Annotated in this window: 104 protein-coding genes and 2 riboswitches (2 of these 106 cut by a window edge); of the genes, 48 read left to right on the top strand and 56 right to left on the bottom strand. The window is 69.2% G+C overall.

Annotated features, from left to right (window positions below; translation table 11 throughout):
• Both typA and EY822_RS10955 read right to left on the bottom strand, forming a co-directional pair.
• Positions 1–685, bottom strand: partial view of a translational GTPase TypA gene (typA, locus tag EY822_RS10960; RefSeq protein WP_150308292.1) — the 5' end (the start) only. The gene continues 1,223 nt to the left of window position 1, outside the view; 685 of the gene's 1,908 nt are visible here — the first part of the coding sequence; its start codon is at positions 683–685; the stop codon falls past the left edge of the window.
• Positions 686–903: 218 nt separating this feature from the next.
• Positions 904–2,604 (bottom strand): ABC transporter ATP-binding protein, encoded by a 1,701-nt coding sequence (locus EY822_RS10955; protein WP_150308291.1) that lies wholly within the window; start codon positions 2,602–2,604, stop codon positions 904–906.
• Positions 2,605–2,660: 56 nt separating this feature from the next.
• On the opposite strand from EY822_RS10955, the gene EY822_RS10950 reads away from it, so the two are divergent.
• Positions 2,661–3,257: a PH domain-containing protein gene (locus EY822_RS10950; RefSeq protein ID WP_150308290.1), complete on the top strand. Its 597-nt coding sequence runs from the start codon at positions 2,661–2,663 to the stop codon at positions 3,255–3,257.
• 5 nt (positions 3,258–3,262) lie between these two features.
• Here the strand turns inward: EY822_RS10950 and EY822_RS10945 are convergent, their stop codons facing one another.
• The 3 genes from EY822_RS10945 to EY822_RS10935 all read right to left on the bottom strand — a co-directional run bounded on the left by EY822_RS10945 (position 3,263) and on the right by EY822_RS10935 (position 7,907).
• Positions 3,263–4,378, bottom strand: coding sequence for an ABC transporter permease (locus EY822_RS10945; RefSeq protein WP_150308289.1), 1,116 nt, complete (start codon positions 4,376–4,378; stop codon positions 3,263–3,265).
• A 2-nt stretch (positions 4,379–4,380) separates the two neighbouring features.
• Entirely contained in the window at positions 4,381–5,907 is a 1,527-nt protein-coding gene (locus EY822_RS10940) for an ABC transporter permease (protein ID WP_150308288.1), read from the bottom strand.
• A 176-nt stretch (positions 5,908–6,083) separates the two neighbouring features.
• A complete protein-coding gene (locus EY822_RS10935) occupies positions 6,084–7,907 on the bottom strand; it encodes an ABC transporter family substrate-binding protein (protein ID WP_227497218.1) in 1,824 nt (607 codons plus the stop codon).
• A gap of 346 nt (positions 7,908–8,253) precedes the next feature.
• Between EY822_RS10935 and EY822_RS10930 the strand changes: the two genes are divergently transcribed.
• The 3 genes from EY822_RS10930 (at position 8,254) to EY822_RS10920 (ending at position 11,257) form a co-directional block, all read left to right on the top strand.
• The gene (locus EY822_RS10930) at positions 8,254–9,054 is read left to right on the top strand and encodes a CPBP family intramembrane glutamic endopeptidase (protein WP_150308286.1); all 801 of its coding nucleotides are present in this window, start codon (positions 8,254–8,256) and stop codon (positions 9,052–9,054) included.
• A gap of 248 nt (positions 9,055–9,302) precedes the next feature.
• Positions 9,303–9,668, top strand: a complete 366-nt coding sequence (locus EY822_RS10925; protein WP_150308285.1) for a DUF485 domain-containing protein — start codon at positions 9,303–9,305, stop codon at positions 9,666–9,668.
• Positions 9,665–11,257 carry a solute symporter family protein gene (locus tag EY822_RS10920; RefSeq protein WP_150308284.1) on the top strand — a complete coding sequence of 531 codons (1,593 nt, stop codon included), beginning with the start codon at positions 9,665–9,667 and terminating at the stop codon, positions 11,255–11,257. The genes EY822_RS10925 and EY822_RS10920 overlap by 4 nt, the downstream gene beginning before the upstream one ends.
• Before the next feature lie 131 nt (positions 11,258–11,388).
• Here the strand turns inward: EY822_RS10920 and gcvP are convergent, their stop codons facing one another.
• From gcvP to EY822_RS10885, 7 genes are all read right to left on the bottom strand, one after another.
• Complete coding sequence (gcvP, locus tag EY822_RS10915) at positions 11,389–14,514, bottom strand: aminomethyl-transferring glycine dehydrogenase (protein ID WP_150308283.1); 3,126 nt, start codon at positions 14,512–14,514, stop codon at positions 11,389–11,391.
• A complete protein-coding gene (gene gcvH, locus EY822_RS10910; RefSeq protein WP_150308282.1) occupies positions 14,511–14,879 on the bottom strand; it encodes a glycine cleavage system protein GcvH in 369 nt (122 codons plus the stop codon). Before gcvH ends, gcvP begins: the two co-directional genes overlap by 4 nt.
• 28 nt (positions 14,880–14,907) lie before the next feature.
• Positions 14,908–16,077, bottom strand: coding sequence for a glycine cleavage system aminomethyltransferase GcvT (gene gcvT, locus EY822_RS10905; protein ID WP_150308281.1), 1,170 nt, complete (start codon positions 16,075–16,077; stop codon positions 14,908–14,910).
• A gap of 36 nt (positions 16,078–16,113) precedes the next feature.
• Positions 16,114–16,217, bottom strand: a riboswitch (glycine riboswitch).
• Positions 16,218–16,311, bottom strand: a riboswitch (glycine riboswitch).
• An 87-nt stretch (positions 16,312–16,398) separates the two neighbouring features.
• The gene (locus EY822_RS10900) at positions 16,399–17,160 is read right to left on the bottom strand and encodes a copper resistance CopC family protein (protein WP_227497216.1); all 762 of its coding nucleotides are present in this window, start codon (positions 17,158–17,160) and stop codon (positions 16,399–16,401) included.
• 70 nt (positions 17,161–17,230) lie between these two features.
• Positions 17,231–17,854 carry a hypothetical protein gene (locus tag EY822_RS10895; protein ID WP_150308279.1) on the bottom strand — a complete coding sequence of 208 codons (624 nt, stop codon included), beginning with the start codon at positions 17,852–17,854 and terminating at the stop codon, positions 17,231–17,233.
• Positions 17,855–17,981: 127 nt separating this feature from the next.
• On the bottom strand, positions 17,982–18,695 hold the full coding sequence (locus tag EY822_RS10890) for a GAF and ANTAR domain-containing protein (RefSeq protein ID WP_150308278.1): 714 nt from the start codon (positions 18,693–18,695) through the stop codon (positions 17,982–17,984).
• Entirely contained in the window at positions 18,688–19,401 is a 714-nt protein-coding gene (locus tag EY822_RS10885; protein WP_227497215.1) for a GAF and ANTAR domain-containing protein, read from the bottom strand. The genes EY822_RS10890 and EY822_RS10885 overlap by 8 nt, the downstream gene beginning before the upstream one ends.
• Positions 19,402–19,640: 239 nt before the next feature.
• Here EY822_RS10885 and EY822_RS10880 point away from each other — a divergent pair, with 239 nt between their 5' ends.
• Positions 19,641–19,928, top strand: coding sequence for a hypothetical protein (locus EY822_RS10880; RefSeq protein ID WP_150308277.1), 288 nt, complete (start codon positions 19,641–19,643; stop codon positions 19,926–19,928).
• A gap of 127 nt (positions 19,929–20,055) precedes the next feature.
• Here the strand turns inward: EY822_RS10880 and EY822_RS10875 are convergent, their stop codons facing one another.
• Complete coding sequence (locus EY822_RS10875) at positions 20,056–21,528, bottom strand: sensor histidine kinase (RefSeq protein ID WP_227497214.1); 1,473 nt, start codon at positions 21,526–21,528, stop codon at positions 20,056–20,058.
• A 53-nt stretch (positions 21,529–21,581) separates the two neighbouring features.
• Positions 21,582–22,313, bottom strand: a complete 732-nt coding sequence (locus EY822_RS10870) for a response regulator transcription factor (protein WP_406610245.1) — start codon at positions 22,311–22,313, stop codon at positions 21,582–21,584.
• Positions 22,314–23,306: 993 nt separating this feature from the next.
• Between EY822_RS10870 and EY822_RS10865 the strand changes: the two genes are divergently transcribed.
• Positions 23,307–24,119 carry an FAD binding domain-containing protein gene (locus EY822_RS10865; RefSeq protein WP_150308274.1) on the top strand — a complete coding sequence of 271 codons (813 nt, stop codon included), beginning with the start codon at positions 23,307–23,309 and terminating at the stop codon, positions 24,117–24,119.
• The gene (locus EY822_RS10860; protein WP_227497213.1) at positions 24,103–26,862 is read left to right on the top strand and encodes a molybdopterin-dependent oxidoreductase; all 2,760 of its coding nucleotides are present in this window, start codon (positions 24,103–24,105) and stop codon (positions 26,860–26,862) included. The genes EY822_RS10865 and EY822_RS10860 overlap by 17 nt, the downstream gene beginning before the upstream one ends.
• Here EY822_RS10860 and EY822_RS10855 read toward each other — a convergent pair.
• Positions 26,852–27,988, bottom strand: a complete 1,137-nt coding sequence (locus EY822_RS10855; protein WP_150308273.1) for an XdhC family protein — start codon at positions 27,986–27,988, stop codon at positions 26,852–26,854. The two genes, EY822_RS10860 and EY822_RS10855, sit on opposite strands and share 11 nt — an antisense overlap.
• A gap of 149 nt (positions 27,989–28,137) precedes the next feature.
• On the opposite strand from EY822_RS10855, the gene allB reads away from it, so the two are divergent.
• Genes allB through EY822_RS10840 form a run of 3 tightly spaced genes read left to right on the top strand, consistent with a single transcriptional unit; the run spans position 28,138 to position 30,925 of the window.
• A complete protein-coding gene (allB, locus tag EY822_RS10850) occupies positions 28,138–29,514 on the top strand; it encodes an allantoinase AllB (RefSeq protein WP_150308272.1) in 1,377 nt (458 codons plus the stop codon).
• The gene (pucL, locus tag EY822_RS10845) at positions 29,511–30,407 is read left to right on the top strand and encodes a factor-independent urate hydroxylase (protein WP_150308271.1); all 897 of its coding nucleotides are present in this window, start codon (positions 29,511–29,513) and stop codon (positions 30,405–30,407) included. The genes allB and pucL overlap by 4 nt, the downstream gene beginning before the upstream one ends.
• Positions 30,404–30,925, top strand: a complete 522-nt coding sequence (locus tag EY822_RS10840; protein ID WP_150308270.1) for a nucleoside deaminase — start codon at positions 30,404–30,406, stop codon at positions 30,923–30,925. The genes pucL and EY822_RS10840 overlap by 4 nt, the downstream gene beginning before the upstream one ends.
• Before the next feature lie 77 nt (positions 30,926–31,002).
• Here EY822_RS10840 and EY822_RS10835 read toward each other — a convergent pair whose 3' ends face one another.
• The 7 genes from EY822_RS10835 to uraD form a co-directional block, all read right to left on the bottom strand.
• On the bottom strand, positions 31,003–32,049 hold the full coding sequence (locus EY822_RS10835; protein ID WP_406610244.1) for an adenosine deaminase: 1,047 nt from the start codon (positions 32,047–32,049) through the stop codon (positions 31,003–31,005).
• Positions 32,046–32,936 (bottom strand): ABC transporter permease, encoded by an 891-nt coding sequence (locus EY822_RS10830; protein ID WP_150308269.1) that lies wholly within the window; start codon positions 32,934–32,936, stop codon positions 32,046–32,048. The genes EY822_RS10835 and EY822_RS10830 overlap by 4 nt, the downstream gene beginning before the upstream one ends.
• Positions 32,906–33,721 carry an ABC transporter permease gene (locus tag EY822_RS10825; protein WP_150308268.1) on the bottom strand — a complete coding sequence of 272 codons (816 nt, stop codon included), beginning with the start codon at positions 33,719–33,721 and terminating at the stop codon, positions 32,906–32,908. Before EY822_RS10825 ends, EY822_RS10830 begins: the two co-directional genes overlap by 31 nt.
• 149 nt (positions 33,722–33,870) lie before the next feature.
• Entirely contained in the window at positions 33,871–34,722 is an 852-nt protein-coding gene (locus EY822_RS10820) for an ABC transporter ATP-binding protein (protein ID WP_406610243.1), read from the bottom strand.
• Between the two features lie 9 nt (positions 34,723–34,731).
• Positions 34,732–35,796, bottom strand: a complete 1,065-nt coding sequence (locus EY822_RS10815; RefSeq protein ID WP_150308267.1) for an ABC transporter substrate-binding protein — start codon at positions 35,794–35,796, stop codon at positions 34,732–34,734.
• 356 nt (positions 35,797–36,152) lie between these two features.
• Positions 36,153–36,488, bottom strand: coding sequence for a hydroxyisourate hydrolase (gene uraH, locus EY822_RS10810; protein ID WP_150308266.1), 336 nt, complete (start codon positions 36,486–36,488; stop codon positions 36,153–36,155).
• The gene (gene uraD / locus EY822_RS10805; protein WP_150308265.1) at positions 36,485–36,961 is read right to left on the bottom strand and encodes a 2-oxo-4-hydroxy-4-carboxy-5-ureidoimidazoline decarboxylase; all 477 of its coding nucleotides are present in this window, start codon (positions 36,959–36,961) and stop codon (positions 36,485–36,487) included. The genes uraH and uraD overlap by 4 nt, the downstream gene beginning before the upstream one ends.
• 17 nt (positions 36,962–36,978) lie before the next feature.
• Between uraD and EY822_RS10800 the strand changes: the two genes are divergently transcribed.
• On the top strand, positions 36,979–37,554 hold the full coding sequence (locus EY822_RS10800; protein WP_150308264.1) for a nucleotidyltransferase family protein: 576 nt from the start codon (positions 36,979–36,981) through the stop codon (positions 37,552–37,554).
• A gap of 452 nt (positions 37,555–38,006) precedes the next feature.
• On the opposite strand, the gene EY822_RS10795 is transcribed toward EY822_RS10800, so the two are convergent.
• The 6 genes from EY822_RS10795 to EY822_RS10770 all read right to left on the bottom strand — a co-directional run bounded on the left by EY822_RS10795 (position 38,007) and on the right by EY822_RS10770 (position 44,770).
• On the bottom strand, positions 38,007–38,465 hold the full coding sequence (locus tag EY822_RS10795; RefSeq protein ID WP_150308263.1) for an iron-sulfur cluster assembly scaffold protein: 459 nt from the start codon (positions 38,463–38,465) through the stop codon (positions 38,007–38,009).
• The gene (locus EY822_RS10790) at positions 38,462–39,277 is read right to left on the bottom strand and encodes a MurR/RpiR family transcriptional regulator (protein ID WP_227497212.1); all 816 of its coding nucleotides are present in this window, start codon (positions 39,275–39,277) and stop codon (positions 38,462–38,464) included. The genes EY822_RS10795 and EY822_RS10790 overlap by 4 nt, the downstream gene beginning before the upstream one ends.
• Positions 39,274–40,629: an allantoate amidohydrolase gene (locus EY822_RS10785; protein ID WP_150308262.1), complete on the bottom strand. Its 1,356-nt coding sequence runs from the start codon at positions 40,627–40,629 to the stop codon at positions 39,274–39,276. The genes EY822_RS10790 and EY822_RS10785 overlap by 4 nt, the downstream gene beginning before the upstream one ends.
• Positions 40,626–41,816 carry a pyridoxal-phosphate-dependent aminotransferase family protein gene (locus tag EY822_RS10780; protein ID WP_319803478.1) on the bottom strand — a complete coding sequence of 397 codons (1,191 nt, stop codon included), beginning with the start codon at positions 41,814–41,816 and terminating at the stop codon, positions 40,626–40,628. Before EY822_RS10780 ends, EY822_RS10785 begins: the two co-directional genes overlap by 4 nt.
• A 130-nt stretch (positions 41,817–41,946) precedes the next feature.
• Entirely contained in the window at positions 41,947–43,635 is a 1,689-nt protein-coding gene (locus EY822_RS10775; protein WP_227497211.1) for an AtzH-like domain-containing protein, read from the bottom strand.
• Positions 43,625–44,770, bottom strand: a complete 1,146-nt coding sequence (locus EY822_RS10770; protein WP_406610326.1) for an acetamidase/formamidase family protein — start codon at positions 44,768–44,770, stop codon at positions 43,625–43,627. Before EY822_RS10770 ends, EY822_RS10775 begins: the two co-directional genes overlap by 11 nt.
• A 109-nt stretch (positions 44,771–44,879) precedes the next feature.
• Between EY822_RS10770 and EY822_RS10765 the strand changes: the two genes are divergently transcribed.
• The 4 genes from EY822_RS10765 (at position 44,880) to EY822_RS10750 (ending at position 49,608) form a co-directional block, all read left to right on the top strand.
• Positions 44,880–45,530, top strand: coding sequence for a YoaK family protein (locus EY822_RS10765; RefSeq protein WP_264674006.1), 651 nt, complete (start codon positions 44,880–44,882; stop codon positions 45,528–45,530).
• A gap of 144 nt (positions 45,531–45,674) precedes the next feature.
• The gene (locus EY822_RS10760; RefSeq protein WP_150308259.1) at positions 45,675–46,865 is read left to right on the top strand and encodes an ABC transporter substrate-binding protein; all 1,191 of its coding nucleotides are present in this window, start codon (positions 45,675–45,677) and stop codon (positions 46,863–46,865) included.
• Positions 46,866–47,020: 155 nt separating this feature from the next.
• Positions 47,021–47,605, top strand: coding sequence for a biliverdin-producing heme oxygenase (locus EY822_RS10755; RefSeq protein WP_227497210.1), 585 nt, complete (start codon positions 47,021–47,023; stop codon positions 47,603–47,605).
• The gene (locus EY822_RS10750; protein ID WP_227497209.1) at positions 47,602–49,608 is read left to right on the top strand and encodes a bifunctional diguanylate cyclase/phosphodiesterase; all 2,007 of its coding nucleotides are present in this window, start codon (positions 47,602–47,604) and stop codon (positions 49,606–49,608) included. The genes EY822_RS10755 and EY822_RS10750 overlap by 4 nt, the downstream gene beginning before the upstream one ends.
• Positions 49,609–49,640: 32 nt before the next feature.
• Here the strand turns inward: EY822_RS10750 and EY822_RS10745 are convergent, their stop codons facing one another.
• The 3 genes from EY822_RS10745 to EY822_RS10735 form a co-directional block, all read right to left on the bottom strand.
• Complete coding sequence (locus EY822_RS10745; protein WP_150308256.1) at positions 49,641–50,597, bottom strand: glycosyltransferase; 957 nt, start codon at positions 50,595–50,597, stop codon at positions 49,641–49,643.
• 118 nt (positions 50,598–50,715) lie between these two features.
• A complete protein-coding gene (locus tag EY822_RS10740) occupies positions 50,716–51,723 on the bottom strand; it encodes a glycosyltransferase family 2 protein (RefSeq protein ID WP_150308255.1) in 1,008 nt (335 codons plus the stop codon).
• Entirely contained in the window at positions 51,724–52,257 is a 534-nt protein-coding gene (locus EY822_RS10735) for an acyltransferase (RefSeq protein WP_150308254.1), read from the bottom strand.
• 384 nt (positions 52,258–52,641) lie between these two features.
• Here EY822_RS10735 and EY822_RS10730 point away from each other — a divergent pair, with 384 nt between their 5' ends.
• From EY822_RS10730 to EY822_RS10705, 6 genes are all read left to right on the top strand, one after another.
• The gene (locus EY822_RS10730; protein WP_150308253.1) at positions 52,642–53,454 is read left to right on the top strand and encodes a hypothetical protein; all 813 of its coding nucleotides are present in this window, start codon (positions 52,642–52,644) and stop codon (positions 53,452–53,454) included.
• Positions 53,454–55,001: an O-antigen ligase family protein gene (locus EY822_RS10725; protein WP_150308252.1), complete on the top strand. Its 1,548-nt coding sequence runs from the start codon at positions 53,454–53,456 to the stop codon at positions 54,999–55,001. The genes EY822_RS10730 and EY822_RS10725 overlap by 1 nt, the downstream gene beginning before the upstream one ends.
• A gap of 56 nt (positions 55,002–55,057) precedes the next feature.
• Positions 55,058–56,488, top strand: coding sequence for a choice-of-anchor Q domain-containing protein (locus EY822_RS10720; protein ID WP_150308251.1), 1,431 nt, complete (start codon positions 55,058–55,060; stop codon positions 56,486–56,488).
• A 22-nt stretch (positions 56,489–56,510) separates the two neighbouring features.
• Positions 56,511–57,680 (top strand): glycosyltransferase, encoded by a 1,170-nt coding sequence (locus EY822_RS10715; protein WP_150308250.1) that lies wholly within the window; start codon positions 56,511–56,513, stop codon positions 57,678–57,680.
• Positions 57,681–57,714: 34 nt separating this feature from the next.
• Positions 57,715–58,635, top strand: coding sequence for a glycosyltransferase (locus EY822_RS10710; RefSeq protein WP_150308249.1), 921 nt, complete (start codon positions 57,715–57,717; stop codon positions 58,633–58,635).
• A gap of 70 nt (positions 58,636–58,705) precedes the next feature.
• Complete coding sequence (locus EY822_RS10705; RefSeq protein WP_150308248.1) at positions 58,706–60,199, top strand: lipopolysaccharide biosynthesis protein; 1,494 nt, start codon at positions 58,706–58,708, stop codon at positions 60,197–60,199.
• Positions 60,200–60,347: 148 nt separating this feature from the next.
• Here EY822_RS10705 and EY822_RS10700 read toward each other — a convergent pair whose 3' ends face one another.
• The 3 genes from EY822_RS10700 to EY822_RS10690 all read right to left on the bottom strand — a co-directional run bounded on the left by EY822_RS10700 (position 60,348) and on the right by EY822_RS10690 (position 65,677).
• Positions 60,348–61,553 (bottom strand): glycosyltransferase family 4 protein, encoded by a 1,206-nt coding sequence (locus tag EY822_RS10700; RefSeq protein WP_227497208.1) that lies wholly within the window; start codon positions 61,551–61,553, stop codon positions 60,348–60,350.
• A 136-nt stretch (positions 61,554–61,689) separates the two neighbouring features.
• Positions 61,690–64,077: a cell wall-binding repeat-containing protein gene (locus EY822_RS10695; RefSeq protein ID WP_150308246.1), complete on the bottom strand. Its 2,388-nt coding sequence runs from the start codon at positions 64,075–64,077 to the stop codon at positions 61,690–61,692.
• Positions 64,078–64,540: 463 nt separating this feature from the next.
• The gene (locus EY822_RS10690; protein ID WP_150308245.1) at positions 64,541–65,677 is read right to left on the bottom strand and encodes a glycosyltransferase family 4 protein; all 1,137 of its coding nucleotides are present in this window, start codon (positions 65,675–65,677) and stop codon (positions 64,541–64,543) included.
• Positions 65,678–66,063: 386 nt separating this feature from the next.
• Between EY822_RS10690 and EY822_RS10685 the strand changes: the two genes are divergently transcribed.
• The 3 genes from EY822_RS10685 to EY822_RS10675 all read left to right on the top strand — a co-directional run bounded on the left by EY822_RS10685 (position 66,064) and on the right by EY822_RS10675 (position 70,253).
• Positions 66,064–66,993 (top strand): phosphoribosyltransferase, encoded by a 930-nt coding sequence (locus EY822_RS10685; RefSeq protein ID WP_150308244.1) that lies wholly within the window; start codon positions 66,064–66,066, stop codon positions 66,991–66,993.
• A gap of 121 nt (positions 66,994–67,114) precedes the next feature.
• Positions 67,115–69,364 carry an acyltransferase family protein gene (locus EY822_RS10680; protein ID WP_150308243.1) on the top strand — a complete coding sequence of 750 codons (2,250 nt, stop codon included), beginning with the start codon at positions 67,115–67,117 and terminating at the stop codon, positions 69,362–69,364.
• A gap of 184 nt (positions 69,365–69,548) precedes the next feature.
• Positions 69,549–70,253 (top strand): alpha/beta hydrolase family protein, encoded by a 705-nt coding sequence (locus EY822_RS10675; protein ID WP_150308242.1) that lies wholly within the window; start codon positions 69,549–69,551, stop codon positions 70,251–70,253.
• Positions 70,254–70,313: 60 nt separating this feature from the next.
• Here the strand turns inward: EY822_RS10675 and EY822_RS10670 are convergent, their stop codons facing one another.
• On the bottom strand, positions 70,314–70,892 hold the full coding sequence (locus EY822_RS10670) for an HhH-GPD-type base excision DNA repair protein (RefSeq protein WP_150308241.1): 579 nt from the start codon (positions 70,890–70,892) through the stop codon (positions 70,314–70,316).
• Positions 70,893–71,043: 151 nt separating this feature from the next.
• Here EY822_RS10670 and EY822_RS10665 point away from each other — a divergent pair, with 151 nt between their 5' ends.
• Positions 71,044–71,628, top strand: coding sequence for a GNAT family N-acetyltransferase (locus EY822_RS10665; protein WP_150308240.1), 585 nt, complete (start codon positions 71,044–71,046; stop codon positions 71,626–71,628).
• 665 nt (positions 71,629–72,293) lie between these two features.
• Here the strand turns inward: EY822_RS10665 and EY822_RS10660 are convergent.
• The 4 genes from EY822_RS10660 to EY822_RS10645 form a co-directional block, all read right to left on the bottom strand.
• On the bottom strand, positions 72,294–74,078 hold the full coding sequence (locus EY822_RS10660; RefSeq protein ID WP_227497207.1) for a DUF5605 domain-containing protein: 1,785 nt from the start codon (positions 74,076–74,078) through the stop codon (positions 72,294–72,296).
• Between the two features lie 3 nt (positions 74,079–74,081).
• Positions 74,082–74,987, bottom strand: a complete 906-nt coding sequence (locus EY822_RS10655) for a carbohydrate ABC transporter permease (protein WP_150308239.1) — start codon at positions 74,985–74,987, stop codon at positions 74,082–74,084.
• On the bottom strand, positions 74,984–75,943 hold the full coding sequence (locus tag EY822_RS10650; RefSeq protein ID WP_150308238.1) for a carbohydrate ABC transporter permease: 960 nt from the start codon (positions 75,941–75,943) through the stop codon (positions 74,984–74,986). The genes EY822_RS10655 and EY822_RS10650 overlap by 4 nt, the downstream gene beginning before the upstream one ends.
• Positions 75,944–76,029: 86 nt before the next feature.
• Entirely contained in the window at positions 76,030–77,289 is a 1,260-nt protein-coding gene (locus tag EY822_RS10645) for an ABC transporter substrate-binding protein (protein ID WP_150308237.1), read from the bottom strand.
• Positions 77,290–77,512: 223 nt separating this feature from the next.
• Between EY822_RS10645 and EY822_RS10640 the strand changes: the two genes are divergently transcribed.
• The 3 genes from EY822_RS10640 (at position 77,513) to EY822_RS10630 (ending at position 80,661) form a co-directional block, all read left to right on the top strand.
• Positions 77,513–78,565, top strand: a complete 1,053-nt coding sequence (locus EY822_RS10640; RefSeq protein WP_227497206.1) for a LacI family DNA-binding transcriptional regulator — start codon at positions 77,513–77,515, stop codon at positions 78,563–78,565.
• Positions 78,566–78,946: 381 nt separating this feature from the next.
• A complete protein-coding gene (locus EY822_RS10635; protein WP_150308235.1) occupies positions 78,947–79,387 on the top strand; it encodes an ester cyclase in 441 nt (146 codons plus the stop codon).
• Between the two features lie 230 nt (positions 79,388–79,617).
• Positions 79,618–80,661 carry a TerC family protein gene (locus EY822_RS10630; protein ID WP_150308234.1) on the top strand — a complete coding sequence of 348 codons (1,044 nt, stop codon included), beginning with the start codon at positions 79,618–79,620 and terminating at the stop codon, positions 80,659–80,661.
• Between the two features lie 136 nt (positions 80,662–80,797).
• Here the strand turns inward: EY822_RS10630 and EY822_RS10625 are convergent, their stop codons facing one another.
• Entirely contained in the window at positions 80,798–81,541 is a 744-nt protein-coding gene (locus EY822_RS10625) for a formylglycine-generating enzyme family protein (RefSeq protein WP_150308233.1), read from the bottom strand.
• A 207-nt stretch (positions 81,542–81,748) separates the two neighbouring features.
• On the opposite strand from EY822_RS10625, the gene EY822_RS10620 reads away from it, so the two are divergent.
• Positions 81,749–82,045 carry a biopolymer transporter Tol gene (locus tag EY822_RS10620; RefSeq protein ID WP_150308232.1) on the top strand — a complete coding sequence of 99 codons (297 nt, stop codon included), beginning with the start codon at positions 81,749–81,751 and terminating at the stop codon, positions 82,043–82,045.
• A gap of 60 nt (positions 82,046–82,105) precedes the next feature.
• On the opposite strand, the gene EY822_RS10615 is transcribed toward EY822_RS10620, so the two are convergent.
• Entirely contained in the window at positions 82,106–82,852 is a 747-nt protein-coding gene (locus EY822_RS10615) for a YqjF family protein (RefSeq protein ID WP_150308892.1), read from the bottom strand.
• Between the two features lie 170 nt (positions 82,853–83,022).
• Between EY822_RS10615 and EY822_RS10610 the strand changes: the two genes are divergently transcribed.
• Positions 83,023–83,457, top strand: a complete 435-nt coding sequence (locus EY822_RS10610; protein WP_150308231.1) for an iron chaperone — start codon at positions 83,023–83,025, stop codon at positions 83,455–83,457.
• A 13-nt stretch (positions 83,458–83,470) separates the two neighbouring features.
• On the opposite strand, the gene EY822_RS10605 is transcribed toward EY822_RS10610, so the two are convergent.
• Both EY822_RS10605 and ychF read right to left on the bottom strand, forming a co-directional pair.
• Positions 83,471–84,145 carry an SDR family NAD(P)-dependent oxidoreductase gene (locus EY822_RS10605; RefSeq protein WP_150308230.1) on the bottom strand — a complete coding sequence of 225 codons (675 nt, stop codon included), beginning with the start codon at positions 84,143–84,145 and terminating at the stop codon, positions 83,471–83,473.
• A gap of 50 nt (positions 84,146–84,195) precedes the next feature.
• On the bottom strand, positions 84,196–85,269 hold the full coding sequence (gene ychF, locus EY822_RS10600; RefSeq protein WP_150308229.1) for a redox-regulated ATPase YchF: 1,074 nt from the start codon (positions 85,267–85,269) through the stop codon (positions 84,196–84,198).
• A 77-nt stretch (positions 85,270–85,346) separates the two neighbouring features.
• Between ychF and EY822_RS10595 the strand changes: the two genes are divergently transcribed.
• Positions 85,347–86,003 carry an exonuclease domain-containing protein gene (locus tag EY822_RS10595; protein ID WP_150308228.1) on the top strand — a complete coding sequence of 219 codons (657 nt, stop codon included), beginning with the start codon at positions 85,347–85,349 and terminating at the stop codon, positions 86,001–86,003.
• 74 nt (positions 86,004–86,077) lie between these two features.
• Here EY822_RS10595 and EY822_RS10590 read toward each other — a convergent pair whose 3' ends face one another.
• Positions 86,078–86,518 carry a VOC family protein gene (locus tag EY822_RS10590; protein WP_150308227.1) on the bottom strand — a complete coding sequence of 147 codons (441 nt, stop codon included), beginning with the start codon at positions 86,516–86,518 and terminating at the stop codon, positions 86,078–86,080.
• Between the two features lie 180 nt (positions 86,519–86,698).
• Between EY822_RS10590 and rmuC the strand changes: the two genes are divergently transcribed.
• Complete coding sequence (rmuC, locus tag EY822_RS10585) at positions 86,699–88,036, top strand: DNA recombination protein RmuC (RefSeq protein WP_150308226.1); 1,338 nt, start codon at positions 86,699–86,701, stop codon at positions 88,034–88,036.
• 178 nt (positions 88,037–88,214) lie between these two features.
• Here rmuC and EY822_RS10580 read toward each other — a convergent pair whose 3' ends face one another.
• Positions 88,215–89,852 (bottom strand): asparaginase domain-containing protein, encoded by a 1,638-nt coding sequence (locus EY822_RS10580; protein WP_227497205.1) that lies wholly within the window; start codon positions 89,850–89,852, stop codon positions 88,215–88,217.
• A gap of 551 nt (positions 89,853–90,403) precedes the next feature.
• Between EY822_RS10580 and EY822_RS15460 the strand changes: the two genes are divergently transcribed.
• Both EY822_RS15460 and EY822_RS10570 read left to right on the top strand, forming a co-directional pair.
• Entirely contained in the window at positions 90,404–91,015 is a 612-nt protein-coding gene (locus tag EY822_RS15460; protein ID WP_227497204.1) for a DUF2087 domain-containing protein, read from the top strand.
• Positions 91,016–91,061: 46 nt separating this feature from the next.
• Complete coding sequence (locus EY822_RS10570) at positions 91,062–91,247, top strand: hypothetical protein (protein WP_150308224.1); 186 nt, start codon at positions 91,062–91,064, stop codon at positions 91,245–91,247.
• Positions 91,248–91,425: 178 nt separating this feature from the next.
• Here the strand turns inward: EY822_RS10570 and EY822_RS10565 are convergent, their stop codons facing one another.
• The 3 genes from EY822_RS10565 to EY822_RS10555 all read right to left on the bottom strand — a co-directional run bounded on the left by EY822_RS10565 (position 91,426) and on the right by EY822_RS10555 (position 94,860).
• The gene (locus tag EY822_RS10565; protein WP_150308223.1) at positions 91,426–92,295 is read right to left on the bottom strand and encodes a GDSL-type esterase/lipase family protein; all 870 of its coding nucleotides are present in this window, start codon (positions 92,293–92,295) and stop codon (positions 91,426–91,428) included.
• Between the two features lie 59 nt (positions 92,296–92,354).
• Positions 92,355–93,287 (bottom strand): class II fructose-bisphosphatase, encoded by a 933-nt coding sequence (gene glpX / locus EY822_RS10560; RefSeq protein ID WP_150308891.1) that lies wholly within the window; start codon positions 93,285–93,287, stop codon positions 92,355–92,357.
• Between the two features lie 184 nt (positions 93,288–93,471).
• The gene (locus EY822_RS10555; protein WP_406610238.1) at positions 93,472–94,860 is read right to left on the bottom strand and encodes an MFS transporter; all 1,389 of its coding nucleotides are present in this window, start codon (positions 94,858–94,860) and stop codon (positions 93,472–93,474) included.
• A gap of 200 nt (positions 94,861–95,060) precedes the next feature.
• Here EY822_RS10555 and fbaA point away from each other — a divergent pair, with 200 nt between their 5' ends.
• On the top strand, positions 95,061–96,086 hold the full coding sequence (fbaA, locus tag EY822_RS10550) for a class II fructose-bisphosphate aldolase (protein ID WP_150308221.1): 1,026 nt from the start codon (positions 95,061–95,063) through the stop codon (positions 96,084–96,086).
• An 86-nt stretch (positions 96,087–96,172) separates the two neighbouring features.
• On the opposite strand, the gene EY822_RS10545 is transcribed toward fbaA, so the two are convergent.
• Entirely contained in the window at positions 96,173–96,793 is a 621-nt protein-coding gene (locus EY822_RS10545) for a DUF6264 family protein (RefSeq protein ID WP_150308220.1), read from the bottom strand.
• Entirely contained in the window at positions 96,790–97,830 is a 1,041-nt protein-coding gene (locus EY822_RS10540) for a 4-hydroxy-3-methylbut-2-enyl diphosphate reductase (RefSeq protein ID WP_150308889.1), read from the bottom strand. Before EY822_RS10540 ends, EY822_RS10545 begins: the two co-directional genes overlap by 4 nt.
• A 106-nt stretch (positions 97,831–97,936) precedes the next feature.
• Between EY822_RS10540 and xseA the strand changes: the two genes are divergently transcribed.
• From xseA to EY822_RS10515, 5 genes are read left to right on the top strand one after another with little or no spacing between them, the layout of a single operon-like run.
• Positions 97,937–99,157, top strand: coding sequence for an exodeoxyribonuclease VII large subunit (gene xseA / locus EY822_RS10535; protein WP_227497203.1), 1,221 nt, complete (start codon positions 97,937–97,939; stop codon positions 99,155–99,157).
• A 25-nt stretch (positions 99,158–99,182) separates the two neighbouring features.
• The gene (locus tag EY822_RS10530; protein WP_150308219.1) at positions 99,183–99,407 is read left to right on the top strand and encodes an exodeoxyribonuclease VII small subunit; all 225 of its coding nucleotides are present in this window, start codon (positions 99,183–99,185) and stop codon (positions 99,405–99,407) included.
• On the top strand, positions 99,407–100,066 hold the full coding sequence (locus EY822_RS10525; protein ID WP_150308218.1) for a DUF4245 domain-containing protein: 660 nt from the start codon (positions 99,407–99,409) through the stop codon (positions 100,064–100,066). Before EY822_RS10530 ends, EY822_RS10525 begins: the two co-directional genes overlap by 1 nt.
• Positions 100,059–100,697, top strand: coding sequence for a carbonic anhydrase (locus EY822_RS10520; RefSeq protein ID WP_150308217.1), 639 nt, complete (start codon positions 100,059–100,061; stop codon positions 100,695–100,697). The genes EY822_RS10525 and EY822_RS10520 overlap by 8 nt, the downstream gene beginning before the upstream one ends.
• A 41-nt stretch (positions 100,698–100,738) precedes the next feature.
• Positions 100,739–102,151 carry a class II fumarate hydratase gene (locus EY822_RS10515; RefSeq protein WP_150308216.1) on the top strand — a complete coding sequence of 471 codons (1,413 nt, stop codon included), beginning with the start codon at positions 100,739–100,741 and terminating at the stop codon, positions 102,149–102,151.
• Positions 102,152–102,246: 95 nt separating this feature from the next.
• On the opposite strand, the gene EY822_RS10510 is transcribed toward EY822_RS10515, so the two are convergent.
• Both EY822_RS10510 and EY822_RS10505 read right to left on the bottom strand, forming a co-directional pair.
• Positions 102,247–103,599: a PhoH family protein gene (locus tag EY822_RS10510; protein WP_227497327.1), complete on the bottom strand. Its 1,353-nt coding sequence runs from the start codon at positions 103,597–103,599 to the stop codon at positions 102,247–102,249.
• Positions 103,600–103,945: 346 nt separating this feature from the next.
• Entirely contained in the window at positions 103,946–104,716 is a 771-nt protein-coding gene (locus tag EY822_RS10505; protein WP_150308888.1) for an isoprenyl transferase, read from the bottom strand.
• 86 nt (positions 104,717–104,802) lie between these two features.
• Between EY822_RS10505 and trhA the strand changes: the two genes are divergently transcribed.
• The 4 genes from trhA to EY822_RS10485 all read left to right on the top strand — a co-directional run bounded on the left by trhA (position 104,803) and on the right by EY822_RS10485 (position 108,901).
• Complete coding sequence (trhA, locus tag EY822_RS10500) at positions 104,803–105,549, top strand: PAQR family membrane homeostasis protein TrhA (RefSeq protein WP_150308214.1); 747 nt, start codon at positions 104,803–104,805, stop codon at positions 105,547–105,549.
• A 140-nt stretch (positions 105,550–105,689) separates the two neighbouring features.
• Positions 105,690–106,910: a LolA family protein gene (locus EY822_RS10495; protein WP_150308213.1), complete on the top strand. Its 1,221-nt coding sequence runs from the start codon at positions 105,690–105,692 to the stop codon at positions 106,908–106,910.
• A gap of 49 nt (positions 106,911–106,959) precedes the next feature.
• Positions 106,960–108,051 carry an ABC transporter ATP-binding protein gene (locus tag EY822_RS10490; protein WP_150308212.1) on the top strand — a complete coding sequence of 364 codons (1,092 nt, stop codon included), beginning with the start codon at positions 106,960–106,962 and terminating at the stop codon, positions 108,049–108,051.
• Positions 108,041–108,901, top strand: a complete 861-nt coding sequence (locus tag EY822_RS10485) for an ABC transporter permease (protein ID WP_150308211.1) — start codon at positions 108,041–108,043, stop codon at positions 108,899–108,901. Before EY822_RS10490 ends, EY822_RS10485 begins: the two co-directional genes overlap by 11 nt.
• Positions 108,902–108,949: 48 nt before the next feature.
• Here the strand turns inward: EY822_RS10485 and EY822_RS10480 are convergent, their stop codons facing one another.
• Together EY822_RS10480 and mca are read right to left on the bottom strand one after the other, a co-directional pair.
• Positions 108,950–109,285: a hypothetical protein gene (locus tag EY822_RS10480; RefSeq protein ID WP_150308210.1), complete on the bottom strand. Its 336-nt coding sequence runs from the start codon at positions 109,283–109,285 to the stop codon at positions 108,950–108,952.
• Positions 109,282–110,169: a mycothiol conjugate amidase Mca gene (mca, locus tag EY822_RS10475; RefSeq protein WP_227497202.1), complete on the bottom strand. Its 888-nt coding sequence runs from the start codon at positions 110,167–110,169 to the stop codon at positions 109,282–109,284. Before mca ends, EY822_RS10480 begins: the two co-directional genes overlap by 4 nt.
• Positions 110,170–110,292: 123 nt before the next feature.
• Between mca and EY822_RS10470 the strand changes: the two genes are divergently transcribed.
• Both EY822_RS10470 and greA read left to right on the top strand, forming a co-directional pair.
• Positions 110,293–110,691, top strand: a complete 399-nt coding sequence (locus EY822_RS10470) for a DUF4307 domain-containing protein (protein ID WP_227497201.1) — start codon at positions 110,293–110,295, stop codon at positions 110,689–110,691.
• 60 nt (positions 110,692–110,751) lie between these two features.
• A complete protein-coding gene (greA, locus tag EY822_RS10465) occupies positions 110,752–111,243 on the top strand; it encodes a transcription elongation factor GreA (protein ID WP_150308208.1) in 492 nt (163 codons plus the stop codon).
• Here the strand turns inward: greA and ilvA are convergent.
• Together ilvA and EY822_RS10455 are read right to left on the bottom strand one after the other, a co-directional pair.
• Positions 111,240–112,466, bottom strand: a complete 1,227-nt coding sequence (gene ilvA, locus EY822_RS10460) for a threonine ammonia-lyase (protein WP_150308886.1) — start codon at positions 112,464–112,466, stop codon at positions 111,240–111,242. The two genes, greA and ilvA, sit on opposite strands and share 4 nt — an antisense overlap.
• Before the next feature lie 49 nt (positions 112,467–112,515).
• Positions 112,516–113,790, bottom strand: coding sequence for an AI-2E family transporter (locus EY822_RS10455; RefSeq protein ID WP_150308207.1), 1,275 nt, complete (start codon positions 113,788–113,790; stop codon positions 112,516–112,518).
• Between the two features lie 133 nt (positions 113,791–113,923).
• Here EY822_RS10455 and EY822_RS10450 point away from each other — a divergent pair, with 133 nt between their 5' ends.
• Positions 113,924–115,213 (top strand): winged helix-turn-helix domain-containing protein, encoded by a 1,290-nt coding sequence (locus EY822_RS10450; protein WP_150308206.1) that lies wholly within the window; start codon positions 113,924–113,926, stop codon positions 115,211–115,213.
• Positions 115,210–115,343, top strand: the 5' portion of a protein-coding gene (locus tag EY822_RS10445) for a cation diffusion facilitator family transporter (RefSeq protein ID WP_150308205.1). 793 nt of this gene lie beyond the right edge of the window; only the first 134 of its 927 coding nucleotides appear in the window; it begins with the start codon at positions 115,210–115,212; its stop codon lies beyond the right edge, outside the window. The genes EY822_RS10450 and EY822_RS10445 overlap by 4 nt, the downstream gene beginning before the upstream one ends.

Genomic DNA, 115,343 nt, shown 5'->3' with positions numbered 1-115,343 from the left:
GCTCATCGTCGTACTGGGGCGCGGGAACGTGCTGCAGGATGGCGTGGAACAGCGGCTCGAGGTCGTCGTTATCGGGCAACGTGCCGTTCTCGGGCTTGTTGTCGCTCGCGGCGCCGTTGCGACCGGAGGCGTAGACCACCGGCACGTCGAGGATCGCGTCGAGGTCGAGGTCCGGCACGTCGTCGGAGAGGTCGCTCGCGAGACCGAGGAGCAGGTCCTGGCTCTCCGCCACGACCTCGTCGATGCGCGCGTCGGGGCGGTCGGTCTTGTTGACCAGCAGGATGACGGGAAGCTTCGCCTCGAGCGCCTTGCGCAGCACGAAACGGGTCTGCGGCAGCGGGCCCTCGCTCGCGTCGACGAGCAGGACGACACCGTCGACCATGGACAGGCCGCGCTCGACCTCGCCACCGAAGTCGGCGTGACCGGGGGTGTCGATCACGTTGATCGTGACCGGGCCGTGCTCGGCGTGCTTACCGTTGTAAAGGATCGCCGTGTTCTTGGCGAGGATGGTGATGCCCTTTTCGCGCTCGAGGTCGTTCGAGTCCATCATGCGGTCCTCGCCCTCGAAGTGGGCGTCGAACGAGTTCGTCTGCTTGAGCATCGCGTCGACCAGGGTGGTCTTGCCGTGGTCGACGTGAGCGACGATGGCGACATTTCTTAAGTTCTCGCGCGTGGCAAGCGCCATAGTGAATCCTTGGGAGTGTGAGGGCCAGTCGCGGCGCTGAGCCGGCTGGGCGAAGAAGGTCAGGCATCCGCGTATGCGGGTTCCAACCGATGTAGTCTACCCCGTCCTCTCTGAACGGGTGCCGAAGGCGCGGTGAACCGCGCCCCGACGGTCGCATACCGCGCCCCGATGGGCGTATTCCGCCGGAGCCCGGGACGTTTCCGCCAGGGGACGGCGCTCTACTCGTCGATGCCGCGTTCCATGAGCGCGTTCCGCAGCTCCCGGCGCTCGCGCTGCGCCGCCGGGTCGGGCAGCGGAACCGCGGCGATGAGGCGCTGCGTGTAGGGGTCCTGCGGGTTGCGGAGGATGCTCTCGGTGGGTCCCTGCTCCACGATCTTCCCGTGGTTCATCACCACGATGCGGTCGGCGAGGAGGTCGACCACGGCGAGGTCGTGGCTCACGAAGAGGCAGGCGAACTGCAGCCTCTCCTGGATCTCCTGCAGGAGGTCGAGAACGCGGGCCTGCACCGACACGTCGAGCGCCGAGGTGGGCTCGTCGGCCACCAGCAGCTTGGGTCGCAGCGCGAGCGCCCGGGCGATCCCGACGCGCTGCCGCTGACCGCCGGAAAGCTCGTTCGGGTAGCGGTTGCGGAACGATCGGGGCAGCTCGACCTGGTCGAGGAGCTCCTCGACGCGAGTGCTCTGCTGCTTCTTGTCGAATTCCCCGCTCAGCAGGAGCGGCTCCGCGATGCTCTGGCCGATGGGCCAGCGCGGATTCAGGGACGATCCGGGGTCCTGGAACACGATGCCGATGTTCCGACGGACGGCCCGCAGCTCCTTCGACGATGCGGACGACATGTTCTGGCCCACCACGCTCATCGTTCCGGCGGCGACGGGAAGCAGCCCGACGACCGCACGGGCGACCGTGGTCTTGCCAGAACCCGACTCCCCCACCACGCCGACGATCTCGCCGGGGTGGATGTCGAAGCTCGCGTTGTCGACGGCCTTGAACGCCGGCACGCGACCGCGCTTCGGATATTCGATGTCCACGTTCACGAGGGAGAGCGCCGGCTCGGTGGTGCGCTTCTGCTCGTGCACCACCTGCGCCTCACCGGTTCCGAGGTGCGGCACGGATGCGAGGAGTTGCTGGGTGTACGGATCCTTCGGCGAGTTGAAGATCTCGTCGACGGTGCCGCGCTCCACCACCCGACCGCTCTTCATCACGATCACGTTGCTCGCGAGGTCGGCGACCACGCCCATGTCGTGGGTGATGATCACGATGGCACTGTTCAACCGCTCGTGCAGGTTGCGCAGGAGCTGCAGGATCTCCGCCTGGATCGTCACGTCGAGCGCCGTGGTCGGCTCATCGGCGATGAGCATGTCCGGGTCGCAGGAGAGCGACTGGGCGATCATGGCGCGTTGACGCTGTCCGCCCGACAACTGGTGCGGGTAGGAGTTGAACGCCTTCTCGGGGTCGGGCATCTCCACGAGCGCGAGGAGCTCGAGGGCGCGCTCCTTGGCCTTCGACGGCGTGATCGGGAAGTGCACCCGCAGCGCCTCGACGATCTGGAATCCGACGGTGTACACCGGGTTCAGCGCGGTCATCGGCTCCTGGAAGATCACCGCGATGTCGTTGCCCCGGGCCCGGCGCAGCGTGGCCTGGTCGGCACCGATCATCTCGGTGCCGCGGAGCTTCGCGCTGCCGGTGACGCGGCCGTTCTTGGGGAGCAGGCCGAGCAACGACATCGAGCTCACGCTCTTGCCGGACCCGGACTCTCCCACGATGGCCAGCACCTCACCGGGGTTGACCGTGTAGTTGATATCGACCGCGGCGGGCACCCACTCGTTGCCCACCCAGAACTCCACCCCGAGATCCGTGACCTCGAGGATGGGTTCGACGGTCGCCAGCGGGGTGGCCGTTCGCGTGGTGTCGGCGTTCATGCTGCGCACTCCTCGATGATTCGGGTTACTCGCGGAAGCCGTGGGACCATGGGCGCATGGACACGAGCATCACGATCCGCCCCTCGTTCGGTCGGATCCTGACGATCCTCGTGGCCCTGATCTCCGCTGCCGCACTGGGCAGTCTGTTCTTCGCCGGCGGCGCGGATGCCCTGCGCGTCGCCGCCTTTCCGCTGCTGCTCGCCTACGCCGCGTGGCTCACCCTGTGGCAGCCGCACGTGCGCATCGCCCACGACGGGGTGACTCTGCGGAACGTGTTCACCAGCGTGCGGGTTCCGTGGGCGGCGATCCAGCGCATCGACACTCAGTGGGCGCTCACCCTGTTCACCGCCGACGGCAAGCACGTCGCGTGGGCCGCGCCGGCTCCCGGCCGCCATGCTGCGAGTCGCTTCGGACCGAACGACGTGCGGAACCTGCCGGCGAGCGCCTACGAGGGCTCGACCGTTCGACCCGGTGATCTGCCGAGGTCCGACTCCGGCGACGCGGCGACGATCATCCGCACCCGCTGGGAGGCGCTCCAGCACAGCGGCGGATCCGCCACCGACAGCACGCACGTCGAGACCCGCGTGCACGCGGCGGATGTCGCGGTGCTCGCCGCGCTGGTCGGTTTCGCGGTGCTCAGCGTCGCGCTCTAGCGGCGTCATACCGCCGGACCGCCCTTCCGCGACGGGTCGCCGGGAGCGCGCTTGACCGGACCGGCGTTCTGCTGGCGGGCCGTGCGGCCGGTGACCATGGCGAACATCTGGCGGTACGGACCGTTCGCCCCCGGCATCCGGCGCTGGCGCGGGTCGAAGGCGTCGCGCAGGCCGTCACCGATGAAGTTGATGCAGAGCGCGATGGCGATGATGAACAGGCCGGGCCACCAGAACAGCCACGGCCGCGTGGAGAAGGCGTCGCGGTACTCGTTGATGAGCTGACCGAGCGACACGTCGGGGGCCACGATGCCGAAGCCGAGGAAGGAGAGCGCGGCCTCGAGCAGGATGGCGGCGCTCATCAGCAGCGTGGTGCTCACGATGACCACGCCGATCGCGTTGGGCAGGATGTGGCGGAACACGATGCGCGAGCTCGATGCACCGGCGACACGGGCGGCATCCACGAACTCGCGCTCACGGAGGCTGAGGAACTCCCCGCGCACGAGACGGGCGAGGGTGGGCCAGCCCACGAGTCCGAGCACGATCCCCAGCACGACGGCGCCGAGGTTGCCGACGGTACGGCCGAGCACCGCGGCGAGCACGATCACGGGGATGACGATGATCAGGTCGGTGAAGCGCATGAGGATCGAGTCGACCCAGCCGCGGAAGAAGCCGGAGACCGCGCCCACCACGATGCCGATGACGGCGGCGATGGCGCCGTACAGCGCCATGACCACGATGGACTGCTGCGTCCCGCGCATCACGCGAGCGAACAGGTCACGCCCGATGTTGTCCTGACCGAAGGGGTGCTCGCCGAAGTTGAAGGGCAGCACCCAGGTCGGATTCCCGCCGTTCACGAGCGGGGTGGCGGACTCGTACCCCCACTGCCACCAGCCGGGCACGCGGAATCCGAAGATCTGCAGGCCGATCGAGGTGTAGACGAGCAGGGCGAGCGAGATGAGCACCACGAGCGCGGCCATCGCGCCGCGGTGGCGGAAGAAACGCCGGCGGACGACGGTGCCCTGGCTGAGCCCCTCGACCTCCTTCTGCTCGATCGTGAGCTCGTCGTTCGACTCGTGCTGAGTCAGGGGCTCCTTGCCGTCGCCCATCATCATGTTGCTCATGGCTAGCTCACCCGGATTCGCGGATCGAGGACGGAGTAGAGGATGTCGGCGAGGAGGTTGAACAGCACGGTGAGGGCGCTCGTGATCAGGATGAACGCCATCAGCGGATTCAGGTCCACGTGCTCGAGCGCATCCTGGAAGATCGATCCCATCCCCCGCCAGGCGAAGATCGTCTCCGTGATGACGGCACCACCGATCAGCCCGCCCACGTCGAACGCGATGATCGTGGCGATCGGGATCATGGCGTTGCGGAACGCGTGCCGCATGACAACGGTGCGCTCGGTGAGGCCCTTGGCTCGCGCGGTGCGCACGTAGTCCTGGTTCATGACCTCGAGCAGGCTGGCCCGCGAGTACCGCGAGTAGCTCGCCACCGAGAGCAGCAGCAGGGTGATGGTGGGCAGCAGGAGGTGGGTGTAGCTGTCGAGTGCACCCTGCCAGATCGATCCGCCGAGCCCGGGCGTCGACGCCCCGATGGTGGCGATCGGACGGCCGCGGGTGTTGACGACGTAGTCGGGCCACACCTGCATGACACGGTCGAGCACGATGAGTCCGCCGACCAGGGCGCCCGTGATGGCCGCGCCGCGCGCCGCCACCATCTTGTCGTTCTGTCCGAGGAGGTAACCGACCACGGCGCCGATCACGAGGAAGGCGACGATGAGCATCACCGGCACGATGACCGTGGCGCTGGTGGTCATCACGAACTGGAGCGGGTACCAGAGAGCGGCTCCGAGGGCGGCCATGGCGAGGGCCGCGTACAGCGCCCGGCGGTTGCGGAGGCCGGTGGACAGCGAGGTCACGATGACCGCGATGGCGGCGCCGAGGCCACCGATCAGGAAGGCGCCGAGGCCCGGGCGTTCGAACCAGTTGGTGATCAGCAGGTAGCCGAGGATCGCGGCGGTGATGAGGGTCGCCGAGCCGAAGACGATGAGGCGGGGCTTCGGGTCGCCGCCGATGATCGTCATCCACACGAAGCCGGAGACGAGCGAGATGATCACGATGCCGATCGGCGGGATGGCCGGATTGGTGAGGAAGTCGTTGAAGCCGATGGCCATGTACTCCTTCAGGAGCACGGCCACGAAGAACACGGGGAGGGAGAAGAAGAGGAAGGAGAAGAACGTGACGGTGTAGTCGTAGCCGCTGTACTGGCGGAGAGCCGTGGTCATACCCACGATCACGCCGATGAGGATCGCGATCACGCTCGCGATGGTGACGAGCTGGATCGTCTGCCACATCGCGTCGCTGATGAGGTTGATGACCGACTGACCGGACACGGTGGTGCCGAGGTCGAACTGGCCCACGAAGGCGCCGAGCACTCCCCCGAGCCAGAGGAAGTAGCGGGCGGGTGCGGGCACATCCAGCTGCAGCAGCTCGACGCGCGCCGCGATGAGCGCCTCGCGGTTCGGTGCGGTGGAGGCGCGGAGATCCTCGAGGGGGTCACCCGCGTTGGCCGCCAGGACGTAGATGATGAAGCTCGCACCCAGGAGGATGAAGACGGAGGCGAGGAGTCTTCTCAGGACGAAAGAGAGCACAGGGCTGAATCGACCCTTTCTGTGTGTGTCCGGCGGCTGACAGCGACCGCACAGAGCTTACGCTCCGCCCGGGCCGTTACGAATTCGAGAGAGGTGGCAGCGAAAGGGTGCCGGAACCGCGTGGCTCCGGCACCCTTTCTTACCCGTCACGGTGCGACGGGGTGGATCAGACCTGCTTACTCGCTCTCGCCACCGTCAGCCGGGGCCCACTCCCAGTAGTTCCAGAAGTAGGTCGGGGACAGGGTCGCGGGCTTGACGTTCGTCACCGTGTCGCTCCAAGCGGTGAGGCCCGGGAACTGGAAGATCGGAACGGTCCAGTACTGGTCGGCGATCAGCGTCTCGGCCTCGATGAGCGTCTCGAGCTGCTCGTCGGGGTCGGTCTGCGTCTGCAGCTCATCGAACAGGGCGTCGATCTCCGGGTTCGACCAGCCGTAGTAGTTGTTCAGGCCACCCGTCTGGTAGTTCGGACCGGACTCGCCCACGGCGAGGCTGGTGGACTGCCATCCGAAGAGCGCCGCGTCGTACGCGTCGGCCTTGGTCGACAGGTCGACACCCCACGTGGCGCTGGACGCGTCGATGAGGTTGATGCCGGCCTGAGCGGCGGACTGGCGCATGAGCTCGAACTCCTGCTGGCGACGCGTGTTGCCCTGCGCGAACAGCACGCGGACGTCGACGGTCGGAACTCCGGCCTCGGCGAGGAGCGCGGTGGCACCCTCGATGTCGACCTCGTACTCGGGGAAGCCGTTCTCCTCGACCGACGCCTCGTAGTTCTCGCTGCCGGGAACGAAGACGACGGAGTTGCGCAGTTCGGCGTTCTCCTGCAGCGGGAGGATCAGCTTGTCGAGGATCTCCTGACGGGGAACGGTCTTGAAGAACGCCTCACGGATGAGGGCTGCCTTCGCCTCGTCGCCACCGTAGGTTGCGGGGTCGAACGGACCACCGTTGGTGACCTGGACGTCGACGTGCTCGTAGGTGCCCTCGGACTGGCCCTGGAACTCGATGCCGTCGAGCGCCTGCACCTGCTGGAGCAGGTCGGCGGTCGGCTGACCGGCGACGATGTCGACCTCGCCGTTCTGGAGCGCCTGGATCTGCGCCTGCGGGTCCTCGATCACACGGACGGTGATCTTCTCGTACTTCGGCTTCTCACCCCAGGTGAAGTCGGGGTTGGCCGTGAGCTCCACGTACTGCTCGGCCACCATGTCGGTGATGGTGTACGCGCCGTTGGAGAGCACCTTCTGCGGCTCCTCCGGCATGTCGGAGAAGCGGTAGTCGTTGTTCCACGACTCGGAGACGGGGGCGAGGACCGCGGCGTCGTTGTTCTGGATCGCCTCGATCAGAGCCTCCTTCGCCTCCTCGCCCGAGTAGTCCTCGTCCGGGAAGGCGAGCTGCATGGTGCCGTGTGCGGAAACGCCCACACCGGAACCGGTCGCGACCTCCCAGTCGACGTACGGCTCGTCGTAGACGTACGTGAGGCTGCGGCCGTCGTCGCTGATCTCCGGGACCTCGCTGACGAGGTCGAGGCCCTGGCCCTCGGTCGCACCGCTGTTGAAGAAGACACCGCCGGCCTGGTCGGTCACGGCTCCCGTCTCTTCGTCGGTGGTGACCTCGTCCTCGGTGACCGTCTGCACGTGGGTGGTGTTCGCCGCCCAGTTCAGCAGCATGTCGGCCGCGTCGACGGGCGTGCCGTCGCTCCAGGTGACGTCTTCATTGACCGTGTACTTGATGGTCAGCGGGTCCTCGGACTCCACCTCGTAGGTGCCGAAGTCCTCGTCGCGAACAAGTTCCGGAACGTCGTTGTAGTAATTGAAGTTCTTGTTCGCGAGGTAGATGATGTTGGTGTTCGCCGTGGCGTTACCGGTCGCGGTCAGGTTGTTGTACTCGCGGAACGTGTCGTTCCAGGCAACGCGGATCTCGGTACCGCCGATGACCTCTGACTCCTGCTGTGGCGCTGCGCAACCACTCAGGATGAGGGCACCAGTGGTAATCGTGGCGCTAGCCACCGCAAGGCGTCTGAGCTTCAATTGTCCTCCTGTGCAAAGTGAAGTGCGGACACGTGCGTAGGCACGCTTCCACGCTTGGGTTTACTCAGAACCCTAGGTTGGCGCTTCGCTTTCGACAAAAACGTGGACGGAAACGTTACCTATCGGTAACGCGCAGCTGGATTTCTTGCGTGAGACGCACAAACAGTGCGCCAACTAGGGTGGGAACGCACTCATCCGGCATGTACAACGCTGGACCGGTCGGCGACTGCGGTCGCGCGCGGGTGCGATACTTTCGCTGCAGCGGAACCGGCCGATCCTCGCGGCTCGGTCCGGGAGCAGCAGAACGGCTGCATAGGATGCTGGCATGTCGCGCCCGATTCCGCCCCGCCCCGCCGCGATCGGATTCGAACGTCGACGCGTCTGGGTCGAGATCGCGATCGTGCTCGGCCTCACCCTCGGGGCGTCGGCGGTGTACTCGGTGGTGTCCATCGCCAGCAGCCTCACCCGCGAGACGCCCCTCGCCTCGCAGACCACCACGCTCAATCCGACGCTCAGCGATCGCCCGGTGTTCGACCTGATCTACCAGCTGCTCGGCATCTTCTTCGACATCGTGCCAGTGGCGCTCGCCCTCTATCTCCTGTGGCTCCCCGGGCGGTCGGCGTTCACCCGCATCGGTCTGGACGCTCGGCGGGTGCGCTTCGACCTCGCCACCGGCGTTGGGCTGGCCGCCCTCATCGGGATACCGGGCCTCGGCCTGTATGCCGCGGCTCGCGCGCTCGGGGTGTCGTTGAACGTGGTGCCCGCCGCCCTCGACTCCCACTGGTGGACGGTGCCGGTACTCGTGCTGTCCGCACTGCGCGCCGCCCTCGTGGAGGAGATCATCGTGGTCGGCTACCTCTTCACCCGCCTCCGTGAGCTGGGCTGGGGCACCTGGCCGATCATCGTCGCGAGCGCGCTGCTCCGCGGCAGTTACCACCTGTACCAGGGGTTCGGCGGCTTCGTGGGCAACGTCGTGATGGGCGTCGTCTTCGGGTGGTTCTACGCACGGTACGGGCGCACGATGCCTCTCGTCGTCGCGCACTGGATCCTCGACATCGTGAGCTTCGTGGGCTACTCACTGGCCGCCGGGCTCTGGCCCGACCTGTTCGGCCCGCCCGCGGACTAGCCGGTCGGTCGGCGACTTCAGTCGCGGCACGTGTTTCCCCTGGCGGCACGCGTCGCTCCGCGTGCCGCGAGCGGAAAAGGCGTGCCGCGACGGGAGACTCTCGCGACTCGCCGGACCCGTGCGCCCGAAATGCCGGTATCCCGACCGCTCGGAAATACAGTGAGGTGTCCGCACGTCGAGGTGCGGACCGCGTGGAGGATCCGCGGACGCCGCGGGCGTTCCTCGCGGCCTCTCAGCCAAGGAGCAGCATGAGCAATGACGCTTATCCGGCGAAGTCCTCGCCGCCCGTCATCGATTACGCGGAGGTCGAGGACTCACCCCGGTTCCGCGAACTGAAGCGCGAGCACCGGAGCTTCGTCTTCCCCGTGGCCATCGCGTTTCTCGTCTGGTACTTCGCCTACGTGCTGCTCGCCGCCTACGCGCACGACTTTATGTCCACTCCCGTGTTCGGCAACGTCAACGTGGGCATCCTCCTCGGTCTGGGGCAGTTCGTCTCCACCTTCGCCATCACCACGTGGTACGTGCACCGGGCGAACGCTCGGTTCGATCCGATCGCCGCGGAGATCCGTGCCGACCTCGAGGGTCGCGAGCACGCCGGGGAGGCGCGATCATGACTCCCGAGACGTCTACCGGTGACCCGATCCTCAACATCTCGATCTTCGGCGCGTTCGTCGCGGTCACGCTCATCATCGTGTTCCGGGCGAGCCGCAACAACAAGACGGCGGCCGACTACTACGCCGCCGGCCGATCGTTCACCGGCCCGCAGAACGGCACCGCCATCGCCGGTGACTACCTCTCGGCCGCGTCGTTCCTCGGCATCGTGGGCGCCATCGCCGTGAACGGCTACGACGGGTTCCTCTATTCGATCGGGTTCCTGGTCGCGTGGCTCGTGGCCCTGCTGCTCGTCGCGGAGCTGATGCGCAACACCGGCAAGTTCACGATGGCCGACGTGCTGTCGTTCCGGCTGAAGCAGCGGCCGGTTCGCCTCGCCGCCGCGACCACCACGCTGGCCGTGTGCTTCTTCTACCTCCTCGCCCAGATGGCCGGCGCAGGTGGGCTCGTCTCGCTGCTCCTCGGCATCGACGATCGCGTCGGGCAGTCCGTGGTGATCGCCGTGGTCGGCGTGCTGATGATCATCTACGTGCTGGTCGGCGGGATGAAGGGCACCACCTGGGTGCAGATCATCAAGGCGTTCCTGCTCATCGTCGGTGCCGCCGTGATGACGGTGTGGGTGCTGGCGCTGCACGGCTTCAACCTGTCGACGCTTCTCGGTGCGGCGGATGCGGCGTCCGCCGCGAGCGTGCTCGAGCCGGGCAACCAGTACGGACTCACCGCCCTCACGCGCCTCGACTTCCTCTCCCTCGCCCTCGCGCTCGTGCTCGGGACGGCGGGCCTGCCGCACGTGCTGATGCGCTTCTACACCGTGCCGACGGCGCGGGAGGCGCGGCGATCGGTCGTCTGGGCGATCTGGCTCATCGGCGTTTTCTACCTGTTCACGCTCGTGCTCGGTTACGGAGCCGGCGCGCTCATCGGGTCGGACCGCATCCTGGCCGCCCCCGGCGGCGTGAACTCCGCGGCGCCGCTGCTCGCGCTCGAGCTCGGCGGGCCGATCCTGCTGGGCATCATCGCCGCGGTGGCGTTCGCCACCATCCTCGCCGTGGTCGCCGGCCTCACCATCACGGCGGCCGCATCCTTCGCCCACGACGTGTACGCGAGCGTGATCAAGAAGGGAGCGGTGCCGCCGAACGGGGAGGTGCGCGTGGCCCGCATCACCGTGGTGGTGATCGGCGTCGTGTCGATCATCGCGGGCATCGGTGCCAACGGACAGAACATCGCCTTCCTGGTGGCGCTGGCGTTCGCGGTCGCCGCGAGCGCGAACCTGCCGACGATCCTCTACTCCCTGTTCTGGAAGCGGTTCACCACGCGGGGCGCCGTGCTCTCGATGTACGGCGGGCTCGGCACCGCGCTGGTGCTCATTCTCTTCTCGCCGGTGGTGTCGGGCGGAGAGACATCGATGTTCCCGAACGCGGATTTCTCGATCTTCCCGCTGAACAACCCCGGCATCGTCTCGATTCCGGTGGGGTTCCTGCTCGGCTGGGTCGGAACGGTGACGAGCCGCACGCTCGAGGCGCCCGCCATCGCTGCCGAGATGGAGGTGCGCTCCCTCACCGGCCACGGCGCCGAAAAGGCCGTCGAGCACTAGGCGCGCCCCGCCCCGCCCCGCGTCGTTCCCGTCGCGGCACGTGTTCTTCCCTCGCGGCACGCGATGCAACGCGTGCCGCGAGGAGAACGTACGTGCCGCGACAGGGAGAAGCGACGGGAGGGAGCGACGGGTTAGGCGAAGGCCTCCGGGGGCGGGCAGGCGCAGAAGAGGTTGCGGTCGCCGTAGGCCTGGTCGATGCGACGCACCGGCGGCCAGTACTTGCCGCGCACCAGGCTCGTGACGGGATACACCGCCTGCTCACGGGTGTACGGGTGGTCCCACTCCCCCGCGATGACCGACTCGGCCGTGTGCGGCGCCCCGCGGAGCGGGTTGTCCGTCCCGCCGCCCGCCGCGGCATCCGCCTCGGCCCGAATGGCGATCATCGCCTCGATGAACCGCTCGACCTCGCCGATGTCCTCGCTCTCGGTCGGCTCCACCATCAGCGTGCCCGGCACCGGGAAGCTCATGGTGGGCGCGTGGAATCCGTAGTCGATGAGGCGCTTCGCCACGTCGTCCACTGTCACGCCGGTCGACGCGGTGAGCGGACGCAGATCGAGGATGCACTCGTGCGCCACCAGACCGTTGTCGCCCGCGTAGAGCACCGGATAGGAGTCGCGCAGGCGGGCGGCGATGTAGTTGGCCGACAGCACGGCGGCCGCGGTGGCCGCCGTCAGGCCCTCCTCGCCCATCATGCGCACGTAGGCCCAACTGATCGGCAGGATGCTCGGGCTTCCGTAGGGCGCGGCCGACACCGGGCCACCGCCGTGAGCGATCGTGCTCACGACCGGCCCGGCATCCGCACTCGCCGAGCCCGATGAGGCCGACGACGCGGACGACGGGATCAGCGCGTGGTCGGCGCTCTGGGCGAACGGGTGACCGGGAAGGTGCGGCGCGAGGTGCGCCTTGGCCGCGACCGGACCCACACCCGGGCCACCGCCGCCGTGCGGGATGCAGAAGGTCTTGTGCAGGTTGAGGTGCGACACGTCGCCACCGAAGTCGCCGAAGCGTGCGAAGCCGAGGAGCGCGTTGAGGTTCGCCCCGTCGACGTAGACCTGGCCCCCGGCCTCGTGCACCGCGTCGCAGATCGCTCGGACCTCGTGCTCGTACACGCCGTGCGTCGACGGGTAGGTGATCATCAGGGCGGCGAGCGTGTCGGCGTGCTCGGCGACCTTCGCCCGCAGGTCGGCGAGGTCCACGTTGCCGAGCTCGTCGCAGGCCACGACCACCACCCGCATCCCGGCGAGCACGGCGCTCGCCGCGTTCGTGCCGTGCGCACTCGACGGGATGAGGCATACCGTGCGGGCACTGCCCCCGTTGGCGTCGTGGTAACCGCGAATCGCGAGGAGCCCCGCCAGCTCACCCTGGCTGCCGGCATTGGGCTGCAGGGACACGGTGTCGTAGCCGGTCACGTCGGCGAGCCAGGTCTCCAGCTGGGCGATGAGCGTGAGGTACCCGGCCACGTCCGCGGCGGGCGCGAACGGGTGGATGCGGGCGAACTCCGGCCAGGTGATGGATTCCATCTCCGTGGCCGCGTTGAGCTTCATCGTGCACGAGCCCAGGGGGATCATTCCGCGATCGAGCGCGTAGTCCTTGTCGGCGAGGTGCTTGAGATAGCGCATCATCGACGTTTCGGACCGATGCGTGTTGAACACCGCGTGAGTGAGGTAGTCGCTCGTGCGCACGACGTCGGCCGGTACGCCGAAACGCGATCCGGCGTCCGCGTCGGCATCGTCCGCCGCGGGGGATTGCGTTCCCGCGGGGGCCGCCGGGATGCCGAAGGCGTGCGCGAGGTCGTCGAGCACCGCGACGCGGGGGCCGGGCGCGGTGACCTCGTCGAAAGCGACCGACACGGTGTCCGCGTCCACGAGCCGCAGGTTGACGCCCCGCTCGCCCGCCCGCGCGACGACCGGGGCGGCCCCGCCCGGCACGCGCACCTCGACGGTGTCGAAGAACGAGGGCGAGACGACCTGCAGCCCGGCGGCGTCGGCCATCGCGGCGAACCGCAGCGCCGCGGCGTGCACGTGCTGCGCGATCCGCCGGAGCCCGCCCGGGCCGTGGTACACCGCGTACATCCCGGCCATCACGGCCAGCAGAACCTGCGCGGTGCAGATGTTCGAGGTCGCCTTCTCGCGACGGATGTGCTGCTCGCGGGTCTGCAGCGAGAGGCGGTAGGCCGGGTGGCCCGTCGCATCCTGACTCACGCCGACGAGACGCCCGGGCAGCTGCCGCTCGAGGCCGGCGCGCACGGCCAGGTAGCCGGCGTGCGGTCCGCCGAAGCCCATGGGCACACCGAAGCGCTGCGTGGTGCCCACGGCGATGTCGGCCCCGTGCTCACCGGGCGACGTGAGCAGCGTGAGTGAAAGGAGGTCGGCGGCGGCGATGGCGAGCGCGCCCGCGCTCTTCGCCGCGGCGAACACGGCAGCGGGGTTCCGCACCCGACCGGATGCGCCGGGGTACTGCACGAACACCCCGAAGGCGCCGTCGGCGAGGACGTCGGCGAGTGTCCCTTCGACGGGCTCAGGGACCGTGGAGAGCGTCCCTTCGACGGGCTCAGGGACCATGGACGGCTCAGGGACCGTGGTGCGCTCAGGGACCGTGGTGGGCTCTGGGACCGTGGTGGGCTCGGGGACCTCGAACTCGACGAGCTCGATACCGACCGCGGCGGCGCGGTTCTCGAGCAGGGCCTTCGTCTGCGGCAGCGCATCCGCATCCACGAGGAATCGGTTCGACGGGGACTTCGACGCGCGACGCGCGAGCAGCATCGCCTCGACCACGGCGGTGCCCTCGTCGAGCATGGAGGCGTTGGCGGTGGCGAGACCGGTGAGGTCGCACACCATCGTCTGGAAGTTGAGCAGCGCCTCGAGCCGGCCCTGGGAGATCTCCGGCTGATACGGCGTGTACGCCGTGTACCAACTGGGGTTCTCGAGCACGTTGCGCTGGATCACCGCGGGGGTGATGGTGTCGTAGTAGCCGAGGCCGATCATCGACGTGCGCACGCAGTTGCGGTCGGCGAGCGCCCGCAACTCGAGGATCGCCTCCCGCTCGGTGGCCGCTGGCGGCAGCACCGACGAGCCGGGCTCGCGGAAGCCGTCCACCGCAATCGAGGCGGGCACGGCGGCGGCGACCAGCGCTTCGACGGTGTCGTAGCCGACAGCGGCGAGCATGGTGGCCTCGGCATCGCGGTCGATGCCGATGTGACGGCTCGCGAAGGCGCCGAGGTCACGGGCGGGGGCGGATGCGGCCGACTCCCGCGTCATCGGGACACCAGCGCCGCGTACTGGTCCGCGTCGAGCAGGTCGGGCAGCGCGGTGAAGCGCACACGGATCAACCATCCGTCGCCCAACGGGTCGCGGTTCACGATGGCCGGCTCGTCGATCGCCGCGGTGTTCACCTCGATGACCGTGCCGTCGACCGGCGCGAACAGCTCACCCACCGACTTGGTCGACTCGATCTCGCCCACGACCGTTCCTCCGGCCACGTCGGCCCCGGCCTCCGGCAGCTCGATGAAGACCACGTCGCCCAGCCTGTCGGCGGCGTAGGCGGTGATGCCGATCGTGGCGATGTCGCCGTCGACGGTGATCCACTCGTGGTCGGGGGTGTACTTGCGCTCGTTCGTCGTCATGGGACGTCCTTCGGTCGAGGGGAGGCGCTCAGGATGCGCGGGTGTAGAAGGGCAGGGGAACCACGGTGGCGGGAATCCGGGTGCCGCGGACGTCGATGTAGACGGTGGTGCCCGGCCGGGCGACCGCGGGGTCGACGTAGGCCATCGCGATCGGGTGACCGAGCGTGGGCGACAGGGCGCCGCTCGTGACGATGCCCGCGGGGTCCACAGCGCCTTCGAGCGCCTCCATCACCGCTTCGGTGTCGCCGGACGCGTACACCGGATAGCCGGCCCGTCCGGCGCGGCGGCCCTCGGAGGCGAGGCCCACCAGCACCCGCGCGACGGCGTCCGGGCCGTTCTCGCTCGCGTGCCGTCCGACGAAGTCGGTGTCCTTCGCGAGGTTGACCACGCGGCCGAGGCCGGCCTGCGCGGGAAAGATGTCGCGGCCGAGCTCGGAACCGTACAGCGGCATCCCCGCCTCCAGGCGCAACGTGTCGCGGCTGGCAAGACCCGCGGGCACGAGTCCGGACCCGGCACCGGCCTGCACGATCGCGGTCCAGAGGCTCTCGGCCACGTCGACCGGCACGTACAGCTCGAACCCGTCCTCCCCCGTGTACCCGGTGCGGGCGATGAGCACGGGCCGGTCGGCGAAGCGGGCGGAGGTGACCCGGTAGTAGCGGAGCTCCGCCAGGGGCGTTCCGGCGTCCAGTGCGGTGACGCGGTCGAGGATGCCGCGGGACCCCGGTCCCTGCACGGCGATGAGCGCGGTGGCATCGCTCTCGTCCACGACCCGAGCATCGAAGGCGACAGCCCGGTCGGTGAGCTCCTGCACGGCGGCGCCGCGGTTCGAGGCGTTCGCGACCACGAGGAAGTCGTCGTCCGCGAGACGGTAGACCACCACATCGTCCACGATCCCGCCGTCCGGGGTGAGCAGCAGGCTGTACTTCGCCTGCCCGATCGCGAGGGCGGACAGGCGTCCGGCGAGCGCGTAGTCGAGGGCGGCGGCGGCACCGGTGCCCCGCACGGCGATCTCCGCCATGTGGGAGAGGTCGAAGATCCCCGCTGCCGTGCGCACGGCGTGGTGCTCAGCGAGGTCGCTGGTGTACCGCACGGGCATCTGCCACCCGGCGAAGTCGGTGAAGCTCGCACCGGCCGCCACGTGGACGGCGTGCAGCGGCGAAAGACGTTCGGAGGCGGAGGCGGACACGAGTTCTCCCATCGAGTGCGGCAACGCGCGGGCGCGCGTATCGCGAAGAACTCCCCCTCTGTCATGTGCCTGAGAGTTTCACCAGTCCCCCGACGGAGCGGAAGGCGGCTTTCACCATGGGCGAGGGACGAAGCCCTGCTTTTCAGAGTGACCCGTTCGATGCGGTACGTATTACCTGAGAGATTGGCGGGGAGGCTTGCTCCTTCGGTGCCCGGCTGCGTTCCCGGGCTCTCCCGCATCGCGTGCGTGGTCGCTGTATTCGGTTGTCGCGCCAGTCTAGCGAGTTGTCGCGCCCGTCCGGCTACTCGCCGGGCGTCGCCGCGGGAGCGGACGTTACGGGAGGTCGCGCGAGCGCCGGCGTGCCATCAGGATCACCAGTGCAGCGGCGCCGATGATGGCGAGCGTACCGATCACGATTCCCCCGAGGGGGATGTCGGTGTCGTCGGAGGCAGGGTCCGTCTGATCGCCGCCACTGGCGGCGTTCTCATTCGCACCGCTGCCGGTCTCCGCGTCCTCCCCTGCGGCGGGCGCGGATGCCGACGGCTCGGGTGACTCGGCCGGCGCCTCGGTCATGGTGGTCATCTCGGGTTCCGGCTCGCTCCCCGCCCACGCGGCCCCGCAGACCGGCGGATCGGCGAGGGCGGGCACGTCGAGCGTCTCCCCCGTCGCATAGGCGAAGGAGTACTCACCGCTGATGGGGTGACCATCGCTCGATACGACCTGCCAGCGCACCGCGTACTCGCCATCCGACGGCAGAGCCACGCTCGTCTCCGCCACAGGGCCGGCGACATCCACACAGCCGCTGGCGAGATGGTTCCCGTCGGCGGAGAGCACCTGGATGGCGAAGCCGTTCGCCTCCTCACCGAGCACGAGCAGGTCCTCGGTGAAGGTCAGGGCGATCGTGTCCAGGGGTTCCGTGACGGTCGTTCCGGCCGCGGGGTCGGCGGACGACAGCGTGTCGTGCGCCGAAGCGGACGTCGCCGGAGCGGTCAGCGCCGCCAGGAGTCCGATCGTCGCGGCCAGCGCGGCGCGGGATCGAATGCGGGCGACGCCGCGGCGGTCGGTGGGGGCGCTGAACAAGGTTCCGGTACTCATCCCCTCCATGATGCACGGTGAGCACCGCGCCCGACGAACCGACCGGGCGGACGCACAGGCACGGGCCCGTCTAGCCCGGTTCGGACGACTCCGACGGGTCCCCCGGATGGGACTTCTCCGGGGGTTCGTAGTAGTTGAGCAGCGTGCCTCTTTCCTCCACGTCGGTGAGCAATCGGTTCCAGCCCTCGTCCGAACCGGCTGCTCCAGCCGCGTTCGTCGCCTCGTCGGGTGCGACGGATGCCTCCGGCCCGGGATCACGCTCGGCTGCGGTGCCTCGACCGGATCCCGACGTGATCCCCTTCCCGAAGAAGGAGTCGACCTCGTCGAGTCGCGGCTCGGTCGGCAGGAGCAGCGCACGAAGCCGCTCGGCGAGCGCGGCGTTCGAGCGCACCTCGTCCGTCAGGACGCGCTCGAAGCGCCGCCACAGAGCGGCGTCCTCCGGCGCGTGCATCGCCTCGTTCACCGTCGTCAGCTCCGCCTCGCGACCCCGAAGGTGCGCGCGGAGCACGGAGAGCACACCCTCGGCACGAGAGGAGTTGGCGGGAGACGACAGCGGGGGAAACGACGGTGCGGAGTCCGGTGTTCCCGGCGCTGTCGGCGCCGGGATAACCGAACCGGCGCGCGCGAGGAGATACGGATGCAGTGCGGACGCAGCGCACATGGCGACCGCTCGACTGCTCGCTTCCGGGTTCATGAGCGCCACCTTCGGCGGGGTCGGATGGATGCTCTCAGCGTGAACCCCCCGATGCCGACTGTCCAGCCCCCTCCCGGGTGGGCTCGGGTCGCGACGTCCGATGCGGAATCGCCGGAAGCGGAACCGGTTAGATGCGGAGCGTGCGGTCGACGAGTCGTTCCGCGACCTCCGACAGCATGCGTCCGTTGTTCCGTGCGTACGTGCGCAGCAGCACGAAGGCCTCCTCCATGGAGATTCCGTGGGTGTGCGAAAGCACCCCCTTGGCCTGCTCGATCACGACGCGGGACTTGAGCGCACTCGTCAACTGGTCGCGGACCGTGCGGTTCTCCGTTACCGCCCGCTCATGCAGTATCCCGATCGTGGCGACGTTGGCGAGGGCCTGGGCCGCTCGCACGTCCTCGTGGCGCAACTCGCCTCGAGCACTGCGAAGGAGGTTGAGGGCACCGATCGTCGTCTCCCGGAGGCGGAGGGGTATGGCGAAGACCGACGCGAAACCTTGCTCACGGGCGCTTTCCCGGAACGGCGCCCACGACGCCGGACCGTCGTCGATGTCGGGCAGCGACACGACGGTGCCGGTGGTGAAGCACTCCACGCACGGACCGGCTTGGGCGCTCAGCTGCATCATCTCGACCAGCCTGCTGGCCTCGCTGGTGGAGGCGACCACTTCGAGGTCCCCGCGGGTATCCGAGAGCAGGATGCCCGCCGCGGTGATGTCGAACAGTGCGCTGCAACTCTCGACGAGGGTCTGGAGCAGGTCTACGACGTCGTAGCCGGCCACGAGGGTGTCGGCGAGGACGGTGAACGTTTCGATCAAGCGTTCCTCGCGAGTGGTGTCAATCATGGGAATCCTCGATCTCATCGTTCCGCGTCGCGAAGTTCAATCGCCTGTCCAGGATCAGTTCCGCCACTTCGCGCATCGATCGATGCGTCGCGAAGGCGTGACTCTGGATGATGAGGCGGGCATCGTCCGCCGAGATATCCAACTGGGCCAGCACCATTCCGGTCGCCTGGTCCACGGATCGCCGGGAGAACGGGTTCCTGTCCTCCGCCGGCATCTCATCCTGGGTGAGGCGGAGCGCGCGGGCGAGCAGGAGGCGGCTCGTGACGGTGGCGAGTGCCGCCGTCTGCTCGGCATGCTCGTCGCTCAACCTGCTCGGCCGCACGGTGTACATGTCGACGGCCCCGAGGCGCAGAGGACCGAGCATGAGCGGGAAGGCGAATATCGCGCCTATGTCGTCGTTCACGATGGCCTCGGAGAACGCGGGCCAGGCACGCTGAGGACGTTCCCGCACACACGGTTCCAGCACCGGTCCGCCCGTCGCGAGGGCGTCCCAGCACGGCCCCTCACCGAGATCGAACTGGAGTTCGTCGAGTCGCGCTGCCTGGCGGTCGCTCGCGGATACCGTCTCGGATCCGAGCATCTCGCCGATCGTGGACACCGACGCGCCATCCACCGGCAGCACGTCGAGGAAGTGGGAGCACAGGCTCTCCTCTTCACCGGCGGCGCCGGTAAGGGCACTCATCGCCGCGGCGAACCGGTCAGGCACGATGGCGCCTCGCACTACCGTGTCGGCACGTCGCGTAGCCGCTCATTCCTCAACGATACAACCGGCGACTCCCGTCGGTGCTCGGGGTGACCCGGGCGTGGAGAGAAAGGGAGCATAATGACCCCATTGGCGTTTCCTTCTACGTCACCCGCTGTTCCCCGGACCCGGAACGACGGTTCAACTTGATGAACCTGTTCCGTCGAGCTCGACCGCTCGATCGGACCGTCCCGAGGTGTGACATGAGACTGCACAAGGTGCGTGTCGACGGCCAGGAATTCTTCCTCAGCGAGGTGCAGGAGATCGACGACCTGAAGGAACTGATCGTCGCCGCCGTTCGGCAGGGTGGCGACTTCGTCACCTTCCACACCGTCGGTCGCGGTCCCATCTCCGTTCTCTGCACGCCGGGCATCCCGGTGCGCATCGAGGTGGTCGAACGGTCCGAGGCCGAGGTGGACGGGTGGAGTGCCGCTCCTCCCTCGTTCGACATCGACGAAGTGCTGTATCGGTTCTCCGACTGGTCGGACTGACACCAGCACTCGTCGGACTGACACCAGCACTCGTCGGACTGACACCAGCACTCGTCGGACTGACACCAGCACTCGTCGGACTGACACCAGCACTCGTCGAATCGGCGGCGCGGCAGCGGATCAGCGCTCACCCGGCGGGAACGGCGCGTCCCTCGGGCGTCGCCGGGAGTGCCCGGTGCAGGGGCAGCCGCACCTCGAACCGGGTGCTGCCCGGGTGGCTGCGCACCGCCACTTCCCCGCCATGCGCCTCGACGATGGCGCGCACGATGGCGAGCCCCAGCCCCGTACTTCCCGTGTTGCGGGACCGGGAACTGTCGCCCCGAACGAAACGCTCGAACAGCGTGCCGTGCAGGTCGGCGGGGATCCCTGGTCCGTTGTCCTCGACCGACAGCACCGCTTGCGAGTCGGTCATGGCGAGTGCCGCCGTCACGCGGGTGCCGGGCGGCGTGTGGGTGCGCGCGTTGGCGAGCAGATTCGCGATCACCTGGTGAAGCCGTGTCGCGTCCCCCGGCACGGACACCGGCTCGAGCGGCACCTCCAATCGCCATTCGTGCTCCGGTGCCGCGGCCCGGGCATCCCCCGTCACGTCGACGAGCAGGCGTCCGAGATCGACCGGTTCGGCGGTTCCTCCGCGGCTCTCATCGAGGCGGGCGAGCAGAAGCAGGTCTTCCACGAGCCGCGTCATGCGCACCGATTCTGATTCGATGCGGCTAAGTGAGTGCGTCACGTCGTCGGGCAGCACGAACGGTGCCCGACGGGTGAGTTCGGCATAGCCGCGGATGGCGGCCAGCGGCGTGCGCAGCTCGTGACTGGCATCCGCCACGAACTGACGCACCCTGGTCTCGCTGCGTTCCCGCGACGCCAGGGCCGACCCGACGTGGTCGAGCAGCCGGTTGAGCGCGGCCCCGACCTTGCCCACCTCCGTGCTCGAGTCGCTGTCAGCGGCCGGCACGCGGTCGGTCAGCGCCACGTCCCCGCGGTCGAGCGGCTCTTCCGACACCCTGGTCGCGATCCCGACCACGCGCTCCAGCGGTCGGAGGGCCATCCGCACCACGAAGGCTCCTGCGATGGCGGCGGCGACCAGCCCGAGCCCGGTGACCAGCGCGATGATCCCTGCGAGGTTGCCGGTGATGGAGGTGACCTCCCTCAGCGGCAGTCCCACGATCGTGACGATTCCGGCGCCGCTGTCGCGCGCGAGCAGGCGATACTCGCCGAGGGTGCCGCCGAGCTGAACCGTCTCCGGCACGCCGGCGTCCACACCGAGAACGGTCGACCGCTGCTCCTCGGTGAGGATGAGGGGGGCACCATCGACGGAGAGATAGCCCGCCTGCACCACCGCGCCGTCGCTCTCGAACACGCCGAGCGCACCCGCGCCGAGCCCGGGCAGCAGGCGGTCCAGAGGTACGACCGAACCTTCCGGACCGTTCCCTCCGCTACCGATGCCACCGCCGGGCGGTCGACCGAAGGCGTCACCCGAGCGCTGCACCGCGGCGGTGAGCTGGGTGTCGACCTGACTGACCAGGAAGCTGTTCAGCGCCAGCACGCTGACCGACCCCACCACCAGACCCACTATCGCGAGCAGGGCGACCACCCCGAACACGAGGCGCGTCCGCAGGGACCATCGTCCGCGTCGAGGACGAGCGGCGACGGCTGTCATGCGGTGGCCGGCTTGATCACATAGCCCACACCGCGGACCGTGTGGATCATCGGAGCTCCGAGCGAGTCGACCTTCTTGCGCAGATAGGAGATGTAGATCTCCACCACGCTCGACCGGCCGCCGAAGTCGTAACTCCACACCCGGTCGAGGATCTGCATCTTGCTCACCACGCGGCGCGGATTGCGCATGAGGAAGCGGAGCAGCTCGAATTCGGTGGCCGTGAGCTCGATGGGGGTGTCGCCGCGGCGGACCTCGTAGCTCTCCTCGTTGAGGAGGAGGTCTCCCACGCGCAGTTCGGGATCGGCGGATTCGTTGACCGCGACCGCGGTGCGGCGGATCAGGCCGCGGAGCCGCGCAATGACCTCCTCGAGACTGAACGGCTTGGTGACGTAGTCGTCACCGCCCGCGGTCAGTCCGGCGATGCGGTCGTGCACGGCATCCTTCGCGGTGAGGAAGAGAACCGGCATGTCCCGGCCGTCGGCGCGGAGGCGGCGCAGTACCTCCATGCCGTCCACGTTCGGCATCATGATGTCGAGCACGATCACGTCCGGGACGAATTCGCGGGCGACGCGGAGTGCCTGCTGTCCGTCATCGGCGGTGCGCACATCCCACCCCTCGTATCGCAGGGCCATCGACAGGAGCTGGCTCAAGGTCGCTTCGTCATCGACCACCAGAACGCGAATCGGCGAACCGTCTACCCGGGTGAACTTCGGCTGCTCAGCAATCACGGTCATCATCCTCCGCCCTCACCTTGGCGCTGGCTATGAAGAACCTTGGCGGATTCTGTGCCGTTCCGAGCGGCTCCCGGCGGTGGTGATGACGAGGAAAGAAAATGAGCCGGTCACGGTATACCCCCGATACCCACCGGCACTTCGCTCACGTGTGCGTGCGGACGAAGCCTGCCGGAACCGCAGCACGACTCCGACGATGTCGCCGATTCGAGCCTCTATCTTACGGCGATGCTCCACTGTACGTTCGGCGAAACGTTCGACACAGTCGGCATTATGGGGGACGCTGCGTTCGAGAGAGGGGTAATTTCCCCACCGACGCGGTTTACCAGGGCCTTCCGGGCTAGTCAAGGGCTGACCGGGGATTTCTCTGCGCACAGCGGGAGGCGTAGAGTTCACGAAGTACGCGGCTTCGTTCGAAGCGCCCGAGCCCCAGATTCGCCTCCCCCGGTATGGAATCTGCGCCCCGGGTAGCGTGCACGAGCCATTCGGCTCCAACGGTAAGGCCCGGTGTATCGCTCCCCCCGCGATTACCCGGGCCTTTGCTGTTTCAACCGCGATAACCGCCCCGACCCACTAAAACACCGCGATTACCCGGGCCTTTGCTGTCTCAACCGCGATACCCCGCACCATTCCCCTACGACACCGCGATTACCCGGGCCTTTGCTCCATCAGCCGCGATAACCGCCTCGACCCACTACGACACCGCGACTACCCGGGCCTTTGCTGTCTCAACCGCGATACCCCGCACCATTCCCCCACGACACCGCGACTACCCGGGCCTTTGCTGTCTCAACCGCGATACCCCGCACCATTCCCCTACGACACCGCGGTTACCCGGGCCTCTGCTGTATCAAACCGCGATACCCCGCACCATCCCACCACGACACCGCGACTACCCGGGCCTTTGCTGTTATGACCGGGATAACACCGCGCGCCTGCACGGCGCACGCGTTACGCGCCCGAAATATCGATGGGATTGACTACGTCGGTATGGACCTGATCGACGTTCAGAGCGTGCGCATCGCGCGGACGAGGAACGACGTCGTGCTGGGTCCGGGCGAGCGCCCGATGGGCGGCGGCACCTGGTTGTTCTCCGAACCGCAGCCTGGACTCACCGGACTCGTCGACCTCGCCGGCCTCGACTGGCCCGCGATCACCGACACCGGCGACACCCTCTCGGTCGCCGCGACCTGCACCATCGCCACGCTCTCCCGCATACGCCCGCGAGCGGAATGGCATGCGCACCCGTTGTTAGCGGAGTGCAGCGACGCCCTCCTCGCGTCATCCAAGGTGTGGACGACCGCCACCGTAGGCGGCAACGTGTGCGCATCCCTTCCCGCCGGCGCGATGATCTCGCTGGCCGCATCACTCGACGCGACCGCACTGGTCTGGGCGGTCGACGGCGACGACTACCGCGTTCCGGTGCGGGACTTCGTCACGGGCGCGACCACCAACGTGCTCCGACCCGGTGATGTGCTGCGCAGCATAGACATCCCGTCGAGCGCCCTCCGCGCGCGCACCGCGTTCCGCAAGATCTCGCTCTCCCCCCTCGGCCGGTCCGGTGCCGTGGTGATCGGGCGACGGGATGCCGACGGCGCGTTCGTTCTCACGATCACGGCGGCGACCGACCGCCCCGTGCAACTGCGATTCGACACCACCCCGTCCGCGGTGACCCTTCGCCACGCGCTGGCGGCGATCGACAACTGGTACGACGACCCGCACGGTGCGCCCGACTGGCGTCGCTCCGTGAGCGCGGTGCTCGCCGAAGAGGTGCGAGGAGAACTCGATGTCCCACGAACCTGATCTGACCTTCGAGGTGAACGGTCGCGCCGTCTCCGCGTCGGCAGCACCCGGTCAGTGCCTGCGCACCGTACTGCGGGACACCGACCACTTCGAGGTGAAGAAGGGCTGCGACGCCGGGGACTGCGGGGCCTGCACCGTACTCGTCGACGGCGACGCCGTGCACTCGTGCATTTACCCGGCGTTCCGCGCAGCCGGGAAGTCGATCACCACGGCGGCGGGGCTCGGCACGCCCGATGCTCTATCCCCCGTGCAGCAGTCGTTCGTCGACGCCGCCGGATTCCAGTGCGGGTTCTGCACCGCCGGCTACGTAGTCACAGCGTCCACGCTCGAGGGCGTGCCTGCGGAGGATCTCCCCCGCCGACTGAAGGGCAACCTCTGCCGGTGCACGGGGTACCGCTCCATCCGCGATGCGCTGCAGGGCGTGTGCAACGTCGAGAGCGCGCCTGATGGGGACTCCCACGGCCGGTCCATCGCCGCTCCCGCGGGGGCACGGATCGTGTCGGGGCGCGAGGAGTACACGCTCGACCTGCCCACGCGCAGCGTGCTTCACCTGAAGATCCTCGGCAGCCCTCACGCGTCGGCGCGCGTGCTGTCGATAGACACGACGGCGGCCGAAGCGCTGCCCGGGGTTCGGCTCGTGCTCACCGCGGAGGACTCCCCGGCGACGCTGTTCTCCACAGGCAGGCACGAGCATCGGGAGGACGATCCCGATGACACCCTCGTGATCGACACGGTGATGCGCTTCCGCGGGCAGCGGGTCGCGGCCGTGGTCGCCGACACAGTGGCAATCGCCGAGCAGGCGACCCGGCTGCTCCGGGTGGAGTACGAGCTCCTCGACGCCGTGTTCGATCCGGAGGTCGCCCGTCGTCCGGGAGCGGCGCTCGTGCATCCGGACAAGACGCCCGCACAGCGGGTGGATGCCGCCGAGCGGAACGTGCTGCTGAGTTTCACCCGGGCGCACGGGGACGTGCAGGAGGCCCTGGCCGGCGCGGCGGCGACGGTGAGCGGAGCGTGGCGCACCGCCCGCGTGTCGCACGTGGCGCTCGAGACGCATGCGTGCCGGGGCTGGCTCGACCCAGGTGGCCGGGTCGTGCTGCGCACCAGCTCACAGGTGCCGCACCTCGTGCGCGACGAACTCTGCCACGTGTTCGGGGTCGAACAGGATGCGGTGCGCGTGTTCACGAAGCGCATCGGGGGCGGCTTCGGCGGCAAGCAGGAGCTGCTGACGGAGGACCTGGTGATGCTCGCCGTCCAACGCCTGGGGATGCCCGTGCAGTACGAGTTCACCCGGGAGGACGAGTTCACCCTCGCCCCGGTGAGGCACCCGATGACGGTGCGGGTGACCGCGGCCGCATCCGCCGACGGCGAGCTCACCGCGCTCGACGTGGACGTGCTCTCCGACGCGGGCGCGTACGGCAACCACAGCCGGGGGGTGCTGTTCCACAGTGTCGGCGAGTCGCTCAAGGTGTATCGCTGCCCGTCCGTCCGGGTGACCGCGGAGGCGGTGTACACCAACAATCCCCCGTCGGGCGCGTTCCGCGGATACGGGTTGGGCCAGGTCATGTTCGCCGTCGAGGGCGCGCTCGACGAGCTGGCGCGAAAGGTCGGCGTCGACCCCTTCGAGTTCCGGCGCCGGAATGTCGCGCGGCCGGGTGCCCCGGCCGAGACCGACGACGACGACCTGCAGTTCGGCAGCTTCGGCCTCGACGAGTGCCTCGACCTGGTGCGGGACGCGCTCGGCAGCGGCCGCGGGGAGCCCGTGCCGGTCGGCGAACCGTGGACCGCGGGCTCCGGTATGGCCATCGCCATGATCGCCACCATGCCTCCGTACGGTCACTTCGCCGACACCTCGGTCTCCGTGGACCGCCGGGGCCGGTACACCATCGCCGTCGGCACCGCCGAGTTCGGCAACGGGACCACCACGGTGCACCAGCAGTTCGCCGCCACCGCGCTCGGCACCTCGATCGACCGCGTGTCGGTGCGTCAGTCCGATACCGACACCGTCCGATACGACACGGGAGCCTTCGGCTCCGCCGGGTCGGTGGTGGCCGGCAAGGCGGTGCTGCTCGCCGCGGAACGGTTGCGCGAGCGACTGCAGGGCGCCGCCCGCGGCCTGGTGGGCGCGGGCACGACGCAGGACGACGCTGCCGGGGCATCGGCACGGACGGTGTCGCTCGTCGCCGCTGGCGTGCGCGTCGGCGACACGGTTCTCGGCTTCGACCGGCTGCTCGACGCGATCGACCCGGGATCGGAGTCGCTCTCGGCGGAGGGACGACACGACGGCACGCCCCGCTCGATGGCGTACAACGTGCACGGCTTCCGGGTCGCGGTGAACGCGGCGACCGGCGAGGTGCGCATCCTGCAATCGGTGCAGGCGGTGGACGCCGGCGTGATCATCAATCCGGAGCAGTTGCGCGGACAGGTGGAAGGGGGAACCGCGCAGGCGCTCGGTTCCGCGCTCTACGAGGAGGTGCGCACCGACGGCGCCGGCACGGTGACCACGCGCACGCTGCGCAACTACCACATCCCCGCGATGGCGGATGTGCCGCACACCGAGGTGCTCTTCGCGCACACGGTCGACACCATCGGGCCCATGGGCGCCAAGTCGATGAGCGAGGCGCCGTACAACCCGATCGCACCCGCGCTGGCCAACGCGATCCGTGATGCGACCGGTGTACGACCGCACGAACTGCCCATGTCCCGGGACCGGTTATGGCGAATGCTCGATGGAGCTACCCGCTGAGCGGGCCGGCCGGAGGGTCGGTCGCATGAATGGGTCCCACGGCGTTCGTGAGCTGCGCACCGGAAGCGCCGGTGCGCGACGCGATGATCTCCGCGAGGATCGACACGGCGGTTTCCTCCGGGCTCGACGCCCCGATGTCGAGCCCGATCGGTGCGTGCAACCGGTCGAGCACGGCGGGGGCGAGACCACGATCGGCGAGGGCGGCGCGGCGCCGGTCGGTCGTGCGGCGCGACCCCATCGCGCCCACGAACGCCACGGGCAACCCGAGCGCGCACTCGAGCAGGGGCACATCGAACCGCTCGTCGTGGGACAGCACGCACACGACCGTGCGCGCGTCGACCGTCGTCGACGCGAGGTACTCATCGGGCCACCCCACCACCACCTCGGCCGCCTGCGGGAACCGTTCCGTGGTCGCGAACGCCTCGCGCGGGTCGCACACGGTGACACGGTAGCCGATGTGCGTGGCGGCGACGGCGAGTGCGCCGGCGAAGTCGGTGGCACCGAACACGAGCATCCGGGGCGGGGGCAGCGCCGTCTCCACGAAGAGCACGACCTCGGCACCGTCGCACTCGATGGTGACCGGGCCGGTGCGTCCGCTCGCCGCTGCTCCGCGCACGACGGACCGCAGGCGCGCCGCCCCGATGGTTCCGATACCCGCACGAGCGAACTCGGCGTCCATCGCGGCCGCGTCTCCGGCATCATCCGAACTGTCGATCGTACGGCCCACGAGTGCTGCCGGGCCTGCCACGATGGTGCCGAGCGAGGCCGCACGGCCGATCTCGGCGTCCTCCAGTGCGCGGCGACTGGCCGCATCCGTCGAGATGTCGCGCACGAGCACGTCGAGCACGCCGCCGCACATCAGTCCCACCGACATCGCCGCATCGTCGGAGATACCGAAGCGCTCGATGCGGGCAGCACCACCGTCGAGCACGGCCGAGCACGCCTCGCTGGCGGCACCCTCCACGCAGCCGCCCGAGATGCTGCCGATCACGGCACCGTTCGCGTCCACGGCGAGGGATGCGCCCGGCGCGCGCGGCGCGCTGCCCTGAACGCCGACCACCGTGGCGATGGCGATCGGCGTGCCGGCGCGCAGCCGGGCGAGCACCTCATCGGCGATGTCGAACATGGTCGGCTCCTCGCTGACGGAACGGATGAAGAGGGGTGGGCGGGCACTGGGCGGTGGGACTGGGCGGTGGGGACGTTCGCTCGGACGACGCCGACACCCCGCCGACACCGCGCGGTGCCCCACCGGAACCCTAACGAAAAGGAACCAGCATGACCGACGACCTCGACCTCGTTCTCCGCGCGGACCGCGTGCTCATCGACGACGGCTTCCGCCCGGCCGCCGTCGGGGTACGGGATGGCACCGTCGTGTTCCTCGGCAGCCGGGATGCCGCGATCCGGGGGAAGGTCGAGCACGACCTGGCCGACGACGAGGTGCTCTTGCCCGGCAACGTGGACAGTCACGTGCACGTGAACGAGCCCGGGCGCACCGAGTGGGAGGGCTTCACCACCGCGACGCGGGCCGCCGCTGCCGGAGGCGTCACGACGATCATCGATATGCCGCTGAACAGCATCCCGGCGACGGTGACGCCCCTGGCTCTGGCGGAGAAGCGCTCGGTTGCCGGGGCCAAGGCCATCGTCGACGTGGGGTTCTGGGCCGGTGCGGTGCCGCAGAACCTGGGATCGTTGCGCGCCCTGCACGACGACGGCGTGTTCGGTTTCAAGTGCTTCCTGGCCCCGTCCGGCGTCGACGAGTTCGACCACCTCAGCACGCCCCAGTTGCACGCCGCGCAGGCCGAGATCGCCGCCTTCGACGGTCTGCTCCTCGTGCACGCGGAGGACCCCGGTGTGCTCGACGCCTCCGCGAACAGTGGTGGCCCCCGCTTTCCCGACTTCATGGCATCCCGTCCGCCCGAGGCCGAGACTACCGCGATCGCCGCCGTGATCGACGGCGTGCGCCGCACCGGTGCTCGGAGCCACATCCTGCATCTCGCGGCGGCCGCCGCCCTTCCCGCCCTCGCGACGGCGCGAGCCGAAGGCCTGCCGATCACCGTGGAGACCTGCCCGCACTACCTCACCCTCGATGACGGCGACGTAGCCGACGGCGCGACGCAGTTCAAGTGCTGCCCGCCGATCCGCGACGAGGCCAACCGCGACGCGCTCTGGCAGGGACTCCTCGACGGCATCATCGACTGCGTGGTGTCGGATCACTCGCCCGCCACGGCAGACCTCAAGTTCGTGCCGGGCGGCGACTTCGGGCGCGCGTGGGGCGGCATTGCCGGCCTCCAGCTCGGCCTGCCCGCCGTGTGGACCGAGGCGAGGCGGCGCGGCATCCCGATCGAATCGGTGAGCCGATGGATGTCCCGCAATCCGGCGGATCTGGTGAGGCTGCCCACCAAGGGCAGGATCGCGGCGGGCGCCCGCGCGGACCTCGTCGCCTTCGCCCCCGACGAGACGTTCCGGGTGGACGCCGTACGGCTGCAGCACCGCAACCCGGTCAGCGCCTACGACGGCCGGGAGCTGAGCGGGATCGTCCGACGGGCCTGGCTCGGCGGACGCCCCCTCGACACGACGTCGCCGATGGGTAACGCCACGCAGCTGCGTCCCGAAACGCGCACGAAACCTGCGTCTGCGAGCATCCGACGGTGAGCATTTCCCTGGGGCCGTCGCAGTACGGCAAAGCCGAAGTCCGTGTCGTGCGCATCCACCGGGAGCAACCCCGGCACGAGCTGCGCGACCTCAACGTGTCGACGTCGCTGCGGGGACACTTCGCGGCCGCTCACCTCGACGGCGATCAGTCGAGCGTGCTGCCAACCGACACGCAGAAGAATACGGCGTACGCCTACGCGAAGACCCACGGCATCGACACGATCGAGGGGTACGGACTCGCCCTCGCCCGGCACTTCGTGGACGACGTTGACCCGGTCACCGGCGCGCTCATCGAGCTCGAGGAGTACGCGTGGCAACGCGCGACGGTCCATGGCGCGGAACACGACCACACGTGGGTCCGCTCGGGCGCCGAGGTGCGCACCGCTGCCATCGTGGTGGAGGAGGGCGGCGCGGCGCAGGTGACGGGTGGACTCAAGGACCTCGTGCTGCTGAAGTCCACCGGCTCCGAGTTCTCCGGGTTCCTGAAGGACGAGTACACGACGCTTCCGGAGACCACCGACCGGGTCATGGCCACATCGCTCGTGGCGCAATGGCGTTTTACCGGCACCGACCTGCCCTGGGAGGCGTTCTACCCCGTGATCCGCGGCATCCTCGTGCGGGAGTTCGCGACCGTGCACTCCCTCGCCCTGCAGCAGACGCTGTGGCACATGGGTCGGGCCGTGCTCGAGGCGGTTCCCGAGATCGCCGAGATCACGCTGTCCGCACCGAACAAGCACCACTTCGCCGCGGATCTCGCCCCGTTCGGGCTCACCAATGAGAACGAGGTGTTCTTCGCCGCGGACCGGCCCTACGGCCTCATCCAGGCCACGGTGCTGCGCGATGACGCGCCTCCCGCGCTTTCGCCGTGGGCCTTCCGGGCAGGCCCGGCATGACGGGCGCACCGGGCCCGGACGCGACGCCGGCAACGGGCGCCGCCCTGCCGATCGATGACGAGGGTTGGCTCGCGATGGCGGTGGACCTCGCCGTCGCGAACGTGGCCGCGGGCGGCGGACCGTTCGGCGCGGTCATCGCGCGCCAGGGCGAGCTGGTCGCCACCGGCCAGAACCGCGTCACCCGGGACAACGACCCGACCGCGCACGGCGAGGTCGTCGCCATCCGAGCCGCGTGCAACGCCCTGGGTTCGTTCTCGCTCGCCGGATGCGTGCTCTACACCTCCTGCGAGCCGTGTCCGCTGTGCGTCTCCGCGTCGTTGTGGGCCCGGCTCGATCGCGTCGTCTACTCCGCCGACCGGCACGACGCCGCACGCGGCGGCTTCGACGACCGGGAGTTCTACGAGCTGTTCGCCCGGGACCGGGCGACCTGGCCCCTGCAGGTGCAGTCGCTCCGCACGGCGACGGCCGCGACACCGTTCGACGCCTGGCTCGCCGCGGGCAACCGCATCGACTACTGACCGGATCGGCTCCGGGTCGCGCGGAGCCGGTTCCGGATGTGCGGACGAGGTCGACGGTCGCCGCCGTCGGCGAGCTGCTACCGCGCGCTCCAGGCGGCGACCTCGGCGAGCAGCGCGGCTCTGCGGTCCGGTGAGGCGAACGACGCGTCGATCGAGTTGCGGGCCAGTCCCGCCAGAACCGTGTCGTCGAGGGCGAACTCGTCGGCCACCACGGCGTAGTTGTCGGCGATGTACCCGCCGAAGTAGGCAGGGTCGTCGGAGTTCAGCGTGACGACGAGTCCTGCCTCGAGCAGTCGGGGCAGCGCCTGGAACGACGATTCGGCGTTCAAACGCCGATTGGAGAGCGGGCACACGGTCAGCGGCACGCGGTCGGCGACGAGGCGCTGCACCAGAGCGGCGTCCTCGATGCTGCGCACCCCGTGGTCGACGCGCTCCACGCCCAGGAGGTCGAGGGCTTCCGCCACGTAGGCGGGCGGCCCCTCCTCGCCGGCGTGCGCAACGCGGTGCAGGCCCAATTCAGCGGCGCGGCCGAAGACCGCTTCGAAGAGGCTCGGCGGGAAGCCGTCCTCCGCGGAGTCGAGGCCCACGCCGAGGAGGTCGTGCGCCCGGGGTGCCACCGACTCGAGCGTGCGCTCCGCCTCAGCCACCGGTCGGTCGCGGAGGAAGCACAGGATCAGTCCGCCGGAGATGTCCCACCGCGCGGCGGCATCCGCCATCGCCCGGCCGAGTCCGTCGAGCACGGTGTCGATGGATATCCCGCGAGGAGTGTGCGCCTGCGGATCGAAGAAGATCTCCGCGTGCCGCACGCCCTGGTCGTGCGCCCGGGCGAGGTACGCCAGGGCGAGGTCGTAGAAGTCCTGCTCGGTGACGAGCACCGCCATGCACGCGTAATAGAGGTCGAGAAACGACTGCAGCCCGTCGAAGGCGTAGCGGGCGCGGAGCTCCGCCACATCGGCGTAGGGCAGCGGGATGCCGTTCCGTTCCGCGAGCGCGAACACCAGCTCGGGCTCGAGTGTTCCCTCGATGTGCAGGTGCAGCTCCGCCTTCGGCAGCGAGCGCAGGTCGCGTGACGCGACTCCGTCGTGCGTCCCGCCCCGCGGTGCGGGCGAAGCGTCAGTACTCACGCGCCGCCGCCCGCGGTCGCCGACGCGTTCTGCGCCATCCCCATGCGGGCCAGCACCACGTTCTCGATCAGTTGCACCAGTCCATACAACACGATGGAGGTGGCGGTGATGGCCACGACGGAGGACCAGACCTCGAAGTTCTTCACCTGCGCGACCGCCGTGACGATCGAGTGCCCGAGCCCGCGCCCGGTGGCGAGCCATTCGGCCAGCAGTGCTCCGGTGATGGCACCGGGGATGGACACCCGAACGGCGGCGAAGAACGACGGGAGTGAGCTGGGCAGCGCAACCTTTCTCAGCACCGTGAGCGCGTTGCCGCCGTAGACGGTGACCACGTCGGCGATCTGAGCAGACGGATTGCGCAGGCCGAACGTGATCGTGACGAGCGCCGGGAACAGCACCACGATGGCGCCCATCACCGCGGTCGTGGTGACCTCCCGCCCGAAGATCAGGATGATGATCGGCGCGAGCGCCACGAGCGGAATGGAGCGCAGCAGCAGGGCGAGGGGCATCAGCGCGTGCTCCACGCCCCGGAAGAGCGAGAACATCACGGCCACGACGGTCGCGGCCACGATCCCTACGGTGAAACCGATACTGGCATCGACGAGGGTCTCCCCCAGCCTGCTGCCGATCAGACTGAGGTTCTCCCGCGCATCCTCGCCGAGGAGGAGCCAGTCGACGACGTCGAGCGGGGTCTTCGCGAGGAACGGGGAGATATCGAAGGCCGCGATGAGTCCCACCCACAGCGTCAGGATGATCGCCACGGTGAGCACGGCGGAGCCCATGCTGCGGAGGACGACGGATCCGACGGAAGCGACCGAACCGCTGGACCTCGGTCGCTCAGCGGAACGCACGGCGGTCACGAGAAAGCCGCCTGTCCGCGTGACCATGGCGCGAGCGCCCGGGCGACCAGACCGAAGAGCACGTACCCCACGCCTGCGACCAGCCCGGCGAGCAGGGCGAGAGCCCAGGTTCGCTCGATGTTCGTGGCCTGCGCCGCGATGATGAGGGCGGGTCCGACTCCCCGCTGCACGCCGCCGAACCACTCGCCGAGGACCGCCCCGAGGAACGCGGACGGCACGGCGATTTGCAGGGCGGCGAGGATGCTGGGGAGGGCCGACACCAGGCGCACCTTGCGCAGCTGGGTGAATCGGGATCCGCCGTATACCGCGACCACGTCGAGAGCGGACCGGTCCGCGGCCTTCAACCCGGCGAGCGTGCCCACCACCGTGGTGAAGAAGACCGAGAGGGCGGCGAGCACGATCGCGGTGCCGGACGGGTCGGTGCCGCGAGGCGCGCCCAGCACCACCTGGATGAGGGGGCCGATCGCGACGATCGGAACGCAGTAGGTGAGCACGGCGACCTGCATCGCGATCTTCTCGGTGCGGGGTAGCACCAGCACCACCGCCGAGAGCAGCAGGGCGAGCCCGTTTCCCCAGAGGAATCCGATCGCCGCTTCGGTGAGGGTGGCCGCGACGTGGTTGGCGTAGAACGGGATGCCGTCTTCGACGATCTTCTGCACCACGGCGAGGGGCGTGGGGATCGCCCCCCGGTCCCCCACTCCGGCGTTGCGGAAGACGGTGAGGGCGCTGATCCACCAGAGGGCGATCACGGCGACGAGGCCGATCACGCCCGGAAGCCAGGACGGCCTGGTGCCGGATCCCGTTCGCGCCACGGGCGTTCTGCCTGAGCCCGTTGCCTCTGTGCTTGCCGTTGCCGTTGCCGTTGCCGGTGCTGCTGGCGCTACCGCTGCCGCTGGCGCTGCCGCTACCCCTGGCGCTGGCGCTGCGCTGGCTTCCGGTGCGCCCGTGTTCGGTGTCGTGCTCACGCGTGCTGCCCCACGGGCGCGTTCCGGACCACGGGCGCGTTCCGGACCTCGTGCGCGTCACCGAAGAGCAGTTCCGACGCGCGGTCGTGCAGGGCATGGAACTCGGGCGTGCGCATCATCTCGGGCACGCGCGGGCGCGGAAGGTCGACCTCGATCACCTCTCGGATGCGACCGGGGCGCGGGGACATCACGGCCACCCGGTCGGAGAGGAAGATCGCCTCGGAGATCCCGTGCGTGACCATGAGGGTGGTGGCGGGTTTCTCGGTCCAGATGCGCAGGAGCTCGAGGTTGAGGCGCTGACGGGTCATGTCGTCGAGCGCGCCGAACGGCTCGTCGAGGAGCAGCACCGACGGTCGCAGCACCAAAGACCGCGCGATGGACACGCGTTGCCGCATCCCGCCCGACAGGTGCGCCGGTTTCGCCCGCTCGAAGCCGCTCAGGCCGACGAGCGAGATGAGATCCCGCACGTACGCCGCATCCACCGGCACCCCGGCGACCTCGAACGGCAGCCGGATGTTGCTCTCGACGCTGCGCCACGGCAGCAGGGCGGAGTCTTGGAACGCGATGCCGAGGGCGTGCGACGAGCGCAGTTCCTCGGGGCTCCTGCCGTCGACACGGGTGGTGCCGGTCGTCGGGGTCTCGAGGCCGGCGAGGATGCGCAGGATCGTCGACTTGCCGCATCCGGACGGGCCCAGCAGGGAGAGGAAGCTGCCCTGCTCGCTGTGCAGGGTGGTGTCGTCGAGGGCGACGACGCTCGTGCGGCCCATGCGGAACGTCTTGCTCAGATTGGCGATGTGCAGGCCGGTGCCCGGGACCTCGTCCCGGGCACCGGTCAGCGGAATGGTCACCGGTTCTGCCTAACCCGCGTAGTCGAGCAGGTCGGGGTTCTCCTCGTACACCTCGTCGAGCAGTGACATGTCGAAGAGCTGGTCGGTGGTCACCTCGATGCCGGCGGCGGCGAGGGTTTCGACCGACTGCTCCTGCAACGTCTCGCTGATCGTGAAGAGACCGTTCTCCGCCGTGTCCGCGCTCACGATGAGGTCCTGCGCCTGCACCTCGGCCTGCAGCACCTCCTTCTCCATGGTGAGACCGAGATCGGCGCCGAATTCCTCGACCGCGAGGCGGGCGGCCTCCTGCGGGTCGTTGATGGCGTCGGTCCAGCCGCGGATCTCGGCCACCAGGAACGCCTTCAGCAGTTCCCGGTTCTCGTCGAGGGTCTCGGTGTTCACGATCAGGCTCTCGGCGACGAACGGCATGCCGTTGTCGGCGAACGGAAGGTTGACCGGCTTGAGGTCCTGGAGCTGCGCGTCGAGGGCCTCGTTCGTGACGTAGGCGAACCATCCGTCGACCTCTCCGGTGAACAGCGGCGTCGGGTCGTACTCGACCGGCACGGTGTTCACATCGTCGAGGGTCAGATCGTTGAGCGCGAGGAACGCCTCCCACAGGTTCTGGTTGCTGGCCTGCACGCCGATCGTCTTGCCGCGGAGGTCGTCGACCGAGGCGATGTTGCCGTAGTCCTCGAGCGACAGGATGGTGAACGGGTTCTTCTGGTACGTGGTGCCGATGATGGTGAGCGGTGCGCCTTCCTCCGCGATCACCGACCCGGCGGAGATGGCGTTGCCGAGCCCGACCATCACGTTGCCGGAGAGCACGGCGGCCTCGGTGGACACGGGCCCCGGGATGAGCTCGACGGAGTCGAACCCGGCGTCGGCGAAGTAGCCGTTCTCCTCGGCGAAGAACTCGCCCGCGAACTCCGCGTTCTTGACCCAGGAGAGTTGAACGCTGATGTCGCCGAACGACTCTTCTCCGCCCTCGGCGGCGGGTGCGGCATCCTCCCCGGCGCATCCGGTGAGGAGGATGCCGAGGGTTGCCACTCCGGCGAGGGTCGCGGTCGCGCGGCGGGACGTTCGAATCGATGACATGTCGGCCTGTTTCTGTCGGGTTCGCTGTGGAGGGCGACGCGGGGCGAGTCGGAGATGAGCCCGGTGCGTGCGCGTTTCGTCAGAGTAGGAGCACATTGTTACGGCGTCGGGTGCGCCGTATTTCGAGCGCGTTTCGCTCCCGGTGCGCGGTCCTCCCCCGGTCCCCTCCACCCCCGCCCGCGGTCCCTGAGCGTGTCGAAGGGAGGCGCCCCGCGGTCCCCACAACCCCTGCCGCCGCACTTTTCGTCAATCGCCTACGAATCAGCGGGCGCGTTCGACCGCAACAGCGGCGCGACCGGATCGCGGCCCGTCCTGCTGCACAGGCTCGCGCGCGCGCACCATCAGGCGCGCGGCGGTCAGCTGCCGCGGTAGGTCGAGTATCCGAAGGGGCTCAGGAGCACGGGCACGTGGTAGTGCTGCTCGGCATCCGAGACGCGGAACACCAGCACGACCTCGGGGAAGAAGCTGGCAGCCCCGGTGCGGGAGAAGTACGCATCGGTGTCGAAGCGCATCCGGTGGTTGCCGGGTGCGAGCCGGTCGGGTCCGAGGGATGCGACGCGCCCATCGGTGTTTGTCGTGCCGCTGCCGAGAACGGTCCAGGCGTCACCTTCCTCCGCCTCGAGGGTCACGTCGATTCCCGCTGCCGGAAGTCCCCGGGCGGTGTCGAGCACGTGCGTGGTGACCTGGCTCATGCTGCCGGGTGCAGCTTCTCGAGGCGGAGCAGTGCGATGTCGCGGAGCTGCTCGCCCACGATGGCGAGCTCGGTGGCGTCGTCGAGGGTGAGGCGTCGGGTCAGCTCGGCCAGGATCTCGGCCCGTGAGCGACCGGCGGCGCGGATGAGGAACACGCGACCGAAGCGCTCCTCGTACCGCGCGTTGCCCTCGGCGATCGCGCGGGCGAGCTGCTCGTCGTCGGCGTCGGCCGAGCTCTGTTCGCTGCGGCTGAACGACTGGGCGGCCCCCACCCCGGAGGGCTTCTCGCCGATCCGCGGGTGGTGAGCGAGCGCCTCGTCGATCTCCGCCGGGCTGAGCGGGGTGGCGGCGTCGGCGGCGACCCGCAGCAGATCGGCTGTCGCGGCGAAGGGAGCATGCGCTGCCACGTCGTCCACCCAGCGTTCGACCGCGAGGCAGGCGTAGAGGTCGTCGCGGAGCTGGCTGTCGGTCATGACGTATAACAGTACAGATGACCGCTCCTTCCCCCGCCGATGTGTGCGGCGTCGTGCTCGCGGCGGGCGCGGGCAGTCGGATGGGGATGCCCAAGGCGCTGATGCGCGACGCGGCTGGCCGGCCGTGGCTGCACCGCGCGGTGGAGATGCTTCGCGCGGCGGGCTGTGCGCCGATCCTCGTCGTGCTCGGTGCGCGGGGTGCTGAGGCGCAGACGCTGCTGCCCAGCGACGGTTCCGTCGTCATCGTGCACGCGGATCGGTGGACAGGCGGCATGTCGCAATCACTCCGGGCGGGTCTGGGCGCCGCGTCGGGCGATGCCGCGCTCGTCACCCTCGTCGACCTCCCCGACCTCCCCGCCTCCGTCGGCCGTTCCGTGCTCGACGCGGGCGTATCGCCGACGGTACTTCGCCGCGCTGTGTTCGAGGGTCGCCCCGGGCATCCGGTGCTCATCGGGCGGGCACACTGGGCACCGATTGCACACGCGGTGCGCGGGGATGCCGGCGCCCGGGCCTATCTCGAGCAGCACGGCGTCGAGAACGTCGAATGCGGCATGCTCTCCGACGGCAGGGACATCGACGCGCCACTCGGGTGAAGCGGTGGGCGCGGGTGGGTGTGTGCCGAGCGGGGTGTGCGGGAGCATGCGCCGGATCCCCTCGCTGGTGGCGGTCGGATGTAGCTGGCGCCACCCTTTCGTTCAATCGCCGCCGTATCTACTACCGCGATCGACGGACACGGCGGCGCGGGTGAGCAGTAGGGGCGCGTGTGAGCGAAAGCGCGGCGCCGGTCGATCACGTGGGCTGCGGCGGTCGCGTCCCTTCGACGGGCTCAGGGACCGTGGGGATCGGCTCAGGGACCGTGGGGTCGTGTGCCTTCGACAGGCTCAGGGACCGCGCGGGTCGTCTCCCCTTCGACGGGCTCAGGGACCGTGGGGTCGGGTCCCTTCGACGGGCTCAGGGACCGTGGGGATCGGCTCCCCTTCGACGGGCTCAGGGACCGTGGTGCCGGTGCGTCCCTTCGACGGGCTTAGGGACCGTGGGGAGCGGCTCAGGGACCCGGGGGCGGGGACGGGTCAGGGACCGGGGGTGGGAGGGCGGCGAGCGCCGCACGCCAGGCGAGCGTGGCGCAGGTGGCACGCAGCGGATAACGCCCCACGCCCACGAACGCCTCCGCGGGCCCCAGGTCGACGGAGGCGGAGCCATCGCGCTCCACGCTCGCGAAGTAGCGCTCGGCCAACGCACGCAGATCGTCCACCGGTCGCCCGGGAGCGATCTCGGCGAGCGCGGCCGCCGCCGCCATCGACACGGCGCAGCCGCGACCATGCCAGGAGAGAGCCGTCAGCATCCCGTCTCCCACGCTCACCCGCACGGTGAGGTCATCACCGCACCGCGGGTTCGTCTCCCGCGCCTCACCGCTGAACGGCGCATGGAGGCCGAAACCGCGCCTCGAACGAGTGAGACCGTCGATGAGCATGCCCCGCTCGGCATCACTCAGGTCCGCGGTCACGGCGCCTCCAGCTCGTCCAGGTCCCGGAACGCCCGGCCGACCTCCTCGAGGCGCGTGCGCCCCTCGACCGCATGTTCATCGAGAACGGCCGCCGCCAGGATGCTGATCACACTGGCCGCGGCGGCGTAGCTGTCGAAGGCCGAGACGCTGTCGACCGGGCACTCGAGCACATGGTCGGCCCGCGCTGCGTAGCGGTGTCCGGTCGAATCCGTGAGGAGCACGAGGGTCGCGGGTGATGACGCGACCCGATCCAGCACCGCCGCGAACCCGCGCGGGCGTCGCCGGAAACCGACGAGCACCACGACGTCGTCGCTCGACAATCCCGCGAGTTCCTCGCCCACGGACTGCCCGGGCACCGGGCCGAGCCGCACCCCCGGGCGGCACTGGGCGAGCTGCTGGCGCAGGTGCAACGCCATCGCGTGGCTCGTACGGAAGCCGAGCACCAGCACCGCCGCACCGCCGGCGATCGCGCGCGCCGCCGGTGCGACATCGACGGAGTCCAGCGCGCGACGCAGGTTGGCGACTTCCTGGTCGAGGTGCGACTCGTACCCCTGCGGCACGCCCCGCCGCAGGGGGGTGCCGCTCGCTCGAATGTTCCGCACGTGCGCGCGCAGCGCCTCCGCGCTCTCGAATCCGAGCCGCCGATACAGGCGACTCACCGTGGCCTTCGACACCCCGCTGCGGGTGGCCACCTCCGTCGCGGTGTAGAAGGCCAGATCGCCCTCGTTGTCGCGGAGGAAGTCCGCAGCACGCCGCTCCTGCGGGGACAGCTCGGTGTAGCCCGCGGCGATGCGGTCGGTCAGTGAGCTCACGGCAGCACGCGCTGCCCGGACTCGGCGGCCCCGACAGTTCCGGCGGCCGCTGCGGCCCCTGCAGCCTCGGCAGGTTCGACGGCCGCTGCGGCCGGCCCGGCCCCACCACCCGCGCCGCCCTCGGCGAGCACGAGCACCGCCGCGTGCAGCGCGTCCACCGCGGCCGCGACATCCGCCTCGGTCACGGCCTCGTCGGGGTGGTGACTCACCCCACCGGCGCACCGCACGAAGAACATCGCCACGTCGGTTCGCGCGGCGATCGCCATGGCGTCGTGCCCCGCCACACTGAACAGTTCGAGCGGGTCTCTCTCGCCCGTGGCCCGGATGCCGGCGCGCACCACATCCCGCAGCCGGGGCGCGCAGTGCACCGCGGGGGCGACGTGCGTGTGCTCCGCGCGGACGGCGAGCCCCCGGTCCGCGGCCAGAGCAGTGATGCGTTCGAGGATCTCGGCGAGGGTCGCATCCCGCGCCTCGGCCGTTTCGTCGCGCAGGTCGAGACTGAACTCCACGAGCCCGGGGATCACGTTCACCGCGCCGGGCTCCACGCGGAGCGCGCCCACGGTGGCGTAGCTGCCGCGCGCCCGCGCGATGTCTTCGATGGCCAGGATCGCCTCGCTCGCTCCGACGAGCGCGTCGTGCCGGGATCCGAACGGCGTCGCACAGTGCCGCGCCTCTCCCTCGATCGTGACCGAGAGGCGCCTTGCGGCGGCGATCCCGGTGACCACGCCGAGCGCCTGCTGGGCGGACTCGAGCTTCGGCCCCTGTTCGATGTGCACCTCGAGGTACCCGACCAGGTCCTCGGCGCGTCGAGCGGCGCTGCCGATGTCGTCGACGTCGAGTCCGAACGACCGCGCCGCCTCCCGCAGGGTCACCCCGTGAGGGTCGGTCAGGTCTGCCCACTCGGGCTGCCAGGTGCCGGCGACGGCCCGGGAGCCGAGCAGCGTGGTGCCGAAACGCGTGCCCTCCTCGTCCCCGAACGCGATGACCTCGACCGCGAACGGCAGCTCGCCCTCGCGCAGTCGGGTGACCACCGCGATCGCGGCGAGCACGCCGAGGATGCCGTCGTACCGCCCCGCGTCGGGCACGGTGTCGAGGTGCGACCCCAGCAGCAGGGCGGGCAACCCGGGACGGAGACCCTCGAGCCGGCCGCACGCGTTGCCCGCGGCATCCTGCCAGGTGCGCATGCCGGCCTGGCGCATCCACTTGGCCGCGAGCGCGTTGACCGCCCGGTGCTCGGCGGTGAGGTACGTGCGCTCGATCCCGTCGGTCCGGGCGCTGTGGGTGGCGAGTTCGTCGGCCCGATCGAGCACCAGGCGGGCGTCGGTCACCCGGGCGAGGAACGCGGCACTCACGCCGCCTGCTCCGAGGCGTAGTGGTCGAGCGCGGCGTCCACACCGCCGCCCGCCGGAATGGCGACACCGCCGCGGCGGAGCACCTGCTCGAGCGCCGCGAGCGTGAGCAGCACGGTGTCGCGCCGCGCGTTGTAGCCCATGGTGCCGACGCGCCACACCTTGCCGTGCAGCGGACCGAACGACGTGCCGATCTCGATGCCGTAGTCGGCGAGAAGAACGGCACGCGCCGCATCGCCGTCGATGCCGTCGGGGATCAGAACGCCCGCGACGTTGTTCATGCGCACCGCCTGGTCGCCGAACAGGGTGAGGCCGAGTCCACGGAGGCCCCGCACCATCGCCGACCCGTGCAGCCGGTGACGCTCGACCGCCGCGGGCAGCCCCTCCTCCACCAGCAGCCGCGCGCACTCGCGTGCCCCGTACAGCATGCTGGTCGCTTCGGTGTGGTGGTTCAGCCGCTTGGGCCCCCAGTAGTCGAGGATCATGGCGAGGTCGAAGTAGTTCGAGCGAATCGGATGCGCCGACACCCGGTCACCCGGCGCCCGGATGCCGGCCTCGATGCTCTTGCGCTCGTTCACGATCGACACCGCCCGCGGTGACAGGGTGATAGGTGCACTGCCCGACGGCCCGCCGAGGCACTTCTGCAGCCCGGCGGTGACCACGTCGATACCCCACGCGTCGGTCTCGAACTCGTTACCGCCGAGGGATGCCGTGGCATCGGTGTAGAGCAGCACGCCGTGGCGTGCGCAGATGGCGCCGAGCTCGTCGAGCGGCTGGGCCACCGTGGTCGAGGTTTCCCCGTGCACGATGGCGAGCAGCTTGGGCCGGATCCCCTCGATCGCGCGTTCGAGCACCGCCGCGGGGAATACGGTGCCCCACTCGACCTCCCGCACATGCACCTCTGCGCCGCAGCGCTCGGCGATCTCCCGGAGCAGGTGTCCGAACCGGCCGAAGATCGGCACGAGCACCCGATCCCCCGGCTCGATGAGCGACACGAGCGCCGCCTCGATGCCCGCTCGGGACGTGCCGTCGACCAGCAGCGTGGCCTCGTTGGCGGTGCGGAATACGCCGCGATAGAGCTCCATCGTCTCGGTCATGTACGCGGTCATCGCGGGGTCGTACTGTCCCACCAGCTGGGCGGACATGGCCCGCAGCACCCGCGGATCCGCATTGATCGGTCCGGGGCCCATCAGCAGACGCTGGGGAGGATTAATGGGCTGGGTGTGCATGCGCTCTCCGGGGTCGTGAATCGATCGTTTCAGGCACTCAGCCTATGCAACGTATGTTTCACCCCGGTTACGGACAGGCGACGAGCGCGGACTACGCGGAATGGGGTGCGGCGATACGCGCCGCCAGCCGGGTACCGAGGTCGATGAGCGCGAGGTCGCCGTAGCGCGGGCCGACCAATCCCAAGCCCACCGGGGCGACCCTCGTGGTCGCCGCCGGTACGGTCATCCCCGGGATCGAGAGACCGGGCCTGCCCGTGAGCCCGGCGATGCAGGTGAGTCGGAGGGTGGCGCCGCGCGTGCGGTCGATCGTCGCGGCGTCGGCCGTGGTGGACGGTGCCGCCGACGACGCGGCGGGCATCAGGAGCACACGGTCGCCGAGCACCGCGTCGAGGTGTCGCTGCGCCCGCAGCCGGTCGGCGCGCGCGGCACTCACCTCGTCGCTCGTCAGCGACCGGGCGGCGTCGAATCGTCCCGCGACGTCGGGGCCGAGCACGCCGGGATGCGCCGAGATCCATGCGCCGTGGCTTCGCCACGCCTCCGCCGCCTGCACCACCCGGAACGTCTCGAACAGTGCGTCGATGTTCCCGAGGTCCACCGATTCCGGCGCGGCCATCAGACCCTCGGCCACCAAGCGCGAGATCGTCCCGACGAACACGTCGCGTACCGCAGCATCCACGCGAGTGAGCAGGTCGGGCGCGAGAACGAACGTCGCGGGTACCGAGCGTTGATGCTGCGCGTCCATCGAGGCCCGCGCCGCTGCGGCCAGTGTCGCCGGGTCCCGGGTGAGCCAGCCCACGGTGTCGAAGCTCGGCGCGAGCGGCACCATCCCGTCGGTACTCACGGCGCCGTGCGTGGTGCGGATGCCCCAGAGGCCCGTGTACGACGCGGGCACCCGGATCGATCCGCCGGTGTCCGTCGCGAGTCCGATGGATGCCTGGCCGGCGGCGACCGCGGCGGCGGGTCCGCTCGAGGACCCGCCCGGAATCGCACCGGGCACCGCGGCGTTCGGCGGGGTGCCGTAGTGCGGGTTCCGTCCGGCGATGCTGTAGGCGAACTCGTCGGTGCGGGCGATGCCGAGCACGTCGGCGCCGGCGTCCAGCAGCGCCGCGACCGCGTCGGCGTGCCGGGGCTGCGCGTGCGCCTCGGCGAGATACTGCGGGACGCCCGCGCCGATCGGGTGCCCGGCCACCGCGAAGAGATCCTTCACCGCGACGCCGTGTCCCGCGAGACCGGCGGAAGCCCCGGTGCCGGCTGGCGCGGCGGAGGCCGGCACAGCGGAGGCCGGCACAGCGGAGGCCGGACCGGCGGCACCGTCCTGCGCGGGCGCACTCGACCCGGAAACCAGCGGCGTCCCGACGATCCGCCAGGTCGCCGATGCGATGGCCGGAGCGGGCAGGCTCACGTGCGCCGCCTGCACCACCCACCCCGAAGGCCCGCGATGCCAGAGCTGGGTCTGCTGCCCGCGCCCTCCGGTCATCGGGGCGGTGACCGCCACGATGAGGGCGAAGTCGTCTCCGGCGGGGCGCACCTCCACGGCGTGCAGCGTGCGCGCCGGAGAGCCACCGCGTGCACGACGGAACTCGCCGATGGTGTCGTGGCCCACGAGCACGCCCGTGGCATCCCCGCGCAGGGTGGAGGCGCCCGGCGCGAACAGGGCGTCGAGGGCCGTCAGGTCGTTGGCCATGAGCGCCCGTTCGTAGCGCCAGAACGCGTCGAGCAGGCCGTCCGGGATCTCCTCCCCCTCGGGCAGCCCGACGCGCACCCCCGCGTTATCGGCCATCGAAGTCCGCCACTCGCACGCGTGCATGCACGCCCTTCACCAGGTCGACCACCTGCGAGATGTTGAAGTCCGTCGCCGCGCTGAGGTAGGCGTAGGCGTGCTCGGCATCCATGCCGTACCGCGCACGGAGCAGTGCGATGGCGGCCCGCACGCAGTTCTGCACCGCCAGGTCGAGGTCGGCATCCATCCCGGTGGGCACCAGGAAGTCGCGGGTCTCGGCCATGGGGCCGGCGAGCTCGCCGAAGGACTCGATCGCAGCCGCCCGGTCGATGACCTCGAAGCGCAGAGTGGCACGGAGCGACGCCTCCATCGCGGTGAGGGCCACCTCGCCGTCTCCCTGGGCGAAGTGCGGGTCGCCCACGTAGGCGAGCGCGCCCGCCACCTGCACCGGCAGGTAGAGCACGCTGCCCTCGGTGAGCAGGTTGATGTCGATGTTGCCGCCGTGGGCACCCGGCGGCACCGAGTGCGGCCGTTCGTTCCCGGCGACCGCCACGCCCATGATGCCGAGAAACGGGGCGAGCGGGAAGCGCACGCTGTGCGGTCCGCCGGCCACGCGCGGCATGGTGCCCACCACCGTTCCTGCGCTCCCCTCCCCGCTGCCCTCGCGGGCAGCGCGGTCTTCGCCGGTCGATTCCACCCCGGCGAAGACGCTCACGTTTGCGGCGGCGCGCGGATACTCCCCCGCGAGCGCGCCACGACCGTGCCGGTTCGAGACGATGCCGTAGGGCACGCGGCGCAGCAGTTCGAGCACGGTGATGCGCAGCAGGTCACCCGGACGGGCGCCGCGCACGGCGATTGGTCCGGTCACGATGTGGGGCCCGTCGACCGACGGGTCGCGGGGGAAGTCGGATGCCGCGAGGGTCACGGCGTCGGCGAGAACCGCGTCGGGGGCCACCCCGAAGCGGCCGAAGAACGCTCGCGGGTCACGCCCCTGGTCCTCGAGCACGCCCTCGTGACTGAGCGTGTCGATGGTCACCTCGTCGCCCGGGTCGACCGTGAGAACAGCCGGATCGGCGGCGCAGGGCAACCGTCCCCAGAGCACGTTTCCGGGCTCGGCAGGGAGGTAGTTCGACGCCCGGATGGGCCCGCTTCCCGGCTGCAGCACCCCTGCCGTCGCACCGTCTCCCATGTTCATCCGCCCATCGCCCGTCCAGTAACGTTCAGACACTATCGACTGCAGATTGCGGGGAAATTACATGAGGAATCGCCTACGACAGCACCCGGCCGGGCTGCAATTGGGGCTCATGCTCGCTCTGACGTTCTCGACGGGGGTCATCGATGCGGTGGGCTATCTCGGGCTCGACCGCGTCTTCACGGGCAACATGACCGGCAACGTGGTCATCCTCGGGATGGCCCTCGTGGGTGCCGATGATCTGCCCATCCTCGGCCCGGTCGTCGCCCTCGTGCTGTTCATGCTCGGCGCCACGATCTCGGGAACGGCCCTGCGGAGCCTCAAGGCGGGCTGGTCGAATCGCACCACGGTGCTGCTCGCGATCGTCGCCGGTCTGCTCGCGGCGGCGGGTGGGTCGATGTACCTCATGCCGGACGAGCGACCCGAGCCGGCGGCCCTCGCGGTGACCGGGGCGCTGGGTCTCGCCATGGGCATGCAGGCGGGCGCGGCACGGCACATCGCGGTGAAGGATGTGACCACCGTGGTCGTCACCTCCACCCTCGTCGGCCTCGCGTTCGATTCCCGCCTCATGCGCGGAACCGGAGACCTCTGGAAGCGCCGCTTCGGCGCGGTGGCGCTCATCGGTGCGGGAGCGGCGGTCGGTGCCGCGTTGCTCAACGTGCACATCGGGCTCGGCATGATCGCGGCCGCCGTGGTCACGGTCGTCGTCACGGCGGTCGGGCACTTCGGCCGCCCCCACCCCGTCGACGCAACGGCCGACTGAGGCCGGCGCCCGCCGCCTCACCGCACGCTCGGATTTCAGCGCCGCTTCGGATTCGTCCAATGCCTGTCGTCTGGCTCAGAATGGGCGGGGTGGTCCGGTGCTGTGGATAACGCACCGGCTCCCGACCGGCGAAGGGGGATCGCGATGACGGTAGTACGGAGGGGGCTCGGGGCCCTGTGCGCGGCAGTGCTGGCGGTGTCGCTCGTCGGCTGCACGAGCGCGGGAGAATCGGACCACGATGCCGAAGACGACCACGAGCACGAGCACGAGCACGAACAGCAGGCGGTGCCGGGGTCGGTCGAGGACCTGATCCGATTCGGTATCGCGTTGCCGCAGACGGGCGCCGATGCGGTCTACGGCTCCTACTTCACGCAGGGCTTCGAACTGGCGCTCAAGCACATCAACGAATCGGGCGGGGTCGACGGCCGCTACATCGAGCTGCAATACGAGGACACGCAGGCCGATCCCGCGCTCGCTGTCACCGTCGCGCAGACGCTCGCGGACGACCCGACCATCCTCGCGTCCCTCGGAGGCTACGGTGCCGCCGCCGAAGCGGGCAGCCCCGTGTATCAGGAGGAGGGACTGGTGCAGATCATCGTCGGTGCGTCCTCGTCCGCCGTCACCTCGCCGGGCGACTACATCTTCGCCACCGCCGTGTCGCCCGAGCTCGAAGCACCGCGACTCGCCGACCTGGCCCGCACCAAAGGGACCCGGTCCGCGGTCTTCGTCCCCGACACCGCCGCAGGCGCGGATGCGCACCGATTCCTCGCCGACCGGTCGGCGGAGATCGGCCTCGACGAGGTGCACGAATCGGCCTACCCACCCGGCGCCACCGACTTCCGCCCCCTCCTGACCTCGGCCGCCGCCGAGAACCCCGACGTGATCGTGCTGCTCTCCTCCGCGGTGGACGGCGGGCTCCTCATGGCGCAGGCGCGGGAACTCGGCATCGACGTTCCGATCGTCGGCGCCAGCTCCACCCACGCCGACTCGTTCCTCGAGCAGGCGGGAACCGCGGCGGAAGGGTTCGAGGCGCTGACCTACCTGTCGCGCGGAAGCGCGGGACAACCGGCGCTGGACTTCCTCGACGCGTTCGAAGGCAGATACGGGTTCACCCCGAGCGAATATGCGGCTCGCGCCTACGACGCCCTCTACATCGCCGCTCACGTCGCGGGTGAGGAGAACACCCGCGACGGCATCCGGAACGCACTGGCGGAGGATGCGGACCTTCCCTCCGTGCTCTACGGTCCGACGGAGTTCTCGGATGATCGGCGGGTGACCCACCCCGAACCCTCCGTCGTCGTGGTTCGCGACGCGGAGTTCATGGCCGGTGAGTGAGGCGCGGGGCATCGGCCGCGCCATGGGACCGATGTCTATAAGATCGGGAAACGGCGAGCGAACGCTCGGTGAATCGTTGCGGGGAGCACGCGTGGAATACACAGCGGGAGAACGCGCGCGGACGGCCCGAGTCCGAGGTACGGCCGCGGTGTCCCGTGGTTAGGGTCGACGACCTGCCGGCGCGTCTTCGCCGCGACACCGCAGACCTGCACGCCTCGGTGGAGTCCGGCACCGGGCTCCCGGATTCCATTCGCACCCGTTCGGATTACCGCGCCCTGCTGCAGCGGATGCACGCCTTCCATTCCGCGGTGGAGACGCGACTCGCCGACCCGAGGTGGGCCGGGCAGTGGGCGGGCGTCGGCATCGATCTGACCCTCCACCTGCGCGCACATCTCCTGCTCGACGACCTCGCGGCGCTGGACACACCGACCGTGGCGGTCGCGCAGCTCGACGACATCGAATCGTTCCCCACCGCCCTCGGGTACCTCTACGTCGTGGAGGGCTCCTCCCTCGGTGGCCGACTGATCGGCCCCGCCATCCGGTCGACGATCGGGGCCGTACCGACCTCGTTCTTCGAGAGCGCCGGACGGAGCCACCCGTCGCCGTGGCGATCCGTGCAGAAAGCCCTCCGCGCCATCGATGATGACGTGTGCGCGAACGAGGTGGTCGCGGGCGCCCGCGCGGCGTTCCGGGCCTACGAACGGCACGTGGCCGTTCCGCAGACGGCGGCCGTCCGGTGAGTGCCACCCCCACCCTGCCCGACGGCGAGCTCGAGCGACTCGCAGTATGCGTGCGCGAGCACATCCGCCGCCCCGGCTCGATCCAGCCGCACGGAGCGCTCGTCACCGCCGATCCGTCGAGCTGGACCATCGTCCAGGCCAGCGCCAACTGCGAAGCCGTGCTCGGGACCGCCGCCGAGCGGCTCCACGGCTCCCCCCTCGACGCGGTGACCGGATCGGCGGCCGTCGAGTCCTTCGCTGCCGTCCTGTCGGGCGCGCACGGCGTCGCGAATCCGGTGTCCGTGACGACGGGTGGGCGCTCCTTCGACGCGATAGCGCACGAGGTCGACGGCGTCGCCGTGATCGAGTTCGAACCGGCCTTGCCGCCCGAGGACTTCAGTTCCGCGTCGGCGATCTACGCCGCCATGCACCGTCTGGCGACCGTGACGGATCGCGATCAGCTCTGGTCGGACGCCGCCCGCGAGCTGGCCGCACTGACCGGATTCGACCGCGTGATGATCTACCACTTCCACCCGGACGGTCACGGACAGGTCGTCGCGGAGGAGATCGCCGACGAGTCGATGGAGCCGTACTACGGCCTGCACTATCCCGCCTCCGACATCCCGCACCAGGCCCGCGAGCTCTATCTCGCCAAGCTGTCCCGCACCATCTACTCCACCGACGGCGTCGCCATCCCGCTGCTTCCGGCCGAGAGCCCGGTCACGGGCGAGCCGCTCGACCTGAGCTACGCCGAGCTGCGGAGCATCTCGCCCCACCACCTCCAGTTCATGCGCAACATCGGCCAGGCCTCCACGCTGTCCTTCTCGCTCATCTTCAACGGCGAGCTGATCGGGATGATCACCTGCGCCCATCGCACCACCCGAAGACTGCCGTACACGCTCCGGCACGGGCTCGAGGTCTTCGGGAATCAGGTCGCGCTTCAGCTCAGTGCGATGGCGGAGATCCGCCGCCTGACGCGAACGACGCAGCTCGCGAAGCTTCGGAGCGAGCTGGCCGGGCAGTTCGCCGCCCACGGCGACATGGAGGAATCGCTTCTGCACGCACCGGTGACCGTGCTCGACCTCGTCCCGGCGGCCGGCGCCGCCCTGTGCCTCGACGGCCACGTCTGCACCATCGGTGACGCACCCGACGCGGCGTCGATCAACATGCTCGTCGACGCCCTGCGCGCCACCACCGGCGGGGCGCTGTCGACGTTCGCGAGCGATTCGCTCGCGGTCGAGCATCCCGAACTCGCGCGAATCGTCCCCACGGTCGCAGGCCTCCTCATCGTCCCGTTCGGCGGCGAGGGGGGCTATCTGGCCTGGTTCCGGCCCGAGATCACGGAAACAACCGAGTGGCTGGGCGACCAGTCGGCGGCCAATCGCGACTCCGTGCTCTCCCCGCGCAACTCGTTCTCGGCCTGGAGCGAAAGCGTGAAGGACAAGGCGGAATCGTGGGGGGACCTCGAGCGGGAGGCGATCGAACTCGGCCGGGACCTCGACAGCGCGCTCATGCGTCGAGCGGAGTCGGCTCTCGCCCACCTCGGGCTGCACGACGCCCTCACCGGCCTGCCCAACCGTCGGATGCTGCTCGATCGACTGCAGCACGTGCTCACCGGACCGGATCCGCGCGGCAATTCCGCCCTGCTGTTCATCGACCTCGACGGTTTCAAGGCCATCAACGACTCCCTGGGCCACGACCGCGGCGACGCCGTGTTGCAGCGCGTCGCCGAACGGATCCTCTCGGCCACCCGCGCCGTGGACACCGTCGCCCGGCTGGGCGGAGACGAGTTCGTCATCCTCTGCCAGAATACCGATTCCACGGTGGCGGACCATGTGGCCGAGCGGGTGCTCCGCGCCCTGAATCGACCGCTCGCGGTGGAGGGCTACGACCGGCCGATCCACGCGTCGATCGGCATCGCGACGGCGCAGACCGGTGACACCGCCGCGGTCGACGTGATCCGTCGCGCCGACGAGGCGATGTACCGGGCGAAGAACTCGGGCAAGAACCGCTTCTCGCGCTGAGCGCTGAGCTCGGGCCCGGGCCCGGGCCTGGACTAGTCCAGGCGCAACCCGTCGAGCACGATACGGGGCGCGTTGGGCTCGTCGCGCACGCTCTGCTTCACCGCGGCGTCGAACACCGTCCAGTCGAGATCCTCCACGTGGCAGAGGGTGGCGAGTCCTCGGCGCGAGAGTTCCTTCGCGATCTCCACCTGATGACTGTCCACGTGCTCGTTGAACTGCTTGAGGCGGGGAACGAGCACCGGATGCTTGCCGTAGTCCATCGCGGTCAGCGCCGACCCGGTGCCGGAGTGCGTGATCACGAGGTCCGCGTCACGCACGGCGGCCTTCAGGTCGTCGTGCGGCAAGCGCTCGCGGCCGTCGATTCCGAGATCGCTCACATCGGTCTTGCCCACCTGCCACAGCACATCGAGACCCGACAGCATCGGCACGAGCTTGTCGAAGAGGCGGCGGAAGCCGTAGGACTCGGTGGTTCCCACCGTGACCACCACCTTCTTCACCTCGCGCCCCGGCATCGCGGGCCCGGGCGCGTACGAGTCGAAGATCGATCCCCGGTACTGCCAACGCTCGTCCGCCCACGCGGGGTACTGCGTGTAGGTGTGCACCTTCCGGTCGCGGGCGAGGATGCGGCCGCTCATCGACGGCGAATCAGCGCGCGCGGCGCTCTCGATGTAGTGCGCGCTCACGCCGCGCCGCGCCGCGAGCGGCAGGAAGGCCACCCCGAGGATCGCGCCGGTGCTGATCGCCGACACGTACTCGCGCTCCTTCAGCATGCTGCGGGCCAGCAGGATGCTGCGGGTCGTGCCGATCGCGCCTCGCGGCGCAGTGTAGGGCGCGAACACCGTGTCCCTGCCCTCGAGGATGGACCGGCTGAGCGCCGAGTCGTAGGTCACCCACTGCTGGTCCTCCGGCGCGATGCCGATGCGGTCGGCAAGGGCGAACAACTGCTTCAGGTGGCCGCCAGCGGCGCACACCAGCAAGTGCTTGGGCATGGATCGTCTCCTCGAGGTCGTGCGGTGGTGTCGTCGTGCGGTGGTGTCGTCGTGCGTGTGTGGTGCGGTGGTGTCGTCGTGCGTGTGTGGTGCTGTGTGCCGTGCTGCTACGCGTCCGTCAGGCGCCGGGGGTCGAATCCCGCGGCCCGAAGAGCAGCGCCTCGGCCTTCGGATAGCCGGGCGACCAGCGTGCCCGCTTCGCCCACACGCCTGCCCACGGCCGTGCCCCGCGCCGGGTGGCCCGCTCGAGCAGTGCACGGAGCAGCACGCCGGCGTGCAGGAGCGCCACGGCGATCGTCGCCCGCGGCGGCGACCAGAGGGTGCGGAACAGCGTCACCTTCCCGGCCAGCACCATGCTCATCTTCGAGCCGTCCGACGACGTGGATGAGCCGCCGTTCTCGTGCACGATCACGGCCTCCGGGACGAGCACGGGGCGATAGCCGCGCGCGGAACAGCGCATCGAGAACTCGGCGTCCTCCCCGTACAGGAAGTACCGCTCGTCCATGCCGCCCACGGTCAGGAAGTCCTCGCGCGTCATCAGCAGCAGGCATCCGGTCACGATGTCCACCTCGCGCACGGTGTCGCGCTGCCAGGTGCCGAGCGACTCCGGATCGAAGACGGCCGAGTCCTTGAAGAAGGTGGAGAGTCCGGTGCCGAAGCAGAACGTGGACCACAGGGTGGGAGCTCCCCAGCAGGAGTGCGGGTCGAGGGATCCGTCCGGCGCGAGGGTGCGACCCCCGTATACGCCGTACTCGGGGTGCTCGAGGGCGAAGCCGAGCAGGGCACGCAGCGAACCGGGCAGCATCAGCGTGTCGGGGTTCAGCAGGAGCACGTAGTCGGTGTCGAGCGCCCGCGCGCCCAGGTTCACCGCACGCGCGAACCCGAGATTGCCGCCCGAGTCGATCACCGTGGCCGAGGTGCTCTCCCGGAACGCGGGAGCACTGCCGTCGGACGAGGCGTTGTCGACCACGACAACGGACACCCGGAGGTCCTCGCTCGTCGCGGCAATCGACTTCAGGCAGGCGAGCGTCGCCTCGCGGGTGTTGTAGTTGACGATGACGATGCCGACGGTCACGTCCCCGATGCCGGCGTGCGGGCGCCCGCCGGACGCGGATTCCCCGCCCACTCAGCTGCCCTCGCCGGCTCGGCGGTAGCCGATCACCTTCGCGGGCGCGCCGACCGCGATGGCGTTGGCGGGAATGTCCCGGGTCACGACCGCGCCCGCACCGATGACCGCGCCGTCGCCGATGGTCACGCCCGCGGTCACCACCACGTGCGCGCCGAGCCACACGTCGTCACCGAGCACGATGTCCTTCTCGACGGTGGGCTGATCCATCACGGGCGTACCCGCGGCCATCCCGTAGTTCGACGCGGTGAGCACCACGTTCGGCGCGAGCAGGCACTTCGCTCCGAGCAGGATGCGGCCCGTGTTGTTGCCCGCCCACACGATCGAACGCTCACCGATGTGGGTGCCCGCGCCGAGCGTGATCCGTTCGGCGTTGCGGAAGGAGACGTTGGGGGCGAACGAGACGTCGTCCCCGCGGGTCAGCTTCGCCACCTGCTTCACGTGGCTGTAGGCGTAGAAGTGCGAGATGCGGAGAGCGTGCAGGAACGTCTTCACGTTCGTGAGGCTCGACAGGGCGTTGCGGGCGGATCCCATGTGCGACTTTCGACTCGGGGCGGATGCCCATGGCGACGCAACACGGCGGAAAGGGGGGTCGCTCGTGTGCGCAGAGAATGACGAACGGTCTTCGTCGACGCGGCCCCATGCTACCAATAGCGGCGAAAGCGTCCACCGGCCCGCGCTCACCGACCATTGCAGCCCCGCCGGAACACGGGTTGCGGCGGGTGCTCCCGTGCTCTGTTCCGCGACATTTACTAGAGTGACCGGTACGACGGACGAATCCACCTCCTCGCTCGCACCGCGCACCCGTGCACCGCGCCGAGAACTGCAGGTCGCCGCCCGACGCAGACGCAGCAGTCGAATCTCGTTCTCCATCTCCCCGGCATCCCCGGCCGGGCCACTCGATAAGGGATACTCCGCATGCTCGAATTCACCCAGGCGATCCGCCGCTACTGGTGGCTCATCGTCGTCGGACTCGTCGTCGCGCTGGCCGCCGGTTACGCCGCCGGCTACCGCGTCGAAGACGGGTCCTTCGAGCCGCGCGGCACCGCGGCGTACTCCACTCAGACGACGGTGCTGCTCACCTCGCCCAGGGTGCAGCCCTTCCAGGCCGTCATCCCCGGTCAGCTCCTCGCCGAGAACGAGACCTCCGCCACGGCGAACGACCTCCCCCGCGCCGCGCTCGTGTTCGCCTACATGGTGAACGGCAGCGAGCTGCGCGCGCAGGTGGAGGCACAGGTCGGGGAGATCGACGGCCCCGCCGAGTCCCTCACCGCCGTGCAGCGCACCACCCAGCCGCGCGACGCTGAGCCGGCGGGTGACGTGGCCGGCCAGATCCGCTTCTCGCCGCCCATCCTGGCGATCGAGAGCACCGCCACCACGCCGGAGCGGTCGGTCGAGATCGCGAACGCCGCCTTCGCCGTGCTCGAGCAGACGGTCATCGGCCAGCAGGACGCCGTCGCCCTGCCGCCCGAGCAGCGGATCAGTTTCGACACGCTCGGCACCGAGACCCTCGAGGTCAACTCGGGCGACACTCTCGTGCCGAGCCTCGTGACCGGCGCCGCCGTCTTCGCGGCCTTCCTCGCTCTCATCCTCGCCCTCAACAACGCCCGGGTGGCCCGCACGCGATCGGCCGCGAACCGGTCGGCCGCGGGCCAGACGACGTCGGGCGAGCCGGTGTCGGGTCGCCGTGCCAACCGCACCGTCGACAGGGACGAAGACCTGAGCATCTGATGACCGCGAATCCCAGCACGCGGCTCGAGCGCGGAACGACCGGACGGAGCGACACCGCCCGGGCGATCGTCGCAGCCCTCGTGCTCAGCGGTGCGGTGCTCGGTCTCGCCCTGCTGGGCTTCGCGTTCACCGCAGGGATTCTCGCGGGGGTCGGCGCGCTGGCGTACATCTTCCGTCGCCGCATCTTCACCGTCGACACCCTGCTCGTGGTGCTGCTGTTCGTTCTGCTGCTCATCCCGCTGTCCCGTTACAGTCTCCGCATGTCGCCGGCGATCACACCGCTCATGGCGATGGTGCTGATCAGCACCGCGATCGTCACCCTGCGGCTCCTGTTCGACCGGTCGTTCTCCTGGCGGCCCACTCCGCTCGGGTGGGCCGTCAGCGGATTCATCGCCGCGCAGTTCGTGTCGATCGTGGTCAACATCCGGCCGCTTCTCGAGGCCGGGTTCGTGAACAACTCGATCCGCGAGGTCAGCTACTACGTGAGCTTCATCTTCCTGCTGTTCTTCACGGTGCGGCAGGCACTGCGCTCTCCGCGCACGGTGCGGCTGGTGCTGGGTGTGCTCGTCGCCACCGGTGGGGTGGTCGGTGCCCTCGCCATGCTGGAGCGGGCCATTGCGATCAACGTCTTCTTCCGTCTCGGGTCGTTCCTGCCCCTGCGGGCGACCAGTGACGAGTTCTCCCTGATTCTCCGTGATGGGGCCACCCGTTCGACGGGATCCGCCTCCAACCCCATCGAGCTCGGCGTGATGCTCGCACTGATCCTGCCCTTCGCGTTCTTCCTGGCCTCCGAGTCGCGATGGCCGCGACCGAGAATCCTCCGCCGGCTGGTCTGGTTCGGTGCCGCCGCATTCATGCTCGGGGGCATCTTCGCCTCGGTCTCGCGCACGGCGATCGTGATGGTGGTGATCCTGGTCGTGGTGTCCTGCCTGTTGCGGCCACGACTCATCCCCGTCATCGGGGGAAGCACCGCCGCTCTCGGCGTCGCCCTGTTCACGTTCGCGCCGTCGGTGTTCTCGGGAACCCTCGGCACGCTGCTCGACCCGCAGGCGCTCGTGCAATCGCAGAAGACGTCGCCCGGGTTCCGCGGGAGCGGGAGGCTCACCGATCTGCCGGCCAGCATCGACCGCATCCTCGAGGACCCGTGGTTCGGCACCGGGATCGGCAGTCGCTTCGTCAGCGGAGACTTCCAGAACGCGCTCATCCTCGACAATCAGCTCCTGACCACCGGGGAAGCGGCCGGGCTGGTGGGGGTCGCCGGGATCGTGCTGCTCTTCGCCGTGCCGCTGTGGCGGCTCGGGTGCTTCATCTTCGCCGGAACCTCGTCCCCGGCGTCCCGCAGCCTCGCGGTGACCCTCGCCGTGGCCTTCGCCAGCTACGCCTTCGCGCTGGTCGTGCTCGACGCCTTCGCGTTCTGGCAGGCCGTCGGCGTGTTCGTGGTGCTGCTCGCCATCGCATCGTGGCTGCTCAGCGAGGTGCCGTGGCAGCCGCGACGATCGGTTACCGCGGGATCGCACCGGGCATCCGCCCAGACAGTCCACGCATAATCGATACAGACCCGATCTGAGGAACCCGTTCCTCGCCTCCCGGAAGGACCATGTCCATGGCCCGTCACCCTCGCGACCTCCCCGGGAATTCACCGAAGAGTTCTCCCACCCCGACGTTCGACGTGCTCCGGCAGACGGGATCCCGCCTCCGGCGCGGCGGTGCCGTCGCCGGCGTACTGCTCACCGGGCTTCTCGTCGCGTCCTGCACCGCGTCGCTGGAGCCGGTGGACCCGGAGGACACTCCCATTCCGATGCGTGCTCCCGATCTCACCGTGGACCCGTCGGGCGACGCCTCGGAGTACACCACCATTCAGGCCGCAGTCGACGCCGCGGAGCCGGGGGACGCCATCGAGGTGCTCGCCGGTGAGTACGACGAAGACATCTCCGTGGAGATCGGTGGCAGCGCCGACGAGACGCTCCTCGTCTACGGTGACGGCACCGCCACGATCCGCGGCACCGTCGACGTGTCCGCGCCCTACGTCGAGCTCGTCGGACTCGCCTTCGACGGCGAGGATGCGGAGGGCGACGCCCGCGGCGACAGCGCGGTGACCGTGAGCGCGACCCACCTGACCGCCCGCGACCTGTCCATCTCGAACTACGCCGGCTGGGGAATCGAGTTCGAGGCCGGCACCGGAGACGACCTGCAGCAGGCGTCGAACGGGACGGTGACCGACAGCTACATCTACAACTCGAGCGGCGGCATCGTCGTGCTCGGCGATTCGCTCATCGAGAACAATGAGATCGAACGGATCAACCTGCACGACGACGACGAGGCGCCGGGCGACGCGTTCCGGGTCTTCGGATCGGACACCACCTTCCGCGGCAATCACGTTCACGGCTCGATCCGCGAGGAGATCGTGCCCGCGCACGCCGACATGATCCAGTCGTGGGACGAGGTCGGTGCGCCGGTGACGGGCATCCTGGTCGAGGACAACCTGTTCACCGGCTGGTACAACCAGGGCCTCATGCTCGAGAACGACTACTTCGGTCCCGACGGCGAGTACCTCATCTCCGACTGGGTGGTGCGCAACAACGTCTTCCAGGGCTTCGAGTCCACGGGCATCCACGCCGGCAAGGAGAACGGCGGCATCCCGAACATGACCGTCGAGCACAACGTGTTCGTCGGCAATCCGGACGATGGCGGATACTTCGGGATCGCCTTCTACGGTGAGGGAGGCACCGGCACCGTACGCAACAACATCATCGTGAACGTGACCGACACGACCTACGGAGCGTCGGACGGCGCGACCATGGATGCCAGTCACACCCTCACGTGGGAATCCGCGCGTCCCGACCAGCCCCGCTCGAGCGATCGGATCGAGGTGGATCCGCGCTTCGTCGACCCCGAGACGTTCGACTACCGCCTGAGTGCCGGCTCCCCGGCCATCAACGCGGGCGCGAGGTCGTCCACCGAGACGGACGCGAACGGCACCCCGCGGCCCCAGGGCGGTGCGCCCGACCTCGGCCCCTTCGAACGGGACGACTGACGCGAGCCGCTAGGCTCTGACGGTGACTGAGACCCGCAGCACACCCACGTCTCGCGACGTCGTCTTCACCTTCTTCTACGACACCTACACGGATGCCGTCGAACGAGGGATGATGCGACCGCCCGACCGGTTGCTCTCCACCCTGATGACGTCCGACCGCGTCGACCGCCTGCTCGTCGCCAACCCGTTCCGCAGGCCGGCGACCCACGCCGGCCGCATCCTGCTGCGCAAGAACGCGCCCTTCCCTCGCACCCGAGACCACGCCCTGGTGACGCCGCTGCGGGGCCGACGCTCCGACCCGACCGGTGTCGACGAGACGGCCGCGGAATACGAGCGGTACGACCGCGCCCTCGCGCGTACCGCCCGTCGTCGCGGCCTCGCCTCCCCGGCGCTCATCACCACCAATCCCCTCGTCGCGGGATTCGCACCGCTCGACTGGACCAGCGAGGTGCTGTACTACGCGCGCGACGACTGGGCCTCGCACCCCTCCTACGCGACGCAGGAGGCCGCACTCCGCGCGAGCTACCGGGCGATGGCCGACAACGGCAGGCCGATCGCGGCGGTGTCCCAGCGCATCCTCGACGTCATCGAGCCGACGGGCCCCGCCGAAGTCGTCGCGAACGGCGTGGAGCCGTCGGAGTGGTCGGGCCCGCGGCCCGCCGAACCGGCGTGGCTGTCACGCATCCCGCATCCGCGAGCGCTCTACGTCGGCACTCTCGACACGCGCCTCGACGTCGAGGGGATCGCGGATCTCGCGAGGCGTCGGCCCGACCTCCACGTCATCCTCATGGGTCCCCTCCCCTCGCCCGAGTACCTCGCGCCCCTCGGCGTCTGCCCGAACGTGCACGTGCACCCGTCGGTCGGTCGTGCGGAACTCGTGGCCACCATGCGCAACGTGGACCTCTGCCTGCTCGCGCATCGGCGCACGCCGCTGACCGAGGCGATGAGCCCGCTCAAGGTGTACGAGTACCTCGCCGCCGGGTGCCCGGTGGTGTCGATCGACCTTCCCCCGGTACGCGACATCGATGACCGAGTGATCCTGGTCGACGCGGTGAGCGACTTCGCCGACGTGATCGCGGCAGCGCTCGATCTCGGCACCGCGCCGGAAGCCGAACGCCTGGCCTTCGTCCGCGACAATTCGTGGGCGAGCCGCCACCGAGTTATCCTCGACATGGTATTCCGGGCCCGATGACGCTCGCTCGCCCCGTCACAACCGAAGGCACCGAATGACCTCTCCCGAGCCGCGCCCCGCGGCGTCCACGCCCGGCACGCCGGTGCTCAGCGTCGTGATCCCCGCACACAACGAACAGGCCGTCATCGCCGCCAACCTGCGCGCGGTCCTCGTCGACGCGCGACCGGGTGAGTTCGACGTGGTCGTGGTCGTGAACGGCAGCACCGACCGCACCGCCGAACTGGCTCGCGCCGCCGGCGACGCCGGCAACGAGGTGCGGGTGGTCGAGATCCAGGAGGCGTCCAAGGTCGCCGCGCTGAACGCCGGGGATGCCGCCACCGACGTCTTCCCCCGGGTCTACCTCGACGCCGATGTGACGACCGACGCCGCCACGCTGCGCGCGCTGGCCCGGGCGCTCGACGACTCCACGCCGTACGCCATCGCGTCCCCGTCCCTCATCGTGGACACGAGGTCCGCGTCTCGCGCGGTACGGAGCTACTACCGCGTCTGGAACCTCACCGACTACCGCCAGCGCGGCCACATCGGGTCCGGCATCTACGCGCTGTCACGGGACGGGCGCGCGCGTTTCGGTGCGTTCCCCGACCTCATCGCCGACGACACCTACGTGCAGCAGTTGTTCGCCCTCGAGGAGCGCACCACCCTTCCGGACTTCTCGTTCACCGTGCGCTCCCCCGCCACACTCCGCGCCATGGTGCACCGGTCGGCACGGATCGCAGCGGGCAACAGCGAGCTCAAGGAATACTTCGCCCGCACCGGAACGTCGTCGGCCGGCGAGGACTGGGGCGGGTCGTCGCAGATCCGCAACCTCGTGCTCCGGGTTGCGCGCTCCCCCCGCTACTGGGCCGACTTCCCCGTGTACTGCGTCGGCTACGTCGCCTCCCGACTCGCGGGCAACCGCAAGCGCAGGCGCGGATCCATGCGGGTGTGGGAACGAGACGAAACCAGTCGCGCGTGACGGTAGTGCCGGCGGGAACGCTGCTCCGGGAACACGACGGACACCGACGACGCCACCGAACGGCCCGAGCATGACGGCGGTGCCCGCGGACGAGGGCGACAACCTCGGCCGCAAGGCCGGCCGCGGCGTGCTGCACACCCTCGGCGGCCAGTGGAGTCGCACGCTGCTGCTCCTCGTGTCCACGGTGGTGCTGGCCCGTCTGCTCGAGCCGAACGAGTTCGGTCTGCTCGCGATGGTGACCTCCGTGGTCGGCATCGCCGATGTGCTCCGCGACTTCGGCCTCACCGCGGCCATCCTGCAGTTGAAGACGATCAGCGACCGGTTGTGGTCCATGCTGTTCTGGCTCTCGCTCACCTTCGGCGGCATCTGCATGGTTCTCGTGGCCGCCGCGTCACCGCTCATCGCGGCCCTGTACGACGAGCCGCGGCTCGTGGCCATCACTCTCATCCTGGCGCCCACCCTGCTGCTCAACGGCATGATGCTGCCGCTCCAGGCCCGCCTGCAGCGGCAACTGCGGTTCGGTGTGATCGCCGTGCTCGACGTGGTGTCGACAGCGGTGGGCGTGTCCCTCGCCATCGTGACCGCTCTCCTCGGTGGCGGCGTCGCGGCGCTCATCGTCCTGAACGTCGCCGTCGTCGTCACCCGCCTGATCGGGATGTTCATCCTGGCCAAGGCGCCGATCGGTCGTCCGAAGATCGGGCGCGAGGTGCGTCCCATCCTCCGCAGCAGCTCCAACGTGCTCGGTTCGGAGACGCTCAACTACCTCGTGCGCAACCTCGACAACGTGGTCGTCGGCCGCTTCGCCGGGCCGGCCGTTCTCGGGTTCTACGGTCGCGCTTACTCGCTCCTGCTGCTGCCCCTCACCCAGATCAACGGCCCGCTCTCGCGCGTGGCGCTCCCGGTGCTGAGCTCGCTGCAGGACGACCCGGAGCGCTACCGCCGGTACCTCACCAACGCGATCCTCGTCATCTCCTACTCGTCGGTGATCGTGTTCGCCATCGCGGCCGCGGTGGCCGACCCGCTGATCTACGTCTTCCTCGGACCGGGCTGGTCGAAGTCGGTGTTCATCTTCCAGTTGCTGGCGATCGCCGGTGTCTCCCGGTCTCTCGGAACCGCGCTCACCTGGATTTACATCTCGCTGCAGCGCACCGGCCGGCAGCTGATCTACGACCTCGTCACCAAGCCGTTCATCATCGCCTCGTTCTTCTTCGGCATGATCAGCGGCGGAGTGCACGGTATGGCGCTGGCCTACGGCCTGACGACGCTCACGCTCCTCATTCCCGGGTACTACTTCGCGCTCCGGGGCACGTTCGTGCGGATCAGTGACGTGGCGGTGCCGTTCTTCCGGCCGATCCTCCTCGCTCCCTTCATGTTCGCCGCCGCGCTGCTCGCCCAGCTCGCCGTCGACCTGCCGCCGTTCGTGGAGCTGATGATCGGCGGATTCGCCGGACTCGTCCCGGGTGTGCTCGCCTACCTGCTCGTGCCGTCGGTGCGCCGCGATCTCTCCGTGCTCGGCTCGTTCGCCGGGCAACTGCGCAAGAAGCGCAAGCCGAAGTCCGACTGAGCGCGCCCCTACCCGACCCCGACCCCGTTCCCGTTCCCGTTCGCGTTCCCGTTCGACTTGACGCGGCACGTACTGTGACCTCGCGGCACAAGGTGCGGAACGTGCCGCGAGTGCATCGCGCGTGCCGCGAGCAACGTCGCGGGTCCAATCAGGCGGCGGCGGTGCGCGCGATCGCGGTGCGGTAGTTCCCGACCAGGGACTCGTTGGCGGCCGCCCAGGTCAGGTCGGGCGCGTGCTCCAGGTCGCGAGCCCGCATCCGCGCCAGCAGCGCCCGATCGGAGTCCAGCCGGTCGAGGTGCTCGGTCAGCGCCCCGACATCACCGGGCGAGTGCGTGAGGCCGTGCTCGCCGTCGACGATGTACGCACCCGACTCGGTGGAGACGAGCGGCACGCAGCCGAGCGCCTGCGCCTCGTAGGTGACGAGAGCGCTGCCCTCCTCGACCGTGGGCAGAAGCAGCACGTCGGCCTCGGCGAACGCATCCTCGACTTTCGAGGTGAATCCCCTGACCTCGACCCCGGGGCTGTCGAGCAAGGGCTCGAGATGCTCGCGGTAGCCGGGGATGAAGTTGCCGTAGATGAGGAAACGACCGGTGCGGCTGGCGTTCGACGCCCGCCAGGCGCGGAGAGCGTGGTGCAGGCCCTTGCGCGGCTCGCAGCGGCCGACGAACACGGCGGTGAAGGGCGCCGCCGCCTTGCGCTGGGGTGCCGCCCCGAGGTCGTCCGGGTTGTAGCCGTAGCGGTGCCGGAGCAGGCGTTCCTCCGGGAAGTCCCGGTCGAGGAAGCTCTGGGCGACCGTGTCGGAGGGGACGAGCAGGCCCTCGGCGAGCGACCACTCGGCCTCCTCCTCCCTCAATCGATCCTCGTTGTACTCGTGAGACGATCCGGGCGGGACCGGTAATCCGAGGCGCGCGTACTCCTCGGCGACGACCGCGTAGGCGTGCCCGGTATGCGTGTTGGGCACCTCGCGCAGTCCGGGGATACCGAGTGCGGCGGCGGCGCGCAGCGTGCGCTTGGCGCCGAGCGGCCAGGTGTGAACGACATCCGGTCGGTGGCGCGCGACCATGCGGCTGGCGACGGCATCCGTGTACGCGAAGGCCCGGTGCTGCCCGAGCAGCCGATGCGGCACGCGACGGCCGGCGACGACGAGGGTCTTGCGCAGGCTCGCGAGGCCCGGGATGTCGCGCGCCATGCTGGCGGTGACGAGGTGCACCGAGTGTCCGGCGGCGACGAGTTCGGTGACCTGATTCCAGGCCGTCATCCCGATTCCCGGCGACCCGATGGCGAACGGGAAGCTGTACAGCACGGTGAGCGGCGCGGTCCTGGGGTCGTCTGATCGATCGATTCGGTCGTGCATGGGATGCCCTTTCCTCGTTCGTGGCTGGTGGCGCCGTTGCCGCGGTGGATGGTAGGGACCTACCACGGTACGGCACATAGTCGAACGGGAGGTGAATGTGGGGAAATACGACCGACGTTCACCGGGGCAGGACTCGTCAGCAGGCGGTGAGGCGCTCCACACCGCGGGCGAGCGCCCCCTCGCCGCCCAGGAGGGTGACGGTGCCGACCCCATGGCCCGTGATCGCCGACCGCACCGATGCCGGCACGCATCCGCGCGGCGTGATGTAGAGCGGCACACCCAGCGTGCCGGCCAGGGCGGCGCCGGCGAGCGCGTCGGGGAATTGCTCTCCCGTCGAGAGGAATGCTCGCTTCGTCTGCCCGAACGCGGCCGCATTCAGCAGCCGGCTGGTGTCGAAGCGGTCGGCTCCGGCCGTGCGCTGCACGCTGGCGACGGAGGACAGGCCCGTGTGCACACCGGCGCTCACGACGCTGGGTCCTCCCGCAATCGTCACCTTCTTCACGCCGAGGTCGACCATCAGGGTGCGGGTGGCAGCATCGAGGCCGTCCGCCTTGCCGTTGACGAGCAGCACGGGCACGCCCGCCGCTCCCGCCGCGGATGACGCGGAGAGCGCGTCGGGGAAGTTGGTGCCTGTGGCCACGTACGCCTGGGGTGCGGTCGGGAACGCGTAGTCCACGACTCGCCGCGCGGTATCGAAGCGGTCGTTACCGCCGAGGCGCACGGTGTGCGGGGCGATGGCGCGGAGCCGGTCGAACACGGCCGACGACACGGCGTTCTCGCCGCCGATCACCACGATCTTCCCGGGTCGGAGTTCGGCGATGCGAGCGTGCACCGCGTCGGGCAGGGCGCCACCCGCCGTGAGCAGCACCGGGCCGCCCTCCTTCACCGCGGCGGGCCCGGCCGCGAGCGCGTCCGGGTAGTCGCTGCCCTTCGCGACGTAGACGACGGGGGCGGTTTCCGGGAATGCGACGCGCGAGATCGCGACCGCGGTGTCGTAGCGGTCGGCGCCCGACACCCGGTCCGACGCCGGCACCGACTCGTACTGTGCGGCCTCGGATGCGGCCGGTGCGGTGAGCGATGGTTCTGCGGGAGCGGCCGGGGCGGGCGCGACCGGTGCCGGAGCTGTCGGAGCCGGAACTGCCGGAGCCGGAACTGCCGGAGCCGGGGCTGCCGGAGCCGGGGGTACCGTTGCCGGAGTCGAGGCCGCCGGAGCCTGGACCGCCGGAGCCGGAGCCGGAGCCGGTGCGGGTGCGGGTGCGGCCGGGGCCGACGACCTGAACTCGAACGGACCGATGTCGGAAACGCGTCCTGTGGAGCGTGACAGTCCGTCCGCATCGAATGCGAGGCCGAGCGCCACTCCGGCGTCGATGGCTGGGGATCCGGCACGCAGCCGGAAGTTTCCCGACGCGACGTCCGAGAACAGCGGATCGGCGAGCACGTTGCTCCGCACCGCCGGCCTGGGCAAGGGTGCCCGGAAGACGAGGTTGTGCGTCGCGGACATGGTCGCTCGCTCACTGGCGAAGTAGCTCGACTGGGTCAGACCGGTGATCACGTTGTTGTGCACCGAACCGGAGCCACCGGCGCCGATGAAGGCGATTCCGTGGTAACCCCTGTCCAGCGACCCGGCGAAAACGTTGTTCACCACGGTCATGCGGGGTATGCCGCCGTTCTTCTTGCCGGCGAGCACGCCCCACGACTCGAAGCCCGAGAACACGTTGTTGCGCACGGTCCAGTCGGAGATGTAGGCCTTGCGCGGGTGCGCGTCGTTCTCGAGCATGATGCCCTGGTGAAACCATCCGGCGAAGCGATTGTTCTCGACCAGCACGTTCCGCACGGGGATCTTCACGTCATCCCAGGACTGGATGGCGTCGACGTGGGCGAGATACGTCTCCTTCTTGCTGGTGCCGGACAGGGAGTTGCCGCGGATCACCACGTTCGAGCCGAACACGCGGAAGGCGTCGCCCGGCATGCTGGCGTCGCCGTGCACGTTGATTCGTACGATGTCGTTGAACTCGGCCACTCCACGTTCGGCGAGCTGCATCCCGCCCGCGGAATTCGTGATCCGGTTCGACGCCGCATAGCCGTCGGTCGCCTTTTTGGCATCGAAACGGATGCCCCAGCCCCGGTAGGAGTCGATGCGAAGCCCGGTGATGCGGGCGTGCGGTGCGTTGACGGTGACGGCCGTGGCCGCGGTGGCGCCGTGGCGCGTCTGTCCGGCGAGGGTGAGGTTCGACAGCGCGGTGTGCGCCGCGGTGACGGTCACGGTGCCGGCCAGAACGGCGTTGGAGCCCTCGGCCGTGACCGTGATGGGCGCGGAACGTGCCCCGCCCCGACGCAGCACGATGTTCTCGGCGTACCGTCCGTCGCGGATCACCACCCGGTCGCCGGGCGTCTTCGCGTTGTCGAGAGCCGACTGGATGGTCGGATAGGTGCCGGGCGTTCGCGCCTGATCGACCACCAGCACCCGCGGTGCCTGGGCGGCGAAAGCCGGCGTGGCGACCCCCTGCGATGCGATCGCGACCACCAGCCCGATGGCCGACAGTAGAACCGTTCTGGAATTGTTTCGTCGCGCACGCGCCACAGTATCCGCCCCCCCCCAGGGATGCTCTGGCGTGTTCGCCGAGCAATTTCCGCGCGGTTCCGGCCCCCGCCTCGACCGCGCGTATTCGTGTGTTCTCTCGGAGCCTATGTCAGCGCCGGGCGGTTCCGACCGACCGCGACTCACCCACTTCGGGGGCGAACGAGCGTCGCCCCGTCCCCAGTCCGGGGGCGTCGCCGTGCCCCAGTGCCGGCACGTCTCAGGCGCCCGAGCTGTCGGCCGTTCCCACGGGGCCGCATGCTCGTCCCCCTCCGAGGAGGTGGCCCTATCGGTTGCTCACCAACGGTCGAGGAGCACAGTGGATCTCTCGGTCGCTGAATGCGGCAGAGTTCCCGGGTCGCTCAGGCGACAGGAGACGCAGGGAGACGCCCGACACGGGGCATCCCGGTCACGCGGCGTAGGCCGAGTTCAGGGCCTCGAGCTGGTTCGCGGTGTTGTTCATCGCGGTCCACTCCGCCCACTTGGCGTGCTGAAGGGACCGAACGCTCGCGTCGTCCATCACGGAGATCATCCGGGCGGCCGCGTCGAGGGAATCGACGCGCGCCTCCTCGGGGAAGTACTCCATCGAGGGGGCGTCGCGCACGATCACGGGCAGTCCCGCGGACACGGCCTCCAGGATCGTGACGGGGTAGCCCTCCCACTTCGCGACGTGCACGTAGAGGTCGGCGGCCGCCATCTCGCGCAACACCGCTCGGCGGTCGAGCCACCCGGTGACACGCACTCCGGCGGCACGCAGACGGTCGACGATCTCCTGGTCCCCACCGCCGACCCAGACGAAGTCGATGTCGTCCCTCGTGGCTTGAACCGTCTCGGACAGCTGGGCGAAGAACTCCGGGTCCTTCTGGGCGCCGAGGCGACCGGATGCCAGCACGGTGCGCACCGGAGAGTTGCGGCGCGTGTGGCCGCGACCCCGCGGCTTCACGTGCGGAACGTAGACGACCGAGTTCGACGGCATGGACCGACGGGAGAGTTCGGCCTCACGCGGTGAGCACGCGGCGAACACGGACGTGTTCCACGCGAGCATCCACTCGATAGCACGGTATGCGGCACGCTTCGGACCGGACAGGTCCTCGCGCTCGTAGGAATAGCAGTGCGGCGTGTACGCGATGGTCACTTCCGACTTGGAGACGGCGACGCGGGTGTACGCCCCGCCCAGGCTGGAGTGCGCGTGCACCACGTCGCAGCGGCGGGCCTTCGCCACGCGCCGCACCTGACGGACGCGCTTGAAGTGATTGCGTTCGAACTCCTCCACCGAGTCGAAGCCGAGCAGAGCGGTCTCCGACAGTGGGGCGTCAGCGCGAGTCGCGTAAAGAAGGTGGTGCTCGAGATGCGGCGTGCTCCGCACGTAGTCATGCACGGCCGCGGCGACACCGCCCGCGAAGCTCTCCACCACGTGCAGGATTCCGGGATTCGCGGGTCGCGCATCCTCCGGGCGGTATCCCGGGGCGTCCTGGGTGTGCGTCAGGCTCCACGATTCGGGCGAGAACGGGGCGACGTCGCGGTCTGTCTTGTCGAGTACTGACATGCGGAACTGGCCTCTCTACACATAGTGAGCGCAGCGTCGGGCTCGCGCGTCAGGCGCGCGATTAGTGCTTATGCATCGGGGGATGCGAGATTCGGCACGGAGTACCGAACAGCTGGCGACCGGCTCTATTGACGAAGCGCCAGCTTCGAGGGCGATGTAGTGACGGTCTGTCGACCGATATCCCGCGGGTAAGAGGGATTCCCACCGCCCACGGCCAGACTAGGAGACCGAGAGGCGATCGAACACGCCACGGAGAAGAGTTTACGCGCTAGTAACCTATTTGGGGGACATCCCCGACATGTTGTCGTCCGAACATCACTTCCCGCCCTGTAGATTGCGGGGAGCCCGGCGGCATCCGCATGCCCTGGAGCGAGCAGGCAGGACCTATGAAGCGCAGAGAACTCAACTACCGGAGCGTGCACGAGCTCAACCAGTCGGTCATCCGCTGGTCGCGCGATCTCCCCCAGAATGTGGAGCTGATCGTGGGGATTCCCCGTAGCGGGCTCCTCGCGGCCAGCTTGCTCAGCCTGCACATGCACCGCCCGCTCTGCGATCTGACCACCTACCTGAGCGGCGCGGAGCCCTGGGGCGGTTTTCGGCGCGCCACCGGCGCAGCCTCCGGAATAACGCTTCTCGTGGATGACACGTCGCACACCGGTCAGGAGATGGACCGGGTGAAGGCGGCCGTGCGCGCCGCGGGCAAGGACAGTGCCAGCGTCCTGTACGGCGCGGTGTACATCACCGCATCGGCCCGTCCGTTCGTGGACACGTTCGCCGAGGTGCTCCCCCATCCGCGCGCGTTCGAGTGGAACATCCTGAACCACCCGCGGATGCTGTCGCGGGCCTGCATGGACATCGACGGGGTGCTCTGCCCCGATCCTGCCGATCGCGACAACGACGACGGTCCGCGCTACCGTCGCTTCCTCTCCGACACCGAGCTGCGTTACCGGCCGTCCTTCAAGGTGCACTCGCTGGTCACCTCGCGGCTCGAGAAGTACCGACCGGAGACCGAGGAGTGGCTGGCCCGCCATGGCGTCGAGTACGGCGAGCTGATCATGCTCGACCTGCCGACGGCGGCGGAGCGGCGCCGACTGGGCGCGCACGCGACCCACAAGGCCGCCGCGTACGCCGCCTCCGGCAACGAGCTGTTCATCGAGAGCGAGCGGGACCAGGGCAAGCGCATTCACGAGCTCACCGGGTTGCCGGTGTACGTGACCGACACCCGTGACTTCTTCGGCGCGGGCGGTGACCCGAACTTCCGCGAGCCGTGGCAGCACCGCGCCGCCGACGCCGCGCGTCGCATCCTGCGCCGCTAGTCCCGGAATCAGGGGGCGGGGACGGCGCCGACGACCGGTACGCTGCTGGGTGAGCCTCGACGGTGGACTCGGCTGGCGCCGCTCCCGCACTCTCGGGGTGAGCCAGTAGGAGAAGTACCTCGTGATTCCCGTCGTCGACGACGCACCCGCCCACCACCGGGCCGGCTCGTCGAACGCGGGCGGGCATCGCACCGACCGAGGCGCGTCACGCCGAGCGCATCGCGCCGACGTGCAGGGGCTTCGCGCCGTAGCCGTTCTGCTCGTGCTGCTGTACCACGCCGGACTCCCGTTCCTGCCGGGCGGCTTCGTCGGCGTCGACGTCTTCTTCGTGATCAGCGGATTCCTCATCACCGGCCTGGTGCTGCGCGAGGCCGCTGCGACGGGCCGGATCTCGCTCCCCGGCTTCTACGCCCGCCGCGCCCGCCGCATCCTGCCCGCCGCCGCGCTGGTGCTCGTGACGACGGCCGTGCTCGCCATGCTGGTGCTGCCCCGCACGCGATGGGACGACACCGGCTGGCACATCACGGCCAGCGCGCTTTCGGCGGTGAACTGGATCTTCGCCGCCGACTCCGTGGATTATCTCGCGGCCGACTCGGCGGAGAGTCCCGTGCAGCACTTCTGGACGCTCGCCGTGGAGGAGCAGTTCTACCTGGTGTGGCCGCTGCTGCTCTGCCTCGCGCTTGGGATCGGCGGAAAGCGGTTCGGCGAGCGGCGGTTCGGCGAGCGCCGAATCGGTATGCGCGGCGGACGCGAGCCCAGCGGCTCCCCGAGGCGCTGGGCGCTGGCGTTCATCCTTTCCCTCACGATCGCGTCGTTCGCGTGGTCGGTGCACTACACGGTGGTCGCGCCGGGCCCCGCGTACTTCGTCACGACGACCCGCCTGTGGGAGCTCGGCGTGGGCGCTCTCCTCGCCGTCGCAGCCGGGTCGGTGGCGCGGATGCCCGTCCGGCTCGCCCGCGTGCTGGGGTGGGCCGGGCTCGTCGCGGTGCTCGCGGCCGCCGGCCTGTACGATTCCGGCACCCCGTTCCCGGGCGTCGCCGCGGCCCTTCCGACGCTCGGCGCGGCCGCCATCCTCGCGTCCGGCACGCGTATCGGGAACAGCGGTGTCGGCCGGCTGCTGGCCTCCCGGCCGCTCACCTGGATCGGGGACCGGTCGTACTCGCTGTACCTCTGGCACTGGCCGTTCCTCATCTTCGCCGGCGTGCTGTTCGGTGAACCGGGGGTGCTCCTCGGCCTGCTCGTGGTGCTGGCGTCCCTGGTGCCCGCGGACCTGAGCTATCGCTTCGTGGAGCGTCCGCTCGGGAGCCGGCCGCTCGACACCCGTTCCCAGCGCACCGCCGCGCTGTCGGCGGGCGCCGCGCTCGTGGTGGTCGGGATGCTCGCCGGGCTGGTGATGGTGGCGGCTCCCGATCCGCACGCCCGAGCTGCCGCCACGGACGCGACGGAGGCGTCGGCGCCCTCCGATGCGCCGGACGGGGAGTCGACGGCATTCCCCTCGACGGATGCCGTGCCGGGGCGTGGTGCTGCCGCCCTGGCGCTCGATCCGACCGCGGGAGAGCCGACCGACACGGTAGAGGCGTACACCCCCACCGCGATCGACGCGAGCGGCGACAATCCCTCGGTGTACTCCGACGGATGCCACGTGAGCCAGCTCGAGACACGCGCGATCGGCTGCACCTACGGCGATCCGCTGGGCGGGTTCTCCGTCGCCCTCGTCGGCGACTCGCACGCCGCGCAGTGGGTTCCCGCCCTGCGGCGCATCGCCGAAGACCGTGGCTGGAAGCTGACCACGTACACCAAGTCGAGATGTGCGGTCGGCACGGCCGTCCTCATCGCGAAGGACACGGTGTACACGTCCTATCGCGAGTGCATCGCCTGGAACTCGGCGCTCGACGACATCCTCACCGGGCCGGACAAGCCGGATCTGGTGGTCACCAGCAACATGCTTCAGCCCACGCTGGTGGACGGTCAGCCGTCCACCGAGCTGGCCCCGTTCGCGTCCGGTCTCGCGGAGGCGTGGCAACGACTGGAGGACGTCGGCGTGCCGGTGGTCGCGCTGGTCGACACGCCGTTCGTCGGCGTGAACGTGCCCGACTGCGTGGCCGTCAACGAAACGACGCTCACTGCCTGCGCCGTCGACCGCTCCGTGGCGCTCGACCGGCAGGGCGACGCGGAGCGGATGGCCGCCGCGAGGGTGGGCTCGGTGCCCCTTCTCGACCTCAACCACCTCATCTGTCCGGCATCGCGGTGCGCGCCGATCATCGGCGACGTGCTCGTGTATCGCGACGACAACCACATGACGGCTACCTACGCCGAGACGTTGCACCCGGCGCTCTACGCCGAACTGGACGCGACGGGTCTTCTCCCCTAGACCCCACCGTCTGAATCCCACCGTCCGGGTGGCCCGTTCGCGTACCCTCGTCGCCCGGTGTGGCAGCGCCGTCGCCAGGGTCGTACCTCGGGCGACGGCAGGAAATCCGGGCGACGACGGTGTGGGCGGTGACCGTCGACCTCCTGACCGGGTGGGCGGTGCGCGTCCCGGGTAGCGTGTGCGGGTGGATGTTCCCGTGCCGACATCGCTCGGCCCCTCGCGCCTCGTCGTCGACGAGGCCGCCGAGCCCCGCGCCGCGCTGTGGCTCGGCCATGGCGCGGGCGGCGGCGTGGACTCCCCCGACCTCGCCGCGCTCGCCGCCCGACTGCCCGCCCGTGGGGTCACCGTGCTGCGCTACGAACAACCGTGGCGCACCGCCGGGCGCCGGATCGCGCCCCGACCGGCCACGCTCGATGTCGCCTGGCTCGAAGCGGCACCCGCCGTGGCCGGTCTGGTTCCCGACCTGCCGCTGGTGATCGGCGGGCGCAGTGCGGGCGCGCGCGTCGCCTGCCGCACCGCGTCGAATGTGGACACCGCGGGCGTGGTCTGCCTGTCGTTCCCGCTGCATCCGCCCGGCCGGCCGGAGAAGTCCCGCCTCGACGAACTGCTCTTCCCCGGCGTGCCGGTGCTCGTACTGCAGGGCGACCGGGACACGTTCGGTACCGCCGCTGACCTCGCCTCGGACATCATGGTGGCGAGCGCCGCGGCAACCGGCGGCGTAGCCCGAGCCGAAGCGGCGATCGAGCGCGGCATCCGGGTGATGGAGGTGACCGGCGCCGACCACAGCCTCGAGGTCCTCGCGTCGTCGACGCTGACCGCCCGGGACGTCGCCGCCCTGATCGCGGATGCCGTGGCCGATTTCGTACGCGACGTGACTCGAGCGCGCTAGTCACCCGAAGATGCGCCGGTGCATTGTCGCACCTACGCGTTCGGACCTACATCTTCGGGCCTACGCGTCGGCGACCTTCTTCGCCGCGGCCTTCGCGGCACGCTTCGTCTCTCGCACGCGGGTCAGCGAGTCGGCGTCGACGATATCGGCGACCGAACGGTACGCATCCTCCTCTCCGTAGGGCGCGGAAGCCTCACGCCAGCCGGGTGCCGACAGATCGAAACGCTTGCCGAGCAGGGCGAGGAAGATCCGGGCCTTCTGGTCGCCGAATCCGGGCAGTGCCTTCAGTCGCCGCAGGATCTCGGCACCGTCCGGTGAGCCGGATGTCCAGATCGCCGACGCGTCGCCGTTCCACTCGCGCGCGACCACGTCGGCGAGGGTCTGCACGCGTCCGGCCATCGACCCCGGAAAGCGGTGCACGGCCGGCGGCGTGCGGAACACCACGACGAACGTGTCGGCATCCTGCGCGGCGATGGTCGCCGGGTCGATGCTGCCGAGGCGCTCGAGGATCTTGGCGGGGCCCGCGAACGCCGTCTCCATCGCGATCTGCTGGTCGAGCAGCATGCCCACGAGCAGGGCGAAGGGATCGTCGCTGAGCAGGGCATCGGCCGCGTCGTCTCCGGTGATGTGCAGCGTCATGCGCCCATTGTCCCACCGCCGCATACGTTCGGCGGGAATCGCCTTTCCGCGTCGCGGCGCGCGGTGGCACGATGGACACGCGGGCGGCCGGAAACACCACCTCGCCTCCGACGAGGCGCTCACGACGGCCCAAAGGCGGGAGGAGGGACGCATGATCGAGGTTCGACCGGCGCACGACTTCGACGGCATGGCCACCATGCTCGGACCGAAGAAGCCCGAGTCCTCGGTGTGCTGGTGCCTGTCGTGGCGGTTGAGTTCGAAGGAGAACCGCTCGCTCGCGGGCATCGATCGGGCGAACAAGGTGCGGGACCTCTGCGCGCGGGACATCGCACCGGGAGTGCTCGCCTACATCGACGACGAGGTGGTCGGCTGGGCCGGAGTCGCACCGCGCTCCGAACTGCATCCGATCGCGAACTCGCGCAAGATCCCCTACGTGGACGACATCCCGGCGTGGTCGATCTGGTGCATCCGGGTGCGGCCCGGATTCCGCAAGCAGGGCGTGACCGCGGCCCTCATCGAGGGTGCGGTCGACTACGCCCGGGCTTCGGGCGCCGAGGCGATCGAATGCTATCCCGTGGACAACGCCGGGGAGAAGGTCGACCAGACCATGGCATTCGTCGGCACGCGCGCCATGTTCGAGCGCGCGGGGTTCACCAAGGTCGCGGACACCGACTCGGTGTCCGGCGGCTTCCCGCGCGTCGTCATGCGCCGCGCCCCCGACCTTCACGGTCGCTGAGCCTGTCGAAGCGACGCACGCACCCCGACCGCAACGCCCCTTCGACAAGCTCAGGGACCGTTTGGGCCCGTCATTCACGGCCGCTGAGCCTGTCGAAGCGACGCCACCACACCGAGACGGTGCTGCCCCTTCGACAAGCACAGGGACCGTACGGGCCCCTCATTCACGGTCGCTGAGCCTGTCGAAGCGACGCCACCACACCGAGACGGTCCTGCCCCTTCGACAAGCTCAGGGACCGTACGGGCCCGTCATCCACGGCCGCTGAGCCTGTCGAAGCGACGCAACATTCACGGTCGCTGAGCCCGTCGAAGCGACGCCACCACACCGAGACGGTCCTGCCCCTTCGACAAGCTCAGGGACCGTATGGGCCCGTCATTCACGGCCGCTGAGCCTGTCGAAGCGACGCACGCACCCCGACCGCAACGCCCCTTCGACAAGCTCAGGGACCGTATGGGCCCCTCATTCACGGTCGCTGAGCCTGTCGAAGCGACGCAAAGTCCACGGTCGCTGAGCCCGTCGAAGCGGCGCAACCACATCGAGACGGTCCTGCCCCTTCGACAAGCTCAGGGACCGTAATGGTCGCCACACGGTCGCTGAGCCTGTCGAAGCGACGCACGCATCCCCGACGGCAACGCCCCTTCGACGAACGCAGGGACAGGCGGACGCTAGCGCACCGCCTGCAGTCGCACCGCGAGGAACTGCTTGCCCGGCAGATCGATGCGGAACCGGCCCGAGTACGTGCCCTCGAGGCACGTCACCGTCATGTCCCACGTGTCGATCACATCGACCGTGTACTCGGTCGACGGGTCCAGCAGGAACCGCCGATACGTGGGCTGGTTGAAGCCGAAGTAGTACAGGTAGTACTCCCCCTCGACGCCAGCCCGCGGCACATCCCAGTCCAGGGGCGCGGGCTCGAGCACGTCGGGCCCCTCCGCGAGGATGGAGTGCAGGAAGTCGATGCGTGCCGGCGATGAGCCGTGCAGAGTTCCGCCCTTGGCCCACCACAGCAGGTCATCGGGGTGCACGTACGTCTCGCCGTGGCCCACGTAGCCGCCGCGCACCGCTCCCTCCCAGAAGCGCCGGGTCATCTCCTCCCCGGTGATGTTGCCCCAGCCCTGGTCGATGTTGCCCTCGTACGCGCACTCATCCACGACCACCGGCTTCGACCAGGCGGCGCGCCATTCCGTGGTGTTCTCTGCGGTCTTGTAGATGTCCTGGCGTTGCACGCTGGCGTGGCTGATCCAGGGCCGAGTCTGGTCGTAGAACGCACGGCAGTTGTGGATCGACAGCAGGTGACCGACCGGATCGTTGTCCTGCACGATCCGGGCGAAGCGCTCCCAGTCGTCCGTCGACTTGCCGAAGAGCAGATCGTACTCGTTGGCGAGCGACCACCACACGTTGGCGAATGACGCGAGCCGAGCGACCGCGTACTTCACGTATCGGTCGTCGGCCACCGGGTCCATCGTCGCGAAGCCCCACCGGTCGTAGGCGTGGAAGAGGATGAGGTCCGCCTCGATCCCGAGTTCGTCGAGCTGCTCGATGCGACGCTCGAGGTGCGCCCAGTAGCGCGGCGCAGGCCGCTGGAAGTCGAAGCCCGCCTCCGGCGAGCCCTCGAACGGATACAGGTCCGGCTCGTTCTCGTTGAAGAGGTAGGACTTGGGGAACACGCACATGCGCATCTTGGTGAACGGGCCATCGGCCAGCGACTCGAGCGTGCGGAGCTGCACATCCTCGGGCTGGTGGGTCCATGCGTAGGACGTCGTTCCGATGGGCCGGTGACGGGTGCCATCGGCGTGCGCGAAGTGGAACGTGTCGGCGACGCGGACCGGACCGTGCGACGAGGCACCCGGTTCGGTCACCTCGAAGAATCCCGTGATCCCGTCGAGGGACCGGGCGTTGCTGGATGTGCGGAAGGTGTACGTGCCGCGCTGTTGGGGCAGGAACCGCAGCCGGAAGACGCCCTCGCCGTCGTAAAATCCCGGCGCGACCGCCGATCCCCCGGGGCCGTCGAGAAGGGCCGTGAGATCGACGTCGAGGAACGGGTTTCCCGCCGACGGACCATCGAGTCGCAGCTCGAACCGGCCGTATTGCGGCACGGTTTCGGTCCACGATGCGGGTGCCGACCCGACACCCACGGACTCATCCTCGTAGTCCTCGGAGGGGGCGACGTACGCCTCAGGCTCGGGTAGCACGGCCTCGGTTCCGCGATCGATCGCCCGCAGCTCGGCAAGGAGCGCGGCGCGGGTGTCGGGATCGTGCTCGAGGCTCGACTCCGTCTCCACCACCAATCCGATGGGGAAGCTGTGCAACGTATGCAGGATCGACGAATGCACCAGCTCGGGGAGATGCCGGGACACCACGTCGCGTCCTCGCGGGTCGCGGAGCACCTCGAAGAGCGGGGTGGATGCGCCGAAAGCGGGGAGTGCGGGAGCGATGGGAGGAGCAGACACGGGTCAGCCTTTCACGGCGCCGGCGAAGGCGCCCTCGACGAAGTAGCGCTGGAACATGAGGTACACGATCAGCACGGGGAAGACCGACATGATGGTGAACGCGTTCAAGGGTCCATAGGAACTGGTGAACTGGGACTGGAAGCCCTGGATGGCGAGCGGGATGGTCCACGAGTCCTGGCTCTGCAGCAGCGCCAGGGCGATCGAGTACTCGTTCCAGGTGGCGACGAAGTCGAGGATGAACAGGGCGGCGAGCGCCGGCAGTGACAGCGGTAGGATGATCTGCAGGAACAGGCGCCAGTTGCCGGCGCCGTCCATCCTCGCGCTCTCGTCGATCTCCACCGGAATCGCCCGGAAGAAGCCGTACATGATGAAGGTCTGGTACGGCAGTCCGAATGCGATGTAGGGCAGGATCACGCCGACGTGGGTGCTCAGCAGGTTGAGCCCCATGATCACCTGGAACAGCGGGGCGATCGCGACCTGGATGGGCACCATCGCGCCCATGGCGATCACGCCCATGAGCAGCCGCTGGCGGCGGAACTTGAGGCGCGCAAGGGCGAACGCTGCCGCCGCCGAGATGAGCAGGCCGATCGGCACCTTGAAGACGGCGATGATCAAGCTGTTCGCCCCCGCGTTGAGCAGGTTGCCGCGGTCGAGCGCCGACACGTAGTTGCCCCACTCCGGGTTCCACGGCGGCACGAACGCGGGGGTCCCGAAGATGTCCGCCTCGCTCTTCAGCGAGGTGAAGATCATGAAGATTAGCGGGATGGTCCAGATGAAGACCGCGAAGAGCAGCGCGATCCACAGACCGGCGCGCACGTAGTCGTGTTTTCCCGATCCGAAGCGCGCCTTGCGCCGGGGCTTCGGGGCGGCGGCCGGGACGGCCGCGGGAGGGACGGTTGAGAGACTCACGAGTTCTTCTCCTGCCGGGCAGTCCAGACCATGTAGGGCACGACGATGATCAGGGTGATGATGAGCAGCACGGTGGCGATGGCGTTGCCCATGCCGTATTCGTTATTGCCGAAGGACTGGGTGAACGACCAGAGCGCGAGCACCTGCGTCTTCTGCGCCGGGCCACCACCGGTCATCCCGACGATCAGGTCGAAGACCTTGATCGAGTTGATGATGGTGAGCACGACCACGATCACCGTGATGGGGCGGAGAGCCGGGAAGGTCACGTTGCGGAAGATCTGCCATCCGCTTGCGCCGTCGAGCTTGGCCGCCTCGATGTGCTCCGGCACCACCGACTGCAGGCCCGCGAGGAACAGCACCATGTTGGTTCCAGCGATCTGCCACACGAAGGCGGCGAAGATCGAGTAGAGCGCGAGCCTCTGATCACCCAGCCACTGGATCTCGCCGAGCCACGGGAGGTTGAACAGTTCGGCGAGCGTCGCTCCGACCCCGAAGTTCGGGTTGTACATCCAGCGCCACATGTTGGCGATGGCGATCGGGGCCAGCACGCCCGGAATGTAGAAGAGCGACCGGAACGCGTTCCGGCCGAACAGCGGGCGGTTGAGCGCGACGGCCAGGGTGAGGCCGAGAGCGACCGGGATGACCAGCGACAGCAGCACCCAGATGATGGTGTTCGACAGGGCCGTCCAGAACACCGGGTCCTGCGTGAAGATGCGTACGTAATTCTTGAACCCGACGAACTCCTGCGGGGCTCCCTGGAAGCCGGACCACTCGAAGAAGCTGATTCGGACCGACTCGATCATCGGCCCGACGACGAAGACGAGGTACGCGGCGAGGGCCGGTGCGAGGAACGGCAGCGCCGCGATGAACCCCGTCTTCGAGACCTTCGCCGCTCTGCGCTGGGCCCGTGACCCGGAGGTGCTCCGGGGGCGCGGCGGCGCGGTGGAAGTGGACATACTGCTCTCCTTGACGGAACGACGAGCGGATCAGATGGGTCGGGGCGACGGTGAGCCGCCGCCCCGACCGGGAACTGCGGAGTGCGCTAGGACTGGTCGATGAATTTCTGGAACTCGGCGCCGGCATCCTCGGGGTCGAGCTGCCCGGTGGCGACCAGGTTCTGGATGCGCCAGTACTCCGTGGTCTGTGCCAGCGACAGGTTCTGGTCGTTGTTCATGTACACGCCGGTCGCGTTCTCGAAGATCGGCGTCCACGCCTGGTCGAGCTCGCTGCCGCCCTCCGGCTTCACGTTCACGTTCACCGACTGGCTACCGAACGCGTCGATCAGCTTCTCCTGCGCCTCCTCCGAGGTGATGTAGTCGAGGAACTTGGCGGCCTCGTCCGGGTGCTCCGAGTTGGCCGAGATGTAGTTGTTCTCGTTGAAGCCGTAGATGCGTCCCGTGCCGGTGGGGAACGGGAAGACGCCGACCGACGCCTCGTCCATACCGTTGTCGCGCACGGACTGGTTGAACCAGTCGCCCTCGAGGGCCATCGCGGCCTCCCCGCCGAAGAAGAGGGCGCTCGACTCGTCGTTGTTGATGGAGATGAAGCCGGGATTGAGGTACTCGCTCGTCCACGTCTGGAACTCGGTGAACGTCTCGGTGACGCACTCCTCGTCCGCCCAACTGGCCTCGCCGGAGACGAGGGCCTGGTAGCCGTCCTCACCGCACTTGGTCTCGAGGATGCTGTCGAGCAGGCGCATCACGTGCCAGTTCACGGTGCCGCCGAACTGGATGGGCGTGATGCCCGCGGCAGTGAGCTTCTCGGCCGCGGCCACGAGCTCGTCGTAGCTGGTGGGCGCCGCGTCGATCCCCGCTTCGGCGAAGAGCTCCTTGTTGTAGAACAGCGCCTCACCGCGCTGGGTGTACGGCACGCCGTCGTAGCCGCCGTACTGGGTGACCGTGCCCATGGCGGCCTCCGAGAAGCGCTCCTCCCAGCCGTACTCCTCGTAGTACTCGGCGAGGTCGAGGCTCGCTCCCGCCTCGATGAACTCGCCACCGAGTCCAGGGCCCGCCCAGGAGAAGAAGATGTCCGGGGCGCCGCTGGTGCCGAGCGTGGTGCGGAGCGCATCCTTGTGCGCGTCGGTGGACCGCTCCTCCAGCACGATGTCGATGTCGGGGTTCGCCTCCTCGAAGTCGGCGATGACCTCCTTGATCGTGGCGTTGGCGGTCTCCGCCGTCTCGGTGAGCTTGAACCAGGTCACCTCGGTCTTGCCGCTGTCCGAGCCTCCGCCGGCGCAGCCGGCCAGTCCCGCCACGGTGACGGCGCTCACGAGCAGTGCCGCGGCCTTCGAATGTGCACGCATCTTCGCGTCCTTTCGCTGTGCGGCGTCGCCCAGGTCAACGCCGATGTTGGAAGCGCGAAGTCGCGCTCGTTGGATTATGTTAGCGATCACACATTGGTGTCAAGTTATCGATCACACATTGTGCGAACGCGGCCGGAATCGGTACTGGTCAAGCGCGACGGACGGCTCGGTTAGGCTGATGCACCCGTCGCGGTACCCCGTCGCGCGGCAAGGGAGGACGACCGTGAGTGCGACGTCGAAGACGCCGAGGCGTCCCGTGCGCGCTCGCGCGAGCATGGCCGACGTCGGCCGGCTCGCCGGCGTCTCCGCGCAGACGGTGTCGCGCTATTTCACCGGCACGAGCTATGTAAGCGCGGATGCGCGCGAGCGCATCGAGGCGGCGGTCGCCGCACTCAACTTCCGCCCGAATCTCGTGGCCCGAAATCTGCGCGCCAATCACACCCGCACCATCGGCGTGATGGCCATAGGCGAGCTGAACTACGGCATGGCGACCCTCCTCGCCGGTCTCAGTGCCGCAGCCCGGGCTACCGACTACTCCCTCGCGATCGCCCAGATCGAGGCGGCACCCAGCGACCCGGGGGCGATGGCGGAGGCGCAGCGGGCGCTGGACAACCTGCAGTCGTTCCAGGTGGACGGGATCCTCCTCGCCACCTCAGATCAGGACTCCGAGGCCCTGTTCGAACGGATCTGGGAGACCCTTCCGGTGCTCACGATCTCCGGTCGGACACAGCTGAGCGTCGACTCCGCCACCGTCGATTCTCATCAGGCGGGTTACCTTGCTACGCGACACCTGATCGAACTGGGGCACACCCGCATCCTGCACGTGGGCGGACCACCCCGATTGAACGAGACGTACGAGCGCGTGCGGGGCTATGAGGATGCGCTCCGCGAGGCGGATCTCGCGCCGCTCGACATCGTGGGCGGCTCGGGCTGGTCCGCGGAGGCCGGCTTCGCCGCCGGTCTGGCCGCCGACCCGGATGCCTTCACGGGGGTGTTCGCCGGTAACGACCAGATCGCGCTCGGCTTCCTCCGTGCGATGCGCACACGCGGATACGCGGCACCGCTGGATTACTCGATCATCGGGGTCGACGACATGCCCGACGCCGCTTTTTTCGAGCCGCCGCTGTCGTCGATCTACATGGACTTCCACACCCTCGGCACGGAGTCATTCGACATGATCCGCCACCACATCGAGACCGGCGAGCGCCTGGAACGTCGCGTGCTCCCCGCCGTGCTCGTGCCGCGCGAGTCCACCGCTCCCCCGCCGACCCGTTAGGCGGAACCGGGTGCCCAGACCCGCTTCAACTGATGGATTCGGCGGCGCAAAGACGACGTGAACACGTCCCTTCAGGCCACATCACGGCGGGTGTATTCTGGCGCCCTATCGGTCATCGATGACCGGGGAACCAGTCGACGCGGGAGTACCGTGCAGCGCGAGAAGATCACCCGATACCTCTCTCGACGACGCCCCGAGCCGGTGTCGACGACCGCTCTTCACGAAGGCCATTCACGCGGACGCATGTCCACGTCCCGATGGCAGCCGGGTCGACCGCTTCGCGCAACGTCAGCGGCGATCGTCTTCCCGGCTCGGTCGGCCACGGCGCTCTCACGGCGCTTCTTCCTTCTCACGCAGATGACCCCGTGAAAGGGGCGAGCAATGTCTCGCGATGAAACCACGCAACTCATGAACGCCTACTTCGAAGCCCTCCTCAACGGCGGGGATTTCGCTCAGTACTACGCCCCCGACATCCTCTGGACGACCATGGAGACGGGCGACACCATGCGCGGGAGGGATGCTGTCCGCAGTTTCATCGTGGCGCTGCACACTCGCATGTTCGATGCGCACCCCGAGATGCGGCACCTTGCCGTGGGTGACGGCGTCGCCGCCGTAGAGATGGTCTTCGTCGGCACGCATATCGGAGACTTCGGCGGTGTGCCGGCGTCCGGCAGCCGCGTCCGACTGCCGTACACGGTGTTCTACGACGTGACCGAGGCCGGCATCACCGAGTTGCGGGCGTATGTGTCCATCCGAGCGCTGATCGACCAGATTTCGGGGCCTCGCTCGGAACCCGGCCCCGCCTCCACATCGGTGAACTGACGTCTGACGCCGCGGGGTCCACCCAACACGGGACGCCACCCCACCATGAAGCCCAGCCACCTGTTCAGGAACGCACGGCGACATCCCCTAGGCTGGAGTCATCAAGGGGAGTACTCCACCACGGCCGGCTCGTCATTACGGATGCGCGTTGCATCCCGGGTCACCGGTTCCCGGTTCGGGAATGGAAGAGACCTTGGCGTTGATCGGTTCACGCCAGGTTTGGAGTTCCTGTGAATGTCACCCCGCTCGTCTGGGCTATCACCATCGCGGTCACTATCGCGTTCTTCATCTACGAGTTCTTCGTGCACGTGCGCAAGCCGCACGCGCCGTCGATCAGCGAATCGGCCCGCTGGTCGGCGTTCTACATCGGCCTCGCCCTCGTGTTCGGCGTCGGGATCGGTGTGGTCTCCGGGTGGACCTTCGGCGGTGAGTACTTCGCCGGTTATCTCACGGAGAAGGCGTTGTCGGTGGACAACCTCTTCGTCTTCCTCATCGTGATGACCGGCTTCGCGGTTCCGAAGATCTATCAGCAGAAAGTGCTGATGATCGGCATCGTCATCGCCCTGATCCTCCGCGGCGGGTTCATCGCCGTCGGAGCGGCGCTCATCGCGAACTTCTCCTGGGTGTTCTACATCTTCGGCGCGTTCCTGCTGGTGCTCGCCTACCAGCAGGCCCGGGGAGGCCACAGCAGCAACCCCGCAGACGGCCGGTTCATGCGGTTCGTGCGCCGCATCCTGCCGGTCACCGACGAGTACCACGGTGACAAGCTGACCGTGCGCAAGGACGGCCGGCGCTGGGTGACGCCGATGTTCCTGACCATCGTCGCCATCGGATTCATCGACGTCGTGTTCGCTCTCGACTCGATCCCGGCCATCTACGGGCTGACGGAGGAGGCCTACATCGTCTTCACCGCCAACGCGTTCGCGCTGATGGGACTGAGGCAGCTCTTCTTCCTCATCGGCGGACTGCTTGAACGACTGGTGTACCTCGCGCAGGGCCTCGCCGTCATCCTCGCGTTCATCGGCGTGAAGCTGGTTCTGCACGCGATGCACGTGAACGAGCTCCCGTTCATCAACGGCGGACAGCCGTTCGAGTGGGCGCCGGAGATCCCCATCTGGTTCTCGCTGCTCTTCATCGCCGCGACCATCACCGTCGCGACCGTGGCGAGCCTCCTCAAGACCAGGAACGATGGCCGCCCGCCGGCTCCACTCACTCCTGAGGACGCGGATGACATCGCCGAGTCCACCACCATCACGCGGGTCGACGAGCGGTAACCGTCTTCCCCCATCCCGTCGGGCTGTGTCCGTCCTTCCGGAGTCGGCGCTGGGATTGCAGCCTGTAGGGGTGGGGCTGTCCCTCCGGGTCAACGCCCGGGCGTCCGGCCCGGCGGGATGGGGCCGTTCCTCAGGGTCAGCGCCGGGGTGTCCAGCCCGGCGGTACCGGACCGTCGTAGGCGGCGCGCTCCCGGTCGGCGAGCGCCGACCAGCCCTGCGCCTCCCCGTCGGCGTCGAAACCGCCCCGCGCGACACGGAACCCCACGTCGTCGTGGTGCATGCGCGGCCCGCCTCCGCGCCGCGTCGACGCCCGCGCACTCCAAGCGTCGTCGGCGAATCCGCCGCCGCGGAACACCCGGTAGTCGTCGTACCGGGCCGGATCGAGCAGATCCCAGCACCACTCCCACGCGTTGCCAAGCGTGTCGAACAGTCCGTTCAGGTTGGGCAGTTTGCCGCCGACGTTCTGCGGGGCACTTACCCCGTCCGCCGCGGTCCAGGCGATCTCGTCCAGCGGGCCGTAGTGCGGCTTCGTCGATCCCGCCCGGCAGGCGTACTCCCACTCGGCCTCCGTGGGCAGACGGTAACCGTCCGACGTCACGTCCCACACCACGTCCACGCCGTCGAACCGGTATGCCGGGTCGAACCCCTCCCACTCCGACAGCGCGTTGCAGAAGCGCACCGTGGCGAACCAGCTCATGTCGGTCGCCGGCCGTCTGGGATGCTCGGACGGCGCATCCGCGTGCTCGGCGTACAGCTCCTCCGTGACGGCGAACACGCCGATCTCGAACGGCTCGAGCTCGACGGTCCACCGGCGCTTTCGCCGCGCGTCGTGCATCGCCACCGTTCCGGCGGGCAGGCGTTTCAGTTCCACGTCGATCACTCCGGCAGTGTTCCACATCCCGCGCCGCCCACGCGGTCCCTGAGCCTGTCGAAGGGACGCACCGTGGATGCGGAACGACCCTTCGACAAGCTCAGGGTCCGCACACGGAACGTCCCTTCGTCGGTCTCCACGGTCCCTGAGCCTGTCGAAGGGGCGCATCCACACGGTCCGGCGCGACCACCGTCGCGCACTCTGTACGGTCGAACCATGACCGACAGGGATGACGAGCGGTGGCTGATGATCAACGGACGCCGGTGGCGCCGCACGGATCCGTCGCTGCCCGATGACGTCGTCGAGGACCTGAAGTCCCACCTCGGGCGAGGCAGGTCGGGCGTGCGCGTCGCGAAGAAGGCGGGCGACGAGGATGCGGTGGCCGCCGCCCGCGTCCGGGTCGGGCTGGCCAAGCACGGACTCGGCGAGCGCGGCCCGTACTGGTGGGAAGACCCGGCCGACGTGCGCCTGGAACGAGCGCGGGAGGCCCTCCGTCAGCTCGACGCCCTCTGACCCGCGACGCGCGGGCGCCCTCACACCCCGGGCTCAACCGGCGACGTCATGGGCGTGATCTCATCCCGTGTTCAGGTCGAGCCACTCCCCGCGACCGAACTTCGCGTTCACCCCGGGGCTGAAGAGCACGGAGTCCGGCGGACCGTCGGCGATCCCCGGCAGCCCGGCCGCCGCCAGGAGGTCGTCCCGGAGAAAGGTCATCTCCGCGGGGTGCAGCACCCACGGCTCGTGCTCGTTCGGCAACCACTGCGTGCGCCCGAGCCTGCCCTGGAACAGTGCCCATCGCGCGGTCAGGAACAGCGACACCTCGTCGTCCACAGTCCGTGTGGAGTCGACCGTGACGGCGAGCCGGAATCCGGGCCCCGGTTTCGAAAACGCAGGGCGAACGCGGCGCGACGTGTATTCCCAGCCGCCGGGGCGGGGACGCTGAGCAGTGCGCGCCCAGATGTAGGGCAGCGAGAAGAGACCCCGCGCTGCGAGCACCGCCGGCAGGCTCGACGCTTCCAAGGATCGGAAGACGACGCCCCGCCTCCCCTGCTCGTCCACCCCGTACAGCCGCACATTCACCTCGGTGAAGGACCCCCAGCGCGCGCCCAGCGTGAACGGGCCCACCCGCGCATCCCCCAACTCGAAGGCGATCAGACCGACCCAGGCCGACCCGTCCTCGATGTCGGGCACGACGCCGCGCGGCAGGAGTGGCGCGACCCGTTCGGCGGGCACCCGCCAGTGCACGAAGGCCACCCGCCGCCACTCCTGCGCTGCCACAACCGGGCCCTGCATCGGGCGTGCCGTGGCCGAGATATCCATCACCGACCCATTCTGCGCCGGGCCGAGCGCGTGGATCTGGGAGCGGCTCCAGCTTCGCGGTGCACCGAATAGTCCTGTCGTCGGAGGCGCTGGAGAGGCGAACAGTCGTAACGTGATCGTGGGCCGGAAAGGGCACCGCACCGAAGCGCACCGTAGCGAAGGAGCATGACATGGCAGAAAAATCCGCCGGGCTGTCCAAGGAGGAACGCGAGGCCGTGAAGCAGCGCGCCGCCGAGGTGCGCGCGCAGGAGAAGGCCGGCAAGTCCCGTGCCGCCGGGGAGGAGGCGGTGCGCGACGCCATCGCCGCGATGCCGGACGAGGACCGCGTTCTCGCAGAAGGGATCCATCGGATCGTCGCCGACGTGGCGCCGCACCTCGTTCCGAAGACCTGGTACGGGTTCCCGTCCTACGCCGACGAGGACGGGAAGATCGTGGTGTTCTTCAAGGCCGCCTCGAAGTACACCACCCGCTACGCGACGCTCGGTTTCGAGGAGGCCGCGCAGCTCGATGACGGCGACCTCTGGGTGACCTCGTTCGCCCTCAGAGCGCTCACTCCCGAGACGGAGAAGACGATCACCGAGCACATCCGCAGGGCGGCGGGCTGAGGCGGCCCCCGCCCTACTCCCTGCCGTCCTCGAGCGGAATGAGCATGGTGCGGAACGGACCGTCTTCCGCGTGGAGGCCCCAGATGCGATCGGCCACGTCATCGATGCCGTTGTCGAGCTGAAGCTGAGGGATGCCTCCCGGAATCACGAGCTGCTTCACGCGGACGCCCTCGCTGTCGAGCGCGTCGTGCAGCATCTCGCCGTAGGCGCTCTCGGCGGGGAACGCGACCGATGTGCCGGCGAAGCCCGCGCGGGCCTTCACCGAGGTCCCGCCGTTGATCAAGAGGATGCTGCCCTCTCCCGCCTGACGCATCGCGGGCAGAACCGCGCGCACGGCGTGGATGAGTCCGAGAGCCGAGAACGACAGCGCTTCGAGCGCCAGCTCGGGAGTCAGGTCGAGGACGGGCTTGAGGTAGTCCCGCGACGGAAGCGGGCTGTACTGCAGCGCGGTGATGGGCCCCAGCTCGGCAGCGGCACGCGCGAGGGCGTCCTCGAGTTCCGCCGGAGCCAGCACGTCGGCGGCGAAACCACGGGCGGTTACGCCGGACGCCTCGAGCTCCGCGGCCATGGCGTCGAGCTTCGACTGGTCCCTCGAAATCAGGGCTATCGAGAACCCCTCGCGTCCGAACCTTCGAGCAACTGCCGCTCCGAGTCCGGGTCCGGCTCCGACGATGGCGATGACAGGCATGGCGGATTCCTTCGATCGAGGGTGTCTGGCGACTCTATCGGGAGGGTGCGCTAGACGTTGAAGCGGAACTCCACCACGTCGCCGTCCTGCATCACGTAGTCCTTGCCCTCGATGCGGGCCTTGCCCTTGGCGCGGGCCTCGGCGATCGAGCCGGTGGCCACGATGTCGTCGAATGACACGATCTCCGCCTTGATGAAGCCCTTCTGAAAGTCGGTGTGGATGACCCCGGCGGCCTGCGGCGCGGTCCAACCCTTGTGAATGGTCCAGGCGCGCGCCTCCTTCGGCCCCGCCGTGAGGTAGGTCTGCAGGCCAAGGGTGTCGAAGCCGATGCGGGCGAGCTGGTTGAGCCCGCTCTCCTCCTGGCCGGTGCTCGCGAGCAGCTCCGCGGCATCCTCGGGCTCGAGATCGATGAGCTCCGACTCGATCTTCGCGTCGAGGAAGATCGCCTCCGCCGGTGCCACGAGCGCGGCGAGTTCGGCCTTCTTCGCCTCATCGGCGATCACGGTCTCGTCCACGTTGAAGACGTAGATGAACGGCTTGGCGGTGAGGAGGCCGAGCTCCCGCACCGGTTCGAGGTCGATGGACGATGCCGAGAGCGGCTTGCCCTGGTCGAGGAACGCGCGAGCGGCGCGCGCGGTCTCGAGCACGATCGGTTCCATCTTGCGACCCTTGACCTCCTTCTCGAAGCGGGCCTCGGCGCGCTCGAGGGTCTGCAGGTCGGCGAGGATCAGCTCGGTGTTGATGGTCTCCATGTCGCTGGCCGCGTCCACCCGCCCGTCGACGTGCACCACGTCCGGGTCGTGGAATCCGCGGATGACCTGCGCGATGGCATCCGCCTCGCGGATGTTCGCGAGGAACTTGTTGCCGAGCCCCTCGCCCTCGCTTGCGCCTTTCACGATCCCCGCGATGTCGACGAACGACACCGGCGCGGGCAGGATGCGCTCACTGCCGAAGATGCCGGCGAGCACGTCGAGGCGCGGGTCGGGCAGCGTGACCACGCCCACGTTCGGCTCGATGGTCGCGAACGGATAGTTCGCGGCGAGCACCGTGTTCTTGGTCAGAGCGTTGAAGAGGGTGGACTTGCCGACATTGGGCAGTCCGACGATTGCAATAGTGAGAGCCACGGGAGTCCATCGTACGGGTCGGCGCTGCCCGGGCGTGGTGCGCCGGGATCGTCGGCGGTCGGTGAGAGCATGACCGCGTGCCCCTGAATTTCACCGCCATCGACTTCGAGACCGCCAACTCCTCCAGCGCATCCGCGTGTTCGGTGGGCCTCGTGAAGGTGCGCGCCGGCCGCGTCGTCGACCGGGCCGGCTGGCTCATCCGCCCTCCCGTCGGGCACGACGACTTCCTGGAGTGGAACACCCGCATTCACGGCATCCGCGCCTCGGATGTGATCGGTGCGGCCGGCTGGGCGCAGCAACTCCCCGACCTGCTCGCCTTCGCCGACGGCGACCCGTTCGTCGCGCACAACGCGGGATTCGACATGGGCGTCATCGCGGGCGGATGCGCCGCGTCGGGTACGCCGTGCCCCGACCTCTCCTACCTCTGCACGCTGCAGGTCGCACGCAAGACCTACGAGCTGGACTCCTATCGTCTCCCCGTGGCCGCCATGGCCGCTGGATTCGAGGACTTCGCCCACCACGACGCGCTCGCCGATGCGGAGGCGTGCGCGGCGATCCTGGTGCACGCTGCGCGGCGCCACGACGCAGAGTCCGTCTCGCATCTCGCCGAGCTGGTGGGACTCCGCGTCGGGTGGATGGGGCAGGCCTCGGTCGACGCGAAGGCCGTCAAGATGGCCGCACGTCTGCAGCGCGAACGCGAACGGAGCGTCGAGCTCTCGATGGTCTTCGCATAGCGTTCGGTGCGACCGGACGCTAACCTCCCGAAGGGTGCCCTCCCGATCGCTGCTTGCCCGAAGGTGCTCGCCCGTCAGGCCTCTTTTCTGAGGTCCTCGGTGAGCATCACGATGATTCCGCTCGGGCCGCGCAGGTATGTGAGCTTGTAGAGGTCCCGGTAGGTGGCCACGCCGCGCAACGGCAGGCAGCCGTGCCTGGCCGCGATCGCGAGGGCGTCATCGATGTCATCGACCGAGAACGCCACCCGATGCATGCCGATCTCATTCGGACGGGTGGGATCCGTTTCGATCGCCTCGGGATGGATGTACTCGAAGAGCTCGAGGCGACCGTGCCCGTCCGGTGTCTGCAACATCGCGATCCTGGCGTGGTTGCCGTCGAGGCCCACGGCGGTGTCGGTCCACTCGCCACTCACCGTGTCGCGGCCGACGACGGTGAGACCGAGGTCGGTGAAGAAGGCGACGGTGGCGTCGAGGTCGCGGACCGCGATGCCGATGTTCTCCAGTGCGATGGCCATGTGGTGCAGGTTACCGAGCCGGGCCGACTCGCTCCAGAGGCGAGGAGCGGAGTGACACATTCGTGCGACGCCCGTCCGGCCGTGCCGCGGAGGCAGCGCTTTCGAGCACGGCCGCGTCGACACGGCGGGTGACCGGCGCGGAGCGAACCGGATGTCGGTGGACTGCTGCACACTGTGGGCATGAACTTCCTCCCCGCGCTTCTGATCGGCATCGTGCTCGGTGCGATGCTCGGAGCGCTGGCAGTGGCGGTCTATTCCGGGCGCCGCGGCCCGTCTTCCGCGCTGATGAGCGACCTCGCCGCCAGCCGCGCGGCGCTCACCGGCGTACGCGAGCAGCTGGAGCAGGCGCACGAGTCGTTCCGCACGCAGTCGGATGCCGCCGCGGCGCAGTTCCGAGAGCGCCTCGACAGTCAGGGCGCGCTGTACCGGGAACGGTCGGAGGCCCAGGAGGACAGACTGCGGGAGCTGCAGCATCGCCTCGCCGACCTGCAGCACGCGGAGGCGGAACGATCCCGGGTCGACGGCGCCGTGCTCGTGGCGCTGAGTCCGGTGGCGGAGAGCCTGCAGGCCGTGCAGCGCAAGGTCTCCGAGCTGGAGGAACAGCGCCGGGAGCAGTACGGCGAGCTCAGCTCCCAACTCCGGTCGGCGACCGAGTCGGAGGAGCGGCTCCGGCGCACCGCGGAGTCGCTCGCCTCGGCGCTCACGTCGAACAGCACCCGCGGCGTTTGGGGCGAGGCGCAGCTACGCAGCGTCGTCGAGGCGGCCGGGCTGCTGGAACGCGTCGACTTCGACGTGCAGACGAGCGTCACCTCGGATGCGGGCGTCGGCCGACCCGACATGGTCGTGTACCTGCCGGGCGGTAAGAGCATCGCGGTGGATGCGAAGGTGCCGTTCACCGCCTACCTCGACGCGAGCGCCATCCCGTCGACGGCGTCGGCTGCCGAACTCGCTCGTCGCGATTCTCTGCTGAAACAGCACGTGAAGGCGGTGCGCGACCACATCTCCGCGCTCGGCAGCAAGACGTACTGGATGGGTCTCGAGTCGAGCCCCGAGATGGTGATCGCCTTCATCCCGAGCGAGTCGCTGGTGGCGTCCGCGCTGGAGGCCGACCCGTCGATCCTCGAGTTCGCCTTCAGCAAGCGCGTGGCGCTGTCCTCTCCCGTCACGCTCTGGTCCGTGTTGAAAACCGTCGCGTTCAGCTGGCAGCAGGACGTGCTTACGCAGGACGCCAAGCAGGTCTTCGATCTCAGCCGTGAGCTGTACTCCCGCATCGCGACTACCGCCGCCCATGTGGACAAGCTCGGTCGGTCGATCACCGGCACCGTGAACGACTACAACCGTTTCGTCGGCTCGCTCGAGCGCCAGGTGCTGCCTTCCGCGCGCAAGCTCAATGCTCTCGACGAGTCGAAGGTCGTGCCCGAACTGCTCGCCGTCGAGGAGACCACGCGTGAGCTCACCGCCATCGAGCTGGTGGACGAAATCGAAGCCGCTCGGCGTCGCATCGCGCGGTCAGCCTGACGACGAGCGGCCCACGCATCGGCGGCCCGGCATTACCCGCACGCACTGCAGCAGGCAGGCAGGGAGGGAAGCACGCATGCACGCGCGAGTGAGTGAGTGAGAGTGAGTGAAAGAGGGCGCCACCGCGATGCGATGGCGCCCTCGTGCCTGACGCGGACCGGTCCGCCGGATGCCGCCGCTACTGCAGGCGGAGTCGCATCCGGTACCGCTGGCCGGCCCAGAGGCCGGTGCCCAGGAGCACGGCGATGCCGGCGAGGGCCGCCGCCCCGGCACCGGAGAAGCCGGTGCTGGCTAGGGGACCGCCGGGGCCGCTGCCGCCGCCGACGGCCGCGGGTGCCGACGTGGTCTCGGGGTCGGGCTCGATCGGCGCGTCGGTGGGCGCCGGCTCGCCGGTGGGCTCGGGTGCGACGGTCGGCTCCGGCTCCGGTGACGGGGTCGGCTCGGGTGCCTCGGTCGGCTCGGGGTCAGGTACCGGAGTCGGCTCGGGTGCGGGCACCTCGCCCCCCGGTACTGCCGGTACCGTCTCCGCGAGGGCCGACGACTTGTAGCTCGGCTGTCCGATCGTCGAGAACCAGGTGGTCGCTTCCTGGAAGTCGGTGGTGAATGCGCGGGTCAGCAGGAGGAGCAGGCGTGCCTTCACCCCGGTCAGGTCATTGGCCGCGATGATGCCGTCACCGGATGAGTAGCTGGAACCGGTGCCGGTGCGGGTGGCGTTCACGAACCAGACCCCCGCCGCGATCGCGTCGGTTCTGGCGGCGCGCATGGCGGACGAGATGCCTCCGGCACCCGTGCCCTCCGTCACGATCCCGGTGACGCCTGCCGCCACGAAGGCGGGAATCGACTCGCCGCCGGCCTGCTGGTAACTCACCAGCATCTCGGTGCGCGGCAGGGACTCCGGTGACACCTCCGACAGATCGAACGGCGTGAACCACCCCTCGTCGTCGCAGTCGAGCACGCGCGCCGGTGCGCGGTTGATGGTGATGTTCGCCCCATCGATGTACCCGAGCGAGCCGGTGTTCGGGCTGTCGAAGGTGTCGGTGCGGTAAGAGTTGGTCTTGGTCACGTCGCGCGCGGCCTGCAGGGTGTCGTTCAGCATCAGCACCGTGCCGAAGCAGAAGGTCTCCGCACTCGCGGCCAGCTTCACGGCGTTGAGCAGATTCGCGGGACCGTCCGAGCCGATCACCATGTCGTCCCCCGGACCCTCGCCTGCCGCCCACGGACGCATCGCGCCGGTGATCACGATCGGCTTGCGGCTCTGCACGGTGAGGTCGAGCCAGTAGGCGAACTCCTCCATGGTGTCCGTTCCGGAGGTGACCACGACCCCGTCTGCGGTCTCGAGTTCTTTCTCCACCGCGAGCGTCAGTTCGTGGAACTGGGCGATCGTGTACCCGCTCGACCCGGCGTTACCGAACTGCACCGACGTCACGTCGGCGATGGCACCGATCTCCGGCTGCAGCACGCCGACCAGGTCGGACATCAGGTAGGTACCGGCGCGGTAGTCGGTGAAGTTGTCGCGACTGGCGGCCTTGCCGGCGATCGTGCCGCCCGTCGCCACCACGGACACCTGCGGCTTATCCGCCGCCGCCGCGCGAACCGCGGTGCGGTAGCTGGCGCTCGTGATGGTGAGCGCGGGATCGGTGACCACGCCGCCCGGCCCCGTGGGCGCGGTGTCGCCGACCGCGGGCGCGGTTGTGGCGGTGAGAAGCGTGGCGGTCAGGGCGGATGCCATGGCCCCGACGGCGAGCAGAACGGCCAGAAGCAGCGCGACGATGGTGACGACCCATCGTCGCGGGAGCGAACCCCAGGTTGAGTGCATAACGATCCTTTGCGGGAGAGGTGGATGGAACACCCCCGGCAGGGATCGGCGAGAACGGAATGCCGACTGTCCGAGCGAGCGCGAACGGCCGGAAAACGGGGGCGTACCGAGGGGGCGCATCGAACGCTATCCAGCCCGTGTTTCCCGGCCGCACCGCAATCGTTACCACCTTGTTTCCTACCCGGAGAAACTTCCCGCAGCGGCGGGAAGGTTCCTCCAGGATCAACCTCTGGCCTCAGTTCCGGCTCAGTCACGGCATGCGGCTGCTGCCGATTCAGTCATCTCGAGGCGCTAGTGATCCGACGCCGCCTGTGCGAGGAGCCACTTGTCCGCGTCGGGCCACGCGACCGCGAGGTCGGCGCCAGCCACGCTCTCCGCGCTCCAGCACGCATTCGCCGCTCCCACCCACGCTCCCCGCCACCCATACAGCGGAAGCGGGGAAGGAGAGTGGAAGCGGGACTCAACCGGGGACTCGGAACGGGAGCGGTGTCGAAAGTGCAGTCGCTCGAATCACCGATCGGCGCACACCATCTCTGCGCCAGAATGGCTCGGTGACTACTGACGACGACGTGACGCACCTGCAGTCTCGTCCCATCTCCCGGGACTTCGCCGGTCAGGTGATGCCGACCACGGTGCCGGATGGCACCTCGACCGACGAAGCACGGGATTCGGGCCCGTTTCGGACGGGAAACGCGTGGCGGGCGATGGTGGCGGCTCTCGCCAACGAGGATCTTCGATCGGAGTACGCCCGCATCGTCCTCGGATCCGGGGAACTGCACGAGCGACGAACTGCGCAGCTCATACGGGCCGGCCTCGTCACCACTCACGATGGACGACCGGTTCCCGCAACCGAGGGTTTGCGGGCGCTGCTCGCCGATCGCACCGACGAACGACCGCAGCGGGGGCCGAAGCGATTCCTGCGCCCGGACGGCGCCATCGACCGGTACCCGTCCCAGCACGCCGATCGCGAGGAACTGCTGCGGCACATCGCGGCCACCTTCATGGCGCCCGACGAGCGGCTCAGCGAAGCAGAGCTGAACGACCGCCTACGCCCGTTCGACGACGACACCGCGCTCCTGCGGAGATACCTGGTCGACTACGGCATCCTCGACCGCTCCCCTTCGGGGTCCGAGTACTTCTCCCCCGATTCGAGTACCGGATAAGGAGTGCGTTCAGCGTCCGACCCCAGTCCGGTGGCAAGATCTCTGAATGACAACGAAGCCGCAGTGGATCCCGTTGATCGTCATCGTGGCAGCGGGGCTTGTATTGATCCCCACAGGGCTCGTTCTTCTATTCAACGAAAGCCGCTACGCAGGTGCAGCCTTCGGCCTGCTGGCTGCGATCTCCGGCGGACTTTCTCTCGTCGTTCTCATCCGGGCGTCGAGACAACCCTAGGGTCGCCGCGCTGGTGGTTCGACGTACGGGCTTCGCGGGCCCGTGGAGACCAGCAGGATCGGAACGCGTCCCCGGAGAGCCGTCGCGGGATTCTTTCGGTTCGGGGACGTGTCAGATCGGGCGCTTATCACTACGGGCGTGTGCCGGATCGAGCGCGTGCCGCGCTGGCGGCGTGGGATCAGGCGGCCGCGGCGTACCGGAGTCGGGTGACGTCCACGGCAGCGGTGATTGCGGCGGCGTAGGCCCGGTACCCGGCGGCGGTCGGGTGATAGCTCACCACGTTGCCGAAGTGGATCCACGGATCCGCGGATCCGATGCCGTGACCGACGAACTGCGGCACGACATCCACGAACAGCACGTTCCCGCCCGTCCCCTGCACTGCGGCGACCGCCGCCGCGATCGTGGAGTTGAGTGCCACCGTCGCCGCATTGATCTGCTGCGCGAGCGCATTCACCTCCGGGGACTGAGGGAGCCCGAACGTGGGGTCGGCGAGGAGCGGGTATCCCGTGACGACGATCTGAGCGTTCGGAGCGGCTCGCCGGACGCCGTCGATCGTGCGCACGAGGGAGGGAAGCAGGGAACTGCCCGGCTGCAGGAGCGCCGACACGCGTGCGAAGGTCGCCGCACACGCGACGCTTCGCGGATCCGGGGAACACGCGGCGGCGAGGCCGGTGACATCCACGTCGTTCGCCCCGACGGAGAGGGTCACGAGGTCGGCGTGTTTCAGCGCTCCGCGAGCGCTGTTCAGCGACGACACCACGTCGGTCGTGGTCGCCCCGACGCGGGAGAGGTCGGCGGTGAGCACGACGTCCCTGCGGTCGTCGAGAAGCGCCGGATACGACTCGGACCCGTGTACGGCGCCGAAGCCGTACGCGTAGGAATCGCCGAGCGCCACGTACTTCACCTTCTGCCCTGCACTCGGATGACCGGCTGCGGGTGTCGCCGACGCGGGAACCGCGGCGGCACCGGCCAGGAGGCCGACGAGGGCGACGACAGTCGCGGCGAGGCGCGCTGCCCGAGGTGCGCGATGCGAGGTGAAGAGGGTCATGCGCTCAAGCTAGACCTCGGACACCTCGCGGCGATAGAGGCACGAAGCGCGAGCAGACGTCAGAGCCACTTCTCCACGAGGTGATCTGCCACCACGCGCCGGATGGTCCCGGAGTGCGACCGCAGCACGATGCTCTCGGTGCGGATGATCGGGCCGATCTTCCGCACGCCCTCCACCAGCCCGCCATCCGTCACCCCCGTCGCGACGAAGTAGGTGTTGTGACCGGAGACGAAGTCCTCGAGCTCGAGCACGCGATCCAGGTCGTGCCCGGCGGCGAGCGCCGCGGTGCGCTCCGTGTCGCTCTGCGGGTTGAGGCGCCCCTGGATGAAGCCGTCGAGCGCCTTTACCGCGCAGGCGGTGATCACGCCCTCCGGCGTGCCTCCGATACCGATGCACATGTCGATGCGGGTTTCGATCCGAGCGGCGTTGATGCCGCCGGCCACGTCGCCGTCGAGCAGGAGGCGCGTGCCCGCCCCCGCCTCGCGAATCTCCCGCACCAGCTCCTGGTGCCGCGGTCGGTCGAGCACGGCCACCTGGATGTCTTCCACCGACTTGCCCTTGGCTTTGGCGAGCGCCCGGATGTTCTCTCCGATGGGCTTCCGGATGTCCACGAGTCCTTTGCCCTCGGGACCCGTGACGATCTTGTCCATGTAGAACACGTCCTGCGGGTTGTACATGCTGCCCCGGTCCGACACGGCGATCACCGACAGCGCGTTCTGCCGTCCCGCGGCCGTCAGGCTCGTGCCGTCGATCGGGTCGACGGCGATATCGCACGCGGGCCCTCGCCCGTTGCCCACGTGCTCCCCGTTGAAGAGCATCGGCGCGTCATCCTTCTCGCCCTCGCCGATGACGATGAGTCCGTCGAAGTTGACGGTGCCGAGGAACGTGCGCATGGCGTCGACCGCGGCACGGTCGGCGGCGTTCTTGTCCCCGCGTCCGATGAACGGGGTGGCGCGAATCGCCGCCGCCTCGGTGGCGCGCACGAGCTCCATGCCGAGGTTGCGATCCGGGTGGATGTACAAGCTTGCCGACTCGGCACTGGACACGATTCGTCCCTTTCGTTGGCGTGCGATGGGAAAGATCCGGAGGTGCGCGGTGCACGACGGCGAACGTCCGCTGGTGCGCTCAGCCTAGAAGCGAGACGGCCCCCGCCTCTAGTGCGGGGGCCGAACGGCGTCAGGGAGCGGGAACCTCGGGGGCGGTGACGGATCCCCCGACACCCGGTCGGGTGACGTTCACCCGACCGCGACGCGCAAGGATCACCATGAGAACCGCGGACAGCGCCATGAAGCCGCCCACCACGAACATGGGGATCTCGTATCCACCGGTCCAGTCGAACAGCGCACCCGTGAGGTACGGGGCGGAGAAGCCCGCCAGGTTGCCCACGGTGTTGATGAGCGCGATCCCGGCCGCGGCGGCCGCCCCGGTGAGGAACTGGGTGGGCAGGGTCCAGAAGTTGGGCAGCGCCGAGAAGATCGCCATGGCCGTGATCGCGATGACCGCAATCGTCAGCACCGGGGATCCCGCGTAGAGCGCGAGCGGAATGCTCACGGCGCCGGCGACGGCGGGGATCACGATGTGCCAGGTGCGGAGTCCGCGGCGCGATGCGTCTCGCGCCCAGAAGTGCAGCGCGATAGCGGCGGGAATGTACGGAACGGCCGTGATGAGCCCCTTCTGGAAGACGTCGAACTCGGTGCCGTACAGCTCCTGGAAGCCCTCGATGATCGTCGGGAGGAAGAAGGCGAGGGCGTAGAGACCGTAGATGAAGCCGAAGTAGATGAATGACAGCATCCAGACCCGGCCGCTCGTGAACGCGGAGCGGATGCCCACGTGCTTGTTGTCGTTGGCCTTCTCGGTGGCCGCCTTCTCGCTGGCGAGGGCACTGGTCAGCCAGACCCGCTCCTCCTCGGTCAGCCACGTGGCGTCGGCCGGGCGGTCCTTGAGGTAGAACCAGGCGATGATGCCGACCACGATGGCGGGGAGCGAGACGCCGAGGAACATGAAGCGCCAGCCTTCGAGACCGAGGAAGGTGCCGTCCTGCTGGATGAGGAGCGCGGCGAGCGGCGCACCGATGACGGTGGTGAGGGGCTGCGCCAGGTAGAAGAGCGCGAGGATCTTGCTGCGGTGCTTCGACGGCACCCAGAGGCTGAGGAAGAGGATCGCGCCGGGGAAGAATCCGGCCTCGGCGACACCGAGCAGGAACCGCAGCACGACGAGCTGTTCGAAGTTCTGCACCCAGGTGAACAGGAGCGCGACGATCCCCCACGACACCATGATGCGGGCGAGCCAGCGGCGGGCGCCGAATCGGTGCAGCGCGAGGTTGCTCGGTACCTCCAGAAGGATGTACCCGATGAAGAAGACGCCGGACGCGAAGCCGAATTGCGCCGCGGAGAGGGCGAGGTCGTCGTTCATACCGTTCGGTGCGGCGAAGCCGATCGCGGTGCGGTCGAGGTAGTTGATGAAGAACATCAGCGCCACGAAGGGCACGAGACGAACCGCCACCTTCTTGATGGCCGACTTCTCCACGTCGGACGCGCGGTCCGAGACGGGCGAACTGGTGGTCACGCGACTCCTCCAAGGGGTTAGCAGCATCGATAACGCGCGAGCGAGGGACGCGCGGCATTCAGTATCGGACCGAACAGGCAACTTGTCAACCGGTTCGCCAAAGGTCCCGATGGCGGCGATGGCGGTCGAAGAGCGCCCGGATCAATAGACTCGACACGCACGCACAGGCAGCCCGACGAGGGCCAATCGAAGGAGTCGCCATGCCCATCGCCACCCCCGAGCAGTACGCGGAAATGCTCGACAAGGCCAAGTCCAAGGGCTTCGCGTACCCGGCCGTCAACGTCTCATCGTCCTCGACGATCAATTCCGTGCTGCAGGGCTTCGCCGAGGCCGAGTCCGACGGCATCATTCAGGTCACGACCGGGGGCGCCGACTACTTCGCCGGCCACACCGTGAAGAACCGCGCATCCGGAGCGCTCGCCTTCGCCGCGTTCGTGCACGAGGTCGCCAAGAACTACCCCATCACCGTGGCGCTGCACACCGACCACTGCCCCAAGGATGCGCTCGACGGCTTCGTGCTCCCCCTCATCGCCGCGTCCGAGGCCGAGGTCAAGGCCGGTCGCAACCCCATCTTCCAGTCCCACATGTGGGACGGGTCCGCGGTTCCGCTCGACGAGAACCTCGAGATCGCCAAGACGCTGCTCCCCCGCATGAAGGCCATCAACGCGATCCTCGAGGTGGAGATCGGCGTCGTCGGTGGTGAGGAGGACGGCGTCAGCCACGACATCAACGAGCACCTGTACACGACCATCGATGACGCGGTCGCGACGGTCGAGGCTCTCGGCCTGGGCGAGAACGGCCGGTACATGGCCGCCCTCACCTTCGGTAATGTGCACGGCGTGTACAAGCCCGGCAACGTGAAGCTGCGCCCGGAACTGCTGAAGGGCATCCAGGACGGACTCGCCTCGCGCTTCGGCACCGGCGCCCTCCCGCTCGACCTCGTCTTCCACGGCGGATCCGGATCCACCGACCAGGAGATCGCGGACGCGGTCGCCAACGGCGTGGTCAAGATGAACATCGACACCGACACCCAGTACGCCTACAGCCGCTCGGTCGCCGACACGGTGCTGAAGGGCTACGACGGCTTCCTGAAGGTGGACGGCGAGGTCGGCAACAAGAAGGTCTACGACCCGCGTTCCTGGGGCAAGAAGGCGGAGACGGCGATGGCCGCACGCGTCGTCGACGCCACCCGCCAGCTCGGCTCGGCCGGCCACTCCGGCAAGTAGGACTGCCGCTTCCTCGTCGCTCCCGTTCAGCGTCGCCGCTCGCCCGAGAAGGGCGGCGGGGACGCGAAACGGGAGCGACGAGGCGGTTAAGTCGTGGAAGTCACGTACTCGCGGAAAGCCGGGTCACCGATCACCAGCGTGACGAGCAGCACCGCCGTGATGAACGACACGACCACCCCGGCCGTCAGCGGCACCCAGAAGGTGATGCGGTTCTGCTTGAGCATCCGGTAGGACAGCCACACGGTCAGCGCGTAGACCGAGAGGTGCAGGATGTTCAACGCGAGGCCGATGGTCCGGGCGCTCTCCACGTCGTCGAAGCGCCCGATGCCCTGCATTGCGAAGACCTGGTCGAGTGCCGCCGGAAGATTGCCGTAGGTGAACAGCCCGGTGATCACGGAGTAGGTGGCGAAGGCGAGCAGCACGAGGGTGAGGATGCGATCCCACTTGCGCACGGGACGCGACTCGGAGCCCGCGGACGGGGCAGCGGCGCCGGCCGCACCGACCGCCTCATGCGCCCCGCCGGTGCCAGCGCCCGCCGACGTCGGTGCGACGGGCGGAGCGGGCGCGGGAGGCACTGGGGCGTACTCGCCCCAGCGGGGCGCGGGACCGGATGTCGGCCGGGCCGGTTCGGGTCGGGCGGCGTCCGAACCGGACGACTCCGGTTCGTTCGGCGAGGCCGGGTCGCGGGGCGAGGCGGGGCCGGTCATGCGTCGGTGCGCACCCGTCCGCCGATGGCACGCGCGTCGGTGCGACCCGAGATGTCCTTCCGCAGCTCCTTCGGCAGGGAGAACATGAGGTCCTCCTCCGCCGTCTTCACCTGCGTCACGTCGCCGTAGCCCGCGTTGGCGAGGTCGTCCAGGAGCTCCTGCACCAGTTCCTCCGGCACGGATGCGCCCGAGGTCACGCCGACCGTGCGCACGCCGTCGAGCCACTCCTGCTTCACCTCGCTCGCGTAGTCCACGCGGTAGGCCGCCTTGGCGCCGTACTCCAGCGCAACCTCGACGAGGCGCACCGAGTTGGACGAGTTCGCGGACCCCACCACGAGCACGAGGTCGGAGTCCTGCGCCACCTTCTTGATCGCCACCTGGCGGTTCTGAGTGGCGTAGCAGATGTCGTCGCTCGGCGGGTTCTGCAGGTTGGGGAAGCGCTGGCGCAGGCGCCGAACGGTCTCCATGGTCTCGTCGACCGAGAGCGTGGTCTGGGACAGCCAGACGACCTTGTCGGGGTTGCGCACGACGATGGTGTCCGCCTCGTCTGGGCTGCCGACGAGGGTGGTGTGCTCGGGGGCCTCCCCCGCGGTGCCCTCGACCTCTTCGTGTCCCTCGTGTCCGATCAGCAGGATCTCGAAGTCGTCGCGGGCGAAGCGCACGGCCTCGCGGTGCACCTTCGTGACCAACGGACAGGTGGCGTCGATCGCCTGCAGTCCGCGATCAGCGGCGCCCTGCACCACGGCCGGCGAAACGCCGTGGGCGCTGAACACGATGTGCGACCCGGTCGGCACCTCGTCGACCTCCTCCACGAAGATCGCGCCCTTCTTCTCGAGCTCCGACACCACATGGATGTTGTGCACGATCTGCTTGCGCACGTACACCGGTGCACCGTAGTGCTCCAGCGCCTTCTCGACGGCGATCACGGCGCGGTCCACTCCCGCACAGTAGCCGCGGGGCGCAGCCAGCAGCACACGCTTGCGGCCATCGACGGGGGTATCCTTTAGCCTGTTGCGAGCGCCCGGTATGCGGGGCATGGGCAGGCTGATCGTTGCGTCGGTCACGGCCCCGAGTCTACGCGGCGCGTCCTTACCACTCACTGTGTTCGGATCGCCGAGCGCCGATCGCAACGGAGGAACCGCCATGGACCAGGGTCCCAGCGTCGATTCGCCGTGGCCGGTCGGCCTGCTCGCCGCGAAGATCCAGGGGTACATCGATCGACTCGGCTCCGTCTGGGTGGAGGGCGAGATCACCTCCTGGGGCCTCTCGGGCGGCAACGTCTACGGCAAGCTCAAAGACGTCACCGGTGACGCCACGGTGAGTTTCACGGTGTGGTCGTCGGTGCGCGCGCGGACACCCGCTGATCTCAAGCAGGGCGACCGGGTGGTGGCGCTCGTCAAGCCGAACTACTGGGTCAAGGGCGGCACGCTCACCATGCAGGTGATCGACATGCGGCATGTGGGGCTCGGCGACCTGCTCGAACGCCTCGAGCGCCTGCGCGCCCAGCTCGGCCGGGAGGGCCTGTTCGAGCAGTCCCGCAAGCGCCCCCTCCCCTTCCTGCCGCACTGCATCGGCCTCATCACCGGCAAGGACTCGGATGCGGAGAAGGACGTGCTGCGCAATGCGCAGCTCCGCTGGCCCGCCGTGCGCTTCCGCGTGCTGCACGCCGCGGTGCAGGGCAACCGCGTCGTCGACGAGGTGACCGCCGCGGTGCGGGAGCTCGACCGCGATCCCGAGGTCGACGTGATCGTCATCGCCCGCGGCGGCGGTGACTTCCAGAACCTGCTCGGTTTCAGCGACGAGGGACTCGTCCGTGCCGTGTCGGCGTGCGCCACACCGGTGGTGAGCGCGATCGGACACGAGGCCGACCGCCCCCTGCTCGACGAGGTCGCGGACCTGCGCGCGTCCACCCCCACCGATGCCGCGAAGCGCGTGGTGCCCGATGTCACGGAGGAGCTCGCTCGGGTGCGTCAGGCCCGCGCGCGGCTCGGCACCCGGCTGAGCACCTTCTTGCGCACCGAGGTCGACCGCATCGAACAGCTCCGCACGCGTCCGGTACTCGCCACGTCCGCATGGATCGTCGACTCCCGCGCCGAGGAACTCGGCCGGTACATCGCCCGGGGCGCGGAACTCGTCACTCGGGGTCTCGACGAGGCGGCGATCGGCACGAAGGAACTGTCGGCGCAGCTCCGCGCCCTCTCGCCGCAGCGGACCCTCGACCGCGGCTACGCCATCGCGCAACTGCACGACGGGTCCGTGCTGCGCGCCGCAGCGGACGCTCCGCGCGGTACCGCCCTCGCGCTGCGCCTCGCCTCCGGCACCATCGGCGCGGTGTCCGACGGCCCGACCGCGACTCCCCGCTGAGCCACCCCTCGATAGGATTACCGGCATGCCCACACCGCAGGACGTCCGCTCGTTGAGCTACGAGGAGGCGCGTGACGAACTCGTCCGCGTCGTGGCGGAACTGGAGCAGGGTGCGCCCACGCTGGAGCACTCGCTCGCGTTGTGGGAGCGCGGTGAGGCCCTTGCCTCGCGCTGCGAGGAGTGGCTGATCGGTGCCCGGGCCCGTCTCGAGGCCGCTCGAACCGCCGAGTCCAGCGCAGCCGGCGCGTGATGGCTCGGAAGCCGAAGGGCACCGAGCCTCGCATCGTCGCCGAACTGGGTCGCCCCGAGACGCCGGAGGAGACCGCCGAGCGCAAGGCGACCGCCTCGCGCAACCGACGCGCCCGCCAGACCATCAACAACCTCTGGTTCTCCCTGCTCGCGACCCTCGGGATCGTGGTGGTCATCGTCCTGCTCGTGCCGCGCGCCGATGGTCCGGCGCGAGTCGACGTGGACTACGCGACCGTCGCAGACCAGGCCGCGGGCTCGGTGAGCGAGCCGCTCGTGGTGCCGCAGATTCCGCCGGTGTGGCGATCGAATGCCGCCGAGCTCCGCACCCGCACCGCGGACGGGGTCGACGAGTGGTACGTGGGGTTCATCACCCCGTCGAACGAGTACATCGGATTCAGCCAGGGCATCGACGCGAACTCCACGTGGGTGCTCCAGAAGGTCAGGGCTGCCCAGGTGTCGGGTGCCGAAAGCATCGGCGGACTCGACTGGACTGTGTACGACAACCGCACCGCTGAGGACCCGGGGCTCGCCGAGTACTCCATGTCGACCGACGTGGGCGGGAGCAGCTACGTTCTCTACGGTTCGGCGGACGCGAACGAGTTCCGCACCATGGCGGAGAGCGTCGCCGCCGAGGTTGAAGGGAGTGCTACGGATGACTGACCCCACACCGACACCCACACCGGCGAAGATCTGGCAGGAGATGGTGCGCGGAAACGCGCGCTTCGTCGCCGGTGAGCCGCGGCATCCGCGGCAGGACGTGGAGCGACGTGCCGAACTGGCGCTCAAGCAGACGCCCTCGGCCGCGCTGCTCGGCTGCAGCGATTCCCGGCTCGCCGCCGAGATCATCTTCGACAAAGGCCTCGGTGACCTCTTCGTGGTGCGCAACGCCGGTCAGGTCACCACCAATTCCGTGATCGGCTCCCTCGAGTACGCGGTGAGCGTGCTCGGTGTGCCCCTCATTCTCGTGCTCGCCCACGACGAGTGCGGCGCCGTCCGCGCGGCGATCGACACTCGCGAACTCGACGGACCGCCGCTGCCGACGCATGTGGCGCAGCTCGTCGACCGGATCCTCCCCGCCGTTGATCGCGTGCGCGCCGCTCGCACCGGCGACGAAGCACTCGACGCCACCGAGGTCGGTCGCGAGCATCTGCGCGGCACGGTCGCCCAGCTGCTCGATCGGTCCGAGCTCATCAGCGAGGCCGTCGCGAACGGATCGCTCGGCATCGTGGGAGCGAACTACAAGCTTCTCGAGGGCACGGCCGTGCCCGACATCGTCGTCGGAAACATCTGATTCCGCTCCTCCTCCCGCACACGAACAAAGGACACCGCACCGTGGTCGACACCGCCGCCGCACAGCCCGAATTCCGCATCGAACACGACACGATGGGCGAGGTGCGAGTGCCCGCGCAGGCGCTCTACGCGGCGCAGACGCAGCGCGCGGTGGAGAACTTCCCGATCTCCGGCCGCGGGCTCGAGGCCGGACAGATCGTCGGTCTCGCTCGCATCAAGCGCGCGGCCGCACTCGCCAACGCCGAACTCGGCATCCTGGCCGACGACGTCGCGCAGGCGATCGCCGGTGCGGCGGACCGGATCATCGCGGGCGAGCACCACGACCAGTTCCCCATCGACGTGTACCAGACCGGTAGCGGTACCTCCTCGAACATGAACATGAACGAGGTGCTCGCCACGCTCGCCACCCGGTCCCTCGGATCGCCGGTGCACCCGAACGACGCGGTCAACGCGTCGCAGTCCTCCAACGACGTGTTCCCCACGTCGGTGCACGTCGCTGTCACCGCCGCCCTGCTCGCCGACCTGATCCCGGCGCTCGAGCACCTGGCCGGTGCACTGGAGACGAAGGCCGACGCATGGAAGGACGTGGTGAAGGCCGGCCGCACCCACCTGATGGATGCCACGCCGGTCACGTTCGGTCAGGAATTCCGGGGCTACGCCCGGCAGATCCGGCTCGGTATCGAGCGCGTGCGCTCTGCTCTCCCCCGCGTCGCCGAAGTGCCGCTGGGCGGAACGGCGACCGGCACCGGCATCAACACTCCCCTGGGCTTCCCGCAGAGGGTCATCGAGATCCTCGCCGAGAACTCGGGGCTCCCGCTCACCGAAGCGGTCGACCACTTCGAGGCGCAGGGAGCCCGTGACGCGCTGGTGGAAGCGTCCGGTGCACTGCGCGTGATCGCCGTGAGCCTCACCAAGATCTGCAACGACCTGCGCTGGATGGGCTCCGGGCCGAACGCCGGCCTCGGCGAGCTGCACATCCCCGACCTGCAGCCCGGCTCGTCGATCATGCCCGGCAAGGTGAACCCGGTCATCCCGGAGGCGGTGCTCATGGTGGCCGCCCGGGTGATCGGCAACGACGCGACGGTGGCGTGGGCCGGAGCGTCCGGTTCGTTCGAGCTCAATGTGGCGATCCCGGTGATGGGCACGTCGCTGCTCGAGTCGATCCGCACCCTGTCCACCTCGACCGTGCTGCTCGCCGACAAGACCATCGACGGTCTCGAGGTGAACGTGGAGCGGGCACGCGCGCTGGCCGAGTCCTCGCCCTCGATCGTCACGCCCCTCAACCGGGTGATCGGCTACGAGGCCGCCGCGAAGATCGCCAAGCACTCGGTGGCCGAGAAGATCACCGTTCGCGAGGCGGTGATCGCCCTCGGCTTCGTGCAGCGTGGTGAGATCACCGAGGAGCAGCTCGACTCCGCGCTCGACGTTCTGCGGATGACCGCTCCCGGACTGTAACCCGGGAACGGGCTCAGGGACGCGGTCCCGCCGACGGTCCCTGAGCCTGTCGAAGGATCACGGTCCCTGAGCCTGTCGAAGGGCCGTTCGCTGGTCTATCCCACGTCGTTCGACTCGAGCAGCTCGGTCACGAGGGCCGCGATCGCGGAACGCTCGGATCGCGTGAAGGTCACGTGCCCGAAGAGCGGATGACCCTTCAGCGTCTCGATCACCGAGGCCACTCCGTCGTGCCGCCCCACCCGCAGGTTGTCGCGCTGCGCCACATCGTGGGTCAGCACCACGCGGGAGTTCTGCCCGATGCGGCTGAGCACCGTGAGCAGCACGTTCCGCTCGAGCGACTGCGCCTCATCCACGATCACGAAGGCGTCGTGCAACGAGCGCCCGCGGATGTGCGTGAGCGGCAGCACCTCGAGGATGCCGCGAGCCATCACCTCGTCGAGCACGTTCTGCGACACCAGGGCACCGAGCGTGTCGAACACCGCCTGCGCCCACGGGTTCATCTTCTCGGTGGCGTCGCCCGGGAGGAAGCCGAGCTCCTGGCCACCGACGGCGTACAGCGGTCGGAAGACCATGATCTTCCGGTGCTGCTGCTTCTCCAGCACGGCCTCGAGGCCCGCGCACAGTGCGATGGCCGACTTGCCCGTTCCGGCCCGGCCGCCGAGGGAGAGGATGCCCACCGACGGGTCGAGCAGCATGTCGATGGCGAGCCGCTGCTCTGCCGACCGGCCGTGCAGGCCGAACACGTCTCGGTCGCCGCGCACGAGGGTCACCTCGCCGTTGCCGGTCACCCGGCCGAGGGCCGAGCCGCGGTCGGAGTGCAGGACGAGGCCCGTGTTGATGGGCAGGGTCGCCGCGGCAGGGGTGCGGAGCCGCTCCGCCTCGTAGAGCTCGGCCATGTCGTCCGCCCCGAGCGACAGCTCCGACATACCGGTCCAGCCGGAGTCGACCGCCTGCTCCGCGCGATACTCGTCCGCCGTCAGTCCGATCGACGCGGCCTTCACGCGCATCGGCAGGTCCTTCGACACGACAGTCACGGGGAGGCCCTCGTTGGCCAGGTTCATGGCCACGGCGAGGATGCGCGAGTCGTTGTCGCCGAGTTGAAGACCGGAGGGCAGCACCGACATGTTCGAGTGGTTGAGCTCGACCCGCACCGTTCCGCCGGCTTCCCCGACGGAGATCGGGAAGTCGAGTCGCTCGTGCTGCACTCGCAGGTCGTCGAGGTGACGAAGGGCCTGCCGAGCGAAGTATCCGATCTCCGGGTCGTGCCGCTTCGCCTCGAGCTCGGATACCACCACGACGGGGAGCACCACCGCGTGCTCGGCGAACCGGAAGATCGCCTTCGGGTCCGACAGCAGCACCGACGTGTCGAGGACGAACGTGCGCTCCGCCGTTTCCGGCGCAGCACCCGACGATGGGGACGAACTCCGACGCGGCTTCTGAGAATTCAACGCGGCCACAACCACTCCCAACCCGAGAGCGAGCCCTCGGTTCATTGGCGAGTCGGCCGGGCTATCGAAACGCGACTTATGTGGCCGTCTCGACCAGGTTCCTTACCTGATGCAACCGAACATACGACCGGGCGGCTCGTTCCGCGCCTCCCGACACGCGAGCGGAAATGTCCGCGAGATTAAATCTCGGCGAGGCGAGACGGGTCGCGTCCCTTCGACAGGCTCAGGGACCGCAGATTCGGCCGGTCGCGTCCCTTCGACAGGCTCAGGGACCGCAGGTTCGGCAGGTCGCGTCCCTTCGACAGGCTCAGGGACCGGACCTTCGGCAGGTCGGAGTGAGATCGGGTCAGGCCCCGTAGCGGCGATGGCGCTTCGAGTAGTCGCGCAACGCGCGGAGGAAGTCGACCTCGCGCAGGTCGGGGTAGAGCGCCTCCACGAAGTACAGCTCGCTGTGCGCACTCTGCCAGAGCATGAAGTCGCTGACCCGCTGTTCGCCGGAAGTGCGGATCACGAGATCGGGGTCGGGCTGGCCACTGGTATAGAGGTGCTCGCCGATGAGGTCGGGCGTCAGCAATTCCGCCAGCTCCTCGATCGATCCGCCGGCGCTGTGGTGGGCGGCGAGGATGCTGCGCACGGCATCCGCGATCTCGTGCCGACCGCCGTACCCGACCGCGAGGTTGATGTGCAGTCCGGGATGGTCGATGGTGCGTTCCTCCGCCTCGCGGAGCGCGGTGGTGAGGCGCTCCGGAAGCCCCGCCGGATTGCCGACGTGCTTGACGCGCCAGTCACGGCATTGCGAGAGGTCGTCGGTGAGCTGAGCGATGATCTCGATCAGGTCGTCGAGTTCCTCCCCGGCCCGACCGATGAGGTTGTCGGTCGACAGCAGGTACAGCGTCACGACCCGGATGTCGAGGTCGTCGCACCAGGTGAGGAACTCGCCGATCTTCGCCGCCCCGGCGCGGTGCCCGTGCGCGGCGGACTCGAGGAGTCGCTGGCGCGCCCACCGCCGGTTTCCGTCGACGATCATGGCGACGTGATGGGGCAGGGCCTCCGCGGTGAGATCTTTGCGGATGCCCTTCTTGTACAGGCCATAGATGATGCCGGAGCCGAGGGGCATGTTCCGGTTTCGCACTCCTTCACGGTAGTCCACCCGGCACCGCCCGTCCGGGAGGGCAGCGTGCGCTGCGCCCCTAAACTTGCGGCATGAGCGCCTCACGACCGGAACAGGACAGCACCCGGGCCGATCACGAGGACGCGGCGGAACTTCCGAACCTCCCCCTGCTGGATGACGCCATCGAGCATGCGCAGGATGACCGGCCGTCGTGGCGCGGCTGGATCCACGCGGGGACGTTCCCGCTCGCCATCCTGCTGGGAATCGTGCTCGTGTCCGTCGCCGACGGCACCGCGGCGAAGGTCAGCTGCACCGTCTTCGCGGTCAGTTCGCTGCTGCTCTTCGGGAACTCGGCTCTCTACCACCGCTTCCGGTGGTCACCGCCGATGAAGAACCTGCTGAAGCGCATCGACCACGCCAACATCTTCCTGTTGATCGCCGGTTCGTACACCCCGATCACCGTGCTCGCCCTGCCCGAGGAGAAGTCGGTGCTGCTGCTCTGGCTGGTGTGGGTCGGCGCGGCGCTCGGCATCGCCTTCCGCGTGTTCTGGATCACCGCGCCGCGGTGGCTCTACGTGCCGCTCTACCTCCTGCTCGGCTACGCGTCATTGATCTTCATCGTCGACTTCTACTCCGCGAACGCGCTCATGATGAACCTCATCCTCGCCGGCGGGATCTTCTACACGGTCGGTGCCGTGATCTACGGACTCAAGCGCCCCAATCCGGTGCCCGGCGTGTTCGGCTTCCACGAGATCTTCCACACCCTGACGCTGTTCGCGTTCCTCTGCCACTGGCTCGGGATCCTTCTCGTGGCCGTGGATCCGCCCCGTTTCGTCTGACCGACACCGCGGCGGCTCATCTGATCGGCACCGGCGGAAGCCGACGACGACGCTCCCAGCCCGGCGGAATCCGGCGGGTGTATCCTCCGCAAGAGGGCACCGTACCGTCGGTCTATCCCGGTGTCTCGAGGGTGAGAATCATGAGCTCGAAATGGATGCGCTGGCTGCCCGCCGCAATCGTCCCCGCAGTCGTCGTCACCGCCGCCGTCGCCATACCCGCCACCGCGGGTGCCGCCCCGACGCTGCCGGAGAAGTCCGCCGATGAGGTGCTGGCGATGATCGCCGACAGCACCGGGGTCGCCTTCTCGGGAACCCTCGAGCAGCGCTCGGACCTCGGTCTCCCCGATATCCCGACCACGCCCGGATCGTCGGAACTTCCGACCGGTGCTCTCGAGTTCCTCACCGGATCGCACACCGTCCGGGCATTCGTCGGCGACTCCTCGTCCGTCCGCCTGCAGGTCCTCGACGACATGGCGGAGCGCGACGTGATCATCAACGGGGACGAGCTGTGGCTCTACGACTCCGACCCGAACGAGGCCGTACACGTCACCCTGCCCGAGGGAACGACCGCGGCGATCGACGCGCATGCCGGCGGCGACGCCTATCCGGGCTACACCGGGCCGCGCACGCCGGCGGAGGTGGCGACCCGCCTCATCGAGGCGATCGACCCCTCCACCTCGGTGAGCGTCGCGACCACCGCCCTCGTCGCCGGCCGATCCGTGTACCAGCTCTCGCTCGACCCGAAGTCGTCGGAGACCCTCGTCGACGGCGTCACCCTCTCCGTCGACTCGGAGACCGGCTTGCCGCTCCGGGTGGAGGTGACCGCGGTCGGCCAGGACGACCCGGCGGTGTCGCTCGGGTTCTCCGCGATCGACTTCTCGGCGCCCGATGCCTCGCTCTTCGATTTCAGCCCGCCCGCCGGGGCGACCGTGACCGAGAAGCCGATCGATCCGGAGGCGCTCGAGCGCCGACTGTCGAAGCACTCCGCGGCTCACGGCGCGCTCGACGCTCCGCATCCGACCGACCCGAACGAGGACCACCTCGCAAAGCACCTCCCGGGCGTCGACGCCGCGGGAGCCGAGGGCGCACCCGCGGTCTACGGTTCCGGCTGGGACGCCGTCGTCGCATTGCCCGCAATGCCCGACGCCGCATTCCCGATGGGCACGGATGCCGGTGGCACCCCGGCGAGCGCCGCCGAGACCGCACAGCTTCTCGAGCAGCTCACAACGGATGTCGAGGGCGGCCGGGTACTGAGCACGGCGCTGGTCACCGTGCTCATCACCGACGACGGTCGGATCTTCGCGGGCGCGGTGCCCGTGGAGAGGCTGCAGGCCGCCGCCGCCGGAGCCCTCGAACGGTGACGCCCGACTCACCCACCGCCCGCGACTGCACGACGCGGGCGGTGAGCTGATGCCGGCACCCGCGGCATCCGCGCACGCCGACGAGCCCAAGGCCGCCGCCGGCACGCTGGCAATCGAGACCCGCGGTCTCACCAAGTCGTTCGGGCACGCCACAGTGGTGCGGGATCTCTCGCTGGCCGTGCCTCGCGGATCGGTGTTCGGCTTCCTCGGACCCAACGGGTCGGGCAAGACCACCACGATCCGCATGCTGCTCGGTCTCGCCTCGCCCAGCGGGGGTGACATCCGGATGCTCGACGCGCCCATGCCCGACGCCGGGCGTTCCGTCCTCCCCCGGGTGGGCGCGCTCGTGGAGGGACCGGCGTTCTACCCCTTCCTGTCGGGTCGGGCGAATCTCCTCCGCTTCGATTCCGGCGACCGGCACGCCGACCCCGCCACCCGGTCCAGGCGCGTGGACGCCGCTCTCGACCGGGTGGGACTCACCGCCGCGGCAGGGAAGAAGGCGCACGCGTACTCGCTGGGCATGAAACAGCGACTCGGCATCGCCAACGCCCTGCTCACGCCGCGCGATCTCCTCATCCTCGACGAACCCAGCAACGGCCTCGACCCGCAGGGAACCCGCGAGGTGCGCGGCCTCATCCGCTCCTTCGCCGACGAGGGAACCACCGTGTTCGTCTCGAGCCACCTGCTCGCCGAGGTGGAGCAGATGTGCACCCACATCGCGGTGATGAGCGCGGGCAACCTCGTGACTCAGGGCACGCTCGACGAGCTGCGCGCGTCGGGGTCGATGCGCGTTCGCGTGCACACGCCCGACCCCGGTGAGGCCCGCGCGGTGCTGAGCCGACTCGGCCTCTCCCCCGACGCCGACGAGCGCCCGGATGCGGCGGTCGCCGTGGCCCGCCCCGCTGCTGCTTCGGCCACCGCCGTGGCCTATCCCGGTGCTGCCTCCGCCGCCGTGGCCTCGGCCAGCCATCGCGACACCGTGGTGACGGCCGACCTCCCGGCCACCGCACCACCGCCCGAGGACATCTCCCGCGCGCTCGTCACCGCGGGCGTTCGGGTGCGCGGCTTCAGCGTCGACGGTGCGAGCCTCGAGGAACGCTTCGTCGCACTCACCGGGGAGGGGTTCGACGTTGCCCAGTGATCCGTCGCGAGCGTCCGCGCCCGCGATCCGCACGAGCGGACTCGGTCTCTTCGCCTCCGAGGTGCGGGTGCTCTTCGCCCGACGACGCACCTGGGCCCTGCTCGCCGCGCTCGCTGCCGTGCCCGTGCTCATCGCGATCGCTATCCGGTTGTCGTCCGACGGTGACGCCCGTGGCGGTGGCCCGCCGTTCCTCGGCAGCATCACTCAGAACGGCCTGTTCGTCGCGTTGACCGGCCTCGCGGTCTCCATCCCCCTGTTCCTGCCGCTCACCATCGGGGTGGTCGCGGGCGACACCATCGCCGGCGAGGCGAACCTCGGCACTCTCCGCTACCTCCTCGTCGCCCCCGTCGCCCGGGTGCGGCTCCTGATTGTGAAGTTCGCCGTCGCGGCCCTGTTCTGTTTCGCCGCCACCCTCACGATCGTGCTGGCGGGAACGGCGATCGGGGCCGCGCTGTTCCCCGTGGGCCCGGTGCCCCTGCTGTCCGGCGACACCATCGGTGTCGGTGAGTACGCCCTGCGCGCGTTGCTGCTCGCCGCGTACGTGGCGGTGTCCCTCCTCGGGCTGAGCGCGGTGGGCCTGTTCATCTCCACCCTGACGACCGTGCCGGTGGGCGCCATGGCGGCCACGATCGTGCTTGCCGCCGTGTCGCAGATCCTGGGTGCCCTGCCGCAACTGGAGTGGTTGCACCCGTGGCTGTTCAGCCACCACTGGTTCGGCTTCGCCGACCTGATGCGCCAGCCGATTTCATTCGGCACGTTCGGCGACAACGCCCTCCTGCAGCTGGGCTACATCGCCGTATTCGGCGCACTCGCCTACGGCCGCTTCGCCACCAAGGACATCCTGAGCTGACCGGCGTTCGTTCCGAGCTACCGGCCTGCCGGCGAACCCGGCCCGTGGTCAGGAGCCGGGTGGTCGCTCCGGGCGCGAATCGGTTCCGTCGATCGCCCCGCCGCTTCCGGGTTCCGGTCGGGTCTCCCCGCCCGCGGCCCGCTGCTCCTCCTCGAGCTGCGCCCGGATGTCCTCGCGGTAGCGGGTGCGCCGCACGCGGCGCACCATGTCCACCATCAGGAGCACCGCCACCAAGGCGACACCGAAGGTGATGAGGAAGCCGGCGACTCCGGGCGACACCGTGTTCGTGTCGAAGTCGGGTGCCGGCGTGGGCGTCGCGGCGAGCGCGAGCAGGGCGGCATCCAGCGCCGAAGCGACGGCGCTCCCGGCGAAGGCCGCGATCATCGGCCGGCCTCATCATCGGGGATGCCGGCGAACAGGTCGTCCTCCGGCGTTCCCGCGGTGATACCGGCGGGAACGCGGGATTCCACGAGCCGGTAATCCTCGAAGGGCCAGGCGGCCCGCTGCACGTCGTTGGGCCAGAAGAAGAACGAGCTGTCGGGCGACACCTGGCTGGCGTGGGCCCGCAGCGCGCGATCGCGGTGCTCGAAGTACTCGCCCGCCGGGACGCGGGTCGTCGCATCGGCCGGACGGTCGCGCATCCACGTGTTCATCTCGGCCAGCTGGTCGAGCACCGTCTGCGGCGGGTTCGTGGCGAGGAACGCGTCGTAGATGGCGGAGACCCGGTCGGCGTTGAAGATGCGGTCGTAGTACAGCTTGGCGATCGTCCACGGTTCGCCGAGGTCCGGATACTTCTCCATGTTGGCCGACTCGCGCCAGGCCTCCATCGCCACCTGATGGGCGCGGATGTGGTCGGGGTGCGGGTAACCGCCGTTCTCGTCGTAGCTCAGCAGCACGTGCGGACGGAAGGACCGCACGATCCGGATGAGCGGGGCGGAGGAGATGTGGAGCGGAATCGCGGCGAACGAGTTCGGGTCGACCGACTCCTCCTCGCCGGGCATCCCGGAGTCCGCATAACCGAGCCAGCGGTGCGAGAACCCGATCTCGGCCTGCGCGCGAGCGAGCTCGAGACGGCGGAGCCCGGGCAGATCCCGCTCGGCCATGGCGCGCGATTCCAGCGATTCGTTGAGGATGCTGCCCGCCTCGCCGCCGGTGCAGCTCACGATCATCGTCTCGGCGCCACGGTCGCGGTAGTAGGCGTACGTCGCGGCCCCCTTGCTCGACTCGTCGTCGGGATGGGCGTGCACGGCCAGCAGTCGCAGCGTCACAAAACTCCTAGGGAAAGCGAATAACCTGTACATCAAGAGTAGTAGGTGGCGGCGCGGGGAATCCGCGGAACGGGCCGCCGCGGATCGGGTGCCCGCTCACCGCACGCGGGCGGGAGGAGACGCGTGTCGAACGAGAACCTCGACGCCCGTTACGGCCGTACCGCCCGCACCGGCGCCCGGCAGCGGGCCATCCTGATCACGGCCGGAATCACGTTCGCCGTGGTGCTCGGCGCCTGGCTCATCTTCGCCACCCTCGACACCAGCCGGTCGAACATCCAGACCCGCAACATCGGGTACACGTTGCACGACGAGCACAACGTGGACGTCACGTACGAGCTGTCCGTGCCGGTCGGCACGGCCACCTACTGCGCGGTGCAGGCGCTCAGCGAGCAATTCGGTGTGGTGGGGTGGAAGATCGTCGAGGTGCCACCGGGCGACGCGTTCACCCGGCAGTTCACGGAGCCTCTTCGCACCCTCGACACCGCCGTGACAGGCTTGATCTACTCCTGCTGGCCCGCGTAGGCTGAAGGATTCGCCTCGACGGTACCGTCGAGGCGCTCATGCGTATCCGAGGAGTTCACTTTGTCACAGGAAACATCCGTCACCTGGTTGACCCGGGAGGCGTTCGACCGTCTTACCGCGGAACTCGAACACCTGAGCGTCGCCGGTCGTGAAGAGATCGCGAAGAAGATCGAGATCGCGCGCGACGAGGGCGACCTGAAGGAGAACGGCGGCTACCACGCGGCGAAGGAGGAGCAGGGCAAGATCGAGGCACGCATCCGCGTGCTCACCCACCTGCTGCGCCACTCGCAGGTCGGCGAGGCCCCCGAGAGCCACGGTGTCGTGGAGCCGGGAACCGTGGTCACCGCGACCATCGCCGGGGACTCCACCAAGTTCCTCATCGGCAACCGGGAGATCGCGGGCGACAGCGACCTCGACGTCTACAGCGAGGGGAGCCCGCTCGGTACCGCGATCCTCGGCCTCAAGATCGGCGACTCGATCAGCTACCGCGCCCCGAACGGCCGCGACATCCCGGTCGAGATCACGGGCGTCGAGACCTACGTCCCCCGCTAGTCGACGGCGGTGCGGGGTTCGTAGCCCGCCTCGCGCAGCTTCTCGATGACGAAGGCGCTGTGCTCCGGCCCGCGAGTCTCCACACTCACCTCGAGCTCCACGTCGCTGATCTGCAGTCCCCGGCCGTGCCGCGTGTGCAGCACCTCGACCACGTTGGCATTGGCCTCGCTGATGATCTGCGAGGTCCGCGCCAACTGACCGGGGCGATCCGGCAGCATCACCCGCAGCTTCAGGTAGCGGTCGGATGCCGCGAGTCCGCGGGCGATGACGCGCTCCATCATGAGCGGGTCGATGTTCCCCCCGCTCAGGATGGCGACCGTGCGTCCGGCGTTCGTCACCTTGCCCGAGAGGATCGCGGCGACGGCCACGGCGCCGGCGGGCTCGACCACGAGCTTCGCCCGCTCGAGCAGCACGAGCAGCGCCCGTGCCGTGTCGTCGTCGCTCACGGTGACGACCTCGTCGACCATGTCCTTGATGATCGCGAAGTTCAGCATGCCCGGCTTGCTCACGGCGATGCCGTCGGCGATGGTGGCGGTGATCGGCACCTCCATCGGCACACCGGCGGACAGCGAGGGCGGGTACGCGGCGGCGTTCGCCGCCTGCACGCCGATCACCCGGATGGAACGCCCGTCGCGCGCGGCGCTCTGCTTCAGCGCGCTGGCGACTCCGGAGATGAGTCCGCCGCCGCCGATGGGCACGATCACGGTGTCGATATCGGCGACCTGATCGAGGATCTCGAGGCCGAGCGTTCCCTGACCCGCCACGACGTCCTCGTGGTCGAACGGCGGGATCAGCACCGCTCCGGTGGCCTCGGCGAACTCGGCGGCGGCCTGCAGAGGCTCCGCGACGGTGTGGCCGCGCAGCACGACGTCGGCGCCGTAGTTCCGGGTCGCCTGGAGCTTCGGCAGCGCCACCCCCACGGGCATGAAGATGGTGGCCGTGATGCCGAGCTCCCGGGCGGCGAACGCGACCCCCTGCGCGTGGTTCCCCGCCGAGGCGGCGACCACGCCGCGGGCCTTCTCCTCGTCGGTGAGCTTCGAGATGCGGTTGTACGCGCCGCGGATCTTGTACGAGCCGGTGCGCTGCAGGTTCTCGCACTTGAGGTAGACGGGGGAACCCAGCACCTCGGCGAGGAAGCGGGAACTCTCCATCGGCGTCACGTCGGCCACCCGCGACACGACGGCACGGGCGGTCTCGATGGTGGCGAGACTCGGGCCGACCACCGGCGTGCGCGGAGCGGAGGAGTCATCGACGCGGTCAACGAGCGGGGTGTCAGTCAACGGTCTGGTCCTTTGTACGGAGGAATGGGCGGGCGCGGGATCGGGTCGGGCGACCCTCCGCGGCGAGGGTACCCGCGGGTACCGCGATCGCGGGGGTCGGGGGCGGGTCGGTCTTCCAGGTGCCCCGAGCGACGTAGTGGATCATGGAATTCGCGGTCGCGACCACCGGCACGGCGAAGAAGGCCCCGGCGATCCCGCCCACGAAGCTGCCGGACGCCACCGCGAGCACCACGGCGAGGGGGTGCACCTTGACGGCGGTGCCCATGATGAGCGGCTGGAGGATGTGCCCCTCGATCTGCTGCACGAGGAGCACGATGCCGAGGATCACGAGGGCGATCACGGGCCCGTTGTAGACGAGGGCGATGAACACGGCGAGCGCGCCCGTGATGACCGCGCCGACGATGGGGATGAAGGAGCCGAGGAACACGAGCACACCGATCGGGATGGCGAGCGGGACCCCGAAGAGGGCGGCTCCGCCGGCGATGCCGATGGCGTCGATGAGCGCCACCAGGATCTGCACCTTCACGAAGTTCTGCAGCGTGGTCCAGCCGGCCACGCCCGCACCGTGCACCGCGGCGCGGGCGCTGCGCGGGAACAGGCGCACGAGCCACGCCCAGATGCTTCGGCCATCGATCAGGATGAACAGGCTGGTGAAGATGATGAGGAGCACACCCGCGACCACGTGACCGAGCGAGAGACCCACCGAGAGGGCTCCGTTCACGAGCGTGCCGGAGTCCTGCCGCACCGAGTCCAGCAGCTGCGACAGGAAGGTGCTGATGTCCGCCTCGCTGATCTCGAACGGCGAGTCGAGGAGATAGGTCGTGAAGTTGTCGTACGCCTCGTAGCTCTGGTCGCGGATGGCGCTGTACTGGCCGAGGATCTGGGTGATGACGAGGTACACCAGCCCCGCCACGGCCGTGATCACGCCGAGCTCCGCCGTCGCGATCGCGAGGACCCGGGGCCAGCGATGCCGCTGCAGCCAGTTCGACACGGGCACGAGCAGCGCGCTGACGATGATCGCGATGAAGAGCGGGATGACCACGAGCCGCAGTTGGATCACCACGAAGACGAGAACCGCAGCGACCGCCACCAGCACGAGGATGCGCCACGCCCAGGCTCCGGCGAGAAGCATGCCGGGCGGCACGGTGCCGGCAGCAGCAGGGGCGGGAGCAGCCTCCTCCCGGGTCGGAGTCGGCGAGGCATCCGACGCGGCCGGGGCCGGTCGATCGGGGGCCGTTTTACCGGCCCGGCGACTGCCGAAGATCATCCCGTCAGTCTATGGCGGGCGACCCGGTATCCCGGGGCGGCTCGTGCGGTCACGGGGTCCGGCGGGCTTACCGACAGATGACCCGGTCGGGGCGGGAACCGCTCCCGTCGGTGGTGGCGGATAGGGTCGAGCCGTGGTGCAGAACATTCCTCCCGCGCTCGCGAGACGGGTGGCCCTCGCGGCCCAGGGGTTCGGTCGGCCCCGGCCGGTCACGGTGGGCGGCCGGGCCTTCTCGGCCCTGTTCGACCGCATCCACCTGCTGCAGCTCGACTCGGTGAACGTCTTCGAGCGCAGTCACTACCTCCCCGTGCTCGCCCGCCTGGGCGCATACGACCGTGCCGCGCTCGACCGCCTCATGTTCCGCCCCAACTCGGGCTACATCGAGTACTGGGCCCACGAGGCCGCCGTGCTGCCGGTCGACGACTGGCCGCTCTTCCGCTGGCGGATGGCGGATCGTCGTCGCCGGTACACGGATGCGCCCGGCGGGTGGGTGCAGGCCAACGGCCCGATGCTCGACTGGCTGCGCGCGGAGCTGGCCGAGAACGGCCCGCTTCCCGCGAGTCGCATCGAGCACGACTCGAACCGGCGCTCCGGCAGCTGGTGGGGCTGGTCCGACGTCAAGCGCGGACTGGAGATGCTGTTCGGGTGGGGCGAGGTGGTGAGCGCCGGTCGCACCCGCTTCGAGCGCAGCTACGGACTGGCCGAGCACGTACTCCCCCCGCACGTGTTCGACCGTGAGATCCCCCGGGACGACGCGATCCGGGAGTTGGTGCGCCGGTCGGTGGCCGCTCATGGGATCGGTACCCTGAGCGACTTCGCCGACTACTACCGACTGCCGTCGGCGGCGACGAAGGCCGCCATTCGCGACCTCGAGGACGCGGGTGAGGTGCTGCCCGTGCGGGTGGCGGGCTGGGACCGCAACGGCGTACCGGAGCGGGCCTGGCTGCACCGCGACGCCCGACGGCCCCGGCGCATGGACGCGGCGGCTCTGCTCTCCCCCTTCGACCCCGTGGTGTGGCGCCGGGAACGGGCCGAGCGCATGTTCGACTTCCACTACCGGATCGAGATCTACACTCCGCAACCGAAACGCGTGTTCGGCTACTACGTGCTGCCGGTGCTGCTGGACGACCGGATCGTGGGTCGGATCGACCTGAAGAGCGACCGGCAGGCCGGTGTGCTGCGGGTGCAGTCGGCGTGGACGGAGGAGTCCGTCGCGCCGGGATCCGTCGCCGACCGCGTCGCGGTCCTCGTCCGCGAGGCGGCTGCCTGGCAGGGGCTCGACGACGTGGCCGTCGTCGATCGGGGCACCCTCGCCGCGGAGCTGGCCCGTGCGCTCGGCACGCGCCTTCTCGACGGCGAACGGGCGGATGCTCCGCCGATCGACGCCTCGTCGGCGGGCGCCCCGCCGGAGTCGACCCCGTGACCGGGCCGCACTCGCACAGCCACGCGCACGCGGCCGACGGGGCGCCCCGCCGCCGTCTCGCCATCGCCTTCGGCATCACCGCCGGGGTGATGGTGGTCCAGTTCATCGGTGCGGCCCTCACCGGGAGTCT

This window comes from Planctomonas psychrotolerans, from assembly GCF_008642235.1.
GTDB classification, from domain to species: domain Bacteria; phylum Actinomycetota; class Actinomycetes; order Actinomycetales; family Microbacteriaceae; genus Planctomonas; species Planctomonas psychrotolerans.
The sequence above is the reverse complement of the archived record's forward strand: the minus strand, read 5'-3'. Positions and strand labels throughout refer to the sequence as shown.

Bases quoted from the DNA above. Each gene is read 5' to 3' on its own strand.
- EY822_RS10955 (WP_150308291.1), bottom strand. From the start codon at position 2,604: ATGAACGCCGACACCACGCGAACGGCCACCCCGCTGGCGACCGTCGAA.
- EY822_RS10950 (WP_150308290.1), top strand. From the start codon at position 2,661: ATGGACACGAGCATCACGATCCGCCCCTCGTTCGGTCGGATCCTGACG.
- EY822_RS10770 (WP_406610326.1), bottom strand. From the start codon at position 44,770: ATGAACATGGGAGACGGTGCGACGGCAGGGGTGCTGCAGCCGGGAAGC.
- EY822_RS10650 (WP_150308238.1), bottom strand. From the start codon at position 75,943: ATGTCCACTTCCACCGCGCCGCCGCGCCCCCGGAGCACCTCCGGGTCA.
- EY822_RS10540 (WP_150308889.1), bottom strand. From the start codon at position 97,830: ATGCCCCGCATACCGGGCGCTCGCAACAGGCTAAAGGATACCCCCGTC.
- EY822_RS10735 (WP_150308254.1), bottom strand. From the start codon at position 52,257: ATGGGATCCGCCCGCAACGCCCTGTCGAGCCTCACGAACGTGAAGACG.
- EY822_RS10545 (WP_150308220.1), bottom strand. From the start codon at position 96,793: ATGACCGGCCCCGCCTCGCCCCGCGACCCGGCCTCGCCGAACGAACCG.
- uraD (WP_150308265.1), bottom strand. From the start codon at position 36,961: ATGACCGACAGCCAGCTCCGCGACGACCTCTACGCCTGCCTCGCGGTC.
- EY822_RS10520 (WP_150308217.1), top strand. From the start codon at position 100,059: ATGACTGACCCCACACCGACACCCACACCGGCGAAGATCTGGCAGGAG.
- EY822_RS10720 (WP_150308251.1), top strand. From the start codon at position 55,058: ATGGCCCGTCACCCTCGCGACCTCCCCGGGAATTCACCGAAGAGTTCT.
- EY822_RS10880 (WP_150308277.1), top strand. From the start codon at position 19,641: ATGAGACTGCACAAGGTGCGTGTCGACGGCCAGGAATTCTTCCTCAGC.
- glpX (WP_150308891.1), bottom strand. From the start codon at position 93,287: ATGGAGCTCGTGCGCGCCACCGAGGCGGCGGCGATTCGCGCCACCCCG.
- EY822_RS10830 (WP_150308269.1), bottom strand. From the start codon at position 32,936: ATGGTCACGCGGACAGGCGGCTTTCTCGTGACCGCCGTGCGTTCCGCT.
- EY822_RS10730 (WP_150308253.1), top strand. From the start codon at position 52,642: ATGCTCGAATTCACCCAGGCGATCCGCCGCTACTGGTGGCTCATCGTC.
- EY822_RS10590 (WP_150308227.1), bottom strand. From the start codon at position 86,518: ATGGCCATCGCACTGGAGAACATCGGCATCGCGGTCCGCGACCTCGAC.
- EY822_RS10605 (WP_150308230.1), bottom strand. From the start codon at position 84,145: ATGCCTGTCATCGCCATCGTCGGAGCCGGACCCGGACTCGGAGCGGCA.
- EY822_RS10800 (WP_150308264.1), top strand. From the start codon at position 36,979: ATGACCGCTCCTTCCCCCGCCGATGTGTGCGGCGTCGTGCTCGCGGCG.
- EY822_RS10725 (WP_150308252.1), top strand. From the start codon at position 53,454: ATGACCGCGAATCCCAGCACGCGGCTCGAGCGCGGAACGACCGGACGG.
- EY822_RS10530 (WP_150308219.1), top strand. From the start codon at position 99,183: ATGCCCACACCGCAGGACGTCCGCTCGTTGAGCTACGAGGAGGCGCGT.
- EY822_RS10455 (WP_150308207.1), bottom strand. From the start codon at position 113,790: ATGATCTTCGGCAGTCGCCGGGCCGGTAAAACGGCCCCCGATCGACCG.
- EY822_RS10930 (WP_150308286.1), top strand. From the start codon at position 8,254: ATGTCGCGCCCGATTCCGCCCCGCCCCGCCGCGATCGGATTCGAACGT.
- EY822_RS10705 (WP_150308248.1), top strand. From the start codon at position 58,706: ATGACGGCGGTGCCCGCGGACGAGGGCGACAACCTCGGCCGCAAGGCC.
- uraH (WP_150308266.1), bottom strand. From the start codon at position 36,488: ATGAGCCAGGTCACCACGCACGTGCTCGACACCGCCCGGGGACTTCCG.
- gcvH (WP_150308282.1), bottom strand. From the start codon at position 14,879: ATGACGACGAACGAGCGCAAGTACACCCCCGACCACGAGTGGATCACC.
- allB (WP_150308272.1), top strand. From the start codon at position 28,138: ATGACCGACGACCTCGACCTCGTTCTCCGCGCGGACCGCGTGCTCATC.
- EY822_RS10780 (WP_319803478.1), bottom strand. From the start codon at position 41,816: ATGGGCCCCGGACCGATCAATGCGGATCCGCGGGTGCTGCGGGCCATG.
- EY822_RS10900 (WP_227497216.1), bottom strand. From the start codon at position 17,160: ATGAGTACCGGAACCTTGTTCAGCGCCCCCACCGACCGCCGCGGCGTC.
- EY822_RS10620 (WP_150308232.1), top strand. From the start codon at position 81,749: ATGACCGACAGGGATGACGAGCGGTGGCTGATGATCAACGGACGCCGG.
- EY822_RS10495 (WP_150308213.1), top strand. From the start codon at position 105,690: ATGAGCTCGAAATGGATGCGCTGGCTGCCCGCCGCAATCGTCCCCGCA.
- EY822_RS10480 (WP_150308210.1), bottom strand. From the start codon at position 109,285: ATGATCGCGGCCTTCGCCGGGAGCGCCGTCGCTTCGGCGCTGGATGCC.
- EY822_RS10765 (WP_264674006.1), top strand. From the start codon at position 44,880: ATGCTCGCTCTGACGTTCTCGACGGGGGTCATCGATGCGGTGGGCTAT.
- EY822_RS10925 (WP_150308285.1), top strand. From the start codon at position 9,303: ATGAGCAATGACGCTTATCCGGCGAAGTCCTCGCCGCCCGTCATCGAT.
- EY822_RS10840 (WP_150308270.1), top strand. From the start codon at position 30,404: ATGACGGGCGCACCGGGCCCGGACGCGACGCCGGCAACGGGCGCCGCC.
- EY822_RS10610 (WP_150308231.1), top strand. From the start codon at position 83,023: ATGGCAGAAAAATCCGCCGGGCTGTCCAAGGAGGAACGCGAGGCCGTG.
- EY822_RS10615 (WP_150308892.1), bottom strand. From the start codon at position 82,852: ATGGATATCTCGGCCACGGCACGCCCGATGCAGGGCCCGGTTGTGGCA.
- EY822_RS10890 (WP_150308278.1), bottom strand. From the start codon at position 18,695: ATGATTGACACCACTCGCGAGGAACGCTTGATCGAAACGTTCACCGTC.
- EY822_RS10670 (WP_150308241.1), bottom strand. From the start codon at position 70,892: ATGACGCTGCACATCACCGGAGACGACGCGGCCGATGCCCTGCTCAGC.
- EY822_RS10645 (WP_150308237.1), bottom strand. From the start codon at position 77,289: ATGCGTGCACATTCGAAGGCCGCGGCACTGCTCGTGAGCGCCGTCACC.
- fbaA (WP_150308221.1), top strand. From the start codon at position 95,061: ATGCCCATCGCCACCCCCGAGCAGTACGCGGAAATGCTCGACAAGGCC.
- rmuC (WP_150308226.1), top strand. From the start codon at position 86,699: ATGAACTTCCTCCCCGCGCTTCTGATCGGCATCGTGCTCGGTGCGATG.
- EY822_RS10565 (WP_150308223.1), bottom strand. From the start codon at position 92,295: ATGACCCTCTTCACCTCGCATCGCGCACCTCGGGCAGCGCGCCTCGCC.
- EY822_RS10490 (WP_150308212.1), top strand. From the start codon at position 106,960: ATGCCGGCACCCGCGGCATCCGCGCACGCCGACGAGCCCAAGGCCGCC.
- trhA (WP_150308214.1), top strand. From the start codon at position 104,803: ATGAGCGCCTCACGACCGGAACAGGACAGCACCCGGGCCGATCACGAG.
- EY822_RS10815 (WP_150308267.1), bottom strand. From the start codon at position 35,796: ATGTCATCGATTCGAACGTCCCGCCGCGCGACCGCGACCCTCGCCGGA.
- EY822_RS10580 (WP_227497205.1), bottom strand. From the start codon at position 89,852: ATGCACTCAACCTGGGGTTCGCTCCCGCGACGATGGGTCGTCACCATC.
- EY822_RS10505 (WP_150308888.1), bottom strand. From the start codon at position 104,716: ATGCCCCTCGGCTCCGGCATCATCTATGGCCTGTACAAGAAGGGCATC.
- xseA (WP_227497203.1), top strand. From the start codon at position 97,937: ATGGACCAGGGTCCCAGCGTCGATTCGCCGTGGCCGGTCGGCCTGCTC.
- EY822_RS10865 (WP_150308274.1), top strand. From the start codon at position 23,307: ATGGACCTGATCGACGTTCAGAGCGTGCGCATCGCGCGGACGAGGAAC.
- EY822_RS10570 (WP_150308224.1), top strand. From the start codon at position 91,062: ATGACAACGAAGCCGCAGTGGATCCCGTTGATCGTCATCGTGGCAGCG.
- EY822_RS10945 (WP_150308289.1), bottom strand. From the start codon at position 4,378: ATGAGCAACATGATGATGGGCGACGGCAAGGAGCCCCTGACTCAGCAC.
- gcvP (WP_150308283.1), bottom strand. From the start codon at position 14,514: ATGACGCGGGAGTCGGCCGCATCCGCCCCCGCCCGTGACCTCGGCGCC.
- EY822_RS10920 (WP_150308284.1), top strand. From the start codon at position 9,665: ATGACTCCCGAGACGTCTACCGGTGACCCGATCCTCAACATCTCGATC.
- EY822_RS10710 (WP_150308249.1), top strand. From the start codon at position 57,715: ATGACCTCTCCCGAGCCGCGCCCCGCGGCGTCCACGCCCGGCACGCCG.
- EY822_RS10525 (WP_150308218.1), top strand. From the start codon at position 99,407: ATGGCTCGGAAGCCGAAGGGCACCGAGCCTCGCATCGTCGCCGAACTG.
- EY822_RS10775 (WP_227497211.1), bottom strand. From the start codon at position 43,635: ATGGCCGATAACGCGGGGGTGCGCGTCGGGCTGCCCGAGGGGGAGGAG.
- EY822_RS10690 (WP_150308245.1), bottom strand. From the start codon at position 65,677: ATGTCAGTACTCGACAAGACAGACCGCGACGTCGCCCCGTTCTCGCCC.
- EY822_RS10760 (WP_150308259.1), top strand. From the start codon at position 45,675: ATGACGGTAGTACGGAGGGGGCTCGGGGCCCTGTGCGCGGCAGTGCTG.
- EY822_RS10895 (WP_150308279.1), bottom strand. From the start codon at position 17,854: ATGAACCCGGAAGCGAGCAGTCGAGCGGTCGCCATGTGCGCTGCGTCC.
- EY822_RS10685 (WP_150308244.1), top strand. From the start codon at position 66,064: ATGAAGCGCAGAGAACTCAACTACCGGAGCGTGCACGAGCTCAACCAG.
- EY822_RS10700 (WP_227497208.1), bottom strand. From the start codon at position 61,553: ATGCACGACCGAATCGATCGATCAGACGACCCCAGGACCGCGCCGCTC.
- EY822_RS10665 (WP_150308240.1), top strand. From the start codon at position 71,044: ATGATCGAGGTTCGACCGGCGCACGACTTCGACGGCATGGCCACCATG.
- EY822_RS10855 (WP_150308273.1), bottom strand. From the start codon at position 27,988: ATGTTCGACATCGCCGATGAGGTGCTCGCCCGGCTGCGCGCCGGCACG.
- EY822_RS10860 (WP_227497213.1), top strand. From the start codon at position 24,103: ATGTCCCACGAACCTGATCTGACCTTCGAGGTGAACGGTCGCGCCGTC.
- gcvT (WP_150308281.1), bottom strand. From the start codon at position 16,077: ATGGGAGAACTCGTGTCCGCCTCCGCCTCCGAACGTCTTTCGCCGCTG.
- EY822_RS10745 (WP_150308256.1), bottom strand. From the start codon at position 50,597: ATGCCCAAGCACTTGCTGGTGTGCGCCGCTGGCGGCCACCTGAAGCAG.
- EY822_RS10635 (WP_150308235.1), top strand. From the start codon at position 78,947: ATGTCTCGCGATGAAACCACGCAACTCATGAACGCCTACTTCGAAGCC.